We start from the raw sequence: 94,993 nt of genomic DNA, 5'->3' as shown, positions 1-94,993 counted from the left end.
CGGCTCGACCTCGTCGTCCGTCTGCACCAGGATCGCGCGATCCGCGCCCATCGCCAGCGCCGTGCGCAGCGTCTCCTGCGCCTTCTGCGGCCCCACCGATACCGCCACGACCTCCGTCGCGACGCCCTTCTCCCGAAGCCGGATCGCCTCTTCCACCGCAATCTCGTCGAACGGGTTCATCGACATCTTCACGTTCGACAGATCAACGCCCGTCCCGTCCAGCTTCACCCGCGGCTTCACGTTATAATCTATCACCCGCTTCACCGGGACGAGTATCTTCATTGCCTCGATCCTTTCAGGCCGGCGCGACGCAAACGCGCTCTCACGTCCCCGTTTTCGTTATCGAGCGCCGATTGCAACTGCGAATTTGCCAACCTGTGAAGCAGCCTTTGCATACTGCTTCACAGGTTTGCGGGATCAGGCGGCCTTCTTCACCTGGGCCACGATCTTCCTGGCGGCATCACCGAGATCGTCGGCGGCCACGATCGGCAGGCCGCTGTTGGCGAGGATGTCCTTGCCCTGCTGCACGTTCGTTCCCTCGAGGCGGACGACGAGCGGCACCGAGAGATTCACTTCCTTGGCGGCGGCGACGATGCCCTCCGCGATGATGTCGCAGCGCATGATGCCGCCGAAGATGTTGACGAGGATGCCCTCCACCGCCGGATCGGACAGGATCAGCTTGAATGCCGAGGTCACCTTCTCCTTGTTGGCGCCGCCGCCCACATCGAGGAAGTTGGCCGGGAAGGCGCCGTTGAGCTTGATGATGTCCATCGTCGCCATGGCGAGGCCGGCGCCGTTGACCATGCAACCGATATTGCCGTCCAGCTTGATGTAGGCGAGGTCGTACTTGGACGCCTCCACCTCGGCCGGATCCTCCTCGGTCTCGTCGCGGAGCGCGAGGATATCGGGGTGGCGATAGAGGCTGTTCGAATCGAAGCTGACCTTGGCGTCGAGCACGAGCAGCTTGCCGTCCGTCGTCTCGACCAGCGGGTTGATCTCCAGCATGCTCATGTCGGTGGCGACGAACGCCTCGTAGAGCTGGCCGGCGAGCTTGATCGCCTGCTTGTTGAGATCGCCCTTCAGCTGCAGCGCGAACGCCACGGCGCGGCCATGATGCGGCTGGAAGCCTTCGGCCGGATCGATCGTGATGGTGCGGATCTTCTCGGGCGTGTCGTGCGCGACCGTCTCGATATCCATGCCGCCTTCGGTGGAGACGACCATCGCGATGCGGCCGGTGGCGCGATCGACGAGCATCGAGAGATAATATTCCTTCGCGATATCCGCGCCGTCCGTGATGTACAGCCGGTTGACCTGTTTGCCGGCCTCCCCCGTCTGGATCGTCACGAGCGTGTTGCCGAGCATGTCGGTGGCGTTGGCGCGCACCTCGTCCAGCGTCTTGGAGAGGCGGACGCCGCCCTTGGCATCGGCCGGCAGTTCCTTGAACTTGCCCTTGCCGCGGCCGCCGGCGTGAATCTGCGACTTCACGACATAGAGCGGCCCGGGAAGCTGCTTCGCAGCCTCGACCGCCTCATCGACGGTCATCGCCGCAAAGCCGGCGGGAATCGCCACGCCGAACTTCGCAAGCAGTTCCTTGGCCTGATATTCGTGGATGTTCATCGCGCTGATACCCCTTGTTGGGCGGGCGAGCAGAATCTCGCGGGAAAGCCACCGGCCTAAAGCATAAGCCGGTAGGCCGCCGCAAGGCCGTCTCTCGCAACCGCACAACGGCTGGGCTATGAGGCGGCCATGTCCTGGATTGCCGGCCTTGCCCTGTTCATTGCCACCGTCGCCGGCATGGAGGGCTTCGCTTATGCGGCCCATCGCTGGATCATGCACGGGCCGGGCTGGTTCCTGCACGAGAGCCATCATCGCCCCCGCATCGGCCATTGGGAGCTGAACGATCTGTATGCGGCGATCTTCGCCGTGCCCTCCTTCGTGCTGCTGCTCGGCGGCGCGCAGCTGGGCTGGTGGCCCGGCTGCACGTGGATCGGCGCGGGAATCGCCGCCTATGGCGCCATCTATTTCGGCTTTCACGACTGGATCGTGCACCAGCGCCTGCCGGGACGGTTTGTCCCGCGATCGCGCTACATGAAGCGGATCGTGCAGGCGCACCGGCTGCATCATGCGGTGGAGACCAAGCATGGCACGGTCAGCTTCGGCTTCCTCGTGGCGCCCGCGCCGGACGCGCTGAAGGCGGAACTCAAGCGGCGCGAACGGGCCGGAATGCGCGCCCCGCGCGGTTGAAGCCGTCACAAAGACACTCATCGATAGAATCGATTGAACTGGCCGGATTATCCAATTTCTTCTTCGCTGCGGACGCGCCTAGATGGACGCTGTCAGACCGACTCACAGCAAGGGAAAAAATCCGATGGCGATCATGAGCACCCCGATCAAGCCGTTCACGGCGACGGCCTACAAGGAAGGCAAGTTCGTCGACGTCACCGACGCGGACGTGAAGGGCAAGTGGTCGGTCTTCTTCTTCTATCCGGCCGACTTCACGTTCGTCTGCCCGACGGAGCTTGAGGACCTGGCCGACATCTACCCGACCCTCCAGGGCATGGGCGTGGAAGTCTATTCGGTCTCCACCGACACGCACTTCAGCCACAAGGCCTGGCACGATACGTCGCCTGCAATCGGCAAGATCAACTATTACATGCTGGGCGACCAGAACCATGTGATCTCGAACAATTTCGACGTGCTGCGCCCGGGCGTGGGCCTGGCCGATCGCGGCACCTTCGTGGTGGATCCCGAGGGTATCGTTCAGCTCGTCGAGATCACGCCGGAGGGCGTGGGCCGCAACGCCGCGGAACTGCTGCGCAAGATCAAGGCGCTCCAGTACTGGGTGAGCCACCCCGGCGAAGTGTGCCCGGCCAAGTGGGAAGAGGGCGAAGCCACGCTCGCTCCCTCGCTCGACCTCGTCGGCAAGATCTAACTCGACCTATCGCCGGGGTGGGCCATCGCCCGCCCCGGCACCTGCCCCACATTCCAGCGTAACCGGAGTTATCCATGTTGGACGCCAATCTGAAAGGCCAGCTGAAGGCCTATCTCGCGAACATCCGTCAGCCGATCGAGCTGGTGGCGTCGCTGGACGACGCGCCCAAATCCGTGGAGCTCAGGGAGCTGCTGGACGAGATCGCCGCGCTGGCGCCGGACAAGGTTTCGGTCGTCCGCAAGGATGACGACAAGCGCCGCCCCAGCTTCATGATCCGCCGCGTCGGCACCGATATCGGCGTCCGCTTCGCCGGCATTCCCATGGGGCATGAATTCACCAGCCTCGTCCTCGCCTTGCTGCAGGTGGGCGGTCATCCGTCCAAGGCCGCGCAGGAGCTGATCGATCAGGTGAAGGGCCTCGACGGCGACTATGCCTTCGAAACCTATTTCTCGCTCTCCTGCCAGAACTGCCCCGATGTGGTGCAGGCGCTGAACCTGATGAGCGTGCTGAATCCCCGCATCAGCCACGTTGCGATCGATGGCGGCCTGTTCCAGGACGAGGTCTCGGAGCGCAAGGTGATGGCGGTGCCCACCATTTTCCTGAACGGCGAGCCTTTCGGGCAGGGCCGGATGGAGCTGGAGCAGATCGTCGCCAAGATCGACAGCGGCGCCACCGCCAAGGCGGCGGAGAAGATCCAGGCCAAGGATCGGTTCGACGTGCTCGTCGTCGGCGGCGGCCCCGCCGGCGCCGCGGCCGCGATCTATACCGCGCGCAAGGGCATCCGCACCGGTATCGCGGCGGAGCGCTTCGGCGGACAGGTGCTCGATACGATGGCGATCGAGAATTTCATCTCCGTGCCCCACACCGAGGGGCCGAAGCTTGCCGCTCATCTGGAGCAGCACGTCAAGGATTATGATGTCGACATCATGAACCTGCAAAAGGCGCAGAAGCTGATTCCTGCTAGGAGCGAGGGCGGCCTGCACGAAGTGCTGCTGGAAAATGGCGCGAGCCTGAAGGCGCGCACGATCATCCTCTCCACCGGCGCGCGCTGGCGGCAGATGGGCGTGCCCGGCGAGGACGAGTATCGCAACAAAGGCGTGGCCTATTGCCCGCACTGCGATGGCCCGCTCTTCAAGGGCAAGCGCGTGGCCGTGATCGGCGGTGGGAATTCGGGCGTCGAGGCGGCGATCGATCTGGCCGGCATCGTGGCGCACGTCACGCTGATCGAATTCGACACGGATCTGCGCGCCGATGCGGTGCTGCAGCGCAAGCTGGCCAGCCTGCCCAACGTGAAGATCATCACGTCCGCCCTCACCACCGAGGTGAAGGGTGACGGCGAGAAGGTGAACGGCCTTGTCTACAAGGATCGCGGCAACGGCTCGACGCATGAGATCGCGCTGGAGGGCATTTTCGTCCAGATCGGTCTGGTGCCGAACACCGAATGGCTGAAGGACACGGTATCGCTTTCGCCGCGCGGCGAGATCGAGATCGATGCTCGCGGCGAAACATCGCGGCCGGGCATCTTCGCGGCGGGCGACTGCACCACCGTGCCCTACAAGCAGATCGTGATCGCCATGGGCGCGGGCTCCACCGCCGCGCTTTCGGCATTCGATTATCTGATCCGCCTGCCCACGCAGGACACTGCCGAGCGCGAGGCGATCGCGGCGTAAACCCTGCCCTCCCCGGCAAAACCGGGGAGGATCGGGCTATTCCGGCAGAGCCTTCAGGAAAGCCGTCACCACCAGCGCGCTATTGTCCGAAGCAAGCCGGTAGAATGTCGGCCCCTGATTGTCGCCGGGATCGCCGCCGGCGAGATCGGAAAGGCTGCGGAAGGCGATGAAGGGCACCGCATTGGCATAGGCCACATGCGCGACGGCGGCGCTTTCCATATCCAGCACCTGCGCCCCGAACGTGCGATAGGCATAATCGCGATATTCGGCATTATCCATGTAGACCGGCCCGGAAATGCCGTTGCCGCCCACGATCACACGCGGCTGGGCCTTCAGGCATTTTTTCTCTTCCGTGCAGCGCTTGAGCGTGACGGGCGGCATCGCCCTGGCGACCGCCAGCATCGCCGGATCGGAATCGAACCAGGTGCGCCGTTCATAGGCATCGGAACCGGCACGACGCAGGCCGATCGTGCGGGGAAAGATCATTCCATAAGCGGGCAGATCGGCCTGGCCATCATCACCGGCCGGCGGCACGAATCCCGTCGGCGTCTTTCGCCCGAATGCGCTTTCCAGATATTCGGCCCAGCGATCGGCAACGACGACATCGCCCACATCCAGCTTCGGATCGATGCCGCCTGCGACCCCCGAAAAGACGATGCTGCTGATCGCGAAGCGATCGAGCGCGAGCTGGGTGGTCATCGCGGCATTCGTCATGCTCACGCCGCTAAGGAACAACACGACCTTCTTGCCGGCAAGATCGCCCAGCAGGAAGCGATTGCCGTTGATCACCTGCTCGCTGGTGCCGGTCATCTCCTTCTGGAGCGCGATCCATTCGGGCTCGAAGGCCGAGATCACGGCGATGCGCCTTTCGGGCTCCGCCGCCATGGCGGGCATGCCCAGGCCCGTCAGGCCGAGAAAGATCAAGATGCGAGCGATATGGCGCACGAACGGCCCTCCCTTTGCGGCGCAGCCTAGCGGGCAATGCTGCGCTGCAAAAGAGGCGCTACGGCCGGATCCAGAAGGTGAAGGCGGCCATGTGATTCATCCGCTTGCGCCCACCGGGATCGTTGATCAGCTGGTTCTGATAGCCGAAATCCATCGTGGACCGCCCGAACAGGGGCACTTCGACACCGACCAGGCTGCGCAGCTGATCGAATCCGCCGCGCGCGCCCCAATCCGTATCGTTGAGAGCCAGGAATCCCTCGACCTGGACCAGCGCGCGGACATGCTTCGGATCGCCGAGCGGCTTCGTGTAACGGATCATCTGGCGCAGTCGCCAGCCGGTATCGTCGCCATGGGATAAGCGGCGATGTTCGATCCGCGTGCGCAGCAGGCCCGATCCACCGGCGACCTTCGGGAAGGCCCAGTTGAACTGGCCGAAGAAGCGCTCCTCGTTGCGATCCGGGCCATTTTCGATCGGCAGGAAAACATGCGCATAGCCGCCATAGGCGGTGATCCTGTTCGAAAAGCGATAGCCGATGGCAGGGCGCACCAGAATCTGCTGCGCGCGGCTCACACCATCGCCGATGCGGGGCTGCACTTCGGCGAAATACGCGAATTTCCCGACATTGCCGATGACGGTGAGATTGACCCACAATTGCTCGTCCTCGGCCGTCCGGGCGGCCGCCGGCGCCGTCAGAAATATTGCGATCCACGCCAGAAACAATCTGGAAAAATTTAGGGGAATCAGTCGTTTATCTGCCATCCCGCTCCCGTGCCTTACAGGCGCGGGCGCGTCCAGAGCGTATCGGGCCGTAATGAAGGCGAGAGGGGCGCGGGCTGCAGAGACTCTCCCCAGGCGCGCATCGCGGCGCCGAGCTTCGCCCATTTAGAGGTGGAGACGCGATGGTCCCACGCCGCCGCCCCGGCCTTCGCCACCGCCCGCCCGATGCCGCCATAGATATGGGCGGCGGCGAGCACTGCCCAGCGCGACCGGAATGGCAGGGCAAAAGCCCCGATCCGGGCACTCGCCTCGTATCGCGCGGCGCCATCCGTCAGCAGGCGGGCGAGCGTGACGAGTCCAGCGCGATGCGCGGGGCGCATATGTTCGCCGGGCGGAATATCCATCTCCGCCAGCCATTCGGCGGGGAGATAGCAGCGGCCGACCGCATCATCCTCGCTCAGATCACGCGCGATATTGGCAAGCTGGAAGGCGAGGCCGAGATCGCAGGCCCGATCGAGCACCGCATCGTCATCTGGCGCGACGCCCATCACGATCGCCATCATCACGCCAACGGCGCCCGCGACATGATAGCAATAGCGGTGGAGATCGTCGGCGGTGCGCGGGCTCCAGCCCTCGCCATCGAGCGCGAAGCCATCGATCACATCGAAGGGCAGGCGCGCCGGTATCCCGCATTCGGCGGCGACGAGGCCCAATGCATCGAATGCGGGCTCGCCCGTCTCGCGCCCCGCCAGCGCCTCACCCGTCAGATGGCGGATGCGGGCGATGCGCGCCGGCCCGTCGGAAAGCCGGGTCATGCCATGGCCATGATCCTGCCCGTCCGCGATATCGTCGCAGGCGCGGCACCAGGCATAGAGCAGCCAGGCACGCTCGCGCGTCTCGGCATCGAACAGCTTCGAGGCCATCGCGAACGACTTGGAGCCGCGCGCGATCGAGGTACGCGCGAACTGGACGAGCGCGGGCCGATCGAGGCTCAGAGTTCGCTCGCCTTCATCTGGGCGACGGTGCGGATGGGAATGTGCGCCGCCATGCGCGCCAGCAGATCGTCCAGCGTGTCCGCCGCGATCAGGATGCCCCGATGCTGGGGGCGGAGAAAGCCCACCTCTGCCATCGTCTCCACGAACGTCAGCAATCCATCATAGAAGCCCGCCACGTTGAGCAGACCGACGGGCTTGGCGTGGTAGCCGATCTGCGCCCAGCTCATCGCCTCCCACAATTCGTCCATCGTGCCGGTGCCGCCGGGGAGCGTGACGAACCCGTCCGACAAATCGGTGAAGGCCTTCTTGCGCTCGTGCATCGTCTCGACGACGTGAAGCTCCGTGCAGCCGCGATGCGCCACCTCGGCGGTGACGAGGGCCTTGGGGATCACGCCGATCACCTCGCCCCCGGCTTCCAGCGCGCCATCGGCCACCGCCCCCATCAGGCCGAGCCGGCCGCCGCCATAGACGACGCCGATGCCGCGTTCGGCGAGCATGCGGCCCACCTCACGGGCATTTTCCACATAAACGGGATCGGCGGGCGTCGCCGATCCGCAATAGACGGCGAGACGCTTCACCGCAGATCCTCCAGCATGAGGCGCGCCGTGGCCTTGGCCGATCCGACGACGCCGGGAATGCCGGCGCCCGGATGCGTGCCGGCGCCGACGAAATAGAGATTGGGAATCGCATCGTCGCGATTGTGCGTGCGGAACCAGGCCGACTGGGTCAGCAGAGGCTCCAGGCTGAAGGCGGAGCCCAGGTGGGCGGAGAGATCGCCGTGGAAATCCTGCGGCGTGTAGCAGAAACGGGTGACGATCCGGTCCTTGAGACCGGGTATCAGCCTGCGCTCCACCTCCGCCAGGATGCGATCGGCATAGCTTTCCTTCAGCGCGTCCCAATCGACCGGCAGCTTGCCGAGATGCGGCACGGGTGCGAGCGCATAGAAAGTCGAGCATCCCTCCGGCGCCAGCGACGGATCAGTGACGGTGGGATGGTGGAGATAGAGGGAGAAATCGGCGGGCAGCACGCCGGTTTCGTAAATATCATGGAGCAGGCCCTTATAACGCGGTCCGAACAGGATCATGTGGTGCGGAATGCCGGGCCAGGTGCCCTTGATCCCGAAATGCACCACGAACAGCGACGGCGACCAGCGCTTGCGCTCCAGCGACTTCGCCACGCGACGCCCCCGCCCCGATCCGCTCAGCAGATCGCGGTAGCTGTGCATGATATCGGCATTGGAGGCGACCGCATCGAATGTCTCACGCCATCCGCTCCGCGTGCGCACGCCCGTCGCGCGATCACCGAGCGTCTCGATCTCCTCGACCGGATCGCCGAGACGCAGCGTGCCGCCGAGACGCTGGAACAGCGCCGCCATGCCATCCACCAGCGCATTCGTGCCGCCTTTGGCGAACCAGACCCCGCCCAGCTTTTCCAGCTTGTGGATCAGCGCATAGATGGAACTGGTCGTCATCGGATTGCCGCCGACCAGCAGCGTGTGGAACGACAGCGCCTGCCGCAGCCGTTCATCCTTCACGTAGGAGGAGACGATCGAATAGACCGAGCGCCATGCCTGATATTGGGCGAGCGCGGGCGCCGCGCGGATCATGCTGGCGAAATCGAGAAAGGCGTGGGCGCCGAGCTTCTCATACCCCTCGTGATAGACGCCCGCCGAATAATCGAGGAAACGCTGATAGCCGGCGGCATCGCCCGGGCACATGCGATCGATCTCGGCGCGCAGCGCGGGCTCGTCATTCGAATAATCGAAACTCGATCCGTCCGGCCAGTTCAGCCGGTAAAAGGGCATGACCGGCTGGAGCGTCACGTCGCGATCGATCGACTGACGGGAGAGCGCCCACAATTCCTTCAGGCAATCGGGATCGGTGATCACGGTGGGGCCGGCATCGAAGGTGAAGCCCTCGCGCTGCCACCTATAGGCCCGGCCGCCGGGGCGATCGCGCGCCTCGATCAGCGTGGTGGCGATGCCCGCCGATTGCAGGCGGATGGCGAGCGCGAGGCCGCCGAATCCGGCGCCGATCACCGCCGCCCTGCGCGCCGCCATCAAGCTTGCCCCCCCAAGATCACGCGCGCGGCCCGGCCCAGCGGCACCGGCGGCTTTCCGCACAGTATGCGGGCCTTGTCCAGCCCGGTCGATTGCCCGGCATAGAAACGGGAGATCAGCCCGGCATCCAGCGAATAGAAGCGCTCGAGCATTCGATAGCGATCGGCGGGCTCGGCCGCGCGGAACAGCATGCGCGCGAGCAGGCGATAATAGCCGCGCGCTTTCCATGCCTTTTCCGCATGCGCCTTCAGCGCGTCGTGCAGCGCATGCACTTCCAGGCTCGGCAAGGCGGCGACAAGGCTGGCGGTGCGCACGGCATCGGGCAGGGAATAGCCGGTCATCGGCTGGAACAGGCCGGCCGCCATGCCGATCTTGCCGATCATCTGCGGGCCAGTGCGCCAGAGCAGCTCGAAATTGCCCCCCGTGGCGATGGGAAGCGCCGCCGCCTCCTCCCGCTCCACCGCACGGATCGTCCAGCCGCGCATGGCGGCATAATCGGCGATGCGCAGGCGGATGGCCGGCACGTCCAGCTCCGGGCCGGTCGTATAATAGGTATCCTCCACGAACAGGCGATCGGGGCCGAAAGGCAGCAGATAGACGAAGCGATAGCCGTCCGCCTGATCGATCGTGGCATCCATGATCGTGGGCCGCGTGAGGCCATGGGGCCGCTCCAGCACGAGCAGCTGGCCCACAAATTTCTGCCAGCCCAGTTCCAGCGCCGAAAGATCGCGCGCGCCCCGCGCATCGACGCACGATTCGGCCTCGATCCGGCTGCCATCCACCAGCGTGACACCGCCGCGATCCACCGCGATCACGCGCGCGTTGGTCACGATATCCTCGGGCGGCAGGGTCGCGCGGACGACGCTGTCCAGCCGCTCCGATTCGATCGAATGATAGGTGTTGGCGATCGTGCGGGCGTAGCGCGGGAAGGCGACATCATAGCCTTCCCAGCTGTGGCAGACGAGCGGCCCCACGAGCGACATGTCTTCCGGCGCGACATCGCTCGCGAAGAAGGACCAGATATGATTGCCGCCGATCCGATCGGCTCCCTCCACCAGCACGACCCGCGTGCCGGGCCGGCGGGCGCGAATGGCGAGCGCCAGCAGCCCCCCGGCCAGCCCGCCGCCGGCGATCAGCAGATCCGCTCTCTTCATCGCCGGCGCTTCTACCCAGCGCGCACGCCCGCGCCTATAGCGGGCCGGTGGAGATTTCCGCCGCCATCCTTGCCTCCGCTGTGGCCATGACCATGATCGTGGGCGTGCGCTATCTGCTCGCGAGCGCCGGCTTCGCCTGGGCGACGCGGCTGCGCCAGCCGGGTCTCTACGCCGGCCAGCGCCAGCAGATCCTCCGCGAGATCGGCTGGAGCCTCGCATCCGCCGCCATCTATGGCGCGCCCGCGGGCGTGGTCGCGTGGGGCTGGCGAGCGCGCGGCTGGACCCGGATCTACGAGGACGCGCATGCTTATCCGCTCTGGTGGCTGCCGGCGTCGGTGCTCGTCTATCTGCTGGCCCACGATACGTGGTTCTACTGGACGCACCGGGCGATGCACGCACCGCGTGCCTTCCGTCTGATGCACGCCGTGCATCATGCGAGCCGGCCGCCAACGGCATGGGCGGCGATGAGCTTCCACCCATGGGAAGCGCTGACAGGGGCGATCGTGATTCCCGCCCTCGCCTTCCTCGTGCCGATTCACGTGGGCGCACTTGGTGCCGTGCTGACGATCATGACCGTGATGGGCGTGACCAATCATATGGGCTGGGAGATGTTTCCCCGCGCGCTGGTGGAAGGGCCGGCCGGCCGCTGGCTGATCACCGCGAGCCACCATCAGCGCCACCACGAACAATATCGCTGCAATTACGGCCTCTATTTCCGCCTGTGGGACCGGCTGTGCGGGACGGACAAGGGGCTGGGGCGTTTCGATGCGGGGAAGCGCGGCTAAGCCTTTCTCTCCGCCGGCTCAGTCCTGAAAGACGGACGCTATCCTCGTATCAGGCCGGTGGGCAGACGGATCGCTTCCGCGCATTGCGCCCCTTCCTAAGAAGGAGGAGACCTGAGACCGGCCCCTTCAAACCATCTCGTTCTACAGCAGGCGCGGTTGCTCGATCAGCGCCCATGTTCCCAGCGTCCGGTGCATCGTCAGGCGCAGCAGGCTGTGAATCAGCACGAAATCCCGTGCTCGCCATGCGATCGGATCGATCGGGCGGCCGGCGAAGGCCGGGAGCGCATCATAGCCCAAGGTGACGTGCGGATTGAACGCCCAGCCCGCCCTCGGCACGATTCCCGCCTGCGTGAGCGCGCCGGCCACGGCCGACTGGAAACGACGCAGCGCGGGCGCGCGGGACGTGACGAGGCTGCCGCCGCGATGGCCGATCCGGCTCAACGCGACATCGAATGCGTCCGCACGTACCCGATCCAGCGCCGCCGCCATCGCCGGGCCGAGCGCGCGCGGCTCCGTCTCGAAATCGTCGGTGATGAACAATGTCATGTGCAGCCGATCGGGCGATACCCGATCCGAGACGGCGATCTCGCGCTGGATCCCCGCCATCGCCCGCACCGCCTCCGCAGGAGGGCGGAGCGCGACGAAATAACGGTGTTTGACCAGCGATCCCGGCGGGAAATCCGTCTGGTGGATTGTCACGACTCTGGCGCTCCTCTGCCCGGACCATGCCCGGACAGATGGAACATATCAAGAACTCAATGGCAGCGCAGACATTAAGGCGGGGACCTTCGATCCCGGCCGGCTCAGGCGCCGGCCTGCGCCAGAAGCGCCTTCGCCTTGGCGCCGGACCAGTCGAGATCACCGGAGATGCGCCACACCTCCTTCCCCTCCGCATCGAACAGGATCGAGACGGGCAACGACGCCTCGCCGAGCGCGAGCATCAGGGCATTGTCGCGATCATGATAGGGATGGATCGCGATGCCCTTGTCCTTGAGGAAGGGCAGCACGACCTTGGCACCCTGCATATCCTGGCTGACGGCGACGACTTGCAGCCCACCCGGCGCCTCGGCTCCCAGCTTCGCCAGCGTCGGCAATTCCTTCACGCAGGGCACGCACCATGTTGCCCAGAGATTCACGAGCACGGGCTTGCCCTTGAAATCCGCGATCGTCTTTTCGGCATTGTCGGCCGCCAGATCCTCGAACGGAGCCTTGGGGGCGGACTTGCCCTTGTGATCCATGTTCACGGCGACCGAAGGCTCCGGCGCGGCGGCCGGAGCGACTTCGGCGGGCGCGGTCGCTTGCGGCGCTGCGGGCTCTTGCCTATTGCAGCCGCCGGTCGCGACCACAGCCAACATCACGGGAAGAAGGGCAATACGCCGCATGTCTGACTCCAACGCCATGTGGGGAGGACGGTTCGCTGGCGGGCCTAGCGCCATCATGCGCGAAATCAACGCCTCGATCCCATTCGACAAGCGTCTGTGGCGGCAGGATATCGCCGGCAGCCGCGCACATGCCGCCATGCTGGCCGCCAACGGCATCGTTTCGGCCGATGACGTGGCGACGATCGACGGCGGCCTTGCGACGATCGCGGGCGAATATGAGACGGGCGGCGTTCCCGAGGATCTGGACCGCGAAGACATCCACATGACGGTGGAGAGCCGGCTGGCCGAGCTGATCGGGGCCGCCGCCGGCCGCCTCCACACCGCGCGCAGCCGCAACGATCAGGTGGCCACCGATTTTCGCCTGTGGGTGCGCGACAGCGTGGATGCGGTGGAGGCGGGGCTCGTGGCGCTCCAGCATGCGCTGGTGGCGCGCGCGGAGGAGCATGCCGCCAGCGTGATGCCGGGCTTCACGCATCTCCAGGTTGCCCAGCCGGTCACGCTCGGGCACCATCTGATGGCCTATTACGAGATGATCGGGCGGGATCGTTCGCGTTTCGCGGATGCACGCGCGCGCGCCAATCTCTGTCCGCTGGGATCGGCGGCGCTGGCGGGCACCGGCTTTCCGATCGATCGCCACGCCACGGCGGCCGCGCTGGGCTTCGACGGGCCGACGCGCAATTCGCTCGACAGCGTATCCGATCGCGATTTCGCGCTCGATTATCTTATGGCCGCCACCCAATGCGCACTGCACCTGTCGCGGCTGGCGGAGGAATTCGTGATCTGGGCGAGCCAGCCCTACGGCTTCGTCTCGCTGCCGGACAGCTATTCCACCGGCAGCTCGATCATGCCGCAGAAGCGCAACCCCGACGCGGCCGAACTGGTGCGCGGCCATAGCGGCCGGATCGCGGGCTGCATGGTGGCGCTGACCATGACGATGAAGGGCCTGCCGCTCGCTTATTCGAAGGACATGCAGGACGATAAGCCGCCCGTCTTCGAGGCGCATGATCTGCTGGCGCTTTCGATCGCCGCGATGACGGGCATGGTGGAGACCTCCACCTTCCGCACCGATCGGATGCGTGGCGCGGCCGAAGCCGGCTTCTCGACCGCCACCGATCTGGCCGACTGGCTGGTGCGGCAGGCGGACATTCCCTTCCGCGAGGCGCACCACATCACCGGCCGCGCCGTGAAGCTGGCGGAAACGGAGGGCGTGGCGCTCTCCGCCCTTTCGCTGGACGCACTGAAGGCGATCGACGCGCGGATCGATGAGCGGGTATTCGCGGCCCTTACGGTCGATGCCTCCGTCGCCGCGCGCAGGAGCTTCGGCGGCACCGCGCCCGATCAGGTGCGCGCGCGCGTGGCGGAAGCGAAGGCCGCGCTGGGGATCAGCGCATGAGGCGCGGGCTCCTCCTGCTTCTGGCGGCGGGCGCGCTGGCCGGATGCGGCAAGATGCAGAAGCTGGCGCCGGCCGCGGGCAAGGCCCTGCCGGTGAAGCCCGCCACATCGCCCAACCAGCCCGACGCCGTCCAGTTGCTCGCCTCGCCAACGCAATTCCGCCCCGGCCGGAGCGATGATCTGCTCTACAAGAGCCAGGTCCGCCCCGACGACCATTTCGACCTACCGCCGCGCTGACCATGGACCATTTCGAACTTCGCGACGGCAGCCTGCATGCCGAACATGTGCCGCTGGCGGCGATCGCCGATGTGGCCGGCACGCCGACCTACGTCTATTCGACCGCGACGATCGAGCGCCATGCGCGCGTCTTCCGGGACGCTCTGGATGGCGTGGAGAGCGGGCCGGAAGGGCCGCTGATCGCCTTCGCGGTGAAGGCCAATCCCAACAAGGCGGTGCTGGCGACGCTGGCCAGAGCCGGGCTGGGCGCGGACGTGGTTTCTGGCGGCGAGCTGGCGCGCGCGCGCGCCGCCGGCGTGCCCGCGAACAAGATCGTCTTTTCCGGCGTGGGCAAGACCGCCGAGGAAATGGCGCAGGCGCTGCACGAGGGGATCTTCCAGTTCAATCTGGAATCCGAGCCCGAGGCGGAGATGCTGTCGCAGGTGGCGGTGGCGCTGGGCCGCGTGGCCCCCGTCGCCTTCCGAGTGAATCCGGATGTGAATGCGGGCACGCACGCCAAGATTTCCACGGGCGGTTCGGAAGACAAGTTCGGCGTTCCGATCAGCCGCGTGATGGCCGCCTATGCGCGCGCCGCCACACTGCCGGGGCTGAAGGTGCAGGGCGTGGCGGTGCATATCGGCAGCCAGCTGACCGATCTGGCGCCCAGCCGCGCCGCCTTCACCCGCATCGGCGCGCTGATCGGCGAACTGCGCGCGGCCGGGCACGATATCACCACCGCCGATCTCGGCGGTGGGCTGGGCGTGCCTTATGATTCCGCCAAGCCATTGCCGCCCAGCCCCGCCGTCTATGGCGCGATGGTGCGCGAGGTGACGGCCGGCTGGAACGTGCGGCTGCTCTTCGAGCCGGGCCGCGTGATCGTGGGCAATGCCGGTGTGCTGCTGACCCGTGTGGTGCGCGTGAAGCAGGGCGAGACGCAGCCTTTCGTGATCGTGGATGCGGCGATGAACGATCTGCTCCGCCCCAGCCTCTATGATGCTTGGCACGAAATTCGCGCGGTGACGCCTTCGGGAGAGCGCTTCACCGCCACGATCGTCGGCCCGATCTGCGAGAGTGGCGACACGTTCGCCAAGCGCCGCGAGATGGACGAGGTGAAGGCAGGCGATCTCGTCGTGTTCCTCACGGCCGGGGCCTATGGCGCGACCATGGCCAGCACCTACAATTCGCGTGGGTTAACGCCAGAGGTAATGGTTTCCGGTCATGATTGGGCGATAGTACGCGCCCGACAGACGATCGAATCGCTGATTTCCGCCGATTCCCTGCCCGAGTGGCTCGAGAAGGAGACAGTTGCATGAGCGTGAAGCCCGTCCGTAAGGCCATTTTTCCAGTCGCCGGATTCGGCACGCGCTTCCTTCCCGCAACCAAGGCCGTTCCCAAGGAACTGCTGCCCGTCGTCGATCGGCCGCTGATCCAATATGCGGTGGACGAGGCGCTGGCCGCAGGCTTCGAGCAGCTCATCTTCGTCACCGGCCGATCCAAGCATGCGATCGAGGATTATTTCGATCGCGCCTTCGAGATCGAAAGCGACCTGCACGCCAAGCAGAAGACCGAGATCATCGAATTGCTGAAGCCCACCCGGCTGAAGCCCGGCCAGGCCGCCTTCGTGCGCCAGCAGGAGATGGCGGGCCTGGGCCATGCCGTGTGGTGCGCCAAGGGCCTGATCGGCGACGAGCCCTTCGCCGTCCTGCTGCCGGACGAATTGCTGTGGAATCCGGCCAATCCCTGCCTGAAGCAGATGCGCGAAACCTATGAGGCGAAGGGCGGCAACGTCATTTCCGTGGTCGCCGTGCCGGCCGAGCATACGCATCGTTATGGCGTGATCGCGCCGGGCACGGCCGAGGGCGCCGTCACCGAGATCAAGGGCATGGTGGAAAAGCCCAAGCAGGGCACGGCGCCGTCCAACCTGGCGGTGGTGGGCCGCTACATCCTCCAGCCCGAGGTGCTCGACATCCTCGATGCGGGCAAGAAGGGCGCGGGCGGCGAGATCCAGTTGACCGACGCGATGGCCGAACTGATCGGCAGGCAGCCCTTCCATGCCCAGACCTTCGACGGCACGCGCCACGATTGCGGCGAGAAACTGGGCTTCATCCAGGCCAATGTGGCGCTCGCGCTGGAGCGCGACGATATCGGCCCGGCACTGCGCGAGTGGCTCAAGGCGCTTTGATCCAATCTCTCCGGTGATCCTGAACTTGTTTCAGGATCCATGAGCCGCCATCGCTGGCCCGGATGATCTTACATTCGGGCGATGGATGCTGAAGCGGGTACGGCAAGACGGCGAAAGACGAGCGCGATGACCGCGCTCGCCCGCCTCACGCTGACCGATTTCCGCAACCACGCGGCGCTCACTCTCACGCCGGACGCGGGCCTCGTGCTGCTCACCGGGCTCAACGGATCGGGCAAGACCAACATCCTCGAAGCCGTCTCGCTGCTGGCGCCCGGACGCGGGCTGCGCGGCGCGACGCTTTCGGAGATGGCGCGCAGCAACGGGCCTGGCGGCTTCGCGATCAGCGCGCGCACGGGGGACGATCACGACCTCGGCACGGCGACGCTGGCGGCGGCACCGGAGCGCCGGCAGGTGCGGATTAACGGCGCGAACGGCAGCGCCGCGACGCTGGGGGACTATCTCGCCATCCTGTGGGTGACGCCCGCCATGGACCGGATTTTCTTGGAGGGCGCGAGCGCGCGGCGGCGCTTCCTCGACCGGCTGGTGCTGGCGCGCGAGCCTGCCCATGCGAGCCATGCCAGTCGCTACGAAACCGCGATGCGCGCCCGCAACAAGCTGCTGGCGGAGCCCGATGGCGCCGATCCGGGCTGGCTCGCCGCGCTGGAGGCCGGCATGGCCGAGCATGGCAACGCGATGGCTGCCGCCCGCACGCGCACCGTGAAGCGACTATCCGAGCGGCTGGAAGCGCAATCCGAAGGACCATTCGCGCGGGCCGGCCTCTCGCTCGATGGATGGCAGCCCTCCGGGGAGGAGGGCGCGGCCGCGCTGGCCGCCGAATTGCGCGCGGGGCGCGGCCGCGATGCCGCCGCCGGCCGCACGCTGGCCGGCCCGCATCGCAGCGATCTGGCGGTCATCCATCTCGGCAAGGGGCAGCCCGCCGCGCTCTGCTCGACCGGCGAACAGAAGGCGTTGCTCCTCGGCATCGTGCTGGCCCATGCCGATCTGGTCGCGGAGGATCGTCGCACCCGGCCGATCCTGCTGATGGACGAGGTGGCGGCGCATCTCGATCCCCTTCGCCGCGCCGCCCTGTTGGCGCGGCTGGCGGATGCCGGCGGCCAGGTGTGGATGACGGGAACAGATCTCGTCGCGTTCGGCCCATTGCCGACGCCGGCCACGATCATCGAACTCGGCGATCCATCGCCCGAACCGCCGCAATGAACGGCGTGGCGCGAGCGGAACCCCCGCCCGCTCGCGCCCAATCGCCCGCCTTCAGCCTCTATTTCGGCCCGTCCGCATAGGTTTTCACCAGCTCGGTCAGGAAATCGCGACCGCCATAGACGGAGGCGACCGATCGCCGCTCGTTGAGCCCATGGGCGCCATTGCCGTCCGGATCGCCATAGCCGCCCGGCGGGCCATAAACGGGAATGCCGATCCCCTCGAGGAAGATGCCGTCCGTGCCGCCCGTCGACATGGCGGGAACGAAAGGCACGCCCGGATAATATTTCGCGACCAGCTTCTCGGCCGGCCCGAAGATCCTGGGATCCAGCGGCGGCGGCACCGCCGGCGGGCGGATCGGCGGGACGAGCGTGACCGTCACCTTCGGATCGCCGATCGCCTGGACGAGCGCGGCCTGCGTCGCCTCCACGCTGTTGCCCGGGAAGATGCGGCAATTGATATTGGCGCCCGCCCGCTGGGGCAGCGCATTGTTGGCATGGCCGCCATCGAGCAACGTCGCCACGCAGGTCGTGCGCAGCATCGAATGATAGGAACGATCCCTGTCGAGGATCGCGAGCGCTGCCTTGTCGGCCGGATCCTTGGAGATCGCGACCATCGCTGCGCCCATCTCGCCCGGTTGCGACTTGCCGACGCGCGCGAAATAGGCGCGCGTCGTATCCGAAAGCTGGACCGGGAATTCATAGGTCGCGACCTTCTTCAGCGCATCGGCCAGTTCGTAGATCGCATTGTCCGGCACGGGGACGGAGCTGTGGCCACCGGGATTGGTGGTCTCGATCCGGTAATTCTGCACGGCCTTTTCGCCGACATGCATCGTCATCAGCACGACCTTGCCGTGACCATCCGTGCGCCCGCCACCGCCTTCGTTGAGCGCGAATTCGGCGGCGATCAGATCAGGCCGGTTCTTCGCGAGCCACTCGGCGCCGTCGAAAGCCCCGGTCGTCTCCTCGCCGCAGGTGAGCGCCATCTTGATCGTGCGCCCTGGCTTGTACCCGCTCTTCCGGAAGCGGATCATCATATCGACCCAGGCGGCATCCATCGCCTTCATGTCCGAGGTGCCACGGCCGTAGAAATAGCCGTTTTCCTCGATCAGCTTGTAAGGATCGCGCGTCCAGTCCTCGCGCTTGGCCACCACCACATCGAGATGGCCGAGCAGCAGCATCGGCTTCAGCGTCTTCGACGTGCCAGGATAGACGACGACGATCCCGCCTTCCTTGGGATGATCGGGCACCGCGAAGCGCGTAATCTGGTCCGCCGCATAGCCGGCATCCTTCAGATGCCCCTCAATCTTGTCCGCCAGCGCCGTGCAGCTGCCGGTGGTGATCGACGTGTCGGTCTCCACCATCTCCTGATAGAGCGCCCGGAAGCTCTGCTGCTCGGGCGTCAGCGGCGGGGTCTGCGCGCCGGATGGCCATGCGAGCAGCGAAAGCCCGACCGTTCCCAAAAGCCGCTTCTTCATCGTCGCTCCCATGCTTGCCCGGCGCCATGATGGGGCGTCTTCGGCGGACGGCGCAAGCCCGGATCGGAGCGCTCATGACGACGAAGGTCGACGATCCGGAACAAGAGCGCGGAACGGGAGTTTTTCGTATCCGGAGAGGATGCTTCCTCACAAACGACACAAGAATAATCGCCCGTAGGCGTAGCGTAAGGCGCCCTCGTCACACGAACTGTGGCGGGGGCGCGGTCGGCTTGGCGGAGATCGGAGAGCAACGATCCGCCGGCTAGAGTGCCGATCCGACGAAATGGCCGACAAGGGCCGTAAATCCCATGGCGAACGCCCCCCAGAAGAAGACGCGCAACGCGGCCGGACGGATGGGCGCGCCACCGATATGCGCGCTGATCGAGCCGAGTAGTACCAGCGTCGCGAGGGAAGCCAGCGTCACGCCCTCGCTCGTGAAACGGAGCGGAACCACGAGCGCGGTGAGGATGGGAAGCGTCGCCCCAAGCGCGAAGGAAGAGGCCGAGGCGAGCGCGGCCTGCACGGGGCGCGCCGCAGTCACCTCGTTGATGCCAAGCTCATCGCGGGCATGCGCGCCAAGCGGATCCACCGCCATCAGGCTGACGGCCACCTGCCGGGCCAGTGCCGGACCGAGGCCGCGCCGCTGATAGATGAGCTGCAATTCGCGCGTTTCCGCATCAGGCTCGGCCGCCAGCTCCCTCTTCTCGATCGCGAGATCGGCGCGCTCGGCATCGGCCTGCGACGAGACCGAGACATATTCGCCCGCCGCCATCGACATGGCGCCCGCCACCAGACCGGCAAGCCCGGTGACCACGACCTGTTCACGCGAGGAATGGGCCGAAGCGACGCCGACAATCAGGCCGGCGGTAGACAGGAGGCCGTCATTCGCCCCCAGAACGGCGGCACGCAGCCAGCCGATCCTGTCTCCGGCGTGGCGCTCCGCATGGCGATCCGCGCGCGCTTTCATGGCAGCCGGGACAGGGCATGGGCGCGCGAAAACCGATCCCCCCGCCTCACCATGCGACAGTCTCCATTTCGCTTGGGTTACGCCCGGCAAATCCCTATATGCTCGGCATGGCAGATACCCCCGAAACCAGCAACGGCTCTGAAGATTACGGCGCCTCCTCGATCAAGGTGCTCAAGGGCCTCGATGCGGTCCGCAAACGGCCCGGAATGTATATCGGCGATACGGACGATGGATCCGGCCTCCACCATATGGTGTTCGAGGTTAGCGACAATGCGATCGACGAGGCGCTGGCCGGCCATTGCGACCGGATCGTCATCACGCTGAATCCCGAAGGCTCGGTTTCCGTCGAGGATAATGGGCGCGGCATCCCCACCGGCATCCATGCCGAAGAGGGCGTATCCGCGGCCGAAGTCATCATGACCCAGCTGCACGCGGGCGGAAAATTCGACAACACCAATGATGCCAATGCCTACAAGGTTTCGGGCGGCCTGCACGGCGTGGGCGTCTCGGTCGTCAACGCGCTGAGCGAATATCTGGATCTCACCATCTGGCGCGATGGCGAGGAGCATTACATGCGCTTCGCCCATGGCGATGCCGTGGCGCCGCTCAAGGTGGTCGGTCCCGCGCCCGCGGGAAAGAAGGGCACGAAGGTGACCTTCCTGCCGAGCCCCGCCACCTTCAAGATCACCGAATTCGATTTCGAGAAGCTGGAGCATCGCTATCGCGAACTGGCGTTCCTGAATTCCGGCGTGCGCATCTTCCTGGTCGATGCGCGCCATGCCGAGAAGGTGGAGCATGAATTGTTCTACGAGGGCGGCATCGCGGCCTTCGTGAAATATCTGGATCGCGCCAAATCGCCGCTCTTCCCCGATCCGATCGCGGTGCATGGCCAGCGGGACGATGTGGGCATCGATGTCGCTCTCGAATGGAATGATTCCTATTACGAGAATGTCCTGCCGTTCACGAACAACATCCCGCAGCGCGACGGCGGCACCCACCTTGCCGCATTCCGCGCCGCGCTGACGCGCACGCTCAACAATTATGCGGAGAAATCCGGCGCGCTGAAGAAGGAGAAGGTGACCCTCACCGGCGATGACATGCGCGAGGGCCTCACCGCGATCGTATCGGTCAAGCTGCCCGATCCGAAATTCTCGAGCCAGACGAAGGACAAGCTCGTCTCCTCCGAAGTGCGTGCGCCGCTGGAAAGCCTGATCGCGGACAAACTGGCCGAGTGGCTGGAAGAGAATCCCAATCACGCCAAGGCGATCATCCAGAAGATCATCGATGCCGCCGCCGCGCGCGAGGCCGCCAAGAAGGCGCGCGAACTGACGCGCCGCAAGGGCGTGATGGATATCGCCTCCCTTCCCGGCAAGCTGGCCGACTGCCAGGAGCGCGATCCCGCCAAGAGCGAGCTTTTCCTGGTGGAGGGTGACTCGGCCGGCGGATCCGCCAAGCAGGGCCGCGATCGCAACACGCAGGCGATCCTGCCCCTGAAGGGCAAGATCCTGAACGTGGAGCGCGCGCGCTTCGACAAGATGCTGTCGTCAAAGGAGGTCGGCACGCTCATCCAGGCGATGGGCACGGGCATCGGCCGCGACGATTTCAACATCGAGAAGCTTCGCTACCACAAGATCGTCATCATGACGGACGCCGACGTGGACGGCGCGCATATCCGCACCCTGTTGCTCACCTTCTTCTATCGGCACATGCCGGAGATCATCGAGCGCGGGCACCTCTTCATCGCCCAGCCGCCGCTCTACAAGGTCGCCAAGGGCCGTTCCGAAGTCTATCTGAAGGACGCGCCCGCGCTGGACGATTATCTGGTGGATGCGGGCCTCGGCTCCAGCGCGCTGGAAACCGGCGAAGGCACGCGCACCGGGCAGGATCTGCGCAGCCTGATCGATCATGCGCAGCGCGTGAACCGGCTGATGGCTTATGTGCCGCGCCGTTACGATCATGCCATGATCGAGGCGATGGCGCTTGCCGGCGCGCTGGATCCGGAGATCGGCGATCGCGCCAGCATGGCGACCGAAGCCGCCTCGTGGCTGAACCGCGCCGATCCCGAGGCGCGCTGGACGGTCGAGGCCACCGGCGAAGGCGGCTATCATGCGAAGCGCCTGTGGCGCGGCGTGACCGATCATCACGTGGTGGATGCGGGCTTCGTCGTTTCGACCGAAGCGCGCAGGCTGCATGCGCTGATGGCTGAACAGGCCCGGAGCTATGCCGTCGAGGCGCGGCTCGTTTCGATCAAGCAGGCCGAGCGCGCGGACGATGCCGACGACGACGCGACGCCCGAGCCCGCCAAGGGCAAGCGCATCACGCGGCCGTCCGAATTGCTGGAGGCGATCCTCGCCTCCGGGCGCAAGGGCCTCGCCATCGCGCGCTACAAGGGCCTGGGCGAGATGAATGCCGAGCAGCTGTGGGAAACCACGCTGGATCCGGCCAACCGATCGATGCTGAAGGTGGAGATCGCGCAGGCCGACGTGGCCGACGAGATCTTCACGCGGCTGATGGGCGACGTGGTGGAGCCGCGGCGCGAATTCATCCAGGACAACGCGCTCTCGGTCGCCAATCTGGACGTCTGATGCCCGAAATCGTCCGCATCGCCTCGCCCGCCTTGTCGGCGGACATCTCCACGCTCGGCGCGGAGCTGCAGGCGCTGCGGGACGAGGCCGGACGCGATCTGCTGTGGGATGGTGATCCGGCGTGGTGGGCGGGGCGCGCGCCGATCCTGTTCCCGATCGTGGGCGCCGTGGCCCATGACGAGATTCGTGTCGGCGGCCACGCCTATCGGCTTGCCAAGCATGGCTTTGCGCGCAGGGCGGAATGGCAGCTCGTGGAACGGACCGAGGCTTGCGCGACCTTCCGGCTGGAGGATGGCGCCGCGACGCGCGAAGCCTATCCCTTCGCCTTTCGGCTGGACCTCCGCTTCTCGATCGAAGGCGCGACGCTGACGGTGGTGGCGATGCTCACCAACAGCGGCACCACCGATTTGCCGGCAAGCTTCGGCTTTCATCCGGCATTCCGCTGGCCGCTTCCCTATGGGGCGGCGAAGGAGGATCATCGCGTGATCTTCGCGGCACCCGAGCCGGCACCGATCCGCCGCCTCGACAGTGCCGGGCTGTTGCGGCCGACACCAGAGCCGACACCGGTTGCAGGCGATATGCTCGCGCCGGACGCCAGCCTGTTCGAGGATGACGCGATCATCTTCGATCGCCTGGCGAGCCGATCCATATGGTTCGGCGCGCCGGGCACGCGCGGGCTGGACATCGCCTTTCCCGACATGCCGGAACTCGGCATCTGGCAGAAGCCGGGCGCGCCCTATCTCTGCATCGAGCCATGGGCGGGCTTTGCCGATCCTGCGGGCTATTCCGGGGAATTGCGCGACAAGCCCGGAATCCTCCGTCTTCCGGCCGGATCGAGCCATCAGTTCCTGATGAAAATCACGCTGGGTTCAGAAACGCCCCAGTAACTTCATCGCGGTGATCGCCCATATCAACCGCGTGGGAACAGCCACCCCATCCAACGAGGTGCATGGCCTGTTCGTGGAATGGGCGAAGGGCAGGATCGGGGATCGGCGCACCGCCGCATTGTTCGCGCGCATGGCCGATCGCTCTGGCATCGCACAACGCTGGTCCGTCCTCGCGCCCGAGCCTGAGGCGCGCCAGATCGATCCGGGCGGCTTCTATCACGGCGCCTCGCCCACGACGGCCCGGCGCATGTCCATCTATGCCGAGGAAGCGCCCCGACTGGCGCTGGCGGCGATCGCCAGATTGGGGCCGATCGAGGGCGTGACGCATATCGTCGTCGCCAGTTGCACCGGATTCGTGGCGCCGGGGGTCGATCAGATTATCGCCTCGCGGCTGGGCCTTTCTGCCACCGTCGAACGCGTGCTGGTGGGCTTCATGGGCTGCTATGCCGGGGTCGCCGCGCTGCGCACCGCCCACCATATTGTGCGCTCCGAGCCCGCAGCAAAAGTGCTCGTCGTCACCGTGGAATTATGCACGCTGCACCTGCAGCATTCGACGGAAATCGAGCCATTGCTGGCCATGCTGCAATTCGGCGATGGCGCGGCCGCCGCCATCGTGAGCGCGGAGCCCAAGGGGCTGGCGATCACACGCACCTTCTCCACCGCCCTGCCCGACAGTGCGGAGATGATCCGCTGGGAAATCGGCGATACCGGGTTCGCAATGCATCTGGCAGGCGGCGTTCCGGCCCGGATCGCCGACTCGCTTGCGCAGCCCGAAACGCGGGCCGCCATGCTGGGCGACGGACCCGTCGACATGTGGGCGGTCCATGCCGGGGGGCGATCGGTTCTGGATGCGGTGGAGCGCGCATTGTCCCTTCCCGAAAGCGCGCTCGCGGAATCCCGCGCCGTGCTCTTCGCGAAAGGCAACATGTCGTCCGCAACCTTGCTGTTCGTGCTGGAGCGACTGATGACGCGGGATGATGGCGCGGCCGGCGGCATCGCGCTCGCCTTCGGCCCCGGCATGGCGGCGGAAGGCTTTGGCTTTCGGCGGGCAAGGTGAGCGGGCTCGGGATCCGCAGCCGCGAAGAGGAGCAGATGGATGCCCTCGATCTTGATTTCGAAAGCTATGCGGCGCTGCTGACCGATCTCGCCAAGGTGAACCGGCTGCTGCTGTCCGCGCGACCGACGCTCGCTTTTCTCGCGCGCGCCATGGGCGGCCGGCGCCGCTTCCGGCTGCTGGACGTGGGGTTCGGCCATGGCGATATGCTGCGCAGCATTTCCCGCTGGGCGAGGGCGCGGGAAATCGATGCCGAACTGATCGGCATCGATCTCAATCCCCGTTCGGAAATCGTCGCCAAGGCGGCGACGCCGGCCGGAACCGGCATCTCGTTCCAAACAGGCGACTATGCCGGTCTTGCGGGCGAAGGCTTCGATTTCGTCATCTCCAACTTCGTCGCCCACCATATGGCGGACGATCAGTTGATCGCCTTCCTCCGCTTCATGGAGGCCGAGGCGCGCATCGGCTGGCTGGTGAACGATATTCGCCGCAGCGCCTTCGCCCATGCGACCTATCCGTGGCTGGCGCGCGCGATGCGCTGGCACCGGATCGTGCGCGAGGACGGCACGCTTTCGATCGCGCGCGGGTGGCGTGAGGCGGAATGGCCCCCCTATCTGGCGGCCGCCGGCGGCCACGCAGCGACAGCGAGGATCGTCCGCCGCTTTCCCTTCCGATTATGCGTCGAACGGACACGCTGATCATCGGCGGCGGGCCGGCCGGGGCCGCCGCCGCGATCGGGCTGGCGCATGCCGGCCGCGCACCGCTGATCGTGGAACGACGCGCCCTGCCGGGCGGAATCGTCTGCGGGGGATTTCTCGGCTGGGATGCCATCGCCTCCCTGCGTCGGCTGGGAGTGGACCGGGTGGCGCTGGGCGCCGCGCCGATCACGCGGCTGCGGCTGATCGCGGGAGGACGCTCCACCGAGACGTGGCTGCCGGCGGAAGCGGGCGGGCTTTCGCGCGCACGGCTGGACGATGCGATGCTGGCCCTGGCGGAGAGGACGGGCGCCATCGTGCTGCGCGGCGTGACGGTCCGGCGCGTGACCGGCACGCGCGCGGATCTTGGCAATGGCGAAGCGATCGAGGCGAGCCGGTTGATCGTCGCCACGGGCAAGCATGCGGTGCGAGGCGCGGAGCGCGGCGCTCCTGGCGGCTCGATCGGCCTGCGCACGACGATTGCGGCACCACCCGACCTCGCTGGAACGATCGAACTGCATCTCTTTCGGGGCGGCTATGCCGGCCTGCTCGTGCAGGAGGATGGCCAGGCCAATCTGTGTGTTTCGGTGCGGCCCGGGCGCCTGCGCGAGGCCGGCGGTCAGCCAGCGGCGCTGATGGCCGACCTTGCGCGCGAGGCTCCGGCGATCGCGGAACTGGGGATGGCGGCCACCGCCTGGGATGCGATCGCCGCCATCCCCTATGGCTGGCGCGCGCGGACGACCGCGCCTCTCACCTATCGCGTGGGGGATCAGGCGGCGGTGATCGCCTCACTCGCGGGCGACGGCATCGCCATCGCGCTCGCCAGCGGGCGCGCGGCGGCCGACGCGATCCTGTCCGGCGATCCGGCCGAGGCGCATATCGCGCGCTTCGCCGGCCGCGCGGCGGGGCCGCTGCGCCATGCCGAAATCATCCGGAGGATCGCCGAATCCCCGGCCGCCGCCGCCGCCACGATCCGGGTGATCGATCGCCTGCCATGGCTCGCCCGCCAGGCCGCCCGCCTCACCCGGATCGGCCATTGACCGAGCCCGGCGCGCTACCCACATTCAGGCCATGGAAAAGATCGACCTGCCCGACGCCGAATGGCGCGATCGCCTGACCTCCGAACAATATCATGTGCTGCGCGAAGCCGGCACGGAGCGCGCCTTCACCGGCCGCTACTGGGACAATCACGAAGACGGCGACTATGTGTGCGCCGGCTGCGGCGCGCCGCTTTTCGGAAGCGACGCCAAATATGATTCCGGCTGCGGCTGGCCGAGCTTCACCAAACCCGCCGAAAACCTGGCCGTGACCGAGCATCGCGATCTGAGCCACGGCATGATCCGGACCGAAGTGCGTTGCGCGGCGTGCGAAGGGCATCTGGGCCATGTCTTCCCGGACGGGCCGGGGCCAGAAGGGCTGCGCTTCTGCATCAACTCCGCCTCGCTGGATTTCCAGCCGGATTCGGGCAAGGACAAGGGTTGAGCCGGGCTGGTTACGCGGCAATCCATCGGGATCGCCTTGTGAGCGGGCGCGCGAAACGGTAATCGCGCTCCCGCCTTATGCCTTCCGCCAAATCCGCTCCTCCGGGCCGCGCACGCCGCATTGCCAGCATCGCGCTGCGCACCATCCTGTTCGGCGGGCTGGCGGGCATCGCCGTGCTCGTCGTGGCGGTGATGGTCACCATGGCCTCGCTGCCATCCTTTCAGGACATGATGCAGAAGCCCAACGGGCAGACGGTGCGCGTCCATGCGGCGGACGGATCGCTGCTGCTGTCGCTGGGGCCGAGCTATGGCGACTGGCTGCCCCACGATCGCATCCCGAAGGTGATGCGCGATGCGATCGTCGCCGTGGAAGACCGTCGCTATTACAGCCATCCGGGTATCGACCCGATCGGCATTGCGCGCATGTTCTATGTGGCCAAGCGCCTGCATGACGAAGGCCGGCGCCTGCAGGGCGGATCGACCATCACGCAGCAGCTTGCCCGCAACATCTTCCTCTCCAGCAATTATAGCTACGCCCGCAAGATCCGCGAGGCGATCCTCGCGCTGGCGATGGAGCGCAAATTCTCCAAGGCGCAGATTCTGGAGCTGTATCTCAACCGCGTCTATTTCGGCGGCGGCGCCTATGGCATCGATGCGGCGAGCCGCAAATTCTTCGGCCATCCGGGCGATCATCTGAGCCTGGCGGAGGCCGCGATCATCGCCGGCCTGGTGAAGGCACCGTCCCATTATTCGCCTTCGGCCGATGCGCAGGCCGCGCGCGACCGCGCGACCGTGGTGCTGGACGTGATGGTGGATGCCGGCGCGCTCACGCCTGCGCAGGCAGAAGCGGTGAATCTCAAATCGGTGACGTTCGCGCCCGAACCCAAGCAGAACAGCGTGCGCTATTTCACGGACTGGGCCCTCGCCCAGCTGGACACGCTGGTGGACGAGCAATCCGCCCCGCTGGATGTGTGGACCACGCTCGATCGCAAGATGCAGGATGCCGCCGACGCCGCGATCCGCCAGAATACGCCGGAAGGGCTGCAAGGCGCGCTCGTCTCGATGGAGAATGACGGCGCGGTGCGCGCGATGGTGGGCGGCACGGATTACGTCTCGTCCATCTACAATCGCGCGACGCAGGCGCAGCGCCAGCCGGGATCGGCCTTCAAGCTCTTCGTCTATCTTGCCGCGCTGGAAGCGGGCGTGAAGCCCGGCGATCCGGTGACGGACGAACCGATCACGATCGATAACTGGAGCCCGCGCAACAGCAGCCGGCGCTTCCTGGGCGATATCGACATCCGCACCGCCTTCGCCTTCTCGATCAACACGGTGGCGGCGAAGATCGGCCAGCAGGTGGGCTTCGACAGCGTGGCGGACATGGCGCGACGCTTCGGCATCACCACGCCGATCAACACCCATCCCTCGATGGTGCTGGGCACATCCGACGTGCGCCTGATCGACATGACGCGCGCCTTCGCTGCCATCTCCGCCAACGGAACGGCAGTGGCGCCCTATGGCATCATCAAGGTTTCCACGACCGACGGGACGATCATCTATCAGCGCGAACCCAGCCAGCCACGCGTGCTGGTGGCGCCTTTCGTGGCGGCCGAGATGACCGATCTGCTGCAGACGGCCGTGAATGTGGGCACCGCGCGCGCCGCGCAGATCGGCCGGCCGGTGGCGGGCAAGACGGGTACGACCTCGTCCAACAAGGACGGCTGGTTCCTCGGCTTTTCCAGCGGGCTGACCACAGGCGTGTGGATGGGCCGCGACGATGCCAAGCCGATCCCCGGCCTGCAGGGCGGCCGCAATCCGGCGCAGGCCTTCTCCGCCTTCATGCGCGTGGCCTTGCAGACGCGCCCGGCGGAAAAGTTCGCGACCGATGCGACACTTCCGGAATGGCAGCTTGAGCCGGACGACGAGGCCTATTTCGGCAATCCCGATCAGGGCTTCGGTGGCGACAATCCACCGCCGCAGACGGGCGATGAAGTGACGGGCGAAGTGCCCGAGGTGCAGCCGGTGCCGGGCGACACTCCGCCGCCCGCCAGCGCCCCGGCCCTGCCCAACGCACCGCCCGCGCCCGCCACGCCGCCGCGCGCGGATTCGCAGCCAGAGCCACAGCTGGATCAGCGGTGGCTGGATAATGTTCTGCGCGATCAGCGGCGACCGGCACCCGCACAGCAGACCCCGCCGCGCTGATCCTTCTGACCTGATGCGGTGCGCCTGCGGGCGCGGGACTATGGAGCTGGCCTAACCGCGCCCGAAGGCGTGCAGCCGCGATCCGTTGGCGCGCAGCCATGCACGTTCGGGCTTGGGATCGCGGCCAAACAGGCGCGCGACGGCCGCATGGAAAGCGGGGCTGTGATCCATGTGCAGGCGATGGCCCACCTCATGCGCCACGGTGGCGCGGCGCACTTCGGGCGGGGCGAGGATCAGGCGCCAATTGTAGCGAATGTCGCCGGAGGCGGTGCAACTGCCCCAGCGCGTTTTGGCATCGCCGATGCCGACGCGCGCCGGCGTGACGCCCGCAAGCCCGACATAGTGGGCCGTCTCGGCCGTAAGCCGCGCAAGTGCTTCCGCCCGGAGCCAGCGCAGCACGCGCCGGCCGGCCATGTCCTCCGGCCCGCCGACAAGGATGCGATCGCCCTCGATGGCGATGCGGCGCGCGGCACCCGCAACCCAGCACAGGCGATAGTCGCCACCTTCATAGGGAATGAGAGCGCCGTCCCCCAGCGGCGTCGGGGCCGGCATCGCCGCGATCGTCGCCTCGATCCAGCCGCGATGGCTCTCCGCCCAGCGATAGGCGGCGCTGAGGCTGGCGCGCGCGGGCAGGATCAGCTTCACCGCCCCGTCGCGCGGATCGATCGAAAGCCGCATGCGGCGCGCCCGGCCGGATCGGCGGACGACCAGCGGGCGCCTGCCGCCGCCCGGATCGGCGAAGCTGGGCTCAGAGCTCACGATCGATCATGTGATATTCGAGTTCGCCGGCATCGTCCTCCGACACCGTCCAGCCGCGCGTCGAGGCGCCCGCCTCGTGCACCGTCTCGCGGCTGCCGCTGATCAGATGATGCCAGTCCGGCAGCGGCTGGCCGGCTGCGACCAGCCGATAGGCGCAGCTCGACGGCAACCAGTCGATCGTCCGGAGCTTCGCCGGCGTGAGCCGCACGCAATCGGGCACATGGGTCTTCCGGTTCGGATAATCCATGCACTGCGCATGCTTGCGATCGAGCAGGCGGCAGGCGACGTTGGTGGGGAAGACCTCGCCCGTCTCCTCATCCTCCAATTTGTGGAGGCAGCATTTGCCGCAGCCGTCGCAGAGCGATTCCCACTCATCGCGGTTCAGCCGATCGAGCGGCTTTTCTTCCCAGAAGCGGCTCATCGCACCCACCGCGCGAAGGTTTCCGCGACACCCGCGCCGCCATCCTTGAGATCGACGGGTACGAGGGCGATCGGCTCCCCTTTCGGGCCGAACAGGATGGCCGTGCTCATATGCTGCATCAGATAGCCTTCCACGCCCGGCTCGGGCTTCACCTTCTCGAACGTCGTCGCATATTCCTTCGCCACGGCCGCGATCTGCGTATCCGTGCCTGTGAGCCCGATCATTCGGGGGTGGAACGCGCCGACGAACTGCTTGAGCACCGGCGGCGTATCGCGGGCCGGATCCACCGATATGAAGACGGGCAATATCTTCGCGGCGCGGGCGGAATCCTGCGCCTCGAACGTCTTCAGGCCTTTGGCGAGTGTGAGCATGTCCGTGGGGCAGACATCGGGGCAATAGGTGTAGCCGAAATAGACGACTGCATAGCGCCCCTTCAGGGCTTCGCTGGAGAAAGGCTTGCCGTCCTGATCGACGAGCGTGAAGGGACCGCCGATACGGGCGCCAGCGAGCGGCGCTTCCTGCCCGGGCGCGGGCGAACGCTGGCAGGCGCCGAGCGCCAGCGCGAGCAGCGTGGCGACGACCAGGCGTGGATTGTTCATGGTGCGCTCAATCATGCTTTGCTAGGAGGCGGCTGACAAGCGCGCGCCTTGCCCGCGCAGCCTTCCGTGGAGCAAGATATGGGTGTTCGCCGTCGCTTTGCCATGATCGCCGCGAGCGCGATCGGCCTGGCCCTGGCTGCGCCTTCCATCGCGCAATTTTCGGACAGCTTTTCCTTCCTGAAAGCGGTGAAGGATCGCGATGGCGACAAGGCCATGCCCTTCCTGAACAAGCCCGGCGCACCTGTACTCAACACGCGCGATCCCAATACCGGCGAGACCGCGCTCCATATCGTGACGCGCGGGCATGACATGACATGGCTGGGCTTCCTGCTGGGCCGCGGCGCATCGACCGAGATCAAGGATCGCCAGGGAATGACCCCGCTGCTGGTGGCGGCGCAGACCGGCGATGCCGATGCGACGCGTCTGCTGATCTCCGCGGGTGCCAACGTCAACGCCGTCGACAATAGCGGCGAGACGCCGCTGATCTTCGCCGTGCGCAATCGCGATCTGGTCACCGGACGGATGCTGGTGACGGCCGGCGCGAGCCCAGACAGGCAGGATACGATCGCCGGCAAGAGCGCCCGCGACTATGCGACCGAGGACCGGCGCGGCGCCGCGATGCTGAAGATGCTGGACGAAGCCAAGCCGACCAAGGCGAACAGCGCCAAGATCGCCGGCCCGGTCCGCTAGGCTTTTCGCGCTGCGGTCGGGATCAATCCAGCCCCGCCAGCCCCGGATCGAGCGAGCCCAGCAGGCGCTGTGCTGCGCGACGGGCGAAGCGGAGCGTCTCGGTCTTGCGCCGCGCGCCGGCGAGCGGACGATGCGCGGGATCGCGCAGGATGGCCGCATCATAGCGATCCGCCACGATCAGCCCCGCCACCTGCGGCAGGAAATGCTCCTCCTCGAACGGAGCAAGATCGAATCCGGCGGGCACCGCCCACAGGAAACGATCGCAATAATCCAGATAATCACGCCACTTGGCATCGCCGCGCAGATCGGCACGCGAACATTTTATCTCGACAATCGTGATGCAGCCCCTTGCATCCAGCGCCATAATATCCGCCCGCCGGCCATTGCCGAGGGGCACTTCGCACAAGGCGACGAGATCCTGACGGAACAATAATCGCGCCACGCCGCGCGCGACATCTGCCGCCACGAGCGGGCCATCCTCGAAGCAGGCGGGGCTTGTGGCCATGGCCGAAGACTAGAACGATTCGGGAACGCTTGGAAGACGATTCGAGTCGCCGCTCCCCTTTAAGAAAGCAATTCCATCGCGATGCGGCGCGCATCGGGATGATCGATCTCCACAATCCACAGATCAGGATCGGTGCGACGGCGGCCGGCGAGATAAGCAGGCCGGTCCGCCGGATCGGCCGGGCCTGTCTCCCGCCAAGCATAGCCATCCAGACCGAAGCTGCGCTCGAGCAGGGGGCCATCCGCGCCGCGATCGGCAAGGGCGATCAAGATCGCGCCCGCCGTGGCATCGCCACGGGCCAGCACCATCGCCGAGCCGCCCCCTGCCTCGATCCGGCGTATCAGGGCCGACACGAGCAGGCCGGTTGCGGCCCGCGCTTCCGTCACGTCAGGCGGCGTCCCGCGCGTCGGCCTCGACGAACAGGGCGTAAAGCGCATCGCGCGATCCGGCCCCGCGCAGCTTGGCCACGAAGGCCGAATCGCGCAGACGCCGGCTGACCCGGGACAGCGCCTTCAGATGTTCGACGCCGGCATCGGGCGGCGACAGAAGCAGAAAGACCAGATCCACCGGCATATCATCGATCGACTGGAAATCGATCGGCGTGGCCAGCCGCGCGAAGGCGCCGACGACATGGCCGATCCCCTCGATCTTGCCGTGAGGAATGGCGATGCCGCCGCCGAAGCCGGTGGAGCCGAGCCGCTCGCGTTCCGAAAGACGGGACACGATCACGCGCGGATCGAGCCCCGTCAGTTCGCCGGCGGCCGCCGCCAGCTGCTGGAACAACACTTTCTTGTTCGGAACGGCCAGCTCCGAAAAGACGGCGCTGGGCGCCAAAATGTCAGCAAACTCGTCCATCTGCTCGTCGTCTGTCCGAAAAATATGAAGCCCGATCCGGGCGGGCGGATCAGGCCGCGCGCTGCGGCTCGACCCACCCGATCGTCCCGTCGCCGCGCCGATACACCATATTGAACGCCCCCGTTCCCGAATTCTTGAACAGGAGGGCATTGGTGTTGCGCAGATCGAGCATCATCACGGCATCCCCGACGCTGGCTTCGGGCACGTCGACACGCAGCTCCGCCACGATCGGCGGATGTTCGCCGGCCGATTCCTCCTCGGCTGCCTGGAAGACGGTGTAGCCCGCATCATCCGCAATCTCGCCGGGCTCGGCCGAGGCCACGCCGTTGGTGCCATGCTTGTTCTTCAGCCGGCGCATGTAGCGGCGCAGCTGGGTCTCGATCCGATCGGCCGCCACATCGAAGGCGGGATGCGCCTCCGTTCCCTGGCCGGAACCCTTGAGGATCACGCCCTGCATCACATGGGCGACGATATCGCAGGAGAAGGCGCTGTGGGGTGCATTGCCGAACGTGACGTGCGCCGAGATGCTTCGCGAGAAATATTTGTCGGCCACGCCCTGCAGTCGATCCTCGACATGGGTCCGCAACGCGTCGCCCGTGTCAACCTGATGACCAGAGACCCGGATGTCCATCTTTTGCTCTCCTTATCAAGGGCCGTTCCGCGGCGAAGCGCCGGCCTCAAGCCCAGCATGGGCGCAAGGTCAAGCGGCGTTAAGCAGCCCGCTCCACAACGGATCGGCCAGGGTAGATACAAATGCGGCGTGGCGCGCGAGTTCCGCGTCGCTCGCACGATGCGGGCGGGCGGACCGAAATTGCCGCTCGATCGGCGCCCCGACAGGCCCCGAGACCGGCGAATCGGCCGATTGCGTCTCCGCCAGCGAAAAACCGATCTGGCGGCCGCCCCGTAACTCCACATAGACCTGCGCCAGCAACTGCGCGTCGAGCAGCGCGCCATGCTTCACGCGCTGGCTGCGATCGACGCCATAGCGGCTGCACAGCGCATCCAGGCTATGCTTGGCGCCGGGATGGCGGGCGCGGGCGATGGCAAGCGTGTCCACCATCCGCCCGAGATCGACGGGATCGCGCCCGCACGCCTGCAATTCCCAGTTCAGAAAGCCGAAATCAAAGGTCGCATTGTGCGCGACGAGCGGGCTATCCTGAATGAATTCAATCAGATCGGCCGCGATTTCCGCAAAGGACGGCTTGTCCGACAGGAATTTTTCCGAAAGGCCGTGCACCGCTTCGGCCTCGCTCGGCATCGAGCGGCCGGGATTGATGTAGCAATGATAGTGCCGGCCGGTTTCGACCCGGTTCACGAGTTCGATGCAACCGATCTCGACGAGCTTGTGGCCGTCGGCGGGGCTGAGGCCCGTGGTTTCGGTATCGAAGACAATCTCGCGCATGGCCGGATACTATCGGCCTCGGCGCGCGCCTGCGCAAGCGAGGATCCGGCGGAGATCGGCTGCCGTGCGCATATGCGTCCCGCCTGTGGAGAGGACGAAATCGGCACGCCGCCTCTTTTCGGCGTCGGGCGTCTGGAGCGCGCGGATCCGCGCAAGCTTGTCCGGGCTCATGTCCGGCCGGGCGAGGACGCGCCTGCGCTGCTGCCAGGCGGCCGCCGATACCACGATGATCCGGTCGACGCGCCGCCAGCCGCCCTTTTCGAACAGCAGCGGGACATCCAGCACGACGATCCGGCGGGCACGATGGCGGCGCAGGAAGCGGCGCCGCGCCCGCTCCACCGCCGGATGAACGAGTCGCTCGAGCCGATCGAGTGCCGCACGATCCCCGAACACCGCCCGGGCGAGCTTCGCACGATCCAGACCATACGGCCCGGTCGTATCGGGATGGAGCGATTCGATCGCCGCCAGCAATTCGCCGCCCGGCCCCTGCATCCGGCGCACCTCGGCATCGGCATCGAACACGGGGATACCGAGCCTCCGGATCATCGCGGCGACGGTGGACTTGCCCATGCCGATCGAGCCGGTGAGGCCGATCACGATGCTCATGCCAGCAGCAGGGCGCGCAGCGCGGCCTCGCTTTCGGCATCGGCCGGCGCATCGACATCGAAGAAATGGCGAAACGCGATGCGCGCCTGCCCGATCAGCATCTGCAATCCATCGACAATCGGATGGCCCAGCGCCCTGGCCTGCGCGAGCAGTGGCGTCTCCAGCGGCGTGTAAACCGCATCATAGACGATCGCGCCCGGCGGCATGTGGCTGAAATCCAGATCCAGCGGCGGCTGGCCAGTCATGCCGCAGGACGTGGCGTTCACGACTACATCGAGCCGGCCTTCCATATCCTTCCAGTCGAAATCCAGCGGCTCCGCAAAGTGCGCGAGCGACGTGACATGGACGTGGCCCGAATCGAATCCCGCGGCGATTTCCGCCGCCGCATCCACGTTTCGGGCCGCGAGGATCAACGTGAACCCTTCGCCCCAGAGGCCATGGGCGATCGCCCGCGCCGCGCCCCCGGCACCGAAGATGCGGGCCGTGCGCAGCAGATGCCGCTCATCCAGCAACGGCCGCAGCGGCTCCAGGAAACCGGGCGCATCCGTATTATAGCCGGTGAGCAGGCCATTGCAGGCCACGATCGTATTCACCGCGCCGATGCCGGCCGCCACCGGATCCACCACATCGAGCAGGGGCAGCACCGCCTGCTTGTGGGGAATGGTGACGTTGCAGCCCAGCCAGTCCGGATCGCCGCGCCGCTCGGCCAGATAGGCGGCAAGATCCGCCGGGCGGACATGGGCACGGCGATAATCCCCGTCCAGCCCTGCCCGTTCGAGCCAGAAGCCGTGGATCGTCGGCGATTTCGAATGGGCGATAGGATCCCCGATCACCTCGGCATAACGTGTCATGCGGCGATCACACCCCGGATGCGCAGCCAATCGAGCAGGGGCAGGAGCGGCAGGCCCATGATCGTGAACTGACTTCCCTCGATCCGCGCGAACAGCTGCGCGCCGAGCCCTTCGATCCGATATCCGCCCACGCAGCCGCCGATAGCGGGCCATTCCGCATCGAGATAGGAATCGAGAAACGCCTCGGAAAAAGGCCGCATCGTCAGTTTGGCCACGTCGACGTGGCGCCAGATGGGCTGGCCGGCGAACGCGACCACGGCGGCACTCGCCAGACGATGCGTGGTGCCGGCGAGCGCCAGGAGCTGCTCGCGCGATTCCTCCCGGCTTTCCGCTTTGTCCAGCAACGCGCCGTCCGCCGCCTGGACGGTGGAATCGCACCCCAGCACAAGCGCATCCGGATGGCGGCGGGAAATCTTCACCGCCTTCAGCTCCGCCAGTGCATCGGCAATGCCGCGCCCATCGAGCCCGTCGGCCCGAAACGCCGCCTTCGCTGCTTCCTCGTCCACACCCGGCGCCTCGGCATCGAACGGCACACCCGCCGCCTCCAGCATCGCCTTGCGTGAAGAGGATTGCGACGCGAGGATCAGGCGGCTCACGGTCGGGGCTCCATTCCGTGGCTGGTCAGCAGATTGATGATCGCGGCGGCCGTCTCCTCGATCGAGCGGCGGGTGACATCGATCACCGGCCAGCCCTTGTCCGCGAAGATGCGCCGCGCGAACGCGAGTTCACCCGCCACCGCTTCCTGATCGACATAGGCCGTCTCGGTCACCTGATTCAGCGAGAGAAGCCGGTTGCGGCGGATCTGGATCAGGCGATCCGGGCTGGTGGTAAGGCCGACGACGAGCGGTTTCTTCAGCGAATAGAGGATCGGCGGCGGCGGGCTTTCCACCACCAGAGGGATGTTGGCGACCTTGTAGCCGCGATTGGCGAGATAGATGGAGGTCGGCGTCTTCGAACAGCGCGACACGCCGGCGAGCACGATATCGGCCTCTTCCCAATCTTCCGGCGCGATCCCGTCATCATGCGCGATTGTGAACTGGATGGCATCGACGCGCGCGAAATATGCCGCGTCCAGCGTATGCTGCCGGCCGGGCTTGGCCTTCGCTTCCTGCCCCAGCAGCCGCTGAAGCGCTTCGGTCACGGGATCGAGCGCGGCGACGTGAGGCAGGCCCGCCACCTGGCAGCGCTGTTCCAGCGTGCGGCGTACATCCGAATTCACCAGCGTGTAGATGATGAGGCCCGGCCGCTGGAGGATCTCCCCCATCACGCGATCCAGATGCCCTTCGGAACGCACCATCGGCCAGAAATGCTTGATCGTTTCCACGCCATCGAACTGGGCGATGCCGGCCTTGGCGATCGCCTCCAGCGTTTCGCCGGTGGAATCCGAAAGAAGATGGAGGTGAAGGCGCATGAGCGTCGGCTTCTAGAGCCTGATCGCTCAGGGTGGAAGCAGGGCAGAGCCCGTCACGGGCTCTGCCGGAACCATCTTCACGTTTCGTGCGGGAACGCTCCCGAGCCCTTGCAGACCCCGAAAACCAGCCTGTGGAAAAAATTGGGGGTGAGCGGCCCGAAAACCCCGTGGGTGGCGCGGTGGATGGCTGGCGATCCCCGATTCAAACGAGCGATCCCGTGCTTTTTCCACAGGGGATCAACGAATCCCGCCGCCTGTGGATAACGGGGGCAGTTTCATCGACTCGTCGGATCTAAAGGAGATTCATGGGAGTCAAACTGTTGGCAAGTCCGACGGTGGCGAATAAACCCCGCTCGGCGGCCGCCTACTGACTCCAACAATCTCCTTTTAAACTCTTAAGGTAAGAAAAGGGATGCATGCGATTCCGGCGAGCGTGTCGCCCGAAACGGCCTCTGACAGGCCCCTCCTCGCCGTTCTGCGCGGTGAAAGACGCGATCCTCCGCCCGTCTGGCTGATGCGCCAGGCCGGACGCTATCTTCCCGAATATCGGGCACTGCGGGAGGCCAAGGGCGGCTTCCTCGCCATGTGCTACGATCCAGCAACGGCAGCCGAGATCACGCTGCAGCCGATCCGGCGCTTCGGCTTCGATGGCGCGATCCTTTTTTCCGACATTCTGGTCATCCCCCATGCACTGGGGCAGGATCTGTGGTTCGAGGCCGGCGAAGGCCCCCGCCTCGCGCCACCGCTTCTGGATGGCGACTTCTCGATGCTGCGGCAGGCGATCGGGCGGCTGGATCCGGTTTACGAGACGGTCCGCCATGTCGTGGCCGATCTGCCGGCCGGGACGACGATGCTGGGCTTTGCGGGATCGCCCTGGACAGTGGCGACCTACATGGTCGCAGGGGCAGGATCCAAGGATCAGGGGGCGGCCCGCCGGCTCGCCTATCGCGATCCGGTGGCCTTCCAGCGACTGATGGATCTGATCGTCGGGGCGACGGTGGAGTATCTCATCGGCCAGATTGATGCGGGCGTGATGGCGATCCAGCTCTTCGACAGCTGGGCCGGGAGCCTCGCACCGGATGAATTCCGGCGCTGGGTGATCTCACCCAATCGTGCGATCGTGGACGCGGTTCGGGCACGGCAACCGGCTGCCGTGATCATCGGCTTTCCCAAGGGAATTGGTGAAAAGCTGCCCGTCTATGCGCGCGAAACGGGCGTGGACGCCGTCGGGCTGGACGAGACGATCGATCCGGTCTGGGCAAATGATGCGCTGCCCGGGGACTTGCCGGTGCAGGGCAATCTTGACCCGCTGGCGCTCGTCGCGGGCGGATCGGCGCTGGAACGCGCGGTGGGAACGATCCGGGCGGCACTTGCGACACGGCCGCATATCTTCAATCTCGGGCACGGAATTCTGCCGGAAACACCGGTATCGCATGTCGAGCAACTGCTCGCTATGCTGCGCCGATGACGCCCGTGAGCCTGGGAGCCGTGCTCGCCTTGACGTATGAATGGATCAAGGCCGGCCATGTCATTTTCGTGATCTTCTGGATCGCGGGGCTGTTCATGCTGCCGCGCTATTACATCTACCATCAGGAATCCCCGCCGGGCTCCGCCGAGGAGAAGCGCTGGATCGATCGCGAGCGGAAGCTGCGCAACATCATCATCACGCCTTCGATGATCCTCGTATGGGTGTTTGGCCTGATCCTGGCGTGGCAGCTCGGCCTGTTCGCCGGCTCGCCGGGGTTGGGCTGGCTGCATCTGAAGATCGCGCTGGTGTTCGGCCTCTCGGGCTATCACGGCTATATGGTGCGCTACGGCAAGAAGCTGGCCCGCGGCGAACGGCCGGTGAGCGGCAAGGCATTGAGGATCATGAACGAGGTGCCGGGCATCGTCACGGCGCTGATCGTCATCCTCGTGATCGTGAAGCCGTTCTAGATACGGAGCGGGGATGCGGCGCCGGGCTCATCTCCTGTGCCAATCCGGCATTTGCTGGCTTGTGGGGCTGCTGATCGCGTTGCTTCCGAACCTGCCGGCCCGCGACGCGATGATTCCGCGACTGGCGGCGCTCGAATTCGCGCTGCTGATGGCGTTGCCGATCCTCGGTCTGGGCTGGCTGCTGGCCATATTGTTCGCAGAACGGATCATCGCCAATCCGAAACGCTGGTGTGCCGCTTTCCTGATCGCGACGGGGCTGTATCTGGCCGAGGAAGGATTCGGAGATACCGCGTGGATCGCTGTCTGGATCGGCGCGGTCATATCCGGCGTGGCGCTGGCGGCGTGGCTGACGATTCGGCCGCCGGCCTTGCGCCGCGAGGCACCGACCACCATCTGAATCTCTTGACGGCGCGCGACGCGGCATTTACGCCCTCGCCAACGGCCACCCGCGTCCTGCGGCGGCCTCCAGCCTCCAAGCTCAGCAGAATGTCGCCCGCTTTTGCCCGCGCATTCTCCCCTCCCCGACCCACACCGGACTGCCCAGATGCATCTGAAAGACCTCAAGAAGAAGACTCCCGCCGAACTGGTCGCCATGGCCGAGGAACGTGGCGTCGAGGGCGCATCGACGATGCGCAAGCAGGATCTGATGTTCGGCATCCTCAAGGCAGAGGCCGAGGAAGGCGAGCAGATATTGGGGTTGGGCACGATCGAGGTGCTGCAGGATGGCTTCGGCTTCCTGCGCAGCCCAGAGGCCAATTATCTGGCCGGGCCAGACGATATCTATGTCTCTCCCAACCAGGTCCGGAAGTTCGGCCTGCGCACCGGTGACACGGTGGAAGGCGAGATCCGCGAGCCCAAGGACGGCGAACGCTATTTCGCGCTCACCAAGCTCACCCAGGTCAATTTCGACGATCCGTCGGCAGTCCGCCACCGCGTCAATTTCGACAATCTGACGCCGCTCTATCCCGAACAGAAGCTGACGCTCGATCCTGCCGATCCGACCGTGAAGGACAAGTCGGCCCGCGTGATCGATCTCGTCTCGCCGCAGGGCAAGGGCCAGCGCACCCTGATCGTGGCGCCGCCGCGCGTCGGCAAGACGGTGATGCTCCAGAATATGGCCAAGGCCATTACGGACAATCATCCCGAGGTATTCCTGATCGTGCTGCTGATCGACGAGCGGCCCGAGGAAGTGACGGACATGCAGCGATCGGTGAAGGGCGAGGTCGTCTCCTCCACCTTCGACGAGCCGGCGACGCGCCACGTCGCCGTCGCCGAGATGGTGATCGAGAAGGCCAAGCGTCTCGTTGAGCACAAGAAGGACGTGGTGATCCTGCTGGATTCGATCACGCGCCTCGGCCGTGCCTACAACACCGTCGTCCCTTCGTCGGGCAAGGTGCTGACGGGCGGTGTCGACGCCAACGCGCTCCAGCGCCCGAAGCGCTTCTTCGGCGCGGCCCGCAACATCGAGGAAGGCGGTTCGCTCTCCATCATCGCTACCGCGCTGATCGACACCGGTAGCCGCATGGACGAAGTGATCTTCGAAGAGTTCAAGGGCACCGGCAACTCCGAAATCGTCCTCGATCGCAAGGTGGCCGACAAGCGCATCTTCCCGGCGATGGATGTCGGCAAGTCCGGCACGCGCAAGGAAGAGCTGCTGCTCGACAAGGCGAAGCTCTCGAAGATGTGGGTGCTCCGCCGAATCCTGATGCAGATGGGCACAACCGACGCGATGGAATTCCTCCTCGACAAGATGAAGGATTCCAAGACGAACGAGGATTTCTTCGATTCGATGAACCAGTAAAGCGCCGCGCGTGATCCTCGAACATGCCCTGCTCCGGATCCGTGACGGAGAGAGCGGGGCGTTCGAGGCGGCGCTGCGCGATGCGATTCCGTTGATCGCCGCGTCGGCCGGCTTCGAGGATATCGAGGTGAGGCCCGCGGCCGAGGAATTGGGCCTCTATCTGCTGCTGGTGCGGTGGAAGGACGTGGAGAGTCATCGCGACGGATTTCGACTTTCGGATCGCTATCGACGCTGGCGCGCCCTTCTCCATCATTTTTACGAGCCGATACCCGATGTGACCTACTTTGGGCCGTCGATCATCGACAGTCCCGTCCCGGCCGGATAACAGCGACGGATGCTCGAACTCTGGCAGCACATCGTCGCTGATTTCGCCAATCTCGGTTCGCCCGCGACGCTCGCGGCGTTCGGCCAGGTTCTGATGATCGATGTGATGCTGGCCGGCGACAATGCGATCGTCGTCGGCGCGCTCGCGGCGGGCCTGCCCGCCGATCAGCGGCGCAAGGTGATCCTGATTGGAATCCTGGCCGCGCTGGTGCTGCGCGTTCTGTTCGCGCTGATCGTCACGCAATTATTGCAGGTCGTCGGTCTCGTTCTGGCGGGCGGGCTGCTGCTGCTGTGGGTCGCGTGGAAGATGTGGCGCGAGTTGCGGGACGATCGCAAGACCGAAGAGCGTGAGGATGTGAAGCCCGCGCGGAGCTTCGCGGCGGCTGCCTGGGCCGTTGCCGTTGCCGATGTGAGCATGAGCCTGGACAATGTGCTGGCGGTGGCCGGCGCGGCGCGCGATCATCCCGGCATCCTGATCATCGGCCTGATCCTCTCCGTGATCCTGATGGGCGTCGCCGCAAACGTGCTGGCCAAGGTGATCGATCGCTATCGCTGGATCGCCTATCTCGGCCTGCTGGTGATCCTGTATGTCGCGGCCAGGATGATCCATGACGGGTTCACCAATCCCTCCGTGGGAATCCTCTCGATCTTTTGAGCGCCGCCCCTTCGGGGGGTGAGGGCCGGCTCAGGGAATCAGGACGGTCGATCCGATGGTCTTGCGGCCTTCCAGCGCACGATGGGCTTCGGCGACATCCGCCAACGGGAAGGTCTGGCCGATTTCCACCTTGAGCGTGCCATCCGCTATCCGTGCGAACAGGCGCGCGGCGGCGGCCTCTAGCCTTTCGCGCGTATCCACATAATCGAACATGGTGGGCCGGGTGAGGAAGACCGAGCCCGCTCTCTGCAACGTGGCGGGCGATACGGGATCGGGTGCGCCGGAGGCATTGCCGTAACTGACAACTAGGCCGCGTCTGGCCACGCAGGCGATCGAGGCTGGCAGGCTCGCTTTCCCCACGCTGTCGAGCACCAGATCGACGCCAGCGGGGCTGATCGCGCGGACGTCTTCCTCCAGCGTATCGAAGGCGCCGTGGAGCACATGATCTGCGCCCAGCGCACGGACCCGCTCCCCTTTTTCCGGAGAGCCCACATGGGCGATGACGGTGGCGCCCAATGCCTTGATCCAGGGGACGAGCAGTGAACCCACGCCACCGGCGGCGGCATGGACGAGCACCGTCTGGCCCGGCTGCACGTTGCCGCATTCGCCGACCAGAAGATCGGCGGTCATGCCCTTCAGCATCACGGCCGCGGCCGTGCGATCGTCGATGGCATCCGGCAGGATAACGAGATTCCGGGCGGGATAGGCGCGGACGGTGGCATAGGCGCCCAGTGGTGCGCCCGCATAAGCCACGCGATCGCCGGGCTTCAAACCGGTCACGCCTTCGCCGACCGTTTCGATCATGCCCGCCGCCTCGGAGCCGAGCCCGCTGGGGAGCGGCAGCGGATAGGCGCCACGGCGATAATAAGTATCGATGAAATTGAGGCCGATCGCCGTATTCCGGACGATCACTTCGCCCGCGCCGGGCACGATATGTCCGACAGGCTCGCGCTCCATCATCTCCGGTCCGCCCGTGGCCCGGAGAACGATGCGATAGTCGCTCATGCCAGATGCTCCGCAAAGAAATCGCGCGTCCGCGCTTCCGCCAGGCTCGCAGCCTCCCCGCTCCGCCTCTTGCCGAACGTATCGGCGAAGCCGTGATCGACGCCGGGATACTCCTCGATCGTCACATGCGCGTTGGGATCCAGCGCGGCATGGATCGCGGACAGCGCCTCGGCGCCGATGAAATGATCCTGATCGGCGAAATGGAGCAATAGCGGCTTCGCGATCGCATGGGATTCGCCGAGGGCCGCATCGATTCCCGCCCCATAGAAGCCCACGCTCGCATCGATATCGGTGCGCGTGGCGGCGAGATAGGAGACGCGGCCGCCCATGCAGAAGCCGACAATGCCGACCTTGCCGCCCGTCATCAGCGCGCGGGCGGCGCGGATCACCGCCTCTACATCCTGTATGCCCTTGTCGACATTGAATTTCGTACGAATTTCAAATGCATGGGCCATCTGTTCCGGCACATCCGGATCGACATCGAAGCCGGGTGCGAACCGCCAGAACATGTCTGGTGCCAGCGCGAGATAGCCGAGCGCCGCCCAGTCATCCGCCTTTTTGCGAATGCCGGCATTCACACCGAATATCTCCTGGATCACGATGATCGCGGCTTTGGGCGTGCCAGCCGGAAGCGCGCGATAGACCGGGAAGCTGCCTGAGCCGTCAATCGCGGCCACTTCCATCATGTCGGTCATGCGATGCCATCCTTCCGATCGGTCCGTCAGGCGCGCGATACGGGCGTCCCTCGACGGTATCCCTTTGATCCTCTACCAATCCCGGGACCTCGCGCAACGGGAAGCCTTGGCCCATGAACATCACGATGAACATCGATTGCACACCGGAAGAGGCACGCCGGCTGATGGGGCTGCCGGATATGGCGCCGATCCACGAGCTTTACATGGACAAGCTGAAGCAGACGATGGGCGAAGGCTTCTCCCCGGAGGCGGTGGAGAATATGATGCGCGCATGGACGCCGATGGGTGAAGTGGGCTTCGGCGTATGGAAGCAGTTGATCGATCAGATGACGGGATCGGCCAAGAAGTGATGCCCGCCCCTGCGGGGGATACGATCTTCGCGCTTTCGAGCGGAGCGCCGCCGGCGGCGATCGCGATCGTCCGGCTGAGCGGGCCGCTGGCGGCGATGGCGCTCCGGGAAATCGTGGCGAAGCTGCCCGAGCCGCGACGGGCGACGCATGCGGCCCTCCACGATGGCGAAGGCGGTCTGATCGATCGGGCCTTGCTGTTGTGGATGCCTGGCCCCGCCTCCGCCACGGGCGAGGATCTGGCCGAATTCCATCTCCATGGCGGGCGCGCGGTGGTTGCCGCCCTGCTGGATCGGCTGGCGGCATTTCCCGGCCTGCGTCTGGCGGCGCCGGGCGAGTTCACGCGGCGCGCTTTCCTCAACGGCCGGATCGATCTCACTGCGGCCGAGGGGCTGGCCGATCTGCTCGAGGCCGAAACGGCTGGCCAGCATGCGCGCGCGCTGCGCATGGCCGAGGGTGGACTGGGGCGGATCATAGAGCGATGGCGGGCCGCGCTGCTCGATCTGTCGGCCCGGATCGAGGCCGCGATCGAATTTGGCGAGGCGGATGAGGAGGTTGGCACCGATCTTTCGATCGCGGCACCGCTGACGGCTCTGGCCGACGAGGCCAGGGCTATTTTGGCAGCTCCCCCGGCCGAGCGATTGCGCGATGGCGTGAGGATAGTGGCAGCCGGCCCCCCAAATTCAGGAAAATCTACCCTTATCAATGCTATAGCTGGAAGAGACGTGGCGCTGGCGACGCCGATCGCCGGCACGACGCGCGATGTGATCGAGGCGCCGGTCCGGCTCGACGGTCATGCGATCCTGCTGACGGACACGGCGGGCCTGCGGGAGGCGGAGGAGCATATCGAGCAGCTTGGCATTGCCCGCGCGCAAGATGCAATCGAGATGGCCGATCTTCTCCTCTGGTGCGGCGCGCCGGAGGAGAGCCCCGCACCCGAACGCAGCCTGTTCCTCCACACCCGCGCCGATGAGCGGGACGATATCATGCCGCCGGGCAGCCTTCGCGTCTCGATCCATGAGCCCGACAGCCTGTTGGCGCTACGCAGCCGCATCAATGAGCGGTGCCGGCAACTCGTAGGACGCGATGATGAGCTCGCCCTCAATCGACGCCAGCGCGATCTCGTGTCCCTTTTCGCGGCGGAGCTGGATGCCGCGCGGACCAACGGCGATCCGGTTTTGCAGGCCGAGCATCTGCGTCTCTGTCGTGACGCACTCGATCGGCTGACGGGCCGGGCCGGTGTCGAGGAGATGCTCGACAGCCTGTTTGGCCGCTTCTGCCTCGGCAAATAGTTCCACATGGAACATCGGCGGAGGACCCGCTAAAGGCGCATCCATGGTCGGCGCGGACGTTATCATCATTGGTGGAGGGCATGCCGGGGCCGAGGCGGCGGCGGCGGCGGCGCGTTGCGGCGCCGATGTCATCCTCGTTACGGCCCGCGCCAATATGATCGGGGCCATGTCGTGCAATCCGGCCATCGGAGGAATTGGCAAGGGACACCTCGTTCGCGAACTCGATGCCTGTGACGGGCTTATGGCCCGTGCCGCCGATCAGGCCGCGATCCACTATCGGATGCTCAATCGATCGAAGGGGGCCGCCGTACGTGGCCCCCGCGTGCAGGCGGATCGCAGGCGCTTTCATGCGGCCATTCAGGCCGATATCCGCTCGATACCGAATTTGCGGATCATCGAAGGCAGCGTTGGGGCGCTCCAGATCGAACGGGGCGAGATAGCCGGCGTTGTCCTGGAGGATGGTCGGGCCATCCGGGGCCGTGCCGCGGTGCTGGCAACGGGGACTTTTCTCGGCGGTCGCCTCCACTTCGGAATGGAGACGTGCGATGGCGGCCGGATCGGCGAACCGGGTGCGCATCCGCTTGCCCGCCAGATCGCTTCGCTGGGCCTGCCGCTCGCGCGACTGAAGACGGGAACCCCTCCCCGCCTCGACGGCCGGACGATCGACTGGGCCGTTCTCGAAACCCAGCCCAGCGATGAGGACGGATGGACTTTTTCTCCCGCATCACCGGCGCGGCCCCTGCCCCAGCTGGCCTGCGCGATCACGCGCACCTCACGTGCAACGCATGATGTGATCCGGGCGAATCTCGATCGATCGCCTCTTTATGCCGGCGTCATTGAGGGGGTCGGCCCCCGCTATTGTCCGTCCGTGGAAGACAAGATCGTTCGCTTCGGTGATCGTGATGGCCACCAGATATTCCTCGAACCCGAGGGCCTGGACGACCATGCTGTCTATCCGAACGGTCTTTCGACCTCACTGCCGCTCGATGTGCAGCAGGTGATGATCGCCTCCATTCCCGGTCTGGAGCAGGCCAGGATCCTGCAACCCGGCTATGCCGTCGAATATGATCATATCGACCCTCGTATCCTCGATCACGGCCTCGGCGTGCGGAGCATCGCCGGCCTCTATTGCGCCGGGCAGATCAATGGAACGACCGGCTATGAGGAAGCGGGAGCGCAGGGGCTTGTCGCCGGTATCGGTGCGGCTCGTTATGTCGCCGGGCAGGCGCCAGCGCGCTTTGATCGCACCCAATCCTATATCGGCGTAATGATCGATGATCTCGTGCTGCAGGGCGTGACGGAGCCCTACCGCATGCTGACCTCACGCGCGGAATTCAGGCTTCATCTCCGGGCGGACAATGCGATAGTCCGGCTTGGGCCGTTCGCACGTGAACTGGGTGTTCTCTCTCCTGATCGTGAGGCAGCGCTCGATCCATATCTTTCGTCCAGGCGGGCCTGCCTCGCAGCCTTGCAACCGCATGGCGAGGCGATCGCGCGGAGTGCTCCGCTGTCTGATCTGCTTCGCATATCGCCCGAACTTCTGTCCCACGACAGGGACGCCCTTGAGGAGGCTTTGGCGGATATCGCGTATCGACCTTATGTCGAGCGGCAGCATCGGGACGAGGAAGCGCGGCGTGGTGGCGATGCCGCCATCGGCCTCGCTAAGATCGCGCGCTTCGGCGATGTCGCCGGCCTTTCTCATGAGATGGTGGAGCGGCTTGATCGGGCGCGACCCGCGACCCTGGCGGATGCCGGGCGCGTTCGCGGCATCACGCCCGCTGCCTTGACCGCGATCCTCGCTGCGGTTCGTCGCGCGGCATGATCGAGCAGGATGCGAAGGCGCGCGTCGCGTCGAATGTTCCACATGAAACATTCGCCCGGCTGGAACAGCTCGCCGAGCTGGTTTCGTCCGAGAATGAGCGTCAGAATCTGATCGCTCCCTCGACGCTTCCGATCATGTGGAGCCGCCACATTCTGGACTCCGCCCAGCTTATCTGGCTGGCGAACGAGCGCGTCGGTACCTGGCTCGACATCGGATCGGGTGGTGGATTTCCGGGAATCGTGGTCGGCATCATGCGTCCTGGCCCTACCATGCTCGTCGAGCCGCGATCCAAGAGAGCCGCTTTCCTTCGAGAGGTGACGGAAACGTTGGGGGTCGCGGATCGCGTCAAGGTTTTCGCATCCCGCGTGGAAACAGCGCCGCTCGAGGGGAAGGTCTCGATTATCAGCGCGCGCGCCGTCGCCGCCCTGCCTGCCCTGTTCCACATGGCCGCGGCCCATGCGACGGAAAGCACGATTTGGCTGCTGCCGAAGGGCCGTTCTGCCGCCGACGAGGTAGCGGAGGCGCGGCGGGAGTGGCAGGGTGAGATGCAGCTTGTGCCGAGTCTCTCCGATCCCGATTCGGCGATCGTCGTGGCGCAGGGCGTAAGGAGGAAGCGCGGATGAACCGGATCGCGATCGCGAATCAGAAGGGTGGCGTCGGCAAGACGACGAGCGCGATCAACCTTGCGACGGGCCTCGCCGCGACCGGGCTGCGCGTGCTGCTGATCGATTTCGATCCGCAGGGCAATGCTTCGACCGGGCTTGGCGTCGATCAGAACAGCCGCGCGCAATCCTCCTATCAGTTGATGACCGGCGCCGCGCGGCTGGACGATGTCGTCCGGCCTACCGGCATCCCCAAGCTGGATATCGTTCCGGCCACGCAGGATCTCTCGGCGATCGAGGTGGAGCTGGTGGACGAGCCGGATCGCGCGCATCGGCTGGCCAAGGCGCTGGATCAGGCCAATGAACGGTGGGACATCTGTCTGATCGATTGTCCGCCGTCGCTGGGCCTGCTGACGATCAATGCGCTTGTCGCCTCCTCTTCCCTGCTCGTGCCGCTCCAGTGCGAATTTTTCGCGCTCGAGGGTCTCAGCCAGCTGCTCCACACGGTGGAGCGCGTGCGCCAGCGGCTCAATCCCGATCTCGTCATTCTCGGAATCGCCCTCACCATGTATGATCGCCGCAATCGCCTTTCGGAACAGGTCGCGCAGGATGTGCGCGCCGTGATCGGTGATCTCGTCTTCGAAACCGTCATCCCCCGGAATGTTCGTCTTTCGGAGGCGCCGAGCCATGGGCTGCCGGCGCTCGTCTACGATCATCGCTGCCCGGGGTCGGAGGCCTATATCGCGCTCGTCCGTGAGATGATCGGCCGCCTGCCCCAGCAGCCGACTACCAAGGCTGCGGCATGAACGAGGTGAAACGGGGCCTGGGACGCGGGCTGTCTGCACTGCTCGGCGATGTTCAGCGCGAGCAGCCGATCGATCCCGCCGCCCCGCGCGACGGCGGTATTCGCATGATCGATGTGGGTGCGATCCATCCCAATCCCGATCAGCCGCGTCGCCATTTCGACGAGACGGCGCTGGAGGAACTGGCGGCATCGCTGAAGGCACGCGGCTTGCTCCAGCCGATCATCGTGCGCACGCAGGATAGCGGCTACCAGATCGTCGCGGGGGAAAGGCGTTGGCGCGCGGCGCAGCGCGCGCAGCTGCATCAGGTGCCCGCGATCGTCCGCACGATGAACGATGCGGAGACGCTGGAACTCGCGATCATTGAGAATATCCAGCGGCAGGATCTCAATGCGATCGAAGAAGCCGAAGCTTATCAACGGCTTGCTGCCGAATACGGGCATACGCAGGAGGTACTCGGCAAGCTTGTCGGCAAATCGCGCAGCCATATCGCCAATCTGCTGCGTTTGCTCGATCTGCCCCCGGAGGTGCGTCTCGCTCTCGCCGATGGACGCCTCACCATGGGCCATGCCCGGGCGCTGATTACCGCGCAGGATCCTGCCGCGCTGGCGGAGCAGGTGATCCGAGAGGGGCTTTCGGTGCGCGATACTGAGCGGCTTGCGCGCCAGGCGAAAGGCAAGAGCAGCCGCCCCGGCCCGATCGAATATAAGGGCAGTGATGCTGATACCGAGGCGCTGGAGCGGCAGCTGAGCGACCTGCTCGGTCTCAAGGTGACGATCGCCCATGGCCCCAAGGGCGGCACGGTGACGATCGGTTATTCGACGCTCGATCAGCTGGATCTGATCTGCCAGCGGCTGAACGGCGGCCCGATCTGATCCGATCGGGCTGCGGCCTGTCCGATTAGTCCTATCGCCGCCGCGCGGCGTGGCGGCTGACGGCGAGGATCTCCTCCTCCGCCACGAAGCTCCCCGGATAGCCGCTGGCCTTCAATCGCCGTTCCGCTTCTCCCAGTCGGCCGATGGCGGTGGCAAGAGAGGCTACGTTCCAGCGGCCGAGTTCGGAGCGGACCGCGTCCTTCTCCTTCCAGAAGATGGCGCGGCCGGACGTTTCCATCACCCGGTCGATCCCCTCCCCGCTTTCCATCTGGCCCCGCAACTGGGCGAGCAGCAGCGCGCGGCGGCCGAGAGCGCGGAGCACAGGCACGCCCTCCATCCCTTCGCTGGCGAGCCGTTTCAGCTCCTCGTCCGCGATCGCGACATCGCCGCCGAAGACGGCGTGGGACAGGCGCGTGAGATCCCCCTCCTCTATCCCCGCGCCCAGCGCATCCAGCGCATCATGGCCGATCTCGCGCACCCGATCCGGCGCCGCATCGACGAACAGGGCAAGCTTTTCCAGCTCCTGCGCCAGCACGGACCGGTCGTTCGAGGCAGCCACCATCAGCCGGCGGGCAACGTCGTTGCGCATCGACAGGCCGAGTGCACGGCCCATTTCGGCCGCCAGCCCATCGGCATCGCGCCCTTCCGGCGGATAACAGGCATGGACGATCGCCACGCCGCTGGCGGAGGCCGCCTTCACGATCTTCGAATCCTTGCGCAATCCAGGCCCGATCGCCACCGCCGGATTGCCGGCGGCGGGGGCCTCCAGCAACGCGGCAATCGCCTCGACGGCGTCGTCGGTGGCCGGATCGAGCCGGATCCAGCGCCGACCGCCGAACATGGAAATGGACGCCGCCTCGTCCGCCAGCCGGGCCGGATCGCCCTTGAGCTGCGCGGATGTCATGTCGATGCGCTCGGCTTTGGGGCCTAGCGCCTTGCCCAGCCGCGCGGCCAGGGCGCGCGCGCCGGCCTCGTCGGGGCCATGGAGCAGATAGAGCCGGATATCGGGATCGGCGGCGTCGAGCGCGCGGACCAGCCGCGCCTCGGCCGGCTTCATCGTGCCGCTGTCTTGAGATGCGAGGCGTAGAGCGCGACGCGGGCGACGATCTGGTCCGCCACCTCGCCCGAAAGTCGCTCCAGCGCGCTCTGCTCGGCCGCAAGCACCGCATATTCGGAGGTGACGACGTCGATGCCGGCGTCTGACCCCGCCGTCGCATCGAGCAGCACGGTGCCCGCCTCGATATCGACCAGCTTGTAGCGTGCGCGCAGCGTGCGCCGTTCGCGCGTCACGGTGTTGTCGGTTCGGACGCCGACGCCGAGGATCTGATCGTCCAGCTCCACATCGAGCCGGTAACGGGACTGCCCGGCCTTGCCGAGGCGATCTTCCAGCGCGGTCCGCACCAGCCAGCCATTCTTGCCCGCGATCGGCCCGATTTCGACCGTGCCGAGCGTCTGCGCGACGGGCCCCCTGTCACCGGCGGCATAAAGCGGGTGGAGCCCGCAGCCGCCCAGCAGCGGCATCGTGCCCGCGAGCAGGATCAGGGCCGCGATACGCTTCATGCGACGATATTCACCAGTCGATCGGGCACGACGATCACTTTCCTGGGCTCCGCGCCAGCGAGAATCGCCTGTACCTTGGCATTGCCGACAGCGAGCGCCTCCAGCGCATCCCTGGCGCTGCCCTTGGCGACCGCGACCGTATCGCGCAGCTTGCCGTTGACCTGGATGGCGATCGTCACCTCATCGTCCACCAGCAGAGCGGGATCCGCATCGGGCCAGGCGGCATCCGCGACGAGCCCCCCGCCCCCGATCCGCTCCCAGGCCGATTCCGCAAGATGCGGGATCATCGGGCTGACGAGCAGGATCAGCGTGCGCGCCGCCTCTTCACGCTCCGGCGAGGGCGCCGCCTTTTCGAGCGCGCCGACGAGCGTGAAGATCTTGGCGACGGCCTTGTTGAACTGGAGCGCCTCGATATCCTCGGCGATGCCCGCGATCGTGCGGTGGAGCAGACGCTTGAGAGCGATATCGCCCTTCCCGCCCGCCGATTCTTCGGTCGGTTCCGTCAGGCGCCAGACGCGTTGGACGAGGCGTGCCGCGCCCTCGATCCCGGCGAGCGACCATTCGAGATCGCGCTCGGGCGGGCTATCCGAAAGCATGAACCAGCGGACCGCATCGGCGCCGTAGCGATCGAGAATGGGCGCGGGATCGACCACATTCTTCTTCGACTTCGACATCTTTTCGACGCGGCCGACATGGATCGGATGATCGGTGTCCTTCTGGAACAGGCCCTCGGGGCGGCGATCCAGTTCATCGGTTCCCACCCAGGTCGAAACCACGACCGTATCGGTGCCGAGCGCCGCCTTTTCCTCAGGCGTCGCGGGGAGCTCCACCTTCGTCTGGTAGGTTTCGTGCGTCACCATGCCCTGGGTGAACAGGCCGGTGAAAGGCTCGGCTATGTCGAGCCGGCCGATCCGCTTCAAGGCGCGTGTCCAGAAGCGCGCATAGAGCAGGTGAAGGATCGCATGCTCGACGCCGCCAATATACTGGCCCACGGGCAGCCAGCTTTCGGCCACGGCTTTGTCGAACGGCCTGTTTCCGGGCGCGCTTGCGAAGCGTATGAAATACCAGGAAGAATCCGCAAAAGTATCCAGCGTGTCGGTCTCGCGCCGGGCAGGGCTCCCGCATTTCGGGCAATCGACATGCTTCCATGTCGGGTGCCTGTCGAGCGGGTTGCCCGGAATGTCGAAACTGACGTCCTCGGGCAGGACGACCGGCAGCTGATCCTTGGGCACGGGTACGACGCCGCAGCCGTCGCAGTGGATCACCGGAATTGGCGTGCCCCAGTAACGCTGGCGGCTCACTCCCCAGTCGCGCAGGCGGAAGACGGTGGTGCCGACGCCCCAGCCCTCGCCTTCCGCGCGGCCGATCACCGCGGCCTTGGCATCTTCCGATGCCATGCCATCAAGGAAGCGCGAATTGACGATCAGGCCGGGCGCCGTATCCGCCTCGTCATGGATCGGCGCGTCCCTGTCCTCGGGCGAGGCCGCGACGACGCGCGTGACGGGCAGCATATATTTGCGCGCGAAATCGAGATCGCGCTGGTCGTGCGCCGGCACGCCGAACACGGCGCCCGTCCCATATTCCATCAGCACGAAATTGGCGATGAAGACGGGCAGCTTCCAGGCCGGATCCAGCGGGTGGACAGCGGAAAGGCCCGTATCGAAGCCCAGTTTCTCGGCCGTCTCGATCTCGGCCGCCGCCGTGCCGGTGCGGCGGCACTCGGCGATGAAATCCTCCAGCCCCGGCGTGCCGGCGGCGACAAGCGCCTGCGCCAGCGGATGATCGACCGATACGGCCACGAAGGACGCGCCGAAGATCGTATCAGGCCGCGTGGTGAACACCTCGACGTTCGGCAGCGGCGCGCCTTCCAGCGCGAAACGGAAGCGCAGGCCCCGGGATCGACCGATCCAGTTGGCCTGCATCAGCTTCACCTTGTCCGGCCAATGGTCGAGGCCATCCAGCCCTTCCAGCAGCTCGTCGGCAAAATCGGTGATCTTCAGGAACCACTGGCTGAGCTTGCGCCGCTCGACCAGGGCGCCCGAGCGCCAGCCGCGCCCGTCTATCACCTGCTCGTTGGCGAGCACGGTCATGTCGACCGGATCCCAGTTGACCGCGCTCTCCTTGCGATAGACGAGCCCCGCCTCGAACATGTCGAGGAACAGGGCCTGTTCCTGCCCGTAATAATCGGGCTCGCAGGTGGCGAGTTCGCGGCTCCAGTCCAGTGCGAAGCCGATGCGCTGAAGCTGTTCGCGCATCGCCGCGATATTGGCGCGCGTCCAGCTGCCGGGATGGACGCCCTTTTCCATCGCCGCATTCTCGGCCGGCATGCCGAAGGCGTCCCATCCCATCGGATGGAGCACCTCATGGCCCGTCATCCGCCGGAAGCGGGCGAGCACGTCGCCCATCGTATAGTTGCGGACATGGCCCATGTGGATGCGCCCCGATGGATAGGGGAACATCTCGAGCACGTAGCTTTTGGGCTTGGGACTCGCGTCATCGGCATGGAAAGTGCCGCGCGTGGCCCATTCCCGCTGCCAGCGGGAATCCGCCACGCCCGGATCGAAGCGCGCCGCTGCCCGATCCGCCGTCGTGCGATCTTCGGTCATGCCAGGATCAGCCGGCGGCGTTGCGCCGCAGGTCGCGCGCCTTCTGGAGGATCACTTCCTCCAGCTTCTGGTTGGTGCCGGCCGCAACCGACGTATCGATCCACTGGCCGTTCTGGAAGATCTGGCGCGCGGTGGAGACGCGCAGCGCATCGGCGCGCAGCTCCTGATCCAGGATCGTGACGGATGCTTTCATCCGTTCGGTCTGCACCGCCGGGTTCACATACCATTCGGTGACGATGACGCCGCCGTTGGAATCGGTCTGCGCGATCGTCATGAAGGAAAGCGTGTCGAGCGTGGCGCGCCACAGATAGGCGTTGACGCCGATCGTGGTGATCCGCGCCGGGGCAAGCTCCTTGGCGGTCGGCGCTTTTTTCCCGTGCCTCCCGAAAAGGCCGCCGCCGCAGGCGGTAAGGCTCGCGCAGAGGGCGATGCCGAGGGCGATGCGGGCGACACGGATCATGGAGCAAAAACCTTGGAACTGTGGCTTGCGAAAGTGCGGCACCGTTATAGATGGTCCGGCGAGCCCGCAAGCGCGGCCCGTCGCAGCTTTAACGATGGGGTATTCCCCCTGTGGATAAGCTGCAACAGGCCGAAAAGATTCCATGAATGCCGTGGAACGTTGCGCGGACTTCATGATAGGCGGGATCCGTTGAGGGGTGAGTCTGGGCAAGATGAGCGGCGTTGTGAACAGGATGGCGAAATGGGGCGGCGCACTCGCGCTCGTCGCCGCGCTGTCGTTCGCGCCGGCTGAGGCCCGTTCCTCCCGTACCAAGGCCGCCAAGCCTCAGGTCCTTTCGGGCGCTGGCTTCGGCGCGTTCACGCCGGCCGCCGCCGATCCGCGTATGGCCGCCGCCTTCGCCCGCAGCGGCCTCGGCACCTCGAATTTCGCGGGCGGCGCCTTCCGTTTCACGCCGGGCACGCCGGCCAAGAGCCGGGCGATCACGGTCGCGGTGCGCTCGCGCATCATCACCAAGGCGGAAGCCGCGCGGAACCTGCAGATCGCCAGCGATATCGCGCCTTCGGCCTACAGCCTGGGCATGTCGGTCGGCTGGAAGCGATTCGCGATTTCGGGCGATATGTCGCGCACGGATGGCGGCTTGCTGCCCGAGGGCCGCGAATCGGCCGATATCGGTCTGGCTTATTATGGCCGCCGCTGGGCGACGAAGCTGGATCTGGCGGCGGATCGCGCCTCCGGTGATCGGCCGGTGGCGGTTGGCATCGATGAAAGCTGGTCGCTGGGCCTCGGCACGACGTATTCGCTCACCCACAATCTCGATGTGACGGGCGGCATCCGCTATCGCGCGCAGCGCGAGCAGTTCCAGTCGCTGGTGGATGATCGCCGCGATAGCCAGTCCGTCTATCTGGGCACCACTTTCCGCTTCTGAGGCGGCTTTCCCGGTTCACGGGATCAGCTGGTCCAGGCGTCGATCGCCGCCCAGCCCGATGCGCCCAGCATGGCCAGCCGGCGATAGCGGCGTGGCGTCATGCCGCCGAGTGCCGCCACCCTGATGCCCGCTCCTCGCGCGATCAGCCCGAATCGCAGCGGCCCCAGCGCGGATGAGCCGGGATGCGAACGGGTCGGAAAGACGGGCGACAGGAAAGCGACATCCACGCCGGCGCGGCGCGCGGCGACGAGTTCGGCAAGATCGTGCGCCGGGGCGGTACGAAAACGCAGGGGCACGCGTCGCGCCGATCGTCCGTGCCAGCCGTCCGCACGCCAGCCTATCGCATCGCGGGGATCGCCCGCGAGGATCACGATCAGGCCACGCGCCTTCGCGATCCTTCTCACCTGCGCGAATCGCGCCTTCCGCCCGGCCGGTGGCGTGGCGTGGTGTCGAAAGACGATGCCGGCCCCGCGCGGCAGGCGCGCGAGCGCCTGTTCCAGCGTCCCATCGGCGCGTTCGTCGGTCATCAGCCATAGCGTCGGTACGGGATGGCAGGCGGGCATGCCCCTCCCTATAGGGGCGCGATGGCCCAGCCCGAACCCCTCACCGCAGCGCAGCGCCTCGGCGTCGTCCGAACAGCGCTCTCGCGCGCCGCCGGCCTCGCCGGTCGCGCGCCCGATGAGATCGAACTGATCGCGATTTCCAAGATGCACACGGCGGATGCCATCCGGCCGCTGCTGGAGGCCGGCCAGCGCAGCTTCGGCGAGAATCGCGTGCAGGAAGCCGAGGCGAAATGGCCCGCGCTCAAGTCGGAATTTTCCGATGTGCGCCTGCATCTCGTCGGCCAGCTCCAGTCGAACAAGGCGGCGCAGGCGGTGGCCCTGTTCGATGCGATCCATGGGGTCGATCGCCCGTCGCTGGTGAAGGCGCTGGCGGAAGCCATGGCGGCCGGAGGGCGACGCCCGGATTGCTATATTCAGGTGAACATCGGGGAAGAGCCGCAAAAGGGCGGCTGCGCGATCGATGATCTGCCCGGCCTTCTCGATGTGGCGCGCGCGGCGGGGCTTCCGATCGTGGGCCTGATGGCGGTGCCGCCTGCCGGCGTGGAAGCGGCTCCCTATTTTGCGTTGTTGGGAGAGCTGGCGCGGCGCCATGGCCTGTCCGGGCTCAGCATGGGCATGTCGGGCGATTATGAGACGGCGGCGATGCTGGGCGCCACCTGCGTTCGGGTGGGGACGGCACTGTTCGGCGAGCGGGCATAGGTCGCTCGCTGATATCAGGCCCCCGCGCGGGCAGGGGCATTCGCCTGTTTCAGGCGATCCGCAGCACATCCCCCGGCGCTAGCCGCTCGACCAGCGCGATCAGATCCGTCTTCGCCACCGCCACGCAGCCTTCGGTGGTGGCCCGATCGCGCCAGCAATGGAGAAAGATCGCGCTGCCCATGCCGGCTGCGGGCGGCGCGTCATTGTGGCCGAGTATGACGATCAGATCATAGAGCGGGTCTTCGCGCCACAGCCGCTCGGCCGAATGCGTATGGGGATGGCGAACGGGGCGATTATAGGCCGGATCGGCGGCATCATCCGACCAGCCGTCATCGGCGCGGATCCAGCGCCAGGGCAAGGCCGTGCGGATCGGCGCGATACGATCCGGCCGCAGCAAAAGGCCCCGGATCGGCCAATCCCCGAGGGGCGTGGCGCCATCGCCCTCGCGCTTGTCCACTGCCGCGATCGGTCCGCTCCGGCCAAGGCTGCAGGCGATCTCACCCGTGGGGCCGCGCAACAGGCCCGCGCCGGTATCCACCGTCAGGATCACAGAAGATGGCCGGTCCGGTCGCGCTTCACGTCCAGATAATGGGCATTATGCGGATTGGCAGGCAAGGCGAGCGGGAGGCGCTCCACCACCTGGATGCCCTTCGCCTCCAGCCCCGCCACCTTGGCGGGATTGTTGGTGAGCAGCCGGATGCGTCGCTGCCCCAGCAAGGCCAGCATTCGCGCGGCCACGCCGAAATCGCGCGCGTCGATCGCGAAGCCCAGCCGCAGATTGGCGTCGACCGTGTCGAACCCCTGATCCTGCAGCGCATAGGCGCGCAATTTGTTGACGAGGCCGATCCCTCGCCCCTCCTGGCGCAGATAGAGGAGGATGCCCCAGCTGCTTCCCGCAATCTCGCGCAGCGCCTCGTGCAACTGTGGTCCGCAATCGCATTTCAGGCTGCCGAGGACGTCCCCGGTCAGGCATTCGCTGTGCAGGCGCACGAGCGGCGGCGTGCCGTCCGGCGTGCCGATCACCAGCGCGACATGCTCGGCGGAATCGGCCGGCCCCCGAAAGGCGATGATTTCGGCCTGCTCGGCGGCGGTGACGGGAAGCCGGGCGCGCGCGGCGATCGCGAGGTTCGAAGGTTCCTCATATCCGGCGACATCCGCCGCCGTTACCGGGATGGAGCCTTCGGCCGCCCCTTCGCGGAGGAACAGGGCGGGCAGCAGTCCGGCCAGACGGGCCAGCGCCAGCGCCGCCTCCGCGGCTGCGCCGTCGATCAGCGGCTTCGTGCGATAGGGGCCCTTGAGCGGCGTCGCGAGGTCGCTCGCAGGGTCCGCCAGCGCCAGCGCCGCCGGAAGATCCAGCCAGCGCACCCGTTCGATCAGCACGGGCAGGCCCGGCGTCGCCGCGTCGCGCTGGTTGGCAAGCTTCAGCACGGTGGCGCGGTGGGAGGATAGCAGCAGATCGGCGCCACCCGCAGGATCATAATCCGCAAGCCGCAGGTCGTCCGCCGTCTCGACCGCCAGGATCGCGGTGGCACCATGATCGGTCGTGATGGTGACGGGCCAGCCGCGCCGCAGCGCATCGATCGCCCGCGCGGCGGCACGCGGATCCGTGCCGCTCACACGTCGAACTCGGTTACGAGCGGCACGTGATCGGAGGGTTTCAGCCAGTTGCGGCAGGGCTCGTGTACGATGTGGCGGGTCGCCTTCGCGGCAAGCGCGGGGCTTGCCCACATATGATCCAGCCGGCGGCCACGATCATTCACCGTCCAGTCGGGCGAGCGATAGCTCCACCAGGTATGAAGCCGGGCCGGCGCGGGATAGAAATGGCGGCCAAGATCCACCCAGCCATGCGCGGCCTGCAATTTTCCGAGCAATTCCACTTCGATCGGCGTGTGGCTGACCACGTCGATCAGCTGCTTGTGGCTCCAGACATCGCATTCCAGCGGCGCGATGTTGAAATCGCCGACCATGAGCGTCGGCTCATCCAGGCAGCGCGACCATTCGGTCATGCGCTCGACGAAGGCCAGCTTCTGCGCGAATTTGGGGTTGAGCGCCGGATCGGGAATATCGCCCCCAGCCGGCACATAGACATTTTCGAGCCGGAAGCCGGCTTCCAGCCACACGCCCACATGGCGCGCCTCGCCATTATCCTGCCAGTCATAGCGCCAGCACGAATCGGATGCGTCGCGGAAGGGCACCTTGCTGAGGATCGCCACGCCATGATGCATGCGCTGGCCGTGCAGCCTTTGGTGGATATAGCCGAGCTTGCGGAAGGCATCGGCGGGGAAGACGTCGTCTGCCGCCTTGGTTTCCTGCAGGCAGAGGATGTCGGGTTGCTCCGTCCGGAGGAATTGTTCGACGATCCCGATCCGCGCCCGCACCGAATTGATGTTCCACGAAGCGATCTTGAGGCTGCTCATAGGCGCGCGATGTAGCGACGGGGGCGGGGTTTCGCCAGCGGCGGGCGTTCCGTCGATTCGCGTCGTCATCCCGGCTGCGCGGCATGACTATCGGGAAGGGAAGCCGCACGGGCCACGGCGCTGGCGCGACTGGCAGAAACTGTGTGAGAGCCAAGACTGCGAATGCAGCCGCCGACCACGCCGATGTCATCGGAAAAGGAATGGCCCTCGCTCCGGGGGCTTGGAGCGAGGGCCGACCTGGCGTTCGTCACGCAGGCAGGTAGCGGGCCTTTTTGTCCTCGGGAACAGGGGGGAATCCGAGGAGCGGCTCCGCGACCGCAAAGTCCGTTTAGGACAGGGGACCTGTCGCGAACATGAATGGCTGATCAGTGACCGCGACTTTGTGGGCGCGGATCGCGCCACAGAAACGTTTTGTCGCTGATATCCATCCCGAACTGCTGGTTCGAAAGCACGACGGTCGATCGATTCCCCTGTGCGTCCATCACCGTCCACCCGGCCAGAACGAGCCCGCCGGGCGCACCCGGCGCCTTGGTGAAGCCGATCGTGATCGTGCCGAATTCAGGATGTTTCGGATCTTTCCCCTCGACGAGGATCCTGCCGGCCGGCGCGGGAATCAGCCGGCCATATTTCGAAAGATCGCGATTCGGATCGATCAGGGCGGCCAGCGGCGAATCGCCGATCGGCCAGCGCGAAACCTGTCGCACCTGATAGTCGATCATGGTCAGCGCCTTGCCATCGCCCACGATCAGCAGCGGCACGCTCTTTTCATATTGGAAGCGGATCTTGCCCGGGCGCTTGAGCGTCAGCACGCCGCTGCGGGTGCGGCCATAGGCATCGATCTGCTCGAAATTGGCGGTCATCGTGGAAACGGCGCGCAGATGCGCCTGGACCTGGAGAAGGTCCGGTGCGGGCGCCGGTGCGGCGGCAAGGACGGGCGTGGCGAAGGCGGCGGCAAGCGCCATGGCGGGATATCGGATCATCGCGTCGCCATGGGGCCGGCGGATTGAACCCGCACTGAATTCCATCCCTTCACTTCGCGTCGGGGCCGAGCAGGGTCTTCTGCCAGAAGAGGAGGCTCGCCCAGAACTGATAGTCGAGATTCTCCTTCTTCACATAGCCATGCCCCTCGTCGGCGGCGAAGACGTGCCATACGGGCGCGCCATTCGCGCGGACGGCTTTCACCATCTGTTCCGATTCGGACGGCGGCACGCGCGGATCATTGCCGCCGGTGACGATCACGAGCGGGATCCTGAGATCGGCTATGTGCGTGAGCGGCGATATGGCGAGCAGCTTGGCGCGCTGCTTCGGATCGCGTTCATCGCCATATTCGACGCGGCGCAGATCCCGGCGATAGCTCTGCGTATGTTCCAGGAACGAGACGAAGCTGGAAATGGCGCGCTGGCAGATGCCGCCCTTCAGGCGCACGCCATATCGGATGGCGGTGGCGTAGCACATATAGCCGCCATAACTGCCGCCGGTTTCGCCGATGCGGGCGGCATCGATCTGCGGATCGGCGGCGAGGCGATCGAGGAAGGCGCCGATGTCCTTCACCGAATCCTCGCGCCTGAACGGGCCGTTGTCGAGCGAGAGGAAGCGCTTGCCGTAGCCGTTCGATCCGCGGACGTTGGGATAGAAGAGCGCCACGCCCAGTTCGTTCGGATAATAATTGGCGCGGCCGAGGAAGCCGGGGCGCGTCTGGCTTTCCGGGCCGCCATGGATATCGACGATCAGCGGCCGCTTGCCGGGGAATTTCTTCGGATCGGGCCGATAGAGAAAGCCCGATATCGCTTCCCCGTCGAAGCTCTTCACCGTCACCAGCTCCGGCTCGACATTGGCGGCGGGATCCAGCCCGCCCGTCTCGCTCTGCGTCCAGCGCGTCACCTTCAGCGTCTTGGGATCGACCGAATAAATGTCGCTGGCCGATCGCGCCGAGGCGAGGCTGAGGCCGATCTCACCCCAGGGCGCGACCTTCAGCGCGGAGATTACGCCCGTTGGCAGATTCGTGACCTGGCTCACCGTGCCGGTGCGGGCATTGAGAATGCCGAGTCGGCTGACCCCGGCCTCGTTGGTGACGAAGGCGACGAAATCGCCTTCGGCCGAGATCGAGAATGATTCGACATCCCATTTCGCCTGGCCGGCGATCGGCGTGAAGACACCACTGGTGGGATCGATCGTGCCGAGCCGCTGGAAATCCGATCCCTCGTCGGAGGTTGCCCACAGGACGCCGTCCTTGGCGAAGCGGGCGTCGCCATAGGCCACCTCTTTCCCGTGGTCGCCGATCGGGCGCATCGCGCCGCCTTCGATATCCATCAGGAAAAGCTCGCTGCGGGTGATCGAGCGATAATGTTTCACGATCGCGCTCGTCCCGTCCGGCGTGAAGCCGGTGATCGACCAGCCGGCGCCGCTCATCTGCGCGATCATGTGATCGCTTTTGGGGTCACGCGGATCGACGGCGTAGAGATCGGTATCCGTGCCGTTGCGACGCGTGGAACTGTAGGCGAGCCAGTGGCCGTCGCGCGTCCACGGCCCCATTTCGTTGCGGCTCCTGCCGTCGGTCAGCAAGGTCAGCCGGCCGTGATCGAGCGTGTAGAGCTGCCAGAATTCGCTGCCGCCAACGTCCTTCTGTAGCACCAGCGCGTCACCCGGCGGCGCATATTCGCCCGATGCGATATTGTCCGCCTCGAACGAGATTTGCCGCCGATCGCCCATCGGCGCGGCGATTTCATGAAGCTGGCGCGTATTGCCGAAATTGGTGGCGATCAAGGCGGCCCTGGTCTTCGGGTTCCAGCCCTCGAAGATGGCGGTGCGATATTCCAGATAGGGCCTCGTCGCGGCTGCCAGCGCGGCCGGGATCGAAGGCACGCCATCGCCGGTAATCGCGGCGGGCGGGGCGATGGAAGGAGCGGTCGCCGGGCCCTGCGCCGATGCTGCGCCCGCAATCGTGACGGCGGCGGCGATCGCCACCCATGGCTTGATCATGCGACTATCCCTGCTCTGCGCCCGGTCGGCGGTGTCAGACCGGCTGGCCGTTACGGTCGATCAGCACTTCGCGGCGGCCGACATGGTCGGGGGAGCCGACGACACCTTCCTTCTCCATCCGGTCGATCAGGCGCGCGGCCGAATTATAGCCGATGCGGAGCTGGCGCTGGACGTAGCTGGTCGATGCCTTCTGCGATTCCGCCACCACCTGCACCGCCTTGCGATAAAGCTGCGCGTCGGGCGAATCGTCGCCGGCCGGGGCGCCGTCCATCGCGAAGCTGCCGTCCTCGGGCTCCTCGGTGACGGACGAGATATATTCGGGGGCCTTCTGCGCCTTCCAGTGATCGGCCACGGCGCGAACCTCGTCGTCCGAGACGAAGGGGCCGTGGACGCGCACGATCTGCTTGCCGCCGGGCATGTAGAGCATGTCGCCCTTGCCCAGCAGCTGCTCGGCGCCCTGTTCGCCCAGGATAGTGCGCGAATCGATCTTGGAGGTGACGGAGAAGCTGATGCGCGTCGGCAGGTTGGCCTTGATGACGCCGGTGATGACGTCGACCGAGGGGCGCTGCGTGGCCATGATGAGGTGGATGCCCGCCGCGCGCGCCTTCTGCGCGAGCCGCTGGATCAGGAATTCCACTTCCTTGCCGGCCGTCATCATCAGATCGGCCAGCTCGTCCACCACCACCACGATCTTGGGCAACGGCTCGAACTCGAGCTTCTCCTCCTCGTAGATCGGCTGGCCGGTGTCGGCGTCATATCCCGTCTGCACCTTGCGGCCGAGCGGCTGGCCCTTGGCCTTGGCGGCGCGGATCTTGTCGTTGAACGAGGCGAGGCTGCGGACGCCGACCGACGCCATCATCCGATAGCGATCCTCCATCTGCTCCACCGCCCATTTCAGCGCGCGGATGGCCTTGGGCGGCTCCGTCACGACGGGAGCCAGAAGGTGGGGGATATCGTCATAGATGCTGAGCTCCAGCATCTTGGGATCGATCATGATCATCCGGCACTCGTCCGGCGTGAGCCGATAGAGAAGCGACAGGATCATGCTGTTCAGGCCGACCGACTTGCCCGATCCGGTCGTGCCGGCAACGAGCAGGTGGGGCATGGGCGCGAGATCGGCGACGACGGGATCGCCCGCGATATTCTTGCCCAGGATCAGCGGCAACGTGCCCGGCGCCTGCTCCTCGAAGGTGCGGCTGGCGATCATCTCGGAAAAGGAGACGGCCTCGCGCTTCTGGTTGGGCAATTCGATGCCGATCACCGTGCGGCCCGGCACGGTGGCGATACGCGCCGAGAGCGCGGACATGTTGCGCGCGATATCATCCGAAAGGGCGGTGACGCGGCTGGCCTTGATGCCGGCCGCCGGCTCCAGTTCATACATCGTCACGACCGGGCCGGGGCGCACCTCCGTGATGTGGCCGCGAACGTGGAAATCCTCGAGCACGGTTTCCAGCAGGCGCGCGTTGCGCTCCAGCGACGGCTTGTCGATCGGCTGCGAGCCACCCGCAGGCACGGGCGCGAGCAGATCCAGCGTGGGCAGCACCCACGTATCGCCCAGCGCCAGATTGGTCTGCCGCTCGCGATTGACGCGCTGGCTGGTGACGGGGGCAGGCGCGGGCGCTGTGATCGTGGTGCGTGGTGCCGGCTCGTCATCGTCGGGCACGATCGTGGCGCGGGGAGCGGGCTTGGCCGGTCGCTTCGCGGGGGTTGCCGCCGCCATGGCGGGCGCCTCGTCATACACGAAATCCTCATCCGCCTCGTCGAGGCGATCGCGGCGGCGAAACAGGGTGGCGCGTTCGCCGGCGTCCAGCCCGAGCGAATACAGCGCCACGGTAAGCCCGATCGCCAGCAGGAGCGCGGCACCGCCCAGACGGATCGCGGGCGCCAGTGCCGGATCGGGCAGGCGGGAGAGGCCGGCTTCCGCCGCCGCGGACACGCCGATGCCGACGATTCCGCCGAGCCCGGCCGGCAGCGGCAGCCCCGTCCCGCCCCGAAACAAGCCCAGCGCCGCATCGAGCAGGATGATGGCGACGAGCGCGATCGGCAGCATGCGCTTCCAGCGGCCGGGCCCGACGCCGCGCCACAGGCGAAGCGCCACGACAGCGAGGGGCGGCAGCAGCAGCACGGTCGGCAGGCCGATCAGCGTCAGCAGCAGATCGGCGGCCCAGGCGCCCGGCAGGCCCAGCACGTTGCCGGGCGGCCCTCCGGCGGCGGTGTTCAGTCCGGGATCGGTGGGCTTGTAGCTGGCGAGTGCGAAGGCCGCGAGCAGGATGGCAGCCAGAATCGCGAGCGCGCCGATCATGGCCCCGCCCCGGCGGCCGACATGGCCCACCCTATCCTGCCAGCGCCCCTCGGGAGCCCGTGTCGCCATCGCCGCTTCGTCCTTCTGTGCCCCGCGATTGTGCCGCAAATGTTCCGCCGGGGCAAACCCGGGCGATGGCGACACGATCCGATTCGGCCCGATTCGGCGCGGCTCAGGCGCTCCAGTTCAGCGCGGGCCATCCGCGCTTCGCGGCCATCCGGGCCAGCTTGGGGCTCGCATTGACGGCGAAGGGCTCGTCCGCCCAATCCAGCACCGGCACGTCCGAGACATGATCCGAATAGAAGCGGATGCGCGCGTTCGCGCGGGCGATGCCCTCCGCTTCCATCCATGCCTGGATCAGGCGCAGCTTGGCGGGGCCATAATTGTTCTCGCCATCGATCCTGGCGTGGATGATATCGTCGAGCCCGGTGACGCTGCCCGTGGCGATCACGTCGTCAAAGCCCAGCCGGGCCGCGATCGGCTCGACATAGAAGCGATAGGATGCCGTCGCGAGCACCAGCCTGCGGCCTGCCGCCCTGTCCTCCGCGATCTGGCGGAGCGCGCCGGGCAGCACGTTCGTTCGCAGGATCAGATCCGCGAAGCTTTCGGTCACGGGCGCCAGCGTCCCGCGCGGGACGGTTCCGCCCAGCAGCAGTCGCTGATTGATCTCCTTCAGCCGCCGCCGATCGATCAGTTTGGCGGCATAGGCGGCCATCACGAAGGGCACGGCAGGGGCGAGCAGCAGCCGCCACGGTGCCAGGCGCGCGGCGGCGTGCAGCAGGAAAGGCGTGTAGGTGCCGGTGCGGGTGACCGTGCGATCCATGTCATAGATGGCGAGTTCGATCATGTCGCCGCTGCCGGACACGAAGCCGGCGCGGGACGCAAGGGGGCATCGGCCCGTGATCGCAAACCGGGCCGGAACCTTCGCCCCTGCCGCGCGTCTGATGAAGAATTGCTCGTTTCGCGCCCGTTGCGCTTTTCTACAGGCACGATATCCGTTTCCCATGAGCGCGGCTGCCGATTTCAATCTCGACGACCGCGAGGGCGGCACGCTCCGCTTCACCGGGGATATGACGCTCGCCCGTCTCGGCACGTTGCCGCAGCGCCTCGAATCGCTGGCCACCCGTCCCGCCCGTGTCGATCTTGGCGAGGTCGGGCGGATGGATACGGTGGGCGCCTGGCTGGTGCATCGCATCGTGCGCGATCATGATGCCGAACTGGTAGGCGCAAGCCCGGAGGAGGCACATCTGCTGGAGCAGGTGGCCGCGGCGGACAAGCCGCTGAAGATCCGGCCGGATCGCACCCTGCCCCTGTTCCGCGTGCTGAACCAGATCGGCGCGGCCACCGCCATGGCCGGGCATACGATGCTGGGGCTGATCGGTTTCTATGGTGCCGTGCTCGTCAGTTATTGGGATCTGCTGCGCAATCCGGGGCGGCTGCGCTGGAACGCGATCGTCCGCCAGTTCGAGGTTGTGGGCGTGGAAGCGCTGGCGATCATCGGCCTGATGAGCTTCCTGATCGGTGTGGTGATCGCCCAGCAGGGCGCGATCCAGCTGCGCCAGTTCGGCGCGGAGGTATTCACGATCAATCTCGTCGGCCGGCTCACCTTCCGCGAGCTGGGCGTGCTGATGACGGCGATCATGGTGGCCGGCCGATCTGGATCCGCCTTCGCCGCGCAAATCGGATCGATGCGGCTGGCCGAGGAAGTGGATGCGATGCGCACGATCGGCGTGTCGCCGATGGAGGCGCTCGTCATCCCGCGCATCACGGCGGCGGTGGCGATGATGCCCCTGCTCGCTTTCTATGCGGCGATGGTGGCGCTGATCGGCGGCGGCCTCTTCTGCTGGACGTCGCTCGACATGCCTCCGATCACCTTCGTGTCGCGCATTCGTGAGGTCGTGCCGATCACGGATGTCTATCAGGGTCTCATCAAGGCGCCCGTCTTCGGGCTCATCATCGCGATTTCGGGCTGCTTCCAGGGGATGCAGGTGGAAGGCAATGCCGAGGCCGTCGGCCTGCGCACCACATCCGCCGTCGTCCAGTCCATCTTCCTCGTGATCGTGCTCGATGCCTTCTTCGCGGTCTTCTTCGCATCGGTCGGCTGGATATGACGCTGTCCAAGGCCGCTGCCGATTGTCGCGAGGCCGTGATCTGCGTGCGCGGGCTTTCCAACGCGTTTGGCGAGCAGGTGGTCCACAAGGATCTCGATCTCGATGTCCGTCGCGGCGAGATTCTGGGCGTGGTCGGCGGATCGGGCACGGGCAAATCCGTGCTGATGCGATCGATCATCGGATTGCAGACGCCTGTCGCAGGGGAAGTCGCCGTGTTTGGCGAGCCGATGATCGGGCGCGACGAGCAGGAGGCGCGCGACGTGCGCCGCCGCTGGGGCGTGCTTTTCCAGGGCGGCGCGCTTTTCTCCACGCTCACCGTGGCCGAGAATGTCGAGGTGCCGCTCCGCGAATATTTTCCGGAACTGGGCGAGAAATTCCTCGACGAGATCGCCGCTTACAAGGTGGCGATGACGGGATTGCCCGCCGAGGCCGGCCCCAAATTCCCCTCGGAGCTTTCGGGCGGCATGAAGAAGCGCGCGGGCCTCGCGCGCAGCCTGGCGCTCGATCCCGAGCTGTTGTTCCTGGACGAGCCCACGGCCGGCCTCGATCCGATCGGCGCGGCCGCGTTCGACGATCTCATCAAGGGGCTGAAGGAAACGCTGGGCCTCACCGTTTTCCTGATCACGCACGATCTGGATACGCTTCACGCCATCTGCGACAGGGTGGCCGTGCTGGCGGACAGGAAGGTCGTGGCGGTCGGCACGATCCCCGAATTGCTGGCGCTGGATCATCCCTGGATCCAGGAATATTTCAGCGGGCCGCGCGGCCGCGCCGCCGCCGAGTCCGCAGAACGCCATGAAGATGATGATCCCGCCGAAGAGGCCCGGCGGCGCGAGGCCGCGCTGGCATCGGCCGGCGGAGACGAGAGCGAGGCTGGGGACGGCGCTGACGCCCCTGCCGTGAAAGACGAGGAACGCTGATGGAAAACCGGTCCAACAACATCCTTGTCGGCAGCATCGTGCTGATCCTGCTGCTCGTCACGGTCGTGTTCCTCGTCTGGCTGGCGGGCTTCGGCGGGGCGAGCGAGAAGCGCTACGACATCCTCTTCAAGACATCCGTGGATGGTCTCGCCAAGGGATCGGCCATCACCTTTTCGGGTGTGCCCGTGGGCAAGGTGGAAGATATCGCGATCATGCCGGATCAGCCGGAGCTGATCCGCGTGCGCATCGCCATCAAGAACGATACGCCCGTGCTGCAAGGGACGACCGCCACGATCGCGGGCGTGGGCTTCACCGGTGTCAGCCAGATCAATCTGGATGGCGCGGTGCAGAATGCGCCGCCGATCGATCAGCCGGGGCCATGGGGCTATCCACTGATCCCGCCGAAGACGGGCGGCCTCGGCGCGCTGCTCAACAATGCGCCGCGCCTGCTGGAAAAGCTGACGGTGCTGACCGAACGGGTGAGCGACCTGCTCAATCCGGACAATCAGCGATCGATCACGGGCATCCTCAAGAATATCGACCGGATCAGCGGATCGCTGGCGGATCGCTCGCCGGAGATCGCCGAGACGCTGGCGCAGGCACGCATCGCCGTGAAGCAGGCGGGTGATGCGGCGGAAAAGATCGGCAATCTCGCCGATACGACGAACCAAAATGTCGGCCCGCTGCTCGTCAACATGAACGAGGCGGTGGGTTCGGCAAAGAAGAGCCTGGCCAATCTGGATGCCGCGATCAGCGATGCCCGGCCGGGCATGAAGGCGATCTCCACCCAGACGGTGCCGGCCGCCAACCAGCTGATCCGCGATCTTTCGGAGACAGCCGCCTCGCTGCAGGCGATCACGTCGCGCTTCGATCGCGGCGGCGCCGGCGGCCTGATCGGCGGCAGCCGCCTGCCCGATTACAAACCCGGCAAGTGAGGGACGAGAAGCCATGACCGCCAAGTTCGCCACCCTTCTTGCCCGCACGGCCCTGATCGGCGCGGCGTCCCTGTCACTGGCCGGTTGCATCAGCTTCGGCCCCAAGCCGCCGCCCACGCTCATGTCGCTCCATGCCATCACGCCCGTGGCGGCGGGGGCCGTGCGGACGAGCGATGATGCGCATGCCGTGAACGTGATGATGCCCAGCGCGCCACCCACGCTCGTCACCCAGCGCGTGATGGTGCAGGCCGGCCCCAACTCGATCGCCTATCTGAAGGATGCGCTGTGGGCGGCGACGCCGGCCGTGCTGATGCGGGGGCTGCTGGCGGAGACGATCGAGGCCAAGACCGGCCGCTTCGTGCCGGAAACGCGCTTCACCGGCATCCAGCCGGATCTGCGCTTGAGCGGATCTCTCGTGGCCTTCGGGCTCGATGGCCCGGGCAAGGCCGTGATCGTCACCTACGATGGCAATATCGCGCGATCGGGATCGGACAGGATTGAGACGCGTCGCTTCACGGCGCGCGTGCCGGTTTCGTCGGAAGAGCCGCAGATCGTTGGCATGGCGCTGGATCAGGCGGCCAATCAGGTGGCGGGCGAGGTGGCGGACTGGATCGGCAGCCACTGACGCCGGAAGCGATGGCGCCGCTTCCCCGCCAGCCGCTCTGCCTCTAAGGCCGCACCATGACGATGAGCATCGGAATCTTGGGCGCGGCCGGCCGCATGGGGCGCGCGATCGCAACGGCTGCGGGCGAGGCGGGGCTCGCCATCGCCGGCGGCGTGGATCGTGATGGCGTGGTATCGGGCGGCCCCGCGGACGCTGTGTCTCTGGCCGCGATAGCGGACGTGCTGATCGATTTTTCGATGCCCGATGCGCTGGAGGCGAATCTTGCGCTGGCGATCGCCTCCGGCACGCCGATCCTGATCGGGACGACAGGGCTCCAGCCGGAGCATCATGCCGCGATCGATCGCGCGGCGGAACAGGTGGCCGTGTTGCAGACCGCCAATACCTCGTTGGGCGTGAACGTGCTGCGTGGCCTCGTCGAGCAGGCCGCGCGCATCCTGGGCACGGATTGGGATATCGAGATCGTGGAGATGCACCATCGCCACAAGCTGGATAGCCCCTCCGGCACTGCCTTGTTGCTCGGCGCATCCGCGAATGTGGGGCGCGGTGCGGCCTCGACCACCGAACTCAACCGCTTCGATCGGATGCGGGAAGGCCCGCATGCCCGCGAGGAGGGCGGCATCTATTATGCCTCGCTGCGTGGTGGATCCGTGGCGGGCGATCACCAGGTGGTGTTCGCGAGCGAGGGTGAGCGGATCGAGCTTGGCCACCGCGCCGAAAGCCGCGCGATCTTCGCCAGGGGCGCGCTGCGCGGGGCGGTCTGGCTCGCGGGCAAGCCCGCCGGCCGTTATTCGATGGCCGACGCGCTCGGCTTCGCCTGACACGCGCGCGCGTGAACAAGGCGCAGGTCTTCGAATTCTATCGGCGTCTGGCCGAAGAGAATCCCGCGCCCGAAACCGAGCTGGAATGGACCAACCCCTATACGCTGCTGGTGGCGGTGGCGCTTTCGGCGCAGGCGACGGACGTCGGCGTCAACAAGGCCACGAAGCGCCTGTTCGCGGAGGTGGATACGCCCGCCAGGATGGTGGCGCTCGGAGCGGCGGGGCTGAAGGAGCATATCAAGACGATCGGCCTGTTCAACACCAAGGCCAGGAACGTCATCGCGCTTTCGGAAAAGCTGATCGCGGAACATGGCGGCGAAGTGCCGCGCGATCGGGCGGCGCTGGAGACGCTTCCGGGCGTGGGCCGCAAGACGGCGAATGTCGTTCTGAACGTGGCGTTCGGGGAGGAAACGTTCGCGGTCGATACGCACATCTTCCGCGTCGGCAATCGAACGGGCCTCGCGAAGGGCAAGGACGTCCGCGCCGTGGAGGACAGGCTGGAAAAGATCACACCCGGCCCGTTTCGCGTGCATGCGCACCACTGGCTGATCCTGCACGGCCGTTATGTCTGCAAGGCGCGCAAGCCCGAATGCTGGCGCTGCATCGAGATCGACCTTTGCGCGTTTCGCCCTAAGATCAGCGCGCCGAAAGCAGCGAGGGCGGAAATCGCCGGGGTCGAAGCGGGAGAGGGATGATGATCGCAAGGCTTTCGCTGGCGATGAGCGCCGCCATGATGCTGGCGGGCCCGATCGCCGCAAGGGACAAGCCCGTCCCCGTGGCGGTGCCCGATGGCGCGGCGGTCGATTGCATCAGCATGCCGATCGGCGAAAGCCGGGTGCGCGACGATCGCACGATCGATTTCTTCGTGGGCCGCAAGGTCTATCGCAACGTGCTGCCGCAAAGCTGTCCTGGCCTGGGGTTCGAGCAGGCATTCACCTATGCGACCTCGATCAGCCGTCTCTGTTCGCTCGATATCATCACGGTGCTCCAGCGGACGGGAGGCCAGTTCATGCGCGGTGCCTCTTGCGGGCTCGGCACGTTTCAGCCGGTGAAGGGCGTCAAGCGCTGAGGGCTCCGGGCCGTCTGGCCCTTGCTGACGTATGTGCCGCGCCGCGCAAAAGCGCATCGAACGCAAGGGGTGGCGAGAGTGATGCTTGCCTGCTATCGGCGCGCTCAGGCACCCGTAGCTCAGCTGGATAGAGCGCTGCCCTCCGAAGGCAGAGGCCAGGGGTTCGAATCCCTTCGGGTGCGCCAATCCTGTCCCTTTTTTGCCTGGGGAAGGCGCGATCCGCCCTCCCGGTGCGGAGCTTTTGACCGATGAGCGATATCAAGCGGGTCGTCCTCGCCTATTCCGGCGGCCTCGACACCAGCGTCATCCTCAAGTGGCTGAAGGAGACCTACCAGTGTGAGGTCGTGACCTTCACGGCCGATCTGGGCCAGGGCGAGGAACTGGAGCCGGCGCGCAAGAAGGCCGAGCTGATGGGCGTGAAGCCCGAACATATCTTCATCGATGATCTGCGCGAGGAATTCGTCCGCGATTATGTGATGCCGATGATGCGTGCCAACGCGCTCTATGAGGGGCTGTATCTGCTCGGCACCTCGATCGCCCGCCCGCTGATCGCCAAGCGTCAGATCGAGATCGCCAGGATGGTGAATGCCGATGCCGTCAGCCACGGCGCCACCGGCAAGGGCAACGATCAGGTCCGCTTCGAGCTGGGCTATTATGCGCTCGCGCCCGACATCAAGGTGATCGCGCCGTGGCGCGAATGGGATCTCACCAGCCGCACCCGCCTGATCGAATATGCCGAACAGCACCAGATTCCGGTGCCCAAGGACAAGCGCGGCGAGAGCCCCTTCTCCACCGACGCGAATCTTCTGCACACCTCATCCGAGGGCAAGGTGCTCGAGGATCCGTGGGAAGAGGTGCCCGACTATGTCTATTCGCGCACCGACAATCCGGAAACCGCGCCCGACACGCCCGAGATCATCACGATCGATTTTGAGCGCGGCGATGCCGTCGCGGTCAATGGCGTGGCCCTGTCCCCGGCGGCGCTGCTCACCAAGCTCAACGAACTGGGCAAGCTGCACGGCATCGGCCGCCTCGATCTGGTCGAGAACCGCTTCGTCGGCATGAAGAGCCGCGGCATGTATGAAACGCCGGGCGGCACCATCTATCATCTGGCCCATCGCGGCATCGAGCAGATCACGCTGGATCGTGGCGCGGCCCACCTGAAGGACGAGCTGGCGCCGCGCTATGCCGAGCTGATCTATAACGGTTTCTGGTTCTCGCCCGAGCGCGAGATGCTGCAGGCCGCGATCGATCACAGCCAGGAAAAGGTGACCGGCACGGTGCGCCTGAAGCTCTTCAAGGGCTCTGTGAGCGTGATCGGCCGCCGCTCGCCCCACAGCCTCTATTCGGAGAAGGTCGTCACTTTCGAGGACGATCAGGGCGCCTATGATCAGCGCGACGCGGCGGGCTTCATCAAGCTCAATGCGCTGCGTCTTCGTCTGCTGGGCCGGCGCGATCGCTGATCGCGCGCGGTAAGTCTGCGCTGATGGGCGGGGCGCCGAAGCGCTGGAATCGCGCGATTTCCGATGGCGTTACGGAACGGTGACGTGTAGGTTGCGTTCATACGGACGAGATAATCGGATCGGAGAGGACATCATGGTACAGGTCGCGGGGCGTCCCCGCGTTTTTGACCGCCGCGCCACCCGGCTCGCCTGGGATCTGGATCGCACGCCGATGGGCATTCGATCCGCCTCCTCGGTGGGGGAGCTGGATGGCCTGATGCGCGCTCTCTCGCTTGCGGTTCCTGTATCTGCCCTGCTCTGGATCGGCGCTGGTGCCATTCTGGCGAGCGCGATTCGATAATTCCACCTGGCAGACTGATTCGAATCAGGCCGAATCGGCCCCTGCGGCGCAAAATCTTTCCGTCGGAAAATTTATTTCGGAGGCGATTCGGATCGCTTTTCCGTCAAAATCGGGCCGGTCCGGGACGATCCTTCCGTTTGAACCGCCCGGGTGCGGTTGCTCCTGCTAACGTGTCGTAATAGCTTTGCCCCAGAATTGGGGGGATTCCGGATGGCTTTCACGCGTGCGCCGAAGCGGTAGCCACATGCCTGCGATTGCAGGCTTTTTCCTCTAAACCGAAGGGGCCAGCGCGGCCCTTTCTTATGTCGCATCGCGGCATGGGATCGGCGTCACTCCGCGCCGCCAAGATTAACATATTGTTATATATAGACGAAAAGCGTCGGAATTCAGCCGAAGAGAGTGAATTTGGCGGTTACCTTCTTTCTTTTGCATCGCAGCAAGGATATACGAGTTTCAGCTGGTACACTCCTCAGGGGACTAGTGAGTAAGATGGCGAGTATGGCGTATAACGAGCGGCACCTGCCCGGGGCGGGGCGCAGGCACAACGGTCAGGCACGGCTGGGCCGTTCGGTCGATCAGGTGATGACTCGCCTTTTCGACATATGCGCAAGCTCCGCGCTGCTGCTCTTCCTGGCTCCGCTGATGATCGTCGTCGCGGCGCTGATCGTCATCACGAACCCCGGTCCGATCATCTTCGGGCACAAGCGCCTCGGTCGCGATGGCCGGTCATTTCACTGCCTGAAATTCCGCAGCATGGTGACCGACTCCCAGGAGCGGCTGGCGAATTTGCTGGCGAGCGATCCGGAAGCCCGGCGCGAGTGGGAGCGGGATCACAAGCTCAAGAATGATCCGCGTATCACGCCGATCGGCGCCTTTCTCCGCAAGAGCAGCCTCGACGAGCTTCCCCAACTGTTCAACGTGCTGCGCGGCGACATGAGCCTCGTCGGCCCGCGTCCCATCGTGATGGACGAGGTGCGTCGCTACGGCCGTTATTTCAGCCACTATACGCAGGTTCGCCCGGGCATCACCGGCCTCTGGCAGGTGAGCGGCCGCAACAATACGACCTATCGGCGCCGCGTGGCGATGGATGTCGCTTATTCGCGCTCCCAGTCGTTGCCGCTGAACATCAAGATCCTGCTCATGACGGTGCCCAGCGTGTTGCTGGCGAAGGGTTCCTACTGAGCGACGGCGGGCGGTAATTCCGCCCATTCCTCGCCTGGACCCGCAAGGCCGCCGCGACGCACGTCGCTGGCGGCCTTTTCATTGCCCGCTTATGCGCCGGACGCCTGCTCATTCTGGCCGATGACGTGGGCGTGATAGCGTTCGATGCAGTCAGGGCTGTCGAATTCCCACCACCAGTCGCGCGGCACCATCACGACCTGCGGCACGATCGCTCCGAGCCGGGCGATGATGCTGTGCCATGTCAGCGCGCGTCCTTCGGTCTTTTCCTGCATCAGGCCCGCGCGCACTGCCTCGCGCACGACGGCGAGCGCCGCCGCTCCACGGATCTGCAGCAGTCCGGCAGAAACGGGGAGCGAGCCCGCGGCGCCCAGCCGCTTGGCGGCGACGCGAACGACATCGCCATCCGCAAGCAGTTGGACGTCATCCTCGTCGGCGGCTGTTCCGGCCGGGCTGCCCAACAGCGCGGCGCCGGCCGGCGCGGCCGCCAGTGCGGCAAGCGCCCTCGGTTCGAAGATGGTGTCGCCATTGCCGATGGTGACCGGCTCGTCGTCGCCAAGGCCGGTCAGCCCGATGTCGACGGAGCGCAGTGGTCCCGCCACCGCATAATCCGGGTTGAACACCGTTTCGACCGTGCCGGCCCGGGAATGTTCCCTGACGAAGGCGGCGACGGCGTCCGCGCCGAAGCCGGTTATGATGCGCACCCGCGCCGCAGGATCAGCCGTCGCGATATTCGCAAGGTTGTGCGCCAGGATCGCGCGGCCTTCTACCTGCACGAGCACCTTGGCACGGTCGCTCGTGAGCGTGCCCATCCGTGTGCCGCTGCCGGCGCCGAGAAGAATGTAAATCAAGGCAGACGATCTCCCGCCGCGCCCCGCGACATGAAGCGACCGGCTAGGCCAGAGCGAGCCGCTCGGTCAATTCGCAAGCGCATCCCGGCGGGCGAGCGGGCGGGACGCGGGTTTGTTGCGCAGCGCGGCATCGCAGGCCGCCGAACATGCCGGTTCTACAACGACAGGCTCGACATAGCGGCCGAATGGCGTATTGATGCGGTGCGGCCGGGCGAAGCCCCGTCCGTTCCCGCACGCCCCTGATTTGGACAGCCCCGAGACGATGGACGTCGCAGGACTAGGGATAGGAGTGCCAGCTTCCGTAGCGCCGATGCGAATTTGTCTCGTCCTGGAAGCATCCGGCGGTGGCGCCGGCCGCCATGTTCTCGATCTCTCGCGCGGGTTGGTCGCGCGTGGTCATGCCGTCCATATCGTCTATTCGCCCGTCCGCGCGGAGCCGATCTTCCTGGATGCGTTGCGCGAGGCGAAGGTCAGCCTCAGCGAACTCGAAATCCATCGCGGCATCGGCCCCGGCGATTTCAAGAGCGCGTGGCGGCTTGGCCGTCTGCTGCGCCGCATCGGCCCGTTCGATATCGTCCATGCGCACAGTTCCAAGGCCGGTGCCGTTCTGCGGCTCGCGCCCAAGGTGCATGGCAAGATCGTCTATACGCCCCACGCCTTCCGCTCGCTGGACCCCACCACCTCGCGCAAGGCGAGGATCTTCTTCGACATGGCGGAATCGCTGCTCGCACTGCGCACCGACGCGGTGGTCCTCGTGTCCAGCGACGAATGCGTCCATGCGCGGCAGATCGGCATCCCGATGCGCAAGCTGCATGTGATCCGCAATTCCATTCCGCCGCTCACCCTGCGCGATCGCGCGGCGGTGCGCGCGGAACTGGGTGTGACGCCGGATGAACTGCTCGTCGGCTTCGTCGGTCGCTTCTCGCACCAGAAGGCGCCGGAGACGTTCGTCGCGGCGATGGAAAGCGTGATGGCGGCGAATCCACATGTTGTGGGCGTCATGATCGGTGATGGCGATCTGCGGGAATCGGTTCGTGATTGCGTGGCGAAGAGCCGCTTTTCCGATCGCTTCCGCCTGCTCGGTGCGCGGCGCAGCGCGGATTATCTCGCGGGCTTCGATCTGCTGCTGATGACCAGCCGGTATGAAGCCATGTCCTATGTTATGCTGGAGGCGCTGGCCGCGGGCCTGCCGCTGGTGACGACGCCGGTCGCCGGCGCCGGCGAGATCATCCGCCAGGGCGACAACGGCGTGATCGTGAGTACGCACGAGGCGGCGGATATCGCCGCCGCGGTTGCGCCGATCGTGGGCGACAAGGCCCTGCTCGCGCGGATGGGCGAGGTCGCTGCCGAGCAGGATCGCGCGATCAACGGGGATCATATGCTGCTCCAGACGGAGCGCCTCTATCGGCAACTGCTGGGCGAAGCATGATCTTGGCGAAGCGCACCATCTTCATCAACGGCCGTTACCTCACCCAGCCGCTGAGCGGCGTGCAGCGTTATGCGGAAGAGATTGTCCGCGCGCTGGATGCGCGCGTCGGCGCGGGCGAGGCATCGGCCGACTATCGTCTGCTCTGCCCGCCCGGCGCGCGGAATGCCGGCCTTGCGCATATTTCCCAGGAGGAGATCGGCCGGCGCGGCGGGCATCTGTGGGACCAGATCGATTTCGCGCGTGCTGCCCGAAAGGGCGTCGCGCTTTGTCTCGCCTCCGTGGGGCCGGTCGCGCTCTCGCGGCAGGTGGTGGTGATTCACGACGCGGCGGTGCAACGCCACCCCGAACATTTCAGCAGATTCTACGGTGCGGTGCACAAGACGATCGATTTCGTCCTCGCTCGGCGCGCGCGCGTGGCCACCGTCTCCGATTTCTCGCAGCGCGAACTGGCCGAGGTGTTGGGGATTCCCGCCGCGCGGATCATCGTGGCCAAGAATGGTGCCGAGCATCTCCAGATCACGCCGGATGCGGACGTGGTCGATCGTCTGGGCCTGTCCGGCGTGCCTTTCTTCCTGGTGCTGGGGAATATCACCCGGAACAAGAATCTGGCCGTGGCGATCCGCGCGCTGGCGTTGCTCCAGCCTTCGCCGATCCGGCTCGTCGCGGTCGGCCGGCTCGATCCTTCGGTGTTCGGCACGGGCTTCCTGCCGCCGATCGGGGAGGGCCTCGTGCTGCCCGGGCGGCTCGACGATGCCGAGGTGGCCGGTCTGATGCGGGATGCCCGCGCGCTGATCTTTCCCAGCCTGTATGAGGGCTTCGGCATCCCCCCGCTGGAAGCGATGGCGAATGACTGCCCGGTCCTCGCCAGCACGGCCGAGGCGGTGGTGGAGACGTGCGGGGACGCCGCCGAATTCTTCGCCCCGCATGACGAGGCCGCGCTCGCCAAACTGATGCAGCGCGCCTCCAGTGATGCAGGCTGGCGTGCCGCTCGCATCGCCGCCGGGCGCGCGAGGCTCGCCTTGTTTAGCTGGCGCGCTTCGGCCGATACGCTGGCGCAAGAGGTTGAGGCGCTCGCCCGGTAATCGGATCGATTCCTGGCTGGCCTGAATCAGGTCGTGGCGGGCGTCGCCAGCGGTAACCCAGGCCTGGGGATTTCTTCAGGATGCGGATGCCCCGGATTTCACCGGGATCGCCCCGAAGGCACTGCGATACAAGGCGCCGATCGCGGGAAGATGCCCGTCGCTCAGGCGGCTGTTCACGCCGCCATCGGTGCGATCCCAGTAATTATGGTGGGAAAGATGCGCGCCCTGCGCCTGGATCCATCCGATCATCAGCCGCATGAATTCGGTCGCGCGATCATCGTCCACGCCCCATTCGGAAAGGCCGATCAGCTTTCCGTGCTTTCGCCCGAAGGCGGCAAGCCAATCGAGCCCATAGGGCTGCGACTTGCGGTAATAGAAGATGCCGAGCCCCGCATCCTGGTGGCCCTGATCGTCATATTGCGCGCGATAATAGACATCGAGGCTTACGACATCGACCAGATCGTCCCCCGGATAGCAGCTTTCCGGATCGATCCCGCCCCGGCCGATATTGGGGCACCAGTCGAAATAGAAGAGTGGTGATGCCCGGCGGAACAGGCCGGCGATGCGGCGATAGGCGGCGATATAGGCGCGCGCATCCCAGCGGCCGGCGGCGTCCCGCGCGGCGAGCGTCTGGGTCTCCATGTTGAATTCCCAGGGCAGCCGCACGCAGATCCGCTCGCCTGTCTTGGGATAAGCGGAGAGGATCGTCGTCGCGATCCGGCTGTAGAGCGGATCATGCTTTCCGGCCGCCACCTCGCCATAGGCCGCCTTGCCGCCCACCGGCACCGACCAGTGGACCCGCCGCCCCGCCGCGAGCACCTGGCGGGCGAGGAAGACGATGAAATCGATCGAGCCTTCCAGCTCCACCCAGCCCTGCTGGTTGAAATAGAGCAGATCATGATCTTCGGTACGGCCGAGCCAGCGCCGCCATTCGAGCATCAGCTTCGGATCGTTGCCGGTGATGACGCCGTTTTGCCGGGTGGGAATGGCGCCGCTCGCGGCGGAAGCGGGGGCGCCCCGACAATCGGCCAGGATGGCCGCCGTTCCACACATGCCAAGGCGCAGGGCGGCGCGCCGGTCGATCATTCCGTGCTGCCATCGCGATCGCTGCATGATCCGCTCGCCACGCCGACTGAACCGGATTCGGTTTAGGCCACGCGCGCGCGCAGCAGAAGGCCGTCGCCGGAGACCGTCGCGCTGTCGCACCGGGCCGGCGCCTTCGCTTGCCGCCGCGGCCCCGCTCGGGCAGGATCGCAGGCGCGGAGGATGGCCTTGCGGGGAATGACATGAAGCAGGCGCGGCTCCTGTCGCTGGATGCGCTGCGCGGCGTCGCGGCGATCGTCGTGCTGATCCATCATGCCGAGCGGGAACTGCATTTCACCGCCAGCTTCGCTTATGGCTATCTCGCCGTCGACATCTTCTTCCTGATGAGCGGCTTCGTGATCGCCGGCGCCTATGAGCCGCGCATGGATGCGCGGATGGGCCTGTGGACCTTCCTGAAGCTGCGGCTGATCCGCCTCTATCCGATGATGTTGATCGGTGCGCTGATCGGCATCGCGGTGGCGGCGGCACGGGGGCCGGGGGATGCGCCGCTGCTGCTCGCGGGTGCTAGCGCGCTGCTGATGCTGCCGCTCGTGTGGACGGGGCCTCTGCTGTTCCCCGTCAACATACCCGAATGGTCGATCTTCTTCGAGATCGTCACGAACACGCTCCACCGGCTCACCATATCGTGGTTGGGGGAGCGCCTGCTCGTTGCGATCATCGCGGTCTCCTTCCTGCTGCTCGGGGTGGCGGGCTGGCGCCTCCACGGGCTGGCGAACGGCTTTTCACCGGAAACCTTCTGGGGCGGCTTTCCCCGCGTCTTCTTCTCCTATTTCCTGGGTGTCCTGCTTCATCGGACGCAGCCGCGCTGGCGGGCGCATGTGCCCGTCCTGCCGCTTCCGCTGCTGCTTGTGGCCTTCCTCGCGATCGTTCTGGGCGAATCGGCCTTGGGCGGACGGATACCGGCGAGCGCCTATTGGCTGGGCGCCGTGACGATCGCCTTTCCGCTGGGCCTCATGCTGCTCGCGCAGGCGCGCGTTCCCGCCGCCATGGAGCGGATAAGCGAGGCGCTGGGCGACCTCTCCTACCCGCTCTACGCCGTTCACATGCCGCTGCTGCTGATCGCGGCACCGGCCATCCTGCCGCTCTCCGGCCCGGCCCGCGCCGGTCTCGCCATTCCTGTGGGGGGAGTGATCGTGATCGTCGCGCTGCTGCTGGATCGTTATTATGATCGGCCCGTCCGAAAAAGGATCCAGGGCCGTCGCGCCGATCCCGCGCCTGTGGCCGAGGTGGAGATCGCAGCACCCTGAACGCGCCTTCTCCGCACCCGGAGCGCGAAAATCCTCCACTGTCGTAGCGCCCTGATCGATGGGGCGATCCCCATGTTGATGCCACCCGATCGATTGTGGCAGGCGCGCGGTGCCTGCCCCGGCGAGGCGTTCCGCAGGACGCCCCTTCGGTTGGCCGAGGAGAAGAACCCATGAAGATCCTGATCGTCACCACCTCCCACGCCCGGACCGGCGGCGAGGGAGGGGCGGGGCGGGAGACTGGGCTCTGGATGGCCGAACTGTCCACGCCTTATTATGCCTTCGTCGATGCGGGGGCCGTGGTGGATATCGCCTCGATCGCGGGCGGCCCGGTGCCGATCGATCCCACATCGATGGAGGATGAATATCGGCTGGAGAGCGCCGCGCGCTTTCTGGGTGATGCGGAAGCGATGGCCATGCTGCACGCCTCACGGCCGATCGAGGCTATCCCCGCCGATGCCTATGACGCGATCTTCCTCCCCGGTGGCCACGGCACGATGTGGGATCTGCCGACCAACGCCGCGCTGATCGATCTGATCGCCGCCATGCACGCGGCCGGGAAAGTGGTGTCGGCGGTCTGCCATGGCCCCGCCGGCCTTGTGAACGTGACGGATGCCGATGGCGTGCCGATCGTCCGCGGGCGCGAGGTCTGCGCCTTCACCAACAGCGAGGAGGAAGCTGCCGGGCTTCTGCATGCCGTGCCCTTCCTGCTGGAGGATCGGCTGCGCGAACTGGGCGGGCTCTATCGCAGCGCTCCCGATTTCCAGGCCTGCGCGGTTCGCGATGGCCATCTGGTCACCGGGCAGAATCCGGCTTCCTGCCCGGAGGTTTCCCGGCTCGTTCTGGAGGCGATATGCGACGGCTGATCGGGGCGCTGCCGCCTCCGGTCCGGCCGAACCGACGCCGCCCCTAGAGCGCCAGTTCCAGGCCTTCGTGGACCAGCAGATAGCGCTTGGCCTCCAGCCCGCCCGCAAATCCGGTGAGCGTGCCGTTGCTGCCGATCACGCGGTGGCAGGGCGCGACGATGGAGACAGGATTGCGCCCGTTCGCGGCGCCCACCGCCCGCACGGCCCCGGGCGATCCGATCGCGCGCGCGATCTCTGCATAGCTGCGCGTCTGGCCGAAGGGGATGGCCAACAATTGCGCCCACACCCGCTTCTGGAAAACGCTGCCTGCCATGTCCAGCGGCAGATCGAAGCTGGTCCGCTCGCCCGCGAAATAGGCGGTGAGCTGCGTTGCGGTCTCGACGAGCACGGGATGGTCGGCCTGTTCCTCCATCGCGCCCAGCCGCACCCGGCCGGGCTTGTCATCCTCCCACAGGATCGCCGCGAGTCCGTTGGCCCCGGCGACCAGCGTCAGCATGCCGACGGGTGAAGCCATGGTTTTGAAGAAGTGGGTCATGAGGGGCGTCTCCGGCTCTGTGCCGGCGGGATAGACGCGCATATGGCGCGCCGCATCCCGTGGCTTGCGATCAAAGCTGTCCTTGGGCCGGCACCTCAATCGCTACCCAGATAGAAGACGAACGAGGTGAAAAGGCTGAGCGTGATCGTCGCCATGATGAGCATGGCCGCGGTGCGCCAGAGCGCGCCAAAGCGGCCGAGGCCATAGGCGCCCTTCAACTGGCGATAGATGTGGATCGGCGGCACGATCATCGCGGCGAGCGGAATGATCGCGCCCGATATGCCAAGCCAGCTTCCCACCGCGAGCACCACCATGGCCAGCGACATGAAGGAGAGCGAGTAGATGGCGAAGATGGCGTGGTCATAAAGGCCCACATCGCGGCGGAAGCAGAAGAGCAGCCAGATGAAGGGCACGGAGATCGGGATCAGCGCCCAGCTATATTTGTAGGCGTAATTCTTCATCTTGTAGACGACGAGCTCGGGATTCTCGGCGGCATGGGCGATGAGCCCGCCCACATAGGGGATCTGCGTCACCGGGCTGGTTTCCGCAGCATGGCTCGAATCCGCGTGGGCAGCCTGCTCCGCCGCCTTGCCGGCCGGGGACGTTTCGGCGGCCTTGGCGGCCACTTCCGCAGCCTTGGCCGCCGCATCGGCCTGCGCGCCGACGCGGCTGGAATCCACCGCCGCCTTGCCCAGGCCCGCCATGCCATGCTGCTCGATCGCCTGCATCGCCACGATCGAGGCGGTCAGATCCCTGATCTTCCTGTCCAGCCGCGCCTGATCCTCGGGATCCACCTCCGAAGCGCGCTGGCGGCGCGCCCGATCCAGCTTCACGCGCGTCTTCACGATTTCGGCGGCCACGCCCTGCTTGGTGGCCTCCGCCTTGGAGCCGTGACCGCCGAGATTGGAGACCACCGCGAACATCAGGAAGACGGAGAAGAGAAACAGGGCGATCGGCGAGATGAACTTGGCTCGCTCGCCCTCGATATAGCGCTTCGTCAGCTCGCCCGGGCGCAGCACGAGCATCGGCAGCGTATTCCAGATCTTGCCTTCGAAGTGGAACACGCCGTGCGCGATGTCATGCACCAGCGCCATCAGGTTGCGATGGACATGCCCCGCCTGCCCGCAGGCATGGCAATAAGGGCCCTGGCGGATCGTGCCGCAATTGGCGCAGGCCTCGTGCACGTCATGGCCCACGGCCGGCTCGCCCAGTCGCGCACGTTCCACCTCGCTCGCGATCAGCGCGGCCGTCGCCATCGCGCCAATTTCTTCTGCGCCCCCACTCATGCGGCGGATGATGACGAAAGCCGCCGAGCAAGTCGAGAGCGCCATGCTGCGGGCGCGAACATGGCGAGCGTCGACGCCCGATGTTCCGGGCTTCCCCCGGGCGTCTTTGCTCTTCGGCAGGCGATCAGGCGAGCGGGCGGCCCTGCGCGCGCCAGCGCAGGATCGTCTTGGCCAGTCGCGCCGGCTCGTCGGCGGCGGTCTGCCAGCCCCGCACGAAGGAGGGATCGGAGGAGGCCGGCAGTCTTTCCGGCTCCAGATCATCGAATATCGCGCGGATCGGCAGCGCCACGCCTTCGCCCACCACCACCGCCTCGCGGTTGCGCAGGCCCGGTATCGCATCGATCAGGCCGCGCGCGCCCTCCGGCACGGCCGAGCGGACATGGGCCTGATCCTTGTCGTTGTTGAGCCGCATCGCGATGATCGTGCCGCACTGGGATAGCACGCCTTCCGCCAGATCGGAGGGGCGCTGCGAGATCAGCCCCAGCGACACGCCATATTTGCGGCCTTCCTTGGCGATCCGTTCCAGGATGCGGCGCGCGGGCGATTGGGCATCGGCGGGAATGTAGCGATGCGCCTCCTCGCACACGAGCAGCACGGGGCGTGCATCCTTGCCGCGCGACCAGAGCGCATGATCGAAGACGAGCCGCCCGAGCAGGGCAACCAGCACCGGCGTGATTTCGGAGGGCACGGCCGAAAGATCGACGATCGCGATCGGCTTGCCGTCAGTCGGCAGGCGCAGCAGGCGCTGCAATACCGTCTGCATCGTATCGCCCACCAGCATGCCGGAAAACATGAAGGCGTAGCGCGGATCCACCTTCAGTTCGTCCATGCGCGCCTTCAGCCGCAGATAGGGGCCGATGCCGGTGCCGCCCTTGTCCAGCTTGCCCATCTCCGCCGAGAGGATGTTGCCGAGATCGGAGAGAAGGTAGGGGATCGGGCTGTCGGCGGTGAGCCGGCTGATGCCCTCCGCCGCGCGATTCTTCGCGCGTGCGGCCAGCAGGCTCTTGGCCAGAATGTCCACGTCGATCTGCCGGTCCGGTCCCCGCGTCGTCACGAACACCTCGGCATGTTCCTCGAGGTTCATCAGCCAGTAGGGGATGGCAAGGCTCGTCACGTCGAAGACCGCGCCTGCCTCCGCGAAGGAGGCGCCATATTCGCCGTGCGGATCGATCATCAGCACATGGCCGTGCGGCGCCGATTCGCAGATGCGGTGAAGCAGCATGGCGGTGGCGGAGGATTTGCCGGTGCCGGTGGATCCCAGGATCGCGAAATGCCGGCCGAGCAGCGCATCCACATACAGCGCCGCGCGCGTTTCGCCCGCCGAATGGATCCGTCCGATCGTGATGTGCGCGCGTTCGTCAGCGGCGAAAATGGCGTTGCGATCCGCGTCGCTGGTGGCGATCAGGCGGCAGCCGGGCAGGGGCAGATGGCTCACGCCGCGCTTGAATCCGCGAAGTTTCGTGCCCTCGGCATCACCCTCACCGACGAAATCGAGGGCCGCCACGATCAGGTCGCCGTCCGCTTCCTCGCGCCGGAGCGCGCTGACCTGTGCGACCACCCACTTGTTGCCGACGCGCAATTTCAGATGGCTGCCGATCGCGCCGGGCTGTGCGGGTCCCTCCTGGCCCAGGGCTGCGAGCATCGTCGCGTCCAGCATGGCACGTGCGCCCGCGCTGGAAATCTCCAGGACGCGGCCAATCTCGATCTCGCCCAGCGGCGCGGCTTCGATGCCGTTTTCCATCATGCTCATGATGCCGTCTGTAGGGCGGGAAAGCTTACGAGCGGCTAACGGCGTTGGCGACGGCGCGCGGGGCGGGATATGGCCAAGCGATGACCGATTATCTGATCCGCGACGACAAGCCCTCTCTCGCCTATCGCTATCGGCCCGGCACCGGCCCGACGATCATGTTCCTGCCGGGCTATATGTCAGACATGTCGGGCGGCAAGGCGCAAGCGCTGGACGCGTGGGCCGGGGCGAAGGGGCGGGCCATGTTGCGGCTCGATTATGCCGGCTGCGGCGAGAGCGAGGGCGTGTTCGCGGAGCAGACGCTGGCAAGCTGGCACGGCGACGTGCTGGATCTGATCGATACGGTCACGACCGGGCCGATCCTGCTCGTCGGCTCGTCCATGGGCGGCTGGCAGATGCTGCTGGCGGCGCTCGCCCGGCCGGATCGGGTGGCGGGGCTTGTCGGGATCGCCGCCGCGCCCGATTTCACCGAATGGGGCTTCGATGAGGATCAGCGACGCATCCTCGCGCAGGATGGGCTGCTGGTGGAGGAATCTCCTCATTCGGAAACGCCCACCATCTTCACGCGCGCCTTGTGGGAAAGCGGGCAGGCGCTGCGCTTGCTGGAAGGAGAGATCGCGTTCGATGGCCCGGTGCGGTTGCTGCACGGGCTGGAGGATGTGGATGTGCCGCCCTCCATCGCCTTCCGGCTTGGCCGCGCGCTGCGTTCAGCCGATGTGCAGACGATCCTCGTCAAGGATGGCGATCATCGCCTGTCGCGGCCGCAGGATCTGGATCTGCTGGTGCGCACGGTTGCCAGCCTGATCGAGACCTGACCTGTTCCTGTCCCTTTTCCTCGCCCTTGCCGCCGCGGATACGCCGCCGCCGCTTGCCAAGCTGCCCGGATCGGAAACCGACCGCTTCAGCGCCTGCGTCGCGCTCACGAAGAGCGATGTGCCGCGCGCCCTGCGCGAGGCAGACGAGTGGGCGAAGCAGGCGGGGGATCTTCCGGCGCGCCACTGCCTTGGCCTTGCCCAGGCGGCTGCGGAAAACTGGGCGGCGGCGGCGAACACGTTCGTTCGCGTCGCCTCCGCCGCCGAATCCGGCAATGATCCGCGCGCGGCGCAGCTATGGACGCAGGCGGGCAATGCGGCGCTGGCGAACGAAGACCCCACGCTCGCGCGTACCGCGCTGGATCGCGCGCTGAAGCTGCCGGGCCTGACGCAGGTGATGCAGGGCGAGGCGTGGCTGGATCGTGGCCGCGCCGATGTGGCGCTGGGCGACATGGCGGCGGCGCGCACCGATATCGATCAGGGCGTGCGGCTGGTGCCGGACGATCCTTTTGCGTGGCTGCTCTCGGCCACGCTCGCGCGGCGGCAGGATGATCTGCCCAAGGCGACGCGGGATATTGCGGAGGCGGCGAAGCTGGCGCCGGACGACGCGGCGGTCGCGCTGGAAGCAGGCAATATCGCGCTGGAGGCGGGCGCCGATCAGGCGGCGAAGGTGGCGTGGGAGCGGGCGCGCAAGCTTGCGCCCAATGATCCGGCCGGGAAAGCCGCCGATGCGCAGCTGGCGGATCTGGAAGCGGGGCTGGCGAAAGCCGCCACGGCCAGCGCTACCCCTAAATAGGCCCCAGAGTAGGAATGCGTATCCCGGCCGGGGCCGGGATACGCATCGGGCCGCCTCTTACTGCTGCTGATCGGCGCGGCTGGCGCCCTTGCCGTCGAGATTCTGGGCGACGAAATCCCAGTTGATGACGTTGCCAAGCACCGTCTCGGCGAATTTCGGCCGGGCGTTGCGATAGTCGATGTAATAAGCATGCTCCCACACGTCGAGCGTGAGGAGCGGCTTCACGCCTTCATACACGATCGGCGTATCGGCATCGTGATACGACGTCACCTTGAGCGCGTCGCCTTCCAGCACCAGCCAGGCCCAGCCGCTCGCGAAATGCCCGACGGCTTCCGCCGCCAGCTTCTTGAGCAGTTCGTCGGTGGAGCCGAAAGTGGCGTTGATCTTCTCGGCGAGCACGCCGGTCGGCGTCTGGCCGGCGGGGGCCAGGCAGTTCCAGAAGAAGGTGTGGTTCCAGATCTGGGCCGCGTTATTGAACAAACCCTTGTCGGCGGTCGCCTTGGCCTTCTCGATCACCTGGATCAGCGAAAGGCCGGCAAGGCCCTTTTCCTCGATCCAGCCATTGGTCTTGTCGACATAGGCCTTGTGATGCTTGCCGTGGTGATACTCGAACGTCTCGGCCGACATGTGCGGCTCCAGCGCCGTCGCGTCGAAGGGAAGCGGGGGAAGTTCGAAGGCCATGGGCGCGTCTCCTGGACAGATAACGAGCCGCCCTAACGCCGACAAAAGCCAAAGGTCACGGGCAAATCGACTGTTGCGAGTCGTTAGCAATTGTGGGTGCGAAGCCGGGCCCTCGGAAGTCGGATGGCGCCGGCAGTTTCGGGCTCCGCGGGCTCAGCCGCCGGCCGCGCTCCTCTCCAGCAGATCGTGCCGCCGCAGCGCATGGCGCAGCTGATCGTAGGTGAGCTTCAGCGCCAGGGCGGTCTGGCGCTGGTTGAAGCGACACCGCGTCAGTGCCGCCTCCAGCAGCATCCGTTCGTGCGCGTGACAGGCGGCGCGCAGATCGTCGCAGTCGCTCGGCATCGGGGCGGCCGGCGGCGGGGCTGACGCGGGGAGGGGAGCTGCCGCCTCCGCCGCTGGCTTCAGCGCGGCGAGGCCCCAGGGTGAGGCGAAGGGATCGAAGCTGACGGCGTCGATCGGCCGGCTTTCATCCTCCCAGCGATAGACGGCGCGTTCCACAACATTGCGCAGTTCGCGCACATTGCCGGGCCAGCCATGGTCCTGCAGCGCGGCACCCGCCTGCGCGCTGAAGCCGGGCCAGCGTTCCCAGCCGATCTCCAGCGCCATGCGCTTTCCGAAATAGTCGGCCAGCACGGGCACATCGCCCTCACGGGCGCGCAACGGCGGCAGCGTTATGACCTCGAAGGAGAGGCGATCCAGCAGATCGGGCCGGAAGCGCCCTTCCTCGGCCATTTTCGGCAGATGTTCGTTGGTGGCCGCCACGATCCGCACGTCCACGCGCACCGGGCGCGAGGCGCCGATCCGGGTGACCTCCCCATATTCAACCGCGCGCAGCAGCCTTTCCTGCGCGCCCATGCTGAGCGTGGCCAGTTCGTCCAGGAAGAGGGTGCCGCCATCCGCTTCCTCGAATCGGCCGGCGCGTGCGCGCGTCGCGCCGGTGAAGGCGCCGGCCTCATGGCCGAACAGTTCGGCCTCGATCAGCGTTTCGGGCAAAGCGGCGCAGTTCAGCGTGATGAGCGGAGCAGCCCAGCGTCCGGAAAGGCGATGGAGTCGTTCGGCGACCAGCTCCTTGCCCGTGCCGCGTTCGCCGATCACCAGCACGGGCCGATTGAGCGCGGCGGCGCGGCTCGCGCGTTCGACCGCGTCGAGAAAGGCCGAGGATTGGCCGATGAACTGAATGTCGCGATCCATTGCTGCTATTTGGCGCATTTTACCACTTGTTGGCAAATACTTCCGTCGCCGCGAGCAGGGGAAATTTATCAAAGCTGAATGAAATCAATCACATCAAGAATTGGCACGCCTCCTGCAATGCAAGGGGCAACACCGGATTGCCGGTGTGAAGGTTCTGAAAGATGGGAGATTTCACGATGTTCACGTTCGACAAATCCGATGTTCAACGGCTCGCGGTTTCGATGATCGGCGCCGCCGCCCTTACCGCCACCTGCGTTGGCGCGGCGATCGCTCCGGCCCGCGCGGCGACCCCGGTCACCACGGTCGATGGCTGGCAGGCCAATGTCGAGCGGCAGCTGGAAATGGGCTCGGATCGCTATTCGCTGCGCATGGACAGCGGCAAGCGCGCCGAGGCGGTCCTCGCCGTCCGCTTCACCGCCGAGGGCGATTATGCCGGCGCCGAGATCGCCCGCTCCAGCGGCAGTGTCGTGGTCGATCGGCACGCGCTGAACGTTGCCTCGCACATCAAATATCCGCAGCTGCCCAGCGAGCTTCGCGGTCAGCCGCAGACGGTGGCGATGCGCATCTATTTCGGCCGCGCCGACAATCAGCAGCAGCTGGCGGACATGCAGCGCGATGTGGAAAGCGTCCGCCTCGCCGATGCCGGCCGGATCGGCAACGGCACGGCAGCCGCGAAGTGACGATGATGCCGGGGTCGGCCCTTTCCCCGCTGCCGGCCCCGGCGCTATCGTGGGGCGATTGGAAGGCGAAGGCCGACCAGCCGCCGCGCGAGACAGGTTTCAAGGAGTATTTCATCATGGGCATCTTCTCCCGCACGCGCGACATCATCGCCGCGAACATGACCGATCTGCTCGATCGGGCGGAGGATCCCGCGAAGATGATCCGCATGATCATCCTCGAGATGGAAGAAACCCTGGTCGAGGTGCGCGCTTCCGCCGCCCGCCACATTGCGGACCAGAAAGAGATGCGCCGCCAGATCGGCAAGCTGGATCAGGTCCAGGAAGGCTGGATGGAGAAGGCCGAGCTGGCGCTCTCCAAGGGCCGCGAGGATCTCGCCAAGGCCGCTCTGGTCGAAAAGCAGAAGGCCGGAGACCTGGCCGATCAGCTGAAGGACGAGATCATTCAGATCGACGAGGCGCTTCATGCCTGCGAGGCGGACATTGCCAAGCTGCAGAACAAGCTGCGCGAAGCGCGCGCGCGCCAGAATTCGATCGCCACGCGCCTCGAATCGGCGCAGAATCGCACCCGGCTGCGTGAAATGTATGCCGGGCAGAAGGTGGAGGAGGCGTTCAGCCGCTTCGATGTGCTGGAGCGTCGGGTCGACATGGCCGAGGGCCGCGCCGACGCCGCCGGCCTCGGCGTGCAGAAGAGCCTCGAGGAAGAGATTGCCGAGCTGCGTTCCGCCGACAAGGTGGATGCCGAGCTGGAAGCGCTCAAGGCCCGCGCCCGCGCGCGCCTGACCGATCAGGAAGGCTGAGATGGTGCACGAACTGATTCCGCTGACCGCGATCCTCTCGATCTTCGTCGGCCTGCCCTGGCTGATCTTCCACTATGTCACGCAGTGGAAGAAGTCCGGCTCGCTGTCGATCGAGGATGAGAAGCTGCTCGATGAGCTGCACGATCTCGCCCGCAGGCTGGATGACAGGCTTGCCACGATCGAGCGCATCGTCGCCGCCGACAACCCGCATTTCCGCCGTCCCGAGACCGAGCGTCTGATCGACGATCGCGAGGACGATCATGTGTTCGATCGCATCGCCGAGCGCCGCCGTCAGCGCTGAAGCGCCCCGGATACGCTCTCAAACAGGGAAGGATATCGAGATGACACCGAGCCGTACCCGCTTCTATCTCGACAAACGCAACGGCAAGTTCATGGGCGTCTGCTCCGGCGTTGCCGATTATACCGGTATCGATCCGCTGCTGATCCGCGTCGGCTTCGTGCTGATCGGTTTTGCCACCGGCTTCATGGGCGGCGGCCAGCTGCTCGCTTATTTCCTGGTCGGCTGGCTCGCGCCGGACAAGCCGAGCGAGTTCGACTATCAGGATCGCGAGGATCGCAAATTCTGGCAGGGCGTGCGCGCCAAGCCCGCCAATTCGGTGCGCGATGTGCGCGCCCGCTTCCGCGATATCGATCGCCGCCTGGCCGATGTCGAAACGCATGTGACCAGCGAGAATCGCCGCCTTGCGGATGAAATCGAGGCGCTGCGCTGAGGCGCGCGACGGAACAGGGGGAAGAGTGTCATGAGCCAGCTGGCGTTGCTGATCCCGATCGCGGCCATCACCATCGGCCCGATATCGTGGGTGGCGAACAACTGGGTCCGCGCCCGGCACGGTTTCGCGCCGAGCCGCTACAAGGATCGCGGTGACGATCCGGATGCCGATCGCAAGATCCATCTGCTGACGAACGAGAATGAGCGGCTGACCGGCCAGATCTCGCGCCTGGAGGAAAGGATCGCGGTGCTGGAGCGGATCGCGACCGATCCCGCCGGGCGGCTGGAGCGCGAGATCGAGCAGCTTCGCCACACACCGACCAACTGAGGACCAAGGACGTGATCGAGTTCGCACCCTTTCTGATGGTTGTCGCGATCGTCGCGATCGTCTCGTTCACCCGCCTCCAGCGCGCCCGCCTCGATGCGGGGCGGGTGACGGGCCGCGCGGGGCCGGAAGATCCCGATGCCGCCCGCCTGCAGGGCGAGATCCGCCAGCTCAAGGATCGCATCGCCGTGCTGGAACGGATCGTCACTGATGGCGATCACAATCGCGGTCTCGCGCTGGAGCGGGAGATCGAGGCGCTGCGCGATGCCCGTGAGGGAGCCAAGTGATGCCCGAGACGCTTTCCACCACCCTGATCGCGCTGACCTCGCTGGCTGGCGTCATTGTCCTCGCTCTTGCCGGCTTGCGCGCCTGGCACGAATGGATCGAGTTGCAGCGCCACGCGCTTTCGGGTGGCCGGCGCGATCCGGATGCGCGGACGCCGACCTCGCCCTCCGCCGCGCGCATCGAACTGGCGGATCTGCGCGAGCGCGTCCGCAAGCTGGAGGCGATCGCCGCCGGCGTCGATCTCTGATCCGATGGTGGTGCCCGCAAGCAGCCCCACCAGCAGCATCGTCGTCCTCACGGGGGCGGGTGTCTCGGCCGAGAGCGGACTCGCAACCTTCCGGGGGCCGGACGGGCTGTGGGAAGGGCATCGGGTGGAGGATGTCTGCACGCCGGAGGCCCTCGCCCGCGACGAGGATTTGGTGCTGCGCTTCTATGATGCGCGCCGCGCCGCGCTCGCCACGGTGGAGCCCAATGCCGCGCATCATGCGCTCGCGCGGCTCGATGCCGAATGGCCGGGCGAACTGATGATCGTCACCCAGAATGTGGATGATCTGCACGAACGGGCGGGCGCCCGGCGGCTCGTCCATATCCATGGCGAATTGCTGTCCGCGCTGTGCCGTGCCTGCGATGCGCGCGCGCCATTCGCGGGCGCCATGCGCGAGGGCAAGGTGTGTCCCGCCTGCGGGGCGGATGCGCTTCGCCCCGATATCGTGTTTTTCGGGGAGATGCCGTACGAAATGGCGCGGATCGAGCGGGCGCTGATCGACTGCGATCTGTTCGTCTCGATCGGCACATCCGGCGCCGTCTATCCGGCCGCGGGCTTCGTCCGGATCGCGAACGCCGCCAATGCCGCGACGCTGGAGCTTAATCTCGATCCGTCCGCCGGCAGTTATCATTTCGATGATGCCCGCCACGGCCCGGCCAGCCTGCTCGTGCCCGAATGGGTCGATTCGCTGCTGGCCGCCGCCGGCTGAGAATCGTTCTCGGGCGCCACGCGCGCCCGATGCGTGCTACGCCTGTCTCCGGGCGAGGCATCGCATCGCATCCTCCAGCCCGGCCAGCGTCATCGGGAACATGCGGTTGCCCATCAGTTCACGGATCATCCGCGTGGATTGCCCGCCCCATTGCTCGCGCGGCACGGGATTGAGCCAGGCGGCGCTCGCATAGACGGTCGTCAGCCGCCGCATCCACATGGCGCCGGCTTCAGGATTCATATGCTCCACCGATCCGCCGGGGTGGCTGATCTCATAGGGGCTCATTTGCGCATCCCCCACAAACAGCAACTTATAGTCGCTGCCGAATGTGTGGAGGATCTCCATCGTCGGCGTCCGCTCCTGGAAGCGGCGCGCATTATCCTTCCACACGCCTTCATAGATGCAATTGTGGAAATAGAAGAATTCCAGATGCTTGAATTCGGATGTGGCGGCCGAGAACAATTCCTCGCACGCGCGCGCATGCGGATCCATCGATCCGCCGACATCCAGGAAGAGCAGCAGCTTCACGGCGTTGCGCCGCTCGGGCCGGAGCGCGATATCGAGATAGCCCTTTCGCGCCGTGCCGGCGATCGTCTCACCCAGATCCAGCTCGTCGGCCGCTCCCTCCCGCGCGAAGCGGCGCAGGCGGCGGAGCGCCAGCTTGATTGTCCGCGTGCCCAGTTCCTGCCGGTCGTCCAGATTGCGGAAGGCGCGCTGTTCCCACACCTTGATCGCGCGCCTGTGCCGGGATTCGCCGCCGATGCGGATGCCCTCGGGATTGTAGCCGCCATTGCCGAAGGGCGATGTGCCGCCGGTGCCGATCCATGTGTTGCCGCCCTGATGCCGGCCTTTCTGCTCCTCGAGCCGCTGCTTCAGCGTTTCCATGATCTGGTCCCAGGAGCCGAGGGATTGGATCCCGGCCATCTCCTCCGGCGTCAGGAATTTCTCCGCGATCGCCTTCAGCCAGTCCTCCGGGATCCCGGCCGTCTCCTCGCCCGCGTCCACAAGCCCGCGGAAGACGTGGCCGAAGACCTGGTCGAAGCGATCGATCAGGCTCTCGTCCTTCACGTAGATGGATCGGGCGAGATAATAGAAATGCTCCGGGCTGCGGTCGATCAGGTCGGCCTGCAGTGCTTCCAGCAGCAGCAGATGCTCCTTCGGCGTGGCCTTGATGCCCGCGCGGCGCAGTTCTTCGAGGAAGGAAAGGAACATCGCCCGTCAGGATGCCATGGCGTGCCGGCTCTAGAAAGCGGAGGATGTCAGCTTCGTGTCCGCCTTCGCCCATGCCGTCGCCAGCGCGCTTTCGGTCCCGGCGCCGCGCGCCACAGCCAGACCATATAGCGCCCAGCCATTGGCCGGATTGCGGGCGAGATCCTCCTCGAAGATGCGCGCGGCGCCTGTCTTGTCGCCGCTGGCGAGGAGGGCCGCGCCCAGCAGGTGGCGCGTCGGAAAGAATTCGTCCTGCGGTTCGTCATAGGCCAGCTTGTCCTCGATCGCGATCGCCCGCCGCAGCACGGGCACGGCGGCGGCCGGGCCGCGTTCGGCGCCAGCAATGCGCGCCTCCGCGCGCAACTGGCCGATCCGGTAGAGGTCGATCGCGCGGTTCATCGCCTGCACGGCGTCCGGCGGAGTCGCGGCGATCAGCGTGGCGGCCGTCGCCAGCTCCGCTTTGGCTTCGCTCGCACGCCCCAGCGCCGCCAGCGCCACGGCGCGCGACTGGTGATAATTGATCGTCGCCCCCGGCAATTGCGCGGCCGGCGCGGGCGCAGCCAGCATCTCTGCCCACAGGCCGAAGCGCACATAGACGTCGAACAGGCAGGTCGCCTGCCAGTCATAGCCGGGCATGGCCGTCAGCATCGCATCGGTGGCGAGCGAGCGGACCGCCCGTGCCGCCTCGATCGCCTCCGCGCGCCGCCCCTCCATCGCCGCCGCGCTCGCCAGGAACTGGTAATTGTGGATCAGATACATCGGATAATAATCGGGTGGCGCGGTCTGCTTCAGATAAGCGAGATCCGCTGCCGCTCCCTTCCGGTTGGCCTCCGCCGCCTCCTCGTAACGGCCCACGCGCTGCATGATGTGCGCCGGCATATGCTCCATATGTCCGGCAGCGGGCATCATGCCCACGAGCCGCTCGGCCGAGGGCAGCGCCCGTTCGGGGTGGCGGGAAGCCTCGACGGCGTGGATCCAGTAATGATTCGCGCCGGGATGGGCCGGGCTGGCCGCCAGCGTTCTTTCCAGCGTCGCCAGGATTTCCGGCGTGCCGGCGGCCGGCTGTCCGTCCGCCGTCCACAGCTTCCACGGGTTGGCCGTCATCAGGGCCTCGGCGAACAGCACCTGCACGTCAGCATCGGCGGGATAGGCGGCGGCCACCTCGCGCATCGCATCGGCATAGGCCGTCAGCACCGGACCGATATTGCCCGCGTCCAGCGCCGTGCTGCCGGCATAGCGGGTTGCCACCGCCGCGATCAGCGCGCGCTCCACCGGGCGCGCGTCCGGTATGGCCTGCGCCGCCCGCAAAGCTGCCTGGCCCACGATCGCGCGGGCGCCGGTCATCATCGGCATGTTGTAATTCGGCCCCAGCGTCAGTGCGACGCCCCAGAGGCACATGGCGCAGGCGGGATCCAGCATGGCCCCCTTTGCGAAGGATCGGGTGGCCTCGTCATGGTTGAAGGCCCAGAGAAAGCGCATCCCCTGATCGAAATAGGCCTGCGCCTGCGGGGATCGGGTGGTTACGGCGCGGTGGAAGTTCCCTAGCCCGTCGAACAGCATCGCGCCCCGCGCCCAGCCGTCGAGCGTTTCGGGCGGCCCGGCGGGATGCTGATGATCCTGCGCGGGCGCGGCCACCGCGATCCAAAAGGCCAATCCGGCCACGATCCCCCTGCGAACCATCAACTTTTCCCCCCCCGCTCCGACATCGAAACTATCATCGGGGCGGGATTGCGGCCAGTGCGGTCCTATTGGAGGCCGCGTCGCGTGAGGAAGGCGAGGCGTTCGAATAGCATCACATCCGCCTCGTTCTTCAACAGGGCTCCGTGGAGCGGGGGCACGGCCTGGCGGCTGTCGCGCGATTGCAGCGTTTCCAGCGGCATATCCTCGTAGAGCAACAGCTTCAGCCAATCGATCAGTTCGCTGGTGGAAGGCTTCTTCTTGAGGCCAGGCACCTCCCGCACCTCATAGAAGATGTCGAGCGCGCGGTGGACCAGCAACTTCTGGATTCCCGGAAAGTGCACGTCGACGATCGCCTGCATCGTCTCGCGATCGGGAAAGCGGATATAATGGAAGAAGCAGCGGCGCAGGAACGCGTCCGGCAACTCCTTTTCGTTATTGGAGGTGATGATGACGATCGGGCGTTCGGCGGCGGTGATCGTCTCGCCCGTCTCATAGACGTCGAAGCTCATCCGATCGAGTTCCTGGAGCAGATCGTTCGGAAATTCGATGTCGGCCTTGTCGATCTCGTCGATCAGAAGCACGGGCAATTCGGGGCTGGTGAAAGCCTCCCAGAGCTTGCCCTTGCGGATATAGTTGCGGATGTCGTGAACGCGAGCATCACCCAGTTGCCCGTCGCGCAGACGGGCGACCGCATCATATTCGTAAAGGCCCTGCTGCGCCCTGGTCGTCGACTTCACGTTCCAGGAAAGAAGCGGCGCGCCGATCGCGGCGGCGATTTCCTGCGCGAGCACCGTCTTGCCAGTGCCCGGCTCGCCCTTCACCAGCAATGGCCTGCGGAGGCGAACGGCGGCGTTGACCGCGACCTTCAGATCTTCGCCGGCAACATAGCTGGCGGTGCCCTCGAAACGCATGCCTGCTCCTTTCGGGACGGTGGGCGTGTTCGGGGGCTAGAGGTGGCGGGGGCCAGACGCAAGCACGGGCCGGAGCGCCTGTGCGCTCCGGCCCGTCATGCTCGCGTTTCCGCGAAAATCAGTTGATGCGGGCAGTCGGCGCGTCGTAGCGTACGTCGGTGTGGTCGTAACGACCGCTGACCTTGCCGTTCACCAGCTTCAGGTCGAACGTGCGGCCCGAGCCCAGTTCCTTGCCGGTGATGCGGGTGGTGCCGTTGTCGTCGGTGATGACATTGGCCTCGTAGCGGATGCCGTCACGCTCGAACGAGAGCGGAGCAACCTGGGTCTGCGCCACGGCCGGAGCGGCAACGACGAGCGCGAGAGCAGGAAGAGCGAACTTGATCATGGCAGTCTCCAGTGATGTGGGTCTGCCTCTGCCTAGACGATGATGATGTTCTGTATTGCGCTGCAACAACTGCCCGGATCGGCCGAATGCTGCAACTGCGAAGCGGGAAGACTCGATTGCATTTTCCGCAACCATGGACTGCGCTTTACGCGATCATGTTCGCGATAAACCCGCTAA

General features: G+C 66.2%; 103 protein-coding genes, 1 tRNA gene and 1 pseudogene. 56 read left to right on the top strand and 49 right to left on the bottom strand.

Going from position 1 to position 94,993, the window contains the following annotated elements; translation table 11 throughout:
• Both DI605_RS03115 and sucC read right to left on the bottom strand, forming a co-directional pair.
• Positions 1-282 (bottom strand): annotated as a pseudogene (locus tag DI605_RS03115) (electron transfer flavoprotein subunit beta/FixA family protein); the annotation flags it as partial.
• Between the two features lie 135 nt (positions 283-417).
• Entirely contained in the window at positions 418-1,617 is a 1,200-nt protein-coding gene (sucC, locus tag DI605_RS03110; protein WP_293968823.1) for an ADP-forming succinate--CoA ligase subunit beta, read from the bottom strand.
• Positions 1,618-1,746: 129 nt separating this feature from the next.
• Here sucC and DI605_RS03105 point away from each other — a divergent pair, with 129 nt between their 5' ends.
• From DI605_RS03105 to ahpF, 3 genes are all read left to right on the top strand, one after another.
• Positions 1,747-2,244, top strand: coding sequence for a sterol desaturase family protein (locus DI605_RS03105; protein ID WP_293968821.1), 498 nt, complete (start codon positions 1,747-1,749; stop codon positions 2,242-2,244).
• A 124-nt stretch (positions 2,245-2,368) separates the two neighbouring features.
• Positions 2,369-2,932, top strand: a complete 564-nt coding sequence (gene ahpC, locus DI605_RS03100) for an alkyl hydroperoxide reductase subunit C (RefSeq protein ID WP_293968819.1) — start codon at positions 2,369-2,371, stop codon at positions 2,930-2,932.
• A 74-nt stretch (positions 2,933-3,006) separates the two neighbouring features.
• Positions 3,007-4,602, top strand: a complete 1,596-nt coding sequence (ahpF, locus tag DI605_RS03095; protein ID WP_293968817.1) for an alkyl hydroperoxide reductase subunit F — start codon at positions 3,007-3,009, stop codon at positions 4,600-4,602.
• A 36-nt stretch (positions 4,603-4,638) separates the two neighbouring features.
• Here ahpF and DI605_RS03090 read toward each other — a convergent pair whose 3' ends face one another.
• Genes DI605_RS03090 through crtY form a run of 6 tightly spaced genes read right to left on the bottom strand, consistent with a single transcriptional unit; the run spans position 4,639 to position 10,473 of the window.
• Complete coding sequence (locus DI605_RS03090; RefSeq protein ID WP_293968815.1) at positions 4,639-5,547, bottom strand: 5'-methylthioadenosine/S-adenosylhomocysteine nucleosidase; 909 nt, start codon at positions 5,545-5,547, stop codon at positions 4,639-4,641.
• Between the two features lie 58 nt (positions 5,548-5,605).
• Complete coding sequence (locus DI605_RS03085) at positions 5,606-6,307, bottom strand: DUF2490 domain-containing protein (protein ID WP_293968813.1); 702 nt, start codon at positions 6,305-6,307, stop codon at positions 5,606-5,608.
• 14 nt (positions 6,308-6,321) lie between these two features.
• A complete protein-coding gene (locus DI605_RS03080) occupies positions 6,322-7,260 on the bottom strand; it encodes a phytoene/squalene synthase family protein (RefSeq protein WP_293968914.1) in 939 nt (312 codons plus the stop codon).
• Positions 7,257-7,838: a TIGR00730 family Rossman fold protein gene (locus DI605_RS03075; protein ID WP_293968811.1), complete on the bottom strand. Its 582-nt coding sequence runs from the start codon at positions 7,836-7,838 to the stop codon at positions 7,257-7,259. The genes DI605_RS03080 and DI605_RS03075 overlap by 4 nt, the downstream gene beginning before the upstream one ends.
• A complete protein-coding gene (locus DI605_RS03070) occupies positions 7,835-9,319 on the bottom strand; it encodes a phytoene desaturase (protein ID WP_293968809.1) in 1,485 nt (494 codons plus the stop codon). The genes DI605_RS03075 and DI605_RS03070 overlap by 4 nt, the downstream gene beginning before the upstream one ends.
• A complete protein-coding gene (crtY, locus tag DI605_RS03065; protein WP_293968807.1) occupies positions 9,319-10,473 on the bottom strand; it encodes a lycopene beta-cyclase CrtY in 1,155 nt (384 codons plus the stop codon). The genes DI605_RS03070 and crtY overlap by 1 nt, the downstream gene beginning before the upstream one ends.
• A gap of 53 nt (positions 10,474-10,526) precedes the next feature.
• On the opposite strand from crtY, the gene DI605_RS03060 reads away from it, so the two are divergent.
• Entirely contained in the window at positions 10,527-11,258 is a 732-nt protein-coding gene (locus DI605_RS03060; RefSeq protein ID WP_293968912.1) for a sterol desaturase family protein, read from the top strand.
• A gap of 141 nt (positions 11,259-11,399) precedes the next feature.
• On the opposite strand, the gene DI605_RS03055 is transcribed toward DI605_RS03060, so the two are convergent.
• Together DI605_RS03055 and DI605_RS03050 are read right to left on the bottom strand one after the other, a co-directional pair.
• Complete coding sequence (locus tag DI605_RS03055) at positions 11,400-11,957, bottom strand: 2'-5' RNA ligase family protein (RefSeq protein WP_293968805.1); 558 nt, start codon at positions 11,955-11,957, stop codon at positions 11,400-11,402.
• Positions 11,958-12,061: 104 nt separating this feature from the next.
• Positions 12,062-12,640, bottom strand: a complete 579-nt coding sequence (locus DI605_RS03050) for a TlpA disulfide reductase family protein (protein WP_293968803.1) — start codon at positions 12,638-12,640, stop codon at positions 12,062-12,064.
• A gap of 16 nt (positions 12,641-12,656) precedes the next feature.
• Between DI605_RS03050 and argH the strand changes: the two genes are divergently transcribed.
• The 5 genes from argH (at position 12,657) to recF (ending at position 17,648) form a co-directional block, all read left to right on the top strand.
• A complete protein-coding gene (argH, locus tag DI605_RS03045; RefSeq protein WP_293968910.1) occupies positions 12,657-14,033 on the top strand; it encodes an argininosuccinate lyase in 1,377 nt (458 codons plus the stop codon).
• Positions 14,030-14,269 carry a hypothetical protein gene (locus DI605_RS03040; RefSeq protein ID WP_293968801.1) on the top strand — a complete coding sequence of 80 codons (240 nt, stop codon included), beginning with the start codon at positions 14,030-14,032 and terminating at the stop codon, positions 14,267-14,269. The genes argH and DI605_RS03040 overlap by 4 nt, the downstream gene beginning before the upstream one ends.
• A gap of 2 nt (positions 14,270-14,271) precedes the next feature.
• Entirely contained in the window at positions 14,272-15,561 is a 1,290-nt protein-coding gene (lysA, locus tag DI605_RS03035; protein ID WP_293968800.1) for a diaminopimelate decarboxylase, read from the top strand.
• Between the two features lie 2 nt (positions 15,562-15,563).
• Positions 15,564-16,430, top strand: a complete 867-nt coding sequence (gene galU, locus DI605_RS03030; protein WP_293968908.1) for a UTP--glucose-1-phosphate uridylyltransferase GalU — start codon at positions 15,564-15,566, stop codon at positions 16,428-16,430.
• Between the two features lie 126 nt (positions 16,431-16,556).
• Entirely contained in the window at positions 16,557-17,648 is a 1,092-nt protein-coding gene (gene recF, locus DI605_RS03025) for a DNA replication/repair protein RecF (protein WP_293968798.1), read from the top strand.
• 58 nt (positions 17,649-17,706) lie between these two features.
• Here recF and DI605_RS03020 read toward each other — a convergent pair whose 3' ends face one another.
• Both DI605_RS03020 and DI605_RS03015 read right to left on the bottom strand, forming a co-directional pair.
• Positions 17,707-19,122, bottom strand: coding sequence for a M20/M25/M40 family metallo-hydrolase (locus DI605_RS03020; protein ID WP_293968796.1), 1,416 nt, complete (start codon positions 19,120-19,122; stop codon positions 17,707-17,709).
• A gap of 262 nt (positions 19,123-19,384) precedes the next feature.
• Positions 19,385-20,089 (bottom strand): VIT family protein, encoded by a 705-nt coding sequence (locus tag DI605_RS03015; RefSeq protein WP_293968794.1) that lies wholly within the window; start codon positions 20,087-20,089, stop codon positions 19,385-19,387.
• Between the two features lie 107 nt (positions 20,090-20,196).
• Here DI605_RS03015 and gyrB point away from each other — a divergent pair, with 107 nt between their 5' ends.
• The 7 genes from gyrB (at position 20,197) to DI605_RS02980 (ending at position 28,990) form a co-directional block, all read left to right on the top strand.
• Complete coding sequence (gyrB, locus tag DI605_RS03010) at positions 20,197-22,674, top strand: DNA topoisomerase (ATP-hydrolyzing) subunit B (RefSeq protein WP_293968792.1); 2,478 nt, start codon at positions 20,197-20,199, stop codon at positions 22,672-22,674.
• Complete coding sequence (locus DI605_RS03005) at positions 22,674-23,561, top strand: aldose 1-epimerase family protein (RefSeq protein WP_293968790.1); 888 nt, start codon at positions 22,674-22,676, stop codon at positions 23,559-23,561. Before gyrB ends, DI605_RS03005 begins: the two co-directional genes overlap by 1 nt.
• Positions 23,562-23,565: 4 nt before the next feature.
• Complete coding sequence (locus tag DI605_RS03000) at positions 23,566-24,618, top strand: type III polyketide synthase (RefSeq protein WP_293968906.1); 1,053 nt, start codon at positions 23,566-23,568, stop codon at positions 24,616-24,618.
• Positions 24,619-24,653: 35 nt separating this feature from the next.
• Positions 24,654-25,313: a methyltransferase domain-containing protein gene (locus tag DI605_RS02995; RefSeq protein ID WP_293968904.1), complete on the top strand. Its 660-nt coding sequence runs from the start codon at positions 24,654-24,656 to the stop codon at positions 25,311-25,313.
• The gene (locus DI605_RS02990) at positions 25,292-26,350 is read left to right on the top strand and encodes an FAD-dependent oxidoreductase (protein WP_293968788.1); all 1,059 of its coding nucleotides are present in this window, start codon (positions 25,292-25,294) and stop codon (positions 26,348-26,350) included. The genes DI605_RS02995 and DI605_RS02990 overlap by 22 nt, the downstream gene beginning before the upstream one ends.
• A gap of 31 nt (positions 26,351-26,381) precedes the next feature.
• Positions 26,382-26,792 (top strand): peptide-methionine (R)-S-oxide reductase MsrB, encoded by a 411-nt coding sequence (msrB, locus tag DI605_RS02985; RefSeq protein WP_293968786.1) that lies wholly within the window; start codon positions 26,382-26,384, stop codon positions 26,790-26,792.
• A gap of 77 nt (positions 26,793-26,869) precedes the next feature.
• Positions 26,870-28,990: a transglycosylase domain-containing protein gene (locus tag DI605_RS02980; protein WP_293968784.1), complete on the top strand. Its 2,121-nt coding sequence runs from the start codon at positions 26,870-26,872 to the stop codon at positions 28,988-28,990.
• A gap of 51 nt (positions 28,991-29,041) precedes the next feature.
• On the opposite strand, the gene DI605_RS02975 is transcribed toward DI605_RS02980, so the two are convergent.
• The 3 genes from DI605_RS02975 to DI605_RS02965 are packed head-to-tail and all read right to left on the bottom strand — an operon-like array spanning position 29,042 to position 30,769.
• Positions 29,042-29,749, bottom strand: coding sequence for a M48 family metallopeptidase (locus tag DI605_RS02975; protein ID WP_293968782.1), 708 nt, complete (start codon positions 29,747-29,749; stop codon positions 29,042-29,044).
• The gene (locus tag DI605_RS02970) at positions 29,739-30,170 is read right to left on the bottom strand and encodes a YcgN family cysteine cluster protein (RefSeq protein ID WP_293968780.1); all 432 of its coding nucleotides are present in this window, start codon (positions 30,168-30,170) and stop codon (positions 29,739-29,741) included. Before DI605_RS02970 ends, DI605_RS02975 begins: the two co-directional genes overlap by 11 nt.
• Positions 30,167-30,769, bottom strand: a complete 603-nt coding sequence (locus DI605_RS02965) for an SCO family protein (protein ID WP_293968778.1) — start codon at positions 30,767-30,769, stop codon at positions 30,167-30,169. The genes DI605_RS02970 and DI605_RS02965 overlap by 4 nt, the downstream gene beginning before the upstream one ends.
• A 78-nt stretch (positions 30,770-30,847) precedes the next feature.
• Between DI605_RS02965 and DI605_RS02960 the strand changes: the two genes are divergently transcribed.
• Positions 30,848-31,459, top strand: a complete 612-nt coding sequence (locus DI605_RS02960; RefSeq protein ID WP_293968776.1) for an ankyrin repeat domain-containing protein — start codon at positions 30,848-30,850, stop codon at positions 31,457-31,459.
• 22 nt (positions 31,460-31,481) lie between these two features.
• Here the strand turns inward: DI605_RS02960 and DI605_RS02955 are convergent, their stop codons facing one another.
• From DI605_RS02955 to DI605_RS02915, 9 genes are all read right to left on the bottom strand, one after another.
• A complete protein-coding gene (locus DI605_RS02955) occupies positions 31,482-31,964 on the bottom strand; it encodes an MmcB family DNA repair protein (protein ID WP_293968774.1) in 483 nt (160 codons plus the stop codon).
• A 59-nt stretch (positions 31,965-32,023) separates the two neighbouring features.
• Positions 32,024-32,350: a DUF1491 family protein gene (locus DI605_RS02950; RefSeq protein WP_293968772.1), complete on the bottom strand. Its 327-nt coding sequence runs from the start codon at positions 32,348-32,350 to the stop codon at positions 32,024-32,026.
• Between the two features lies 1 nt (position 32,351).
• The gene (locus DI605_RS02945) at positions 32,352-32,819 is read right to left on the bottom strand and encodes a PTS sugar transporter subunit IIA (RefSeq protein ID WP_293968770.1); all 468 of its coding nucleotides are present in this window, start codon (positions 32,817-32,819) and stop codon (positions 32,352-32,354) included.
• Between the two features lie 49 nt (positions 32,820-32,868).
• Entirely contained in the window at positions 32,869-33,450 is a 582-nt protein-coding gene (gene raiA, locus DI605_RS02940; protein WP_293968768.1) for a ribosome-associated translation inhibitor RaiA, read from the bottom strand.
• Between the two features lie 69 nt (positions 33,451-33,519).
• Positions 33,520-34,221, bottom strand: a complete 702-nt coding sequence (gene dnaQ, locus DI605_RS02935; protein ID WP_293968766.1) for a DNA polymerase III subunit epsilon — start codon at positions 34,219-34,221, stop codon at positions 33,520-33,522.
• A gap of 9 nt (positions 34,222-34,230) precedes the next feature.
• On the bottom strand, positions 34,231-34,827 hold the full coding sequence (gene coaE, locus DI605_RS02930; protein ID WP_293968764.1) for a dephospho-CoA kinase: 597 nt from the start codon (positions 34,825-34,827) through the stop codon (positions 34,231-34,233).
• Entirely contained in the window at positions 34,824-35,678 is an 855-nt protein-coding gene (locus tag DI605_RS02925) for a shikimate dehydrogenase (protein WP_293968762.1), read from the bottom strand. Before DI605_RS02925 ends, coaE begins: the two co-directional genes overlap by 4 nt.
• Positions 35,675-36,274, bottom strand: a complete 600-nt coding sequence (locus tag DI605_RS02920; protein WP_293968760.1) for a nucleoside triphosphate pyrophosphatase — start codon at positions 36,272-36,274, stop codon at positions 35,675-35,677. Before DI605_RS02920 ends, DI605_RS02925 begins: the two co-directional genes overlap by 4 nt.
• A complete protein-coding gene (locus tag DI605_RS02915; protein WP_293968758.1) occupies positions 36,271-37,089 on the bottom strand; it encodes a pyruvate, water dikinase regulatory protein in 819 nt (272 codons plus the stop codon). Before DI605_RS02915 ends, DI605_RS02920 begins: the two co-directional genes overlap by 4 nt.
• Positions 37,090-37,501: 412 nt before the next feature.
• Between DI605_RS02915 and hemE the strand changes: the two genes are divergently transcribed.
• The 6 genes from hemE (at position 37,502) to DI605_RS02885 (ending at position 41,804) form a co-directional block, all read left to right on the top strand.
• Complete coding sequence (gene hemE, locus DI605_RS02910) at positions 37,502-38,557, top strand: uroporphyrinogen decarboxylase (RefSeq protein ID WP_293968756.1); 1,056 nt, start codon at positions 37,502-37,504, stop codon at positions 38,555-38,557.
• Positions 38,554-39,024 (top strand): CopD family protein, encoded by a 471-nt coding sequence (locus tag DI605_RS02905; RefSeq protein WP_293968754.1) that lies wholly within the window; start codon positions 38,554-38,556, stop codon positions 39,022-39,024. Before hemE ends, DI605_RS02905 begins: the two co-directional genes overlap by 4 nt.
• Before the next feature lie 13 nt (positions 39,025-39,037).
• A complete protein-coding gene (locus DI605_RS02900) occupies positions 39,038-39,421 on the top strand; it encodes a hypothetical protein (RefSeq protein ID WP_293968752.1) in 384 nt (127 codons plus the stop codon).
• Positions 39,422-39,568: 147 nt separating this feature from the next.
• Positions 39,569-40,825, top strand: a complete 1,257-nt coding sequence (gene rho / locus DI605_RS02895) for a transcription termination factor Rho (protein WP_293968750.1) — start codon at positions 39,569-39,571, stop codon at positions 40,823-40,825.
• A 10-nt stretch (positions 40,826-40,835) separates the two neighbouring features.
• Complete coding sequence (locus DI605_RS02890; protein ID WP_293968748.1) at positions 40,836-41,150, top strand: antibiotic biosynthesis monooxygenase; 315 nt, start codon at positions 40,836-40,838, stop codon at positions 41,148-41,150.
• 9 nt (positions 41,151-41,159) lie between these two features.
• On the top strand, positions 41,160-41,804 hold the full coding sequence (locus tag DI605_RS02885) for a YjbE family putative metal transport protein (RefSeq protein ID WP_293968746.1): 645 nt from the start codon (positions 41,160-41,162) through the stop codon (positions 41,802-41,804).
• A gap of 30 nt (positions 41,805-41,834) precedes the next feature.
• Here DI605_RS02885 and DI605_RS02880 read toward each other — a convergent pair whose 3' ends face one another.
• Positions 41,835-42,809: a quinone oxidoreductase gene (locus tag DI605_RS02880; protein ID WP_293968744.1), complete on the bottom strand. Its 975-nt coding sequence runs from the start codon at positions 42,807-42,809 to the stop codon at positions 41,835-41,837.
• A complete protein-coding gene (locus DI605_RS02875) occupies positions 42,806-43,504 on the bottom strand; it encodes a dienelactone hydrolase family protein (RefSeq protein ID WP_293968742.1) in 699 nt (232 codons plus the stop codon). The genes DI605_RS02880 and DI605_RS02875 overlap by 4 nt, the downstream gene beginning before the upstream one ends.
• Before the next feature lie 113 nt (positions 43,505-43,617).
• On the opposite strand from DI605_RS02875, the gene DI605_RS02870 reads away from it, so the two are divergent.
• Genes DI605_RS02870 through DI605_RS02845 form a run of 6 tightly spaced genes read left to right on the top strand, consistent with a single transcriptional unit; the run spans position 43,618 to position 49,245 of the window.
• On the top strand, positions 43,618-43,854 hold the full coding sequence (locus DI605_RS02870) for a DUF6489 family protein (protein WP_293968740.1): 237 nt from the start codon (positions 43,618-43,620) through the stop codon (positions 43,852-43,854).
• A complete protein-coding gene (gene mnmE / locus DI605_RS02865) occupies positions 43,854-45,143 on the top strand; it encodes a tRNA uridine-5-carboxymethylaminomethyl(34) synthesis GTPase MnmE (protein ID WP_293968738.1) in 1,290 nt (429 codons plus the stop codon). The genes DI605_RS02870 and mnmE overlap by 1 nt, the downstream gene beginning before the upstream one ends.
• Positions 45,144-45,186: 43 nt before the next feature.
• A complete protein-coding gene (mnmG, locus tag DI605_RS02860) occupies positions 45,187-46,965 on the top strand; it encodes a tRNA uridine-5-carboxymethylaminomethyl(34) synthesis enzyme MnmG (RefSeq protein ID WP_293968737.1) in 1,779 nt (592 codons plus the stop codon).
• Positions 46,962-47,588 carry a 16S rRNA (guanine(527)-N(7))-methyltransferase RsmG gene (rsmG, locus tag DI605_RS02855; RefSeq protein WP_293968735.1) on the top strand — a complete coding sequence of 209 codons (627 nt, stop codon included), beginning with the start codon at positions 46,962-46,964 and terminating at the stop codon, positions 47,586-47,588. Before mnmG ends, rsmG begins: the two co-directional genes overlap by 4 nt.
• Complete coding sequence (locus tag DI605_RS02850) at positions 47,585-48,373, top strand: AAA family ATPase (RefSeq protein ID WP_293968733.1); 789 nt, start codon at positions 47,585-47,587, stop codon at positions 48,371-48,373. Before rsmG ends, DI605_RS02850 begins: the two co-directional genes overlap by 4 nt.
• A complete protein-coding gene (locus DI605_RS02845) occupies positions 48,370-49,245 on the top strand; it encodes a ParB/RepB/Spo0J family partition protein (RefSeq protein WP_293968731.1) in 876 nt (291 codons plus the stop codon). Before DI605_RS02850 ends, DI605_RS02845 begins: the two co-directional genes overlap by 4 nt.
• A 31-nt stretch (positions 49,246-49,276) precedes the next feature.
• Here the strand turns inward: DI605_RS02845 and holA are convergent, their stop codons facing one another.
• Genes holA through DI605_RS02825 form a run of 4 tightly spaced genes read right to left on the bottom strand, consistent with a single transcriptional unit; the run spans position 49,277 to position 53,871 of the window.
• Positions 49,277-50,302 (bottom strand): DNA polymerase III subunit delta, encoded by a 1,026-nt coding sequence (gene holA, locus DI605_RS02840; protein WP_293968729.1) that lies wholly within the window; start codon positions 50,300-50,302, stop codon positions 49,277-49,279.
• Positions 50,299-50,805 carry an LPS assembly lipoprotein LptE gene (gene lptE / locus DI605_RS02835; protein ID WP_293968727.1) on the bottom strand — a complete coding sequence of 169 codons (507 nt, stop codon included), beginning with the start codon at positions 50,803-50,805 and terminating at the stop codon, positions 50,299-50,301. The genes holA and lptE overlap by 4 nt, the downstream gene beginning before the upstream one ends.
• Entirely contained in the window at positions 50,802-53,411 is a 2,610-nt protein-coding gene (gene leuS / locus DI605_RS02830) for a leucine--tRNA ligase (RefSeq protein WP_293968725.1), read from the bottom strand. The genes lptE and leuS overlap by 4 nt, the downstream gene beginning before the upstream one ends.
• A 7-nt stretch (positions 53,412-53,418) precedes the next feature.
• On the bottom strand, positions 53,419-53,871 hold the full coding sequence (locus tag DI605_RS02825; protein WP_293968723.1) for a DUF3576 domain-containing protein: 453 nt from the start codon (positions 53,869-53,871) through the stop codon (positions 53,419-53,421).
• Between the two features lie 211 nt (positions 53,872-54,082).
• Here DI605_RS02825 and DI605_RS02820 point away from each other — a divergent pair, with 211 nt between their 5' ends.
• Entirely contained in the window at positions 54,083-54,796 is a 714-nt protein-coding gene (locus DI605_RS02820) for a hypothetical protein (RefSeq protein ID WP_293968721.1), read from the top strand.
• Between the two features lie 23 nt (positions 54,797-54,819).
• Here the strand turns inward: DI605_RS02820 and DI605_RS02815 are convergent, their stop codons facing one another.
• The gene (locus tag DI605_RS02815; RefSeq protein WP_293968719.1) at positions 54,820-55,323 is read right to left on the bottom strand and encodes a thiamine phosphate synthase; all 504 of its coding nucleotides are present in this window, start codon (positions 55,321-55,323) and stop codon (positions 54,820-54,822) included.
• Positions 55,324-55,380: 57 nt separating this feature from the next.
• Here DI605_RS02815 and DI605_RS02810 point away from each other — a divergent pair, with 57 nt between their 5' ends.
• The gene (locus DI605_RS02810) at positions 55,381-56,058 is read left to right on the top strand and encodes a YggS family pyridoxal phosphate-dependent enzyme (protein WP_293968717.1); all 678 of its coding nucleotides are present in this window, start codon (positions 55,381-55,383) and stop codon (positions 56,056-56,058) included.
• 49 nt (positions 56,059-56,107) lie between these two features.
• Here the strand turns inward: DI605_RS02810 and DI605_RS02805 are convergent, their stop codons facing one another.
• From DI605_RS02805 to DI605_RS02775, 7 genes are all read right to left on the bottom strand, one after another.
• Positions 56,108-56,605 carry a L,D-transpeptidase family protein gene (locus tag DI605_RS02805; protein ID WP_293968902.1) on the bottom strand — a complete coding sequence of 166 codons (498 nt, stop codon included), beginning with the start codon at positions 56,603-56,605 and terminating at the stop codon, positions 56,108-56,110.
• A complete protein-coding gene (gene ribA / locus DI605_RS02800) occupies positions 56,605-57,675 on the bottom strand; it encodes a GTP cyclohydrolase II (protein WP_293968715.1) in 1,071 nt (356 codons plus the stop codon). Before ribA ends, DI605_RS02805 begins: the two co-directional genes overlap by 1 nt.
• Positions 57,672-58,475, bottom strand: a complete 804-nt coding sequence (locus DI605_RS02795) for an exodeoxyribonuclease III (protein WP_293968713.1) — start codon at positions 58,473-58,475, stop codon at positions 57,672-57,674. Before DI605_RS02795 ends, ribA begins: the two co-directional genes overlap by 4 nt.
• A 365-nt stretch (positions 58,476-58,840) precedes the next feature.
• Positions 58,841-59,455 carry an outer membrane lipoprotein carrier protein LolA gene (locus DI605_RS02790; RefSeq protein ID WP_293968711.1) on the bottom strand — a complete coding sequence of 205 codons (615 nt, stop codon included), beginning with the start codon at positions 59,453-59,455 and terminating at the stop codon, positions 58,841-58,843.
• Positions 59,456-59,504: 49 nt separating this feature from the next.
• The gene (locus DI605_RS02785) at positions 59,505-61,454 is read right to left on the bottom strand and encodes a prolyl oligopeptidase family serine peptidase (RefSeq protein ID WP_293968709.1); all 1,950 of its coding nucleotides are present in this window, start codon (positions 61,452-61,454) and stop codon (positions 59,505-59,507) included.
• A gap of 34 nt (positions 61,455-61,488) precedes the next feature.
• Positions 61,489-63,825: a DNA translocase FtsK 4TM domain-containing protein gene (locus tag DI605_RS02780; protein ID WP_293968707.1), complete on the bottom strand. Its 2,337-nt coding sequence runs from the start codon at positions 63,823-63,825 to the stop codon at positions 61,489-61,491.
• Positions 63,826-63,928: 103 nt separating this feature from the next.
• Positions 63,929-64,603: an HAD family phosphatase gene (locus DI605_RS02775; protein WP_293968705.1), complete on the bottom strand. Its 675-nt coding sequence runs from the start codon at positions 64,601-64,603 to the stop codon at positions 63,929-63,931.
• Between the two features lie 157 nt (positions 64,604-64,760).
• On the opposite strand from DI605_RS02775, the gene DI605_RS02770 reads away from it, so the two are divergent.
• From DI605_RS02770 to DI605_RS02720, 11 genes are all read left to right on the top strand, one after another.
• Positions 64,761-65,867 carry an MlaE family lipid ABC transporter permease subunit gene (locus tag DI605_RS02770; RefSeq protein ID WP_293968703.1) on the top strand — a complete coding sequence of 369 codons (1,107 nt, stop codon included), beginning with the start codon at positions 64,761-64,763 and terminating at the stop codon, positions 65,865-65,867.
• Positions 65,864-66,787 (top strand): ABC transporter ATP-binding protein, encoded by a 924-nt coding sequence (locus tag DI605_RS02765; protein WP_293968701.1) that lies wholly within the window; start codon positions 65,864-65,866, stop codon positions 66,785-66,787. Before DI605_RS02770 ends, DI605_RS02765 begins: the two co-directional genes overlap by 4 nt.
• On the top strand, positions 66,787-67,722 hold the full coding sequence (locus DI605_RS02760; RefSeq protein ID WP_293968699.1) for an MlaD family protein: 936 nt from the start codon (positions 66,787-66,789) through the stop codon (positions 67,720-67,722). Before DI605_RS02765 ends, DI605_RS02760 begins: the two co-directional genes overlap by 1 nt.
• A 13-nt stretch (positions 67,723-67,735) precedes the next feature.
• On the top strand, positions 67,736-68,347 hold the full coding sequence (locus DI605_RS02755; RefSeq protein WP_293968697.1) for an ABC-type transport auxiliary lipoprotein family protein: 612 nt from the start codon (positions 67,736-67,738) through the stop codon (positions 68,345-68,347).
• Positions 68,348-68,403: 56 nt separating this feature from the next.
• Entirely contained in the window at positions 68,404-69,165 is a 762-nt protein-coding gene (gene dapB, locus DI605_RS02750; protein ID WP_293968695.1) for a 4-hydroxy-tetrahydrodipicolinate reductase, read from the top strand.
• 11 nt (positions 69,166-69,176) lie between these two features.
• The gene (gene nth / locus DI605_RS02745) at positions 69,177-69,860 is read left to right on the top strand and encodes an endonuclease III (RefSeq protein WP_293968693.1); all 684 of its coding nucleotides are present in this window, start codon (positions 69,177-69,179) and stop codon (positions 69,858-69,860) included.
• A 35-nt stretch (positions 69,861-69,895) separates the two neighbouring features.
• Complete coding sequence (locus DI605_RS02740; protein WP_293968900.1) at positions 69,896-70,234, top strand: hypothetical protein; 339 nt, start codon at positions 69,896-69,898, stop codon at positions 70,232-70,234.
• Positions 70,235-70,342: 108 nt separating this feature from the next.
• Positions 70,343-70,419, top strand: a tRNA-Arg gene (locus tag DI605_RS02735).
• 63 nt (positions 70,420-70,482) lie between these two features.
• Positions 70,483-71,697: an argininosuccinate synthase gene (locus DI605_RS02730; protein WP_293968691.1), complete on the top strand. Its 1,215-nt coding sequence runs from the start codon at positions 70,483-70,485 to the stop codon at positions 71,695-71,697.
• A gap of 133 nt (positions 71,698-71,830) precedes the next feature.
• Positions 71,831-72,037: a hypothetical protein gene (locus DI605_RS02725; RefSeq protein ID WP_293968689.1), complete on the top strand. Its 207-nt coding sequence runs from the start codon at positions 71,831-71,833 to the stop codon at positions 72,035-72,037.
• A gap of 489 nt (positions 72,038-72,526) precedes the next feature.
• A complete protein-coding gene (locus DI605_RS02720; protein WP_367120023.1) occupies positions 72,527-73,219 on the top strand; it encodes a sugar transferase in 693 nt (230 codons plus the stop codon).
• A gap of 89 nt (positions 73,220-73,308) precedes the next feature.
• Here DI605_RS02720 and DI605_RS02715 read toward each other — a convergent pair whose 3' ends face one another.
• Complete coding sequence (locus tag DI605_RS02715; protein WP_293968687.1) at positions 73,309-74,067, bottom strand: NTP transferase domain-containing protein; 759 nt, start codon at positions 74,065-74,067, stop codon at positions 73,309-73,311.
• A 310-nt stretch (positions 74,068-74,377) separates the two neighbouring features.
• On the opposite strand from DI605_RS02715, the gene DI605_RS02710 reads away from it, so the two are divergent.
• Positions 74,378-75,496, top strand: a complete 1,119-nt coding sequence (locus DI605_RS02710; RefSeq protein WP_293968685.1) for a glycosyltransferase — start codon at positions 74,378-74,380, stop codon at positions 75,494-75,496.
• Positions 75,493-76,578 carry a glycosyltransferase family 1 protein gene (locus DI605_RS02705; protein WP_293968683.1) on the top strand — a complete coding sequence of 362 codons (1,086 nt, stop codon included), beginning with the start codon at positions 75,493-75,495 and terminating at the stop codon, positions 76,576-76,578. The genes DI605_RS02710 and DI605_RS02705 overlap by 4 nt, the downstream gene beginning before the upstream one ends.
• A gap of 75 nt (positions 76,579-76,653) precedes the next feature.
• Here the strand turns inward: DI605_RS02705 and DI605_RS02700 are convergent, their stop codons facing one another.
• The gene (locus DI605_RS02700; RefSeq protein WP_293968681.1) at positions 76,654-77,664 is read right to left on the bottom strand and encodes a hypothetical protein; all 1,011 of its coding nucleotides are present in this window, start codon (positions 77,662-77,664) and stop codon (positions 76,654-76,656) included.
• 200 nt (positions 77,665-77,864) lie between these two features.
• Between DI605_RS02700 and DI605_RS02695 the strand changes: the two genes are divergently transcribed.
• Positions 77,865-78,929 carry an acyltransferase gene (locus DI605_RS02695; protein ID WP_293968679.1) on the top strand — a complete coding sequence of 355 codons (1,065 nt, stop codon included), beginning with the start codon at positions 77,865-77,867 and terminating at the stop codon, positions 78,927-78,929.
• 170 nt (positions 78,930-79,099) lie between these two features.
• Positions 79,100-79,792 carry a type 1 glutamine amidotransferase domain-containing protein gene (locus DI605_RS02690; RefSeq protein WP_293968677.1) on the top strand — a complete coding sequence of 231 codons (693 nt, stop codon included), beginning with the start codon at positions 79,100-79,102 and terminating at the stop codon, positions 79,790-79,792.
• Positions 79,793-79,835: 43 nt separating this feature from the next.
• On the opposite strand, the gene DI605_RS02685 is transcribed toward DI605_RS02690, so the two are convergent.
• The 3 genes from DI605_RS02685 to DI605_RS02675 all read right to left on the bottom strand — a co-directional run bounded on the left by DI605_RS02685 (position 79,836) and on the right by DI605_RS02675 (position 83,363).
• Entirely contained in the window at positions 79,836-80,327 is a 492-nt protein-coding gene (locus tag DI605_RS02685) for a methylated-DNA--[protein]-cysteine S-methyltransferase (protein ID WP_293968896.1), read from the bottom strand.
• A 95-nt stretch (positions 80,328-80,422) separates the two neighbouring features.
• Complete coding sequence (locus DI605_RS02680; protein WP_293968675.1) at positions 80,423-81,583, bottom strand: DUF3667 domain-containing protein; 1,161 nt, start codon at positions 81,581-81,583, stop codon at positions 80,423-80,425.
• Positions 81,584-81,737: 154 nt separating this feature from the next.
• Positions 81,738-83,363, bottom strand: coding sequence for an ATP-binding protein (locus DI605_RS02675; protein WP_293968673.1), 1,626 nt, complete (start codon positions 83,361-83,363; stop codon positions 81,738-81,740).
• A gap of 80 nt (positions 83,364-83,443) precedes the next feature.
• Between DI605_RS02675 and DI605_RS02670 the strand changes: the two genes are divergently transcribed.
• Both DI605_RS02670 and DI605_RS02665 read left to right on the top strand, forming a co-directional pair.
• Entirely contained in the window at positions 83,444-84,175 is a 732-nt protein-coding gene (locus tag DI605_RS02670; RefSeq protein WP_293968671.1) for an alpha/beta hydrolase, read from the top strand.
• A gap of 118 nt (positions 84,176-84,293) precedes the next feature.
• Positions 84,294-84,968, top strand: coding sequence for a tetratricopeptide repeat protein (locus tag DI605_RS02665; RefSeq protein ID WP_293968669.1), 675 nt, complete (start codon positions 84,294-84,296; stop codon positions 84,966-84,968).
• A 57-nt stretch (positions 84,969-85,025) separates the two neighbouring features.
• On the opposite strand, the gene DI605_RS02660 is transcribed toward DI605_RS02665, so the two are convergent.
• Together DI605_RS02660 and pspF are read right to left on the bottom strand one after the other, a co-directional pair.
• A complete protein-coding gene (locus DI605_RS02660; RefSeq protein ID WP_293968667.1) occupies positions 85,026-85,649 on the bottom strand; it encodes a superoxide dismutase in 624 nt (207 codons plus the stop codon).
• Positions 85,650-85,802: 153 nt separating this feature from the next.
• Positions 85,803-86,840: a phage shock protein operon transcriptional activator gene (gene pspF / locus DI605_RS02655; RefSeq protein ID WP_293968665.1), complete on the bottom strand. Its 1,038-nt coding sequence runs from the start codon at positions 86,838-86,840 to the stop codon at positions 85,803-85,805.
• Positions 86,841-87,016: 176 nt separating this feature from the next.
• Here pspF and DI605_RS02650 point away from each other — a divergent pair, with 176 nt between their 5' ends.
• From DI605_RS02650 to DI605_RS02615, 8 genes are all read left to right on the top strand, one after another.
• Entirely contained in the window at positions 87,017-87,520 is a 504-nt protein-coding gene (locus DI605_RS02650; RefSeq protein ID WP_293968663.1) for a TonB family protein, read from the top strand.
• A gap of 116 nt (positions 87,521-87,636) precedes the next feature.
• The gene (pspA, locus tag DI605_RS02645; protein ID WP_293968894.1) at positions 87,637-88,317 is read left to right on the top strand and encodes a phage shock protein PspA; all 681 of its coding nucleotides are present in this window, start codon (positions 87,637-87,639) and stop codon (positions 88,315-88,317) included.
• 1 nt (position 88,318) lies between these two features.
• Complete coding sequence (gene pspB, locus DI605_RS02640) at positions 88,319-88,618, top strand: envelope stress response membrane protein PspB (RefSeq protein ID WP_293968662.1); 300 nt, start codon at positions 88,319-88,321, stop codon at positions 88,616-88,618.
• Between the two features lie 40 nt (positions 88,619-88,658).
• Positions 88,659-89,048, top strand: a complete 390-nt coding sequence (gene pspC, locus DI605_RS02635; RefSeq protein ID WP_293968661.1) for an envelope stress response membrane protein PspC — start codon at positions 88,659-88,661, stop codon at positions 89,046-89,048.
• A 30-nt stretch (positions 89,049-89,078) separates the two neighbouring features.
• Positions 89,079-89,375, top strand: a complete 297-nt coding sequence (locus tag DI605_RS02630; RefSeq protein ID WP_293968659.1) for a hypothetical protein — start codon at positions 89,079-89,081, stop codon at positions 89,373-89,375.
• A 14-nt stretch (positions 89,376-89,389) separates the two neighbouring features.
• On the top strand, positions 89,390-89,659 hold the full coding sequence (locus DI605_RS02625; RefSeq protein ID WP_293968892.1) for a hypothetical protein: 270 nt from the start codon (positions 89,390-89,392) through the stop codon (positions 89,657-89,659).
• Positions 89,659-89,904: a hypothetical protein gene (locus DI605_RS02620; RefSeq protein WP_293968657.1), complete on the top strand. Its 246-nt coding sequence runs from the start codon at positions 89,659-89,661 to the stop codon at positions 89,902-89,904. The genes DI605_RS02625 and DI605_RS02620 overlap by 1 nt, the downstream gene beginning before the upstream one ends.
• A gap of 4 nt (positions 89,905-89,908) precedes the next feature.
• Positions 89,909-90,631 (top strand): NAD-dependent deacylase, encoded by a 723-nt coding sequence (locus tag DI605_RS02615; protein WP_293968655.1) that lies wholly within the window; start codon positions 89,909-89,911, stop codon positions 90,629-90,631.
• Positions 90,632-90,667: 36 nt separating this feature from the next.
• Here the strand turns inward: DI605_RS02615 and DI605_RS02610 are convergent, their stop codons facing one another.
• The 4 genes from DI605_RS02610 to DI605_RS02595 form a co-directional block, all read right to left on the bottom strand.
• Positions 90,668-91,843, bottom strand: a complete 1,176-nt coding sequence (locus DI605_RS02610; protein ID WP_293968653.1) for a VWA domain-containing protein — start codon at positions 91,841-91,843, stop codon at positions 90,668-90,670.
• 30 nt (positions 91,844-91,873) lie between these two features.
• The gene (locus DI605_RS02605; RefSeq protein ID WP_293968651.1) at positions 91,874-93,520 is read right to left on the bottom strand and encodes a hypothetical protein; all 1,647 of its coding nucleotides are present in this window, start codon (positions 93,518-93,520) and stop codon (positions 91,874-91,876) included.
• A 65-nt stretch (positions 93,521-93,585) separates the two neighbouring features.
• Positions 93,586-94,431, bottom strand: coding sequence for a MoxR family ATPase (locus DI605_RS02600; RefSeq protein WP_293968649.1), 846 nt, complete (start codon positions 94,429-94,431; stop codon positions 93,586-93,588).
• A 118-nt stretch (positions 94,432-94,549) separates the two neighbouring features.
• Positions 94,550-94,816 carry a hypothetical protein gene (locus tag DI605_RS02595; protein WP_293968647.1) on the bottom strand — a complete coding sequence of 89 codons (267 nt, stop codon included), beginning with the start codon at positions 94,814-94,816 and terminating at the stop codon, positions 94,550-94,552.
• Positions 94,817-94,993: the final 177 nt, after the last annotated feature.

This window comes from Sphingomonas sp., from assembly GCF_003248515.1.
Classification (GTDB): Bacteria; Pseudomonadota; Alphaproteobacteria; order Sphingomonadales; family Sphingomonadaceae; genus Sphingomonas_I.
Note: the sequence above shows the minus strand (reverse complement) of the source record. Positions and strands in the feature narration are given on the sequence as shown.

Bases quoted from the DNA above. Each gene is read 5' to 3' on its own strand.
- sucC (WP_293968823.1), bottom strand. From the start codon at position 1,617: ATGAACATCCACGAATATCAGGCCAAGGAACTGCTTGCGAAGTTCGGC.
- DI605_RS03105 (WP_293968821.1), top strand. From the start codon at position 1,747: ATGTCCTGGATTGCCGGCCTTGCCCTGTTCATTGCCACCGTCGCCGGC.
- ahpC (WP_293968819.1), top strand. From the start codon at position 2,369: ATGGCGATCATGAGCACCCCGATCAAGCCGTTCACGGCGACGGCCTAC.
- ahpF (WP_293968817.1), top strand. From the start codon at position 3,007: ATGTTGGACGCCAATCTGAAAGGCCAGCTGAAGGCCTATCTCGCGAAC.
- DI605_RS03085 (WP_293968813.1), bottom strand. From the start codon at position 6,307: ATGGCAGATAAACGACTGATTCCCCTAAATTTTTCCAGATTGTTTCTG.
- DI605_RS03070 (WP_293968809.1), bottom strand. From the start codon at position 9,319: ATGGCGGCGCGCAGGGCGGCGGTGATCGGCGCCGGATTCGGCGGCCTC.
- crtY (WP_293968807.1), bottom strand. From the start codon at position 10,473: ATGAAGAGAGCGGATCTGCTGATCGCCGGCGGCGGGCTGGCCGGGGGG.
- DI605_RS03050 (WP_293968803.1), bottom strand. From the start codon at position 12,640: ATGCGGCGTATTGCCCTTCTTCCCGTGATGTTGGCTGTGGTCGCGACC.
- argH (WP_293968910.1), top strand. From the start codon at position 12,657: ATGTGGGGAGGACGGTTCGCTGGCGGGCCTAGCGCCATCATGCGCGAA.
- DI605_RS03040 (WP_293968801.1), top strand. From the start codon at position 14,030: ATGAGGCGCGGGCTCCTCCTGCTTCTGGCGGCGGGCGCGCTGGCCGGA.
- lysA (WP_293968800.1), top strand. From the start codon at position 14,272: ATGGACCATTTCGAACTTCGCGACGGCAGCCTGCATGCCGAACATGTG.
- recF (WP_293968798.1), top strand. From the start codon at position 16,557: ATGACCGCGCTCGCCCGCCTCACGCTGACCGATTTCCGCAACCACGCG.
- DI605_RS03020 (WP_293968796.1), bottom strand. From the start codon at position 19,122: ATGAAGAAGCGGCTTTTGGGAACGGTCGGGCTTTCGCTGCTCGCATGG.
- DI605_RS03015 (WP_293968794.1), bottom strand. From the start codon at position 20,089: ATGAAAGCGCGCGCGGATCGCCATGCGGAGCGCCACGCCGGAGACAGG.
- gyrB (WP_293968792.1), top strand. From the start codon at position 20,197: ATGGCAGATACCCCCGAAACCAGCAACGGCTCTGAAGATTACGGCGCC.
- DI605_RS03005 (WP_293968790.1), top strand. From the start codon at position 22,674: ATGCCCGAAATCGTCCGCATCGCCTCGCCCGCCTTGTCGGCGGACATC.
- DI605_RS02995 (WP_293968904.1), top strand. From the start codon at position 24,654: ATGGATGCCCTCGATCTTGATTTCGAAAGCTATGCGGCGCTGCTGACC.
- DI605_RS02990 (WP_293968788.1), top strand. From the start codon at position 25,292: ATGCGTCGAACGGACACGCTGATCATCGGCGGCGGGCCGGCCGGGGCC.
- msrB (WP_293968786.1), top strand. From the start codon at position 26,382: ATGGAAAAGATCGACCTGCCCGACGCCGAATGGCGCGATCGCCTGACC.
- DI605_RS02980 (WP_293968784.1), top strand. From the start codon at position 26,870: ATGCCTTCCGCCAAATCCGCTCCTCCGGGCCGCGCACGCCGCATTGCC.
- DI605_RS02970 (WP_293968780.1), bottom strand. From the start codon at position 30,170: ATGAGCCGCTTCTGGGAAGAAAAGCCGCTCGATCGGCTGAACCGCGAT.
- DI605_RS02965 (WP_293968778.1), bottom strand. From the start codon at position 30,769: ATGAACAATCCACGCCTGGTCGTCGCCACGCTGCTCGCGCTGGCGCTC.
- DI605_RS02960 (WP_293968776.1), top strand. From the start codon at position 30,848: ATGGGTGTTCGCCGTCGCTTTGCCATGATCGCCGCGAGCGCGATCGGC.
- DI605_RS02955 (WP_293968774.1), bottom strand. From the start codon at position 31,964: ATGGCCACAAGCCCCGCCTGCTTCGAGGATGGCCCGCTCGTGGCGGCA.
- DI605_RS02945 (WP_293968770.1), bottom strand. From the start codon at position 32,819: ATGGACGAGTTTGCTGACATTTTGGCGCCCAGCGCCGTCTTTTCGGAG.
- raiA (WP_293968768.1), bottom strand. From the start codon at position 33,450: ATGGACATCCGGGTCTCTGGTCATCAGGTTGACACGGGCGACGCGTTG.
- dnaQ (WP_293968766.1), bottom strand. From the start codon at position 34,221: ATGCGCGAGATTGTCTTCGATACCGAAACCACGGGCCTCAGCCCCGCC.
- coaE (WP_293968764.1), bottom strand. From the start codon at position 34,827: ATGAGCATCGTGATCGGCCTCACCGGCTCGATCGGCATGGGCAAGTCC.
- DI605_RS02925 (WP_293968762.1), bottom strand. From the start codon at position 35,678: ATGACACGTTATGCCGAGGTGATCGGGGATCCTATCGCCCATTCGAAA.
- DI605_RS02915 (WP_293968758.1), bottom strand. From the start codon at position 37,089: ATGCGCCTTCACCTCCATCTTCTTTCGGATTCCACCGGCGAAACGCTG.
- hemE (WP_293968756.1), top strand. From the start codon at position 37,502: ATGCATGCGATTCCGGCGAGCGTGTCGCCCGAAACGGCCTCTGACAGG.
- DI605_RS02905 (WP_293968754.1), top strand. From the start codon at position 38,554: ATGACGCCCGTGAGCCTGGGAGCCGTGCTCGCCTTGACGTATGAATGG.
- DI605_RS02900 (WP_293968752.1), top strand. From the start codon at position 39,038: ATGCGGCGCCGGGCTCATCTCCTGTGCCAATCCGGCATTTGCTGGCTT.
- rho (WP_293968750.1), top strand. From the start codon at position 39,569: ATGCATCTGAAAGACCTCAAGAAGAAGACTCCCGCCGAACTGGTCGCC.
- DI605_RS02885 (WP_293968746.1), top strand. From the start codon at position 41,160: ATGCTCGAACTCTGGCAGCACATCGTCGCTGATTTCGCCAATCTCGGT.
- DI605_RS02880 (WP_293968744.1), bottom strand. From the start codon at position 42,809: ATGAGCGACTATCGCATCGTTCTCCGGGCCACGGGCGGACCGGAGATG.
- DI605_RS02875 (WP_293968742.1), bottom strand. From the start codon at position 43,504: ATGACCGACATGATGGAAGTGGCCGCGATTGACGGCTCAGGCAGCTTC.
- DI605_RS02870 (WP_293968740.1), top strand. From the start codon at position 43,618: ATGAACATCACGATGAACATCGATTGCACACCGGAAGAGGCACGCCGG.
- mnmE (WP_293968738.1), top strand. From the start codon at position 43,854: ATGCCCGCCCCTGCGGGGGATACGATCTTCGCGCTTTCGAGCGGAGCG.
- mnmG (WP_293968737.1), top strand. From the start codon at position 45,187: ATGGTCGGCGCGGACGTTATCATCATTGGTGGAGGGCATGCCGGGGCC.
- rsmG (WP_293968735.1), top strand. From the start codon at position 46,962: ATGATCGAGCAGGATGCGAAGGCGCGCGTCGCGTCGAATGTTCCACAT.
- DI605_RS02850 (WP_293968733.1), top strand. From the start codon at position 47,585: ATGAACCGGATCGCGATCGCGAATCAGAAGGGTGGCGTCGGCAAGACG.
- DI605_RS02845 (WP_293968731.1), top strand. From the start codon at position 48,370: ATGAACGAGGTGAAACGGGGCCTGGGACGCGGGCTGTCTGCACTGCTC.
- holA (WP_293968729.1), bottom strand. From the start codon at position 50,302: ATGAAGCCGGCCGAGGCGCGGCTGGTCCGCGCGCTCGACGCCGCCGAT.
- lptE (WP_293968727.1), bottom strand. From the start codon at position 50,805: ATGAAGCGTATCGCGGCCCTGATCCTGCTCGCGGGCACGATGCCGCTG.
- leuS (WP_293968725.1), bottom strand. From the start codon at position 53,411: ATGACCGAAGATCGCACGACGGCGGATCGGGCAGCGGCGCGCTTCGAT.
- DI605_RS02825 (WP_293968723.1), bottom strand. From the start codon at position 53,871: ATGATCCGTGTCGCCCGCATCGCCCTCGGCATCGCCCTCTGCGCGAGC.
- DI605_RS02820 (WP_293968721.1), top strand. From the start codon at position 54,083: ATGAGCGGCGTTGTGAACAGGATGGCGAAATGGGGCGGCGCACTCGCG.
- DI605_RS02815 (WP_293968719.1), bottom strand. From the start codon at position 55,323: ATGACCGACGAACGCGCCGATGGGACGCTGGAACAGGCGCTCGCGCGC.
- DI605_RS02810 (WP_293968717.1), top strand. From the start codon at position 55,381: ATGGCCCAGCCCGAACCCCTCACCGCAGCGCAGCGCCTCGGCGTCGTC.
- DI605_RS02795 (WP_293968713.1), bottom strand. From the start codon at position 58,475: ATGAGCAGCCTCAAGATCGCTTCGTGGAACATCAATTCGGTGCGGGCG.
- DI605_RS02790 (WP_293968711.1), bottom strand. From the start codon at position 59,455: ATGATCCGATATCCCGCCATGGCGCTTGCCGCCGCCTTCGCCACGCCC.
- DI605_RS02785 (WP_293968709.1), bottom strand. From the start codon at position 61,454: ATGATCAAGCCATGGGTGGCGATCGCCGCCGCCGTCACGATTGCGGGC.
- DI605_RS02780 (WP_293968707.1), bottom strand. From the start codon at position 63,825: ATGGCGACACGGGCTCCCGAGGGGCGCTGGCAGGATAGGGTGGGCCAT.
- DI605_RS02775 (WP_293968705.1), bottom strand. From the start codon at position 64,603: ATGATCGAACTCGCCATCTATGACATGGATCGCACGGTCACCCGCACC.
- DI605_RS02770 (WP_293968703.1), top strand. From the start codon at position 64,761: ATGAGCGCGGCTGCCGATTTCAATCTCGACGACCGCGAGGGCGGCACG.
- DI605_RS02765 (WP_293968701.1), top strand. From the start codon at position 65,864: ATGACGCTGTCCAAGGCCGCTGCCGATTGTCGCGAGGCCGTGATCTGC.
- DI605_RS02760 (WP_293968699.1), top strand. From the start codon at position 66,787: ATGGAAAACCGGTCCAACAACATCCTTGTCGGCAGCATCGTGCTGATC.
- DI605_RS02755 (WP_293968697.1), top strand. From the start codon at position 67,736: ATGACCGCCAAGTTCGCCACCCTTCTTGCCCGCACGGCCCTGATCGGC.
- dapB (WP_293968695.1), top strand. From the start codon at position 68,404: ATGACGATGAGCATCGGAATCTTGGGCGCGGCCGGCCGCATGGGGCGC.
- DI605_RS02740 (WP_293968900.1), top strand. From the start codon at position 69,896: ATGATGCTGGCGGGCCCGATCGCCGCAAGGGACAAGCCCGTCCCCGTG.
- DI605_RS02730 (WP_293968691.1), top strand. From the start codon at position 70,483: ATGAGCGATATCAAGCGGGTCGTCCTCGCCTATTCCGGCGGCCTCGAC.
- DI605_RS02725 (WP_293968689.1), top strand. From the start codon at position 71,831: ATGGTACAGGTCGCGGGGCGTCCCCGCGTTTTTGACCGCCGCGCCACC.
- DI605_RS02720 (WP_367120023.1), top strand. From the start codon at position 72,527: ATGGCGAGTATGGCGTATAACGAGCGGCACCTGCCCGGGGCGGGGCGC.
- DI605_RS02710 (WP_293968685.1), top strand. From the start codon at position 74,378: ATGCGAATTTGTCTCGTCCTGGAAGCATCCGGCGGTGGCGCCGGCCGC.
- DI605_RS02705 (WP_293968683.1), top strand. From the start codon at position 75,493: ATGATCTTGGCGAAGCGCACCATCTTCATCAACGGCCGTTACCTCACC.
- DI605_RS02700 (WP_293968681.1), bottom strand. From the start codon at position 77,664: ATGATCGACCGGCGCGCCGCCCTGCGCCTTGGCATGTGTGGAACGGCG.
- DI605_RS02695 (WP_293968679.1), top strand. From the start codon at position 77,865: ATGAAGCAGGCGCGGCTCCTGTCGCTGGATGCGCTGCGCGGCGTCGCG.
- DI605_RS02690 (WP_293968677.1), top strand. From the start codon at position 79,100: ATGAAGATCCTGATCGTCACCACCTCCCACGCCCGGACCGGCGGCGAG.
- DI605_RS02685 (WP_293968896.1), bottom strand. From the start codon at position 80,327: ATGACCCACTTCTTCAAAACCATGGCTTCACCCGTCGGCATGCTGACG.
- DI605_RS02680 (WP_293968675.1), bottom strand. From the start codon at position 81,583: ATGGCGACGGCCGCGCTGATCGCGAGCGAGGTGGAACGTGCGCGACTG.
- DI605_RS02675 (WP_293968673.1), bottom strand. From the start codon at position 83,363: ATGAGCATGATGGAAAACGGCATCGAAGCCGCGCCGCTGGGCGAGATC.
- DI605_RS02670 (WP_293968671.1), top strand. From the start codon at position 83,444: ATGACCGATTATCTGATCCGCGACGACAAGCCCTCTCTCGCCTATCGC.
- DI605_RS02660 (WP_293968667.1), bottom strand. From the start codon at position 85,649: ATGGCCTTCGAACTTCCCCCGCTTCCCTTCGACGCGACGGCGCTGGAG.
- pspF (WP_293968665.1), bottom strand. From the start codon at position 86,840: ATGGATCGCGACATTCAGTTCATCGGCCAATCCTCGGCCTTTCTCGAC.
- DI605_RS02650 (WP_293968663.1), top strand. From the start codon at position 87,017: ATGTTCACGTTCGACAAATCCGATGTTCAACGGCTCGCGGTTTCGATG.
- pspA (WP_293968894.1), top strand. From the start codon at position 87,637: ATGGGCATCTTCTCCCGCACGCGCGACATCATCGCCGCGAACATGACC.
- pspB (WP_293968662.1), top strand. From the start codon at position 88,319: ATGGTGCACGAACTGATTCCGCTGACCGCGATCCTCTCGATCTTCGTC.
- pspC (WP_293968661.1), top strand. From the start codon at position 88,659: ATGACACCGAGCCGTACCCGCTTCTATCTCGACAAACGCAACGGCAAG.
- DI605_RS02630 (WP_293968659.1), top strand. From the start codon at position 89,079: ATGAGCCAGCTGGCGTTGCTGATCCCGATCGCGGCCATCACCATCGGC.
- DI605_RS02620 (WP_293968657.1), top strand. From the start codon at position 89,659: ATGCCCGAGACGCTTTCCACCACCCTGATCGCGCTGACCTCGCTGGCT.
- DI605_RS02615 (WP_293968655.1), top strand. From the start codon at position 89,909: ATGGTGGTGCCCGCAAGCAGCCCCACCAGCAGCATCGTCGTCCTCACG.
- DI605_RS02610 (WP_293968653.1), bottom strand. From the start codon at position 91,843: ATGTTCCTTTCCTTCCTCGAAGAACTGCGCCGCGCGGGCATCAAGGCC.
- DI605_RS02605 (WP_293968651.1), bottom strand. From the start codon at position 93,520: ATGGTTCGCAGGGGGATCGTGGCCGGATTGGCCTTTTGGATCGCGGTG.
- DI605_RS02600 (WP_293968649.1), bottom strand. From the start codon at position 94,431: ATGCGTTTCGAGGGCACCGCCAGCTATGTTGCCGGCGAAGATCTGAAG.
- DI605_RS02595 (WP_293968647.1), bottom strand. From the start codon at position 94,816: ATGATCAAGTTCGCTCTTCCTGCTCTCGCGCTCGTCGTTGCCGCTCCG.